At 30.3% G+C, this 115,343-nt stretch carries 100 protein-coding genes, 4 tRNA genes, 7 rRNA genes and 2 other annotated features (1 of these 113 running past the window's edge); of the genes, 103 read left to right on the top strand and 8 right to left on the bottom strand.

Translation table 11 applies throughout. From position 1 onward, the window contains the following. Window positions 1–123: a sequence feature (23S ribosomal RNA rRNA prediction is too short), on the top strand. 133 nt (window positions 124–256) lie between these two features. The 13 genes from rrf (CRIB_RS00005) (at window position 257) to CRIB_RS00065 (ending at window position 12,181) form a co-directional block, all read left to right on the top strand. After that, window positions 257–373 (top strand): 5S ribosomal RNA (gene rrf / locus CRIB_RS00005). Window positions 374–378: 5 nt separating this feature from the next. Then, window positions 379–467 (top strand) — tRNA-Leu (locus CRIB_RS00010). 7 nt (window positions 468–474) lie between these two features. Continuing rightward, window positions 475–551: transfer RNA gene (locus CRIB_RS00015), tRNA-Ile, on the top strand. A gap of 105 nt (window positions 552–656) precedes the next feature. Then, window positions 657–2,161 (top strand): 16S ribosomal RNA (locus CRIB_RS00020). Between the two features lie 223 nt (window positions 2,162–2,384). After that, a 23S ribosomal RNA gene (locus CRIB_RS00025) occupies window positions 2,385–5,282 on the top strand. Window positions 5,283–5,419: 137 nt separating this feature from the next. Beyond that, window positions 5,420–5,536: ribosomal RNA gene (rrf, locus tag CRIB_RS00030) — 5S ribosomal RNA — on the top strand. Together the 16S, 23S and 5S rRNA genes with 2 tRNA genes alongside form the textbook arrangement of a ribosomal RNA operon. Before the next feature lie 127 nt (window positions 5,537–5,663). Continuing rightward, window positions 5,664–7,088 (top strand): aminotransferase class I/II-fold pyridoxal phosphate-dependent enzyme, encoded by a 1,425-nt coding sequence (locus CRIB_RS00035; RefSeq protein ID WP_180702562.1) that lies wholly within the window; start codon window positions 5,664–5,666, stop codon window positions 7,086–7,088. Window positions 7,089–7,206: 118 nt separating this feature from the next. Next, window positions 7,207–7,896 carry a dTMP kinase gene (locus tag CRIB_RS00040; protein ID WP_180702563.1) on the top strand — a complete coding sequence of 230 codons (690 nt, stop codon included), beginning with the start codon at window positions 7,207–7,209 and terminating at the stop codon, window positions 7,894–7,896. A 2-nt stretch (window positions 7,897–7,898) separates the two neighbouring features. Further along, window positions 7,899–8,834 carry a DNA polymerase III subunit gene (locus tag CRIB_RS00045; protein ID WP_180702564.1) on the top strand — a complete coding sequence of 312 codons (936 nt, stop codon included), beginning with the start codon at window positions 7,899–7,901 and terminating at the stop codon, window positions 8,832–8,834. After that, complete coding sequence (locus tag CRIB_RS00050; RefSeq protein WP_180702565.1) at window positions 8,831–9,718, top strand: PSP1 domain-containing protein; 888 nt, start codon at window positions 8,831–8,833, stop codon at window positions 9,716–9,718. Before CRIB_RS00045 ends, CRIB_RS00050 begins: the two co-directional genes overlap by 4 nt. A 152-nt stretch (window positions 9,719–9,870) precedes the next feature. Then, window positions 9,871–10,623, top strand: a complete 753-nt coding sequence (locus CRIB_RS00055) for a tRNA1(Val) (adenine(37)-N6)-methyltransferase (protein WP_180702566.1) — start codon at window positions 9,871–9,873, stop codon at window positions 10,621–10,623. After that, the gene (rsmI, locus tag CRIB_RS00060) at window positions 10,624–11,457 is read left to right on the top strand and encodes a 16S rRNA (cytidine(1402)-2'-O)-methyltransferase (protein ID WP_180702567.1); all 834 of its coding nucleotides are present in this window, start codon (window positions 10,624–10,626) and stop codon (window positions 11,455–11,457) included. A gap of 25 nt (window positions 11,458–11,482) precedes the next feature. Beyond that, entirely contained in the window at window positions 11,483–12,181 is a 699-nt protein-coding gene (locus tag CRIB_RS00065) for an HD domain-containing protein (RefSeq protein WP_180702568.1), read from the top strand. Between the two features lie 62 nt (window positions 12,182–12,243). On the opposite strand, the gene CRIB_RS00070 is transcribed toward CRIB_RS00065, so the two are convergent. Continuing rightward, complete coding sequence (locus CRIB_RS00070; protein WP_071118996.1) at window positions 12,244–12,672, bottom strand: Lrp/AsnC family transcriptional regulator; 429 nt, start codon at window positions 12,670–12,672, stop codon at window positions 12,244–12,246. A 22-nt stretch (window positions 12,673–12,694) separates the two neighbouring features. Continuing rightward, window positions 12,695–14,125 carry a nicotinate phosphoribosyltransferase gene (locus CRIB_RS00075; RefSeq protein WP_180702569.1) on the bottom strand — a complete coding sequence of 477 codons (1,431 nt, stop codon included), beginning with the start codon at window positions 14,123–14,125 and terminating at the stop codon, window positions 12,695–12,697. A 126-nt stretch (window positions 14,126–14,251) separates the two neighbouring features. Between CRIB_RS00075 and CRIB_RS00080 the strand changes: the two genes are divergently transcribed. From CRIB_RS00080 to CRIB_RS00120, 9 genes are all read left to right on the top strand, one after another. Then, window positions 14,252–14,827 carry a nucleoside recognition domain-containing protein gene (locus CRIB_RS00080; protein WP_180702570.1) on the top strand — a complete coding sequence of 192 codons (576 nt, stop codon included), beginning with the start codon at window positions 14,252–14,254 and terminating at the stop codon, window positions 14,825–14,827. After that, the gene (locus CRIB_RS00085; RefSeq protein WP_180702571.1) at window positions 14,827–15,348 is read left to right on the top strand and encodes a spore maturation protein; all 522 of its coding nucleotides are present in this window, start codon (window positions 14,827–14,829) and stop codon (window positions 15,346–15,348) included. The genes CRIB_RS00080 and CRIB_RS00085 overlap by 1 nt, the downstream gene beginning before the upstream one ends. A 148-nt stretch (window positions 15,349–15,496) precedes the next feature. Beyond that, window positions 15,497–15,740: a binding site (T-box leader), on the top strand. Window positions 15,741–15,798: 58 nt separating this feature from the next. Then, entirely contained in the window at window positions 15,799–17,736 is a 1,938-nt protein-coding gene (gene metG / locus CRIB_RS00090; RefSeq protein ID WP_180702572.1) for a methionine--tRNA ligase, read from the top strand. A gap of 12 nt (window positions 17,737–17,748) precedes the next feature. Next, on the top strand, window positions 17,749–18,519 hold the full coding sequence (locus CRIB_RS00095; RefSeq protein WP_180702573.1) for a TatD family hydrolase: 771 nt from the start codon (window positions 17,749–17,751) through the stop codon (window positions 18,517–18,519). A gap of 663 nt (window positions 18,520–19,182) precedes the next feature. After that, window positions 19,183–19,713 carry a ribonuclease M5 gene (gene rnmV, locus CRIB_RS00100; RefSeq protein ID WP_071118990.1) on the top strand — a complete coding sequence of 177 codons (531 nt, stop codon included), beginning with the start codon at window positions 19,183–19,185 and terminating at the stop codon, window positions 19,711–19,713. A gap of 179 nt (window positions 19,714–19,892) precedes the next feature. Further along, on the top strand, window positions 19,893–20,762 hold the full coding sequence (gene rsmA / locus CRIB_RS00105; protein WP_180702574.1) for a 16S rRNA (adenine(1518)-N(6)/adenine(1519)-N(6))-dimethyltransferase RsmA: 870 nt from the start codon (window positions 19,893–19,895) through the stop codon (window positions 20,760–20,762). A gap of 68 nt (window positions 20,763–20,830) precedes the next feature. Beyond that, window positions 20,831–22,075 carry a hypothetical protein gene (locus tag CRIB_RS00110; protein ID WP_180702575.1) on the top strand — a complete coding sequence of 415 codons (1,245 nt, stop codon included), beginning with the start codon at window positions 20,831–20,833 and terminating at the stop codon, window positions 22,073–22,075. A gap of 88 nt (window positions 22,076–22,163) precedes the next feature. Continuing rightward, window positions 22,164–23,279 carry a M20/M25/M40 family metallo-hydrolase gene (locus tag CRIB_RS00115; protein ID WP_180702576.1) on the top strand — a complete coding sequence of 372 codons (1,116 nt, stop codon included), beginning with the start codon at window positions 22,164–22,166 and terminating at the stop codon, window positions 23,277–23,279. Between the two features lie 235 nt (window positions 23,280–23,514). Next, window positions 23,515–24,324, top strand: coding sequence for a hypothetical protein (locus CRIB_RS00120; RefSeq protein ID WP_180702577.1), 810 nt, complete (start codon window positions 23,515–23,517; stop codon window positions 24,322–24,324). A gap of 54 nt (window positions 24,325–24,378) precedes the next feature. On the opposite strand, the gene murC is transcribed toward CRIB_RS00120, so the two are convergent. Further along, window positions 24,379–25,734: a UDP-N-acetylmuramate--L-alanine ligase gene (murC, locus tag CRIB_RS00125; protein ID WP_180702578.1), complete on the bottom strand. Its 1,356-nt coding sequence runs from the start codon at window positions 25,732–25,734 to the stop codon at window positions 24,379–24,381. Window positions 25,735–25,956: 222 nt separating this feature from the next. On the opposite strand from murC, the gene purR reads away from it, so the two are divergent. From purR to CRIB_RS00435, 62 genes are all read left to right on the top strand, one after another. After that, window positions 25,957–26,838, top strand: coding sequence for a pur operon repressor (gene purR, locus CRIB_RS00130; protein WP_180702579.1), 882 nt, complete (start codon window positions 25,957–25,959; stop codon window positions 26,836–26,838). A gap of 150 nt (window positions 26,839–26,988) precedes the next feature. Beyond that, window positions 26,989–27,267: a septation regulator SpoVG gene (spoVG, locus tag CRIB_RS00135; protein WP_092727630.1), complete on the top strand. Its 279-nt coding sequence runs from the start codon at window positions 26,989–26,991 to the stop codon at window positions 27,265–27,267. A gap of 237 nt (window positions 27,268–27,504) precedes the next feature. Further along, on the top strand, window positions 27,505–28,881 hold the full coding sequence (glmU, locus tag CRIB_RS00140; protein ID WP_180702580.1) for a bifunctional UDP-N-acetylglucosamine diphosphorylase/glucosamine-1-phosphate N-acetyltransferase GlmU: 1,377 nt from the start codon (window positions 27,505–27,507) through the stop codon (window positions 28,879–28,881). An 80-nt stretch (window positions 28,882–28,961) separates the two neighbouring features. After that, window positions 28,962–29,912 carry a ribose-phosphate diphosphokinase gene (locus tag CRIB_RS00145; protein WP_180702581.1) on the top strand — a complete coding sequence of 317 codons (951 nt, stop codon included), beginning with the start codon at window positions 28,962–28,964 and terminating at the stop codon, window positions 29,910–29,912. 175 nt (window positions 29,913–30,087) lie between these two features. Further along, window positions 30,088–31,143, top strand: coding sequence for a type IV pilus twitching motility protein PilT (locus CRIB_RS00150; protein ID WP_180702582.1), 1,056 nt, complete (start codon window positions 30,088–30,090; stop codon window positions 31,141–31,143). An 8-nt stretch (window positions 31,144–31,151) separates the two neighbouring features. Then, the gene (locus CRIB_RS00155) at window positions 31,152–31,928 is read left to right on the top strand and encodes a prepilin peptidase (protein WP_180702583.1); all 777 of its coding nucleotides are present in this window, start codon (window positions 31,152–31,154) and stop codon (window positions 31,926–31,928) included. 107 nt (window positions 31,929–32,035) lie between these two features. Then, on the top strand, window positions 32,036–32,191 hold the full coding sequence (locus tag CRIB_RS00160; RefSeq protein ID WP_154665230.1) for a hypothetical protein: 156 nt from the start codon (window positions 32,036–32,038) through the stop codon (window positions 32,189–32,191). A 313-nt stretch (window positions 32,192–32,504) separates the two neighbouring features. Further along, window positions 32,505–32,993, top strand: coding sequence for a prepilin peptidase (locus CRIB_RS00165; RefSeq protein WP_243633533.1), 489 nt, complete (start codon window positions 32,505–32,507; stop codon window positions 32,991–32,993). 11 nt (window positions 32,994–33,004) lie between these two features. Then, entirely contained in the window at window positions 33,005–33,565 is a 561-nt protein-coding gene (pth, locus tag CRIB_RS00170; RefSeq protein ID WP_180702585.1) for an aminoacyl-tRNA hydrolase, read from the top strand. A 17-nt stretch (window positions 33,566–33,582) separates the two neighbouring features. Next, on the top strand, window positions 33,583–36,975 hold the full coding sequence (gene mfd / locus CRIB_RS00175; RefSeq protein ID WP_180702586.1) for a transcription-repair coupling factor: 3,393 nt from the start codon (window positions 33,583–33,585) through the stop codon (window positions 36,973–36,975). Window positions 36,976–36,997: 22 nt separating this feature from the next. Beyond that, the gene (locus CRIB_RS00180; RefSeq protein ID WP_180702587.1) at window positions 36,998–38,002 is read left to right on the top strand and encodes a peptidylprolyl isomerase; all 1,005 of its coding nucleotides are present in this window, start codon (window positions 36,998–37,000) and stop codon (window positions 38,000–38,002) included. Between the two features lie 100 nt (window positions 38,003–38,102). Beyond that, the gene (locus tag CRIB_RS00185) at window positions 38,103–38,642 is read left to right on the top strand and encodes a stage V sporulation T C-terminal domain-containing protein (protein ID WP_180702588.1); all 540 of its coding nucleotides are present in this window, start codon (window positions 38,103–38,105) and stop codon (window positions 38,640–38,642) included. Between the two features lie 266 nt (window positions 38,643–38,908). After that, on the top strand, window positions 38,909–40,522 hold the full coding sequence (locus CRIB_RS00190) for a putative polysaccharide biosynthesis protein (RefSeq protein WP_180702589.1): 1,614 nt from the start codon (window positions 38,909–38,911) through the stop codon (window positions 40,520–40,522). Between the two features lie 109 nt (window positions 40,523–40,631). After that, the gene (gene yabN, locus CRIB_RS00195) at window positions 40,632–42,086 is read left to right on the top strand and encodes a bifunctional methyltransferase/pyrophosphohydrolase YabN (protein WP_180702590.1); all 1,455 of its coding nucleotides are present in this window, start codon (window positions 40,632–40,634) and stop codon (window positions 42,084–42,086) included. An 89-nt stretch (window positions 42,087–42,175) separates the two neighbouring features. Then, entirely contained in the window at window positions 42,176–42,454 is a 279-nt protein-coding gene (locus CRIB_RS00200) for an HU family DNA-binding protein (RefSeq protein ID WP_180702591.1), read from the top strand. A gap of 62 nt (window positions 42,455–42,516) precedes the next feature. Further along, the gene (locus CRIB_RS00205; protein WP_180702592.1) at window positions 42,517–42,759 is read left to right on the top strand and encodes an RNA-binding S4 domain-containing protein; all 243 of its coding nucleotides are present in this window, start codon (window positions 42,517–42,519) and stop codon (window positions 42,757–42,759) included. A 64-nt stretch (window positions 42,760–42,823) separates the two neighbouring features. Beyond that, window positions 42,824–43,078 (top strand): sporulation protein YabP, encoded by a 255-nt coding sequence (gene yabP / locus CRIB_RS00210; RefSeq protein WP_180702593.1) that lies wholly within the window; start codon window positions 42,824–42,826, stop codon window positions 43,076–43,078. Continuing rightward, window positions 43,079–43,573: a spore cortex biosynthesis protein YabQ gene (gene yabQ, locus CRIB_RS00215; RefSeq protein ID WP_180702594.1), complete on the top strand. Its 495-nt coding sequence runs from the start codon at window positions 43,079–43,081 to the stop codon at window positions 43,571–43,573. It begins immediately after the preceding gene. Window positions 43,574–43,589: 16 nt separating this feature from the next. Further along, window positions 43,590–43,886 (top strand): FtsB family cell division protein, encoded by a 297-nt coding sequence (locus CRIB_RS00220; RefSeq protein WP_180702595.1) that lies wholly within the window; start codon window positions 43,590–43,592, stop codon window positions 43,884–43,886. A 208-nt stretch (window positions 43,887–44,094) separates the two neighbouring features. Next, a complete protein-coding gene (locus tag CRIB_RS00225) occupies window positions 44,095–45,015 on the top strand; it encodes a Ppx/GppA phosphatase family protein (protein WP_180702596.1) in 921 nt (306 codons plus the stop codon). A 93-nt stretch (window positions 45,016–45,108) separates the two neighbouring features. Then, window positions 45,109–47,487, top strand: a complete 2,379-nt coding sequence (gene spoIIE, locus CRIB_RS00230) for a stage II sporulation protein E (RefSeq protein WP_180702597.1) — start codon at window positions 45,109–45,111, stop codon at window positions 47,485–47,487. Between the two features lie 436 nt (window positions 47,488–47,923). After that, window positions 47,924–49,819, top strand: coding sequence for an oligoendopeptidase F (pepF, locus tag CRIB_RS00235; RefSeq protein WP_180702598.1), 1,896 nt, complete (start codon window positions 47,924–47,926; stop codon window positions 49,817–49,819). Between the two features lie 137 nt (window positions 49,820–49,956). After that, window positions 49,957–50,856: a UTP--glucose-1-phosphate uridylyltransferase GalU gene (gene galU / locus CRIB_RS00240; RefSeq protein WP_180702599.1), complete on the top strand. Its 900-nt coding sequence runs from the start codon at window positions 49,957–49,959 to the stop codon at window positions 50,854–50,856. 397 nt (window positions 50,857–51,253) lie between these two features. After that, window positions 51,254–52,255 carry a class II fructose-bisphosphatase gene (glpX, locus tag CRIB_RS00245; RefSeq protein ID WP_180702600.1) on the top strand — a complete coding sequence of 334 codons (1,002 nt, stop codon included), beginning with the start codon at window positions 51,254–51,256 and terminating at the stop codon, window positions 52,253–52,255. A gap of 517 nt (window positions 52,256–52,772) precedes the next feature. After that, complete coding sequence (gene rho / locus CRIB_RS00250) at window positions 52,773–54,290, top strand: transcription termination factor Rho (protein ID WP_180702601.1); 1,518 nt, start codon at window positions 52,773–52,775, stop codon at window positions 54,288–54,290. Between the two features lie 115 nt (window positions 54,291–54,405). Then, entirely contained in the window at window positions 54,406–54,606 is a 201-nt protein-coding gene (rpmE, locus tag CRIB_RS00255) for a 50S ribosomal protein L31 (protein WP_071118960.1), read from the top strand. 113 nt (window positions 54,607–54,719) lie between these two features. After that, entirely contained in the window at window positions 54,720–55,304 is a 585-nt protein-coding gene (locus CRIB_RS00260) for a thymidine kinase (protein WP_180702602.1), read from the top strand. A gap of 108 nt (window positions 55,305–55,412) precedes the next feature. Further along, window positions 55,413–56,312, top strand: coding sequence for a DUF1385 domain-containing protein (locus CRIB_RS00265; RefSeq protein ID WP_180702603.1), 900 nt, complete (start codon window positions 55,413–55,415; stop codon window positions 56,310–56,312). 10 nt (window positions 56,313–56,322) lie between these two features. Then, window positions 56,323–57,177, top strand: coding sequence for a peptide chain release factor N(5)-glutamine methyltransferase (gene prmC / locus CRIB_RS00270; protein WP_180702604.1), 855 nt, complete (start codon window positions 56,323–56,325; stop codon window positions 57,175–57,177). A gap of 42 nt (window positions 57,178–57,219) precedes the next feature. Then, window positions 57,220–58,284: a peptide chain release factor 1 gene (gene prfA / locus CRIB_RS00275; protein ID WP_180702605.1), complete on the top strand. Its 1,065-nt coding sequence runs from the start codon at window positions 57,220–57,222 to the stop codon at window positions 58,282–58,284. A gap of 218 nt (window positions 58,285–58,502) precedes the next feature. After that, on the top strand, window positions 58,503–59,183 hold the full coding sequence (locus tag CRIB_RS00280) for a ZIP family metal transporter (RefSeq protein ID WP_180702606.1): 681 nt from the start codon (window positions 58,503–58,505) through the stop codon (window positions 59,181–59,183). 28 nt (window positions 59,184–59,211) lie between these two features. Further along, window positions 59,212–60,252 carry an L-threonylcarbamoyladenylate synthase gene (locus tag CRIB_RS00285; RefSeq protein ID WP_180702607.1) on the top strand — a complete coding sequence of 347 codons (1,041 nt, stop codon included), beginning with the start codon at window positions 59,212–59,214 and terminating at the stop codon, window positions 60,250–60,252. Window positions 60,253–60,348: 96 nt separating this feature from the next. Next, window positions 60,349–60,801, top strand: coding sequence for a ribose 5-phosphate isomerase B (gene rpiB, locus CRIB_RS00290; RefSeq protein ID WP_180702608.1), 453 nt, complete (start codon window positions 60,349–60,351; stop codon window positions 60,799–60,801). A gap of 12 nt (window positions 60,802–60,813) precedes the next feature. After that, window positions 60,814–61,443: a uracil phosphoribosyltransferase gene (upp, locus tag CRIB_RS00295; RefSeq protein ID WP_180702609.1), complete on the top strand. Its 630-nt coding sequence runs from the start codon at window positions 60,814–60,816 to the stop codon at window positions 61,441–61,443. A 631-nt stretch (window positions 61,444–62,074) separates the two neighbouring features. Continuing rightward, a complete protein-coding gene (locus CRIB_RS00300; protein ID WP_180702610.1) occupies window positions 62,075–62,302 on the top strand; it encodes an AtpZ/AtpI family protein in 228 nt (75 codons plus the stop codon). Window positions 62,303–62,306: 4 nt separating this feature from the next. Beyond that, window positions 62,307–62,696, top strand: a complete 390-nt coding sequence (locus CRIB_RS00305; RefSeq protein WP_180702611.1) for an ATP synthase subunit I — start codon at window positions 62,307–62,309, stop codon at window positions 62,694–62,696. Window positions 62,697–62,698: 2 nt separating this feature from the next. Further along, the gene (gene atpB / locus CRIB_RS00310; protein ID WP_180702612.1) at window positions 62,699–63,403 is read left to right on the top strand and encodes a F0F1 ATP synthase subunit A; all 705 of its coding nucleotides are present in this window, start codon (window positions 62,699–62,701) and stop codon (window positions 63,401–63,403) included. A 63-nt stretch (window positions 63,404–63,466) separates the two neighbouring features. Continuing rightward, window positions 63,467–63,712 (top strand): ATP synthase F0 subunit C, encoded by a 246-nt coding sequence (gene atpE / locus CRIB_RS00315; RefSeq protein ID WP_180703618.1) that lies wholly within the window; start codon window positions 63,467–63,469, stop codon window positions 63,710–63,712. A 97-nt stretch (window positions 63,713–63,809) separates the two neighbouring features. Beyond that, window positions 63,810–64,310 carry a F0F1 ATP synthase subunit B gene (gene atpF, locus CRIB_RS00320; protein ID WP_180702613.1) on the top strand — a complete coding sequence of 167 codons (501 nt, stop codon included), beginning with the start codon at window positions 63,810–63,812 and terminating at the stop codon, window positions 64,308–64,310. Further along, a complete protein-coding gene (locus tag CRIB_RS00325; protein WP_180702614.1) occupies window positions 64,307–64,849 on the top strand; it encodes a F0F1 ATP synthase subunit delta in 543 nt (180 codons plus the stop codon). Before atpF ends, CRIB_RS00325 begins: the two co-directional genes overlap by 4 nt. A gap of 15 nt (window positions 64,850–64,864) precedes the next feature. Beyond that, on the top strand, window positions 64,865–66,367 hold the full coding sequence (gene atpA, locus CRIB_RS00330) for a F0F1 ATP synthase subunit alpha (protein ID WP_180702615.1): 1,503 nt from the start codon (window positions 64,865–64,867) through the stop codon (window positions 66,365–66,367). A gap of 27 nt (window positions 66,368–66,394) precedes the next feature. After that, a complete protein-coding gene (gene atpG / locus CRIB_RS00335; protein WP_180702616.1) occupies window positions 66,395–67,258 on the top strand; it encodes an ATP synthase F1 subunit gamma in 864 nt (287 codons plus the stop codon). Window positions 67,259–67,273: 15 nt separating this feature from the next. Beyond that, entirely contained in the window at window positions 67,274–68,668 is a 1,395-nt protein-coding gene (gene atpD, locus CRIB_RS00340) for a F0F1 ATP synthase subunit beta (RefSeq protein ID WP_180702617.1), read from the top strand. Window positions 68,669–68,670: 2 nt separating this feature from the next. Further along, on the top strand, window positions 68,671–68,931 hold the full coding sequence (atpC, locus tag CRIB_RS00345) for an ATP synthase F1 subunit epsilon (RefSeq protein WP_180702618.1): 261 nt from the start codon (window positions 68,671–68,673) through the stop codon (window positions 68,929–68,931). Between the two features lie 292 nt (window positions 68,932–69,223). Beyond that, window positions 69,224–69,607: a holo-ACP synthase gene (gene acpS / locus CRIB_RS00350; RefSeq protein ID WP_180702619.1), complete on the top strand. Its 384-nt coding sequence runs from the start codon at window positions 69,224–69,226 to the stop codon at window positions 69,605–69,607. A 1-nt stretch (window position 69,608) separates the two neighbouring features. Next, complete coding sequence (locus CRIB_RS00355) at window positions 69,609–70,067, top strand: CBS domain-containing protein (protein WP_180702620.1); 459 nt, start codon at window positions 69,609–69,611, stop codon at window positions 70,065–70,067. A gap of 23 nt (window positions 70,068–70,090) precedes the next feature. After that, window positions 70,091–70,678, top strand: coding sequence for a germination lipoprotein GerS (gene gerS, locus CRIB_RS00360; RefSeq protein WP_243633535.1), 588 nt, complete (start codon window positions 70,091–70,093; stop codon window positions 70,676–70,678). Between the two features lie 15 nt (window positions 70,679–70,693). Further along, entirely contained in the window at window positions 70,694–71,860 is a 1,167-nt protein-coding gene (alr, locus tag CRIB_RS00365) for an alanine racemase (protein WP_180702621.1), read from the top strand. A gap of 24 nt (window positions 71,861–71,884) precedes the next feature. Further along, window positions 71,885–72,169 carry a ribbon-helix-helix domain-containing protein gene (locus CRIB_RS00370; RefSeq protein ID WP_180702622.1) on the top strand — a complete coding sequence of 95 codons (285 nt, stop codon included), beginning with the start codon at window positions 71,885–71,887 and terminating at the stop codon, window positions 72,167–72,169. After that, the gene (locus CRIB_RS00375) at window positions 72,159–72,521 is read left to right on the top strand and encodes a type II toxin-antitoxin system PemK/MazF family toxin (RefSeq protein WP_276702697.1); all 363 of its coding nucleotides are present in this window, start codon (window positions 72,159–72,161) and stop codon (window positions 72,519–72,521) included. Before CRIB_RS00370 ends, CRIB_RS00375 begins: the two co-directional genes overlap by 11 nt. Before the next feature lie 212 nt (window positions 72,522–72,733). After that, window positions 72,734–73,561 (top strand): transketolase, encoded by an 828-nt coding sequence (locus CRIB_RS00380; RefSeq protein ID WP_180702624.1) that lies wholly within the window; start codon window positions 72,734–72,736, stop codon window positions 73,559–73,561. Then, window positions 73,554–74,489: a transketolase family protein gene (locus tag CRIB_RS00385; RefSeq protein ID WP_180702625.1), complete on the top strand. Its 936-nt coding sequence runs from the start codon at window positions 73,554–73,556 to the stop codon at window positions 74,487–74,489. Before CRIB_RS00380 ends, CRIB_RS00385 begins: the two co-directional genes overlap by 8 nt. A 530-nt stretch (window positions 74,490–75,019) precedes the next feature. Further along, complete coding sequence (locus CRIB_RS00390; protein WP_180702626.1) at window positions 75,020–75,376, top strand: GntR family transcriptional regulator; 357 nt, start codon at window positions 75,020–75,022, stop codon at window positions 75,374–75,376. Window positions 75,377–75,389: 13 nt separating this feature from the next. Further along, complete coding sequence (locus CRIB_RS00395; protein WP_180702627.1) at window positions 75,390–76,082, top strand: ABC transporter ATP-binding protein; 693 nt, start codon at window positions 75,390–75,392, stop codon at window positions 76,080–76,082. Next, the gene (locus CRIB_RS00400; RefSeq protein WP_180702628.1) at window positions 76,075–76,902 is read left to right on the top strand and encodes a hypothetical protein; all 828 of its coding nucleotides are present in this window, start codon (window positions 76,075–76,077) and stop codon (window positions 76,900–76,902) included. Before CRIB_RS00395 ends, CRIB_RS00400 begins: the two co-directional genes overlap by 8 nt. 11 nt (window positions 76,903–76,913) lie before the next feature. Further along, window positions 76,914–78,119 carry a hypothetical protein gene (locus CRIB_RS00405; RefSeq protein ID WP_180702629.1) on the top strand — a complete coding sequence of 402 codons (1,206 nt, stop codon included), beginning with the start codon at window positions 76,914–76,916 and terminating at the stop codon, window positions 78,117–78,119. 134 nt (window positions 78,120–78,253) lie between these two features. Then, the gene (locus CRIB_RS00410) at window positions 78,254–78,685 is read left to right on the top strand and encodes a hypothetical protein (protein WP_243633537.1); all 432 of its coding nucleotides are present in this window, start codon (window positions 78,254–78,256) and stop codon (window positions 78,683–78,685) included. A gap of 137 nt (window positions 78,686–78,822) precedes the next feature. Then, entirely contained in the window at window positions 78,823–80,022 is a 1,200-nt protein-coding gene (locus CRIB_RS00415) for an aspartate kinase (protein ID WP_180702630.1), read from the top strand. 81 nt (window positions 80,023–80,103) lie between these two features. Next, window positions 80,104–81,099, top strand: coding sequence for an aspartate-semialdehyde dehydrogenase (locus CRIB_RS00420; RefSeq protein ID WP_180702631.1), 996 nt, complete (start codon window positions 80,104–80,106; stop codon window positions 81,097–81,099). A 12-nt stretch (window positions 81,100–81,111) separates the two neighbouring features. Then, entirely contained in the window at window positions 81,112–81,999 is an 888-nt protein-coding gene (dapA, locus tag CRIB_RS00425) for a 4-hydroxy-tetrahydrodipicolinate synthase (RefSeq protein ID WP_180702632.1), read from the top strand. Window positions 82,000–82,022: 23 nt separating this feature from the next. Next, window positions 82,023–82,784, top strand: a complete 762-nt coding sequence (dapB, locus tag CRIB_RS00430) for a 4-hydroxy-tetrahydrodipicolinate reductase (protein WP_180702633.1) — start codon at window positions 82,023–82,025, stop codon at window positions 82,782–82,784. Between the two features lie 367 nt (window positions 82,785–83,151). Beyond that, window positions 83,152–85,575 (top strand): Lon protease family protein, encoded by a 2,424-nt coding sequence (locus CRIB_RS00435; protein ID WP_180702634.1) that lies wholly within the window; start codon window positions 83,152–83,154, stop codon window positions 85,573–85,575. A 69-nt stretch (window positions 85,576–85,644) separates the two neighbouring features. On the opposite strand, the gene CRIB_RS00440 is transcribed toward CRIB_RS00435, so the two are convergent. Beyond that, on the bottom strand, window positions 85,645–86,217 hold the full coding sequence (locus CRIB_RS00440) for a 5-formyltetrahydrofolate cyclo-ligase (protein WP_180702635.1): 573 nt from the start codon (window positions 86,215–86,217) through the stop codon (window positions 85,645–85,647). A gap of 164 nt (window positions 86,218–86,381) precedes the next feature. Between CRIB_RS00440 and CRIB_RS00445 the strand changes: the two genes are divergently transcribed. Beyond that, window positions 86,382–87,536, top strand: coding sequence for a S41 family peptidase (locus CRIB_RS00445; RefSeq protein WP_180702636.1), 1,155 nt, complete (start codon window positions 86,382–86,384; stop codon window positions 87,534–87,536). A gap of 171 nt (window positions 87,537–87,707) precedes the next feature. Then, complete coding sequence (locus tag CRIB_RS12680; RefSeq protein WP_276705093.1) at window positions 87,708–87,830, top strand: hypothetical protein; 123 nt, start codon at window positions 87,708–87,710, stop codon at window positions 87,828–87,830. Between the two features lie 152 nt (window positions 87,831–87,982). Here the strand turns inward: CRIB_RS12680 and CRIB_RS00450 are convergent, their stop codons facing one another. Next, window positions 87,983–88,174 carry a hypothetical protein gene (locus CRIB_RS00450; protein WP_180702637.1) on the bottom strand — a complete coding sequence of 64 codons (192 nt, stop codon included), beginning with the start codon at window positions 88,172–88,174 and terminating at the stop codon, window positions 87,983–87,985. Between the two features lie 366 nt (window positions 88,175–88,540). Here CRIB_RS00450 and CRIB_RS00455 point away from each other — a divergent pair. The 9 genes from CRIB_RS00455 to hprK all read left to right on the top strand — a co-directional run bounded on the left by CRIB_RS00455 (window position 88,541) and on the right by hprK (window position 101,915). Continuing rightward, window positions 88,541–90,045, top strand: a 16S ribosomal RNA gene (locus tag CRIB_RS00455). Between the two features lie 112 nt (window positions 90,046–90,157). Further along, window positions 90,158–90,233, top strand: a tRNA-Ala gene (locus CRIB_RS00460). Between the two features lie 97 nt (window positions 90,234–90,330). Further along, window positions 90,331–93,228 (top strand): 23S ribosomal RNA (locus tag CRIB_RS00465). Between the two features lie 131 nt (window positions 93,229–93,359). Continuing rightward, a tRNA-Gly gene (locus tag CRIB_RS00470) sits at window positions 93,360–93,433 on the top strand. Between the two features lie 15 nt (window positions 93,434–93,448). Further along, window positions 93,449–93,565: ribosomal RNA gene (rrf, locus tag CRIB_RS00475) — 5S ribosomal RNA — on the top strand. A 439-nt stretch (window positions 93,566–94,004) separates the two neighbouring features. After that, window positions 94,005–95,975 (top strand): excinuclease ABC subunit UvrB, encoded by a 1,971-nt coding sequence (gene uvrB, locus CRIB_RS00480; RefSeq protein WP_180702638.1) that lies wholly within the window; start codon window positions 94,005–94,007, stop codon window positions 95,973–95,975. Then, entirely contained in the window at window positions 95,976–98,801 is a 2,826-nt protein-coding gene (uvrA, locus tag CRIB_RS00485) for an excinuclease ABC subunit UvrA (protein WP_180702639.1), read from the top strand. Window positions 98,802–99,162: 361 nt separating this feature from the next. Further along, the gene (uvrC, locus tag CRIB_RS00490) at window positions 99,163–100,977 is read left to right on the top strand and encodes an excinuclease ABC subunit UvrC (protein WP_180702640.1); all 1,815 of its coding nucleotides are present in this window, start codon (window positions 99,163–99,165) and stop codon (window positions 100,975–100,977) included. Between the two features lie 8 nt (window positions 100,978–100,985). Beyond that, window positions 100,986–101,915: an HPr(Ser) kinase/phosphatase gene (gene hprK, locus CRIB_RS00495; protein ID WP_180702641.1), complete on the top strand. Its 930-nt coding sequence runs from the start codon at window positions 100,986–100,988 to the stop codon at window positions 101,913–101,915. Window positions 101,916–102,144: 229 nt separating this feature from the next. Here the strand turns inward: hprK and CRIB_RS00500 are convergent, their stop codons facing one another. The 3 genes from CRIB_RS00500 to CRIB_RS00510 all read right to left on the bottom strand — a co-directional run bounded on the left by CRIB_RS00500 (window position 102,145) and on the right by CRIB_RS00510 (window position 105,402). After that, entirely contained in the window at window positions 102,145–102,645 is a 501-nt protein-coding gene (locus tag CRIB_RS00500; protein WP_180702642.1) for an NADH-quinone oxidoreductase subunit NuoE family protein, read from the bottom strand. Between the two features lie 285 nt (window positions 102,646–102,930). Next, window positions 102,931–104,412 carry a cardiolipin synthase gene (gene cls / locus CRIB_RS00505; protein WP_180702643.1) on the bottom strand — a complete coding sequence of 494 codons (1,482 nt, stop codon included), beginning with the start codon at window positions 104,410–104,412 and terminating at the stop codon, window positions 102,931–102,933. Window positions 104,413–104,532: 120 nt separating this feature from the next. Continuing rightward, a complete protein-coding gene (locus tag CRIB_RS00510) occupies window positions 104,533–105,402 on the bottom strand; it encodes a formate/nitrite transporter family protein (RefSeq protein ID WP_180702644.1) in 870 nt (289 codons plus the stop codon). 270 nt (window positions 105,403–105,672) lie between these two features. Here CRIB_RS00510 and CRIB_RS00515 point away from each other — a divergent pair, with 270 nt between their 5' ends. The 8 genes from CRIB_RS00515 to CRIB_RS00550 form a co-directional block, all read left to right on the top strand. After that, window positions 105,673–106,455 (top strand): formate/nitrite transporter family protein, encoded by a 783-nt coding sequence (locus CRIB_RS00515; protein WP_180702645.1) that lies wholly within the window; start codon window positions 105,673–105,675, stop codon window positions 106,453–106,455. Window positions 106,456–106,648: 193 nt separating this feature from the next. Then, window positions 106,649–107,563, top strand: a complete 915-nt coding sequence (gene murB, locus CRIB_RS00520; RefSeq protein ID WP_180702646.1) for a UDP-N-acetylmuramate dehydrogenase — start codon at window positions 106,649–106,651, stop codon at window positions 107,561–107,563. Between the two features lie 3 nt (window positions 107,564–107,566). Further along, on the top strand, window positions 107,567–108,280 hold the full coding sequence (locus CRIB_RS00525) for a PHP domain-containing protein (RefSeq protein WP_180702647.1): 714 nt from the start codon (window positions 107,567–107,569) through the stop codon (window positions 108,278–108,280). Between the two features lie 18 nt (window positions 108,281–108,298). Further along, window positions 108,299–109,156, top strand: coding sequence for an RNase adapter RapZ (gene rapZ / locus CRIB_RS00530; RefSeq protein WP_180702648.1), 858 nt, complete (start codon window positions 108,299–108,301; stop codon window positions 109,154–109,156). A 13-nt stretch (window positions 109,157–109,169) separates the two neighbouring features. Continuing rightward, window positions 109,170–110,279, top strand: a complete 1,110-nt coding sequence (locus CRIB_RS00535) for a gluconeogenesis factor YvcK family protein (protein ID WP_180702649.1) — start codon at window positions 109,170–109,172, stop codon at window positions 110,277–110,279. 65 nt (window positions 110,280–110,344) lie between these two features. Beyond that, complete coding sequence (locus tag CRIB_RS00540) at window positions 110,345–110,770, top strand: NUDIX hydrolase (RefSeq protein WP_071119092.1); 426 nt, start codon at window positions 110,345–110,347, stop codon at window positions 110,768–110,770. 17 nt (window positions 110,771–110,787) lie between these two features. Continuing rightward, window positions 110,788–111,738, top strand: a complete 951-nt coding sequence (gene whiA, locus CRIB_RS00545) for a DNA-binding protein WhiA (RefSeq protein WP_180702650.1) — start codon at window positions 110,788–110,790, stop codon at window positions 111,736–111,738. A gap of 233 nt (window positions 111,739–111,971) precedes the next feature. Beyond that, window positions 111,972–115,343 carry the 5' portion of a DNA polymerase III subunit alpha gene (locus CRIB_RS00550; RefSeq protein WP_180702651.1) on the top strand. It continues 168 nt past the right edge of the window, so 3,372 of the gene's 3,540 nt are visible here — the first part of the coding sequence; it begins with the start codon at window positions 111,972–111,974; the stop codon falls past the right edge of the window.

Raw genomic sequence — 115,343 nt, forward strand, 5'->3', positions numbered from 1 at the left:
TCAAGATAAGATTTCCCACCGTAAGGGTAAGACCCCAGGAAGACTACCTGGTTGATAGGTCGAAGGTGTAAGTGCAGTAATGTATTTAGCTTATCGATACTAATAGGTCGAGGACTTGACCAAAAGAAATGATGGAATTAAATGATATGCAGTTTTCAGAGTATTAACTTTGAAAAAACTTTATAAAAAAGTATTGACATTATTAATCGAAAATGTTAATATTATACTTGTCCTTGAGAGAAAGACAAACATATAATGTGGTTATTATAGCAAAGAGGATACACCTGTTCCCATACCGAACACAGAAGTTAAGCTCTTTAGCGGCGATGGTACTTGGTGGGCGACCGCCTGGGAGAGTAGCACGTAGCCACGTGGTATGCCGAAGTGGCGGAACTGGCAGACGCACAGGACTTAAAATCCTGCGGGACTTACCTCTCGTACCGGTTCGATTCCGGTCTTCGGCACCAATAAAGTGGACCATTAGCTCAGTTGGTTAGAGCGCCCGGCTCATAACCGGTAGGTCTGGGGTTCGAGTCCCTGATGGTCCACCAACTTATGAACTTTGAAAATTAAACAGTAGGTTAATTTATAGAATTGAAACTAAACAAACCAAGCCAGATATTCAGATAATGATTAGTCTGAGCAGGTAACAACTTTTATTTGAGAGTTTGATCCTGGCTCAGGATGAACGCTGGCGGCGTGCCTAACACATGCAAGTCGAGCGATTTACTTCGGTAAAGAGCGGCGGACGGGTGAGTAACGCGTGGGTAACCTGCCCTGTACACACGGATAACATACCGAAAGGTATGCTAATACGAGATAAAATACTTTTATCGCATGGTAGAAGTATCAAAGCTTTTGCGGTACAGGATGGACCCGCGTCTGATTAGCTAGTTGGTAAGGTAACGGCTTACCAAGGCGACGATCAGTAGCCGACCTGAGAGGGTGATCGGCCACATTGGAACTGAGACACGGTCCAAACTCCTACGGGAGGCAGCAGTGGGGAATATTGCACAATGGGCGAAAGCCTGATGCAGCAACGCCGCGTGAGCGATGAAGGCCTTCGGGTCGTAAAGCTCTGTCCTCAAGGAAGATAATGACGGTACTTGAGGAGGAAGCCCCGGCTAACTACGTGCCAGCAGCCGCGGTAATACGTAGGGGGCTAGCGTTATCCGGAATTACTGGGCGTAAAGGGTGCGTAGGTGGTTTCTTAAGTCAGAGGTGAAAGGCTACGGCTCAACCGTAGTAAGCCTTTGAAACTGGGGAACTTGAGTGCAGGAGAGGAGAGTGGAATTCCTAGTGTAGCGGTGAAATGCGTAGATATTAGGAGGAACACCAGTTGCGAAGGCGGCTCTCTGGACTGTAACTGACACTGAGGCACGAAAGCGTGGGGAGCAAACAGGATTAGATACCCTGGTAGTCCACGCCGTAAACGATGAGTACTAGCTGTCGGAGGTTACCCCCTTCGGTGGCGCAGCTAACGCATTAAGTACTCCGCCTGGGAAGTACGCTCGCAAGAGTGAAACTCAAAGGAATTGACGGGGACCCGCACAAGTAGCGGAGCATGTGGTTTAATTCGAAGCAACGCGAAGAACCTTACCTAAGCTTGACATCCTTTTGACCGATGCCTAATAGTATCTTTCCCTTCGGGGACAGAAGTGACAGGTGGTGCATGGTTGTCGTCAGCTCGTGTCGTGAGATGTTGGGTTAAGTCCCGCAACGAGCGCAACCCTTGCCTTTAGTTGCCAGCATTAAGTTGGGCACTCTAGAGGGACTGCCAGGGATAACCTGGAGGAAGGTGGGGATGACGTCAAATCATCATGCCCCTTATGCTTAGGGCTACACACGTGCTACAATGGGTGGTACAGAGGGCAGCCAAGTCGTGAGGCGGAGCTAATCCCTTAAAGCCATTCTCAGTTCGGATTGTAGGCTGAAACTCGCCTACATGAAGCTGGAGTTACTAGTAATCGCAGATCAGAATGCTGCGGTGAATGCGTTCCCGGGTCTTGTACACACCGCCCGTCACACCACGGAAGTTGGGGGCGCCCGAAGCCACTTAGCTAACCCTTTTGGGAAGCGAGTGTCGAAGGTGAAATCAATAACTGGGGTGAAGTCGTAACAAGGTAGCCGTATCGGAAGGTGCGGCTGGATCACCTCCTTTCTAAGGAGAATTACCTACTGTTTAATTTTGAGAGTTTATTAAAAACTTTCAAAAAGAGGGCGAAGCCCAAAATAAGTACTTTGAGCACCTAGGCACGAACGAATGTGAGTGGAAGGTAGCGAAGTGCGTTAGCACTTTGAAAACTGCATAACATTTAGTGATATGACATCATTTTAAACATATATAGACAAGAAAAGTCTTTAAAATTACACTTTTAACAACTGGTCAAGTTATTAAGGGTGCAGGGCGGATGCCTTGGCACTAGGAGCCGATGAAGGACGTGATAAGCTGCGATAAGCTTCGGGGAGTTGCACGTAAACTTTGATCCGAAGATTTCCGAATGAGGAAACTCACTTAGAGTAATGTCTAAGTATCGTTAAGTGAATACATAGCTTAGCGAGGGGAACCCGGGGAACTGAAACATCTAAGTACCCGGAGGAAGAGAAAGAAATTCGATTCCGTAAGTAGCGGCGAGCGAAAGCGGAACAGGCCAAACCAATGAAGTTTACTTCGTTGGGGTTGCGGACATACAACATGGATGCAATATCGTAAATGAAGAGAGTTGGAAAGCTCCGCCATAGAAGGTAATAGCCCTGTAGTTGAAACGAGAAAGCTACTAGTATGATCCAGAGTACCACGGGACACGTGAAACCCTGTGGGAAGCAGGAGGGACCATCCTCCAAGCCTAAATACTACCTAGTGACCGATAGCGCATAGTACCGTGAGGGAAAGGTGAAAAGAACCCCGGGAGGGGAGTGAAATAGAACCTGAAACCCTGCACTTACAAGCTGTGGGAGCACATTACTTGTGTGACCGCGTACTTTTTGTAGAACGGGCCAACGAGTTACGTTAAGTAGCAAGGTTAAGCACTTAAGGTGTGGAGCCGTAGCGAAAGCGAGTCTTAAATGGGCGATCAAGTTACTTGGCGTAGACCCGAAACCGGGCGACCTATCCATGAGCAGGTTGAAGCGAAAGTAAAATTTCGTGGAGGACCGAACCCACGAGCGTTGAAAAGCTCGGGGATGACTTGTGGATAGCGGTGAAATTCCAATCGAGCCCGGAGATAGCTGGTTCTCCCCGAAATAGCTTTAGGGCTAGCCTCAAGCGTAGAGAAACGGAGGTAGAGCACTGAATGTCCTAGGGGGTATTGCACTTACCGAAGACTATCAAACTCCGAATGCCGTTTTCTTTTACTTGGGAGTCAGACTGTGGGTGATAAGATTCATAGTCAAAAGGGCAACAGCCCAGATCGTCAGCTAAGGTCCCTAAATGTACGTTAAGTGGTAAAGGATGTGGGATTGCACAGACAACCAGGATGTTGGCTTAGAAGCAGCCACTCATTTAAAGAGTGCGTAATAGCTCACTGGTCGAGTGATCCTGCGCCGAAAATTTCCGGGGCTAAAACGTACTACCGAAGCTACGGCATCAATTATGATGGGTAGGGGAGCTTCGTATGCAGGCTGAAGCATGACCGTAAGGACATGTGGACAGTATACGAGTGAGAATGTTGGCATGAGTAGCGAGACGTGGGTGAGAATCCCACGGGCCGTAAACCCAAGGTTTCCAGGGGAAGGTTCGTCCGCCCTGGGTTAGTCGGGACCTAAGCCGAGGCCGAAAGGCGTAGGTGATGGACAACAGGTTGATATTCCTGTACCGCCAATAAGCGTTTGAGAGATGGAGTGACACAGTAGGATAAGCTAACCGTACTGTTGGTTATGTACGGCTAAGCATTGAGGCAGTCTAAATAGGCAAATCCGTTTAGACAATGCTAGGATGTGATGGGGAAGCCCTTCGGGGCGAAGTAGCTGATTTCACACTGTCAAGAAAAGCTTCTATCGAGTTTAAAGGCGCCCGTACCGTAAACCGACACAGGTGGGTGAGGAGAGTATCCTAAGGCCAGCGAGAGAACTATTGTTAAGGAACTCGGCAAAATGACCCCGTAACTTAGGGAGAAGGGGTGCCTGTCTATGACAGGCCGCAGAGAATAGGCCCAAGCGACTGTTTACCAAAAACACAGGTTTCTGCTAAGTCGCAAGACGATGTATAGGAGCTGACGCCTGCCCGGTGCTGGAAGGTTAAGGGGATCTGTTAGAGCAATCGAAGCAGTGAACTTAAGCCCCAGTAAACGGCGGCCGTAACTATAACGGTCCTAAGGTAGCGAAATTCCTTGTCGGGTAAGTTCCGACCCGCACGAAAGGCGTAACGATTTGGGCACTGTCTCAACAATAGACTCGGTGAAATTGTAATCCCGGTGAAGATGCCGGGTACCTGCGACAGGACGGAAAGACCCCATGGAGCTTTACTGTAGCTTGACGTTGGGTCTTGGTACTACATGTACAGGATAGGTGGGAGACTAAGAAGCATGGACGCCAGTCTGTGTGGAGTCAACCTTGGGATACCACCCTTGTAGTACTGGGATCCTAACCATAGGCCTTGAATCAGGTCTTGGAACACCGTCAGGTGGGCAGTTTGACTGGGGCGGTCGCCTCCTAAAAAGTAACGGAGGCGCTCAAAGGTTTCCTCAGCACGGTCGGAAATCGTGCGAAGAGTGTAAAGGCAAAAGGAAGCTTGATTGCAAGACATACAGGTCGAGCAAGGACGAAAGTCGGACTTAGTGATCCGGTGGTACCGCATGGAAGGGCCATCGCTCAACGGATAAAAGCTACCCTGGGGATAACAGGCTTATCTCCCCCAAGAGTCCACATCGACGGGGAGGTTTGGCACCTCGATGTCGGCTCATCACATCCTGGGGCTGTAGTAGGTCCCAAGGGTTGGGCTGTTCGCCCATTAAAGTGGTACGCGAGCTGGGTTCAGAACGTCGTGAGACAGTTCGGTCCCTATCCGTCGCAGGCGTAGGAAATTTGAGAAGACCTGTCCTTAGTACGAGAGGACCGGGATGGACGTACCTCTGGTGTACCAGTTGTTCTGCCAAGGGCATGGCTGGGTAGCTATGTACGGAATGGATAAGCGCTGAAAGCATCTAAGCGCGAAGCCAACTTCAAGATAAGATTTCCCACCGTAAGGGTAAGACCCCAGGAAGACTACCTGGTTGATAGGTCGAAGGTGTAAGTGCAGTAATGTATTTAGCTTATCGATACTAATAGGTCGAGGACTTGACCAAAATAAACCTAAAGGTTTATATCGCCAACCAAATTATTATTAAAATATTAATAAGGAAAGATTTCGGTTGCTAAAATAAAATGATTAATATGTAAATGATATGCAGTTTTCAGAGTATTAACTCTAAATTAAAGATTATGTGGTTATTATAGCAAAGAGGATACACCTGTTCCCATACCGAACACAGAAGTTAAGCTCTTTAGCGGCAATGGTACTTGGTGGGCGACCGCCTGGGAGAGTAGCACGTAGCCACGTAATCTTTTTTTATTGTCTATAGACATAAATCCAAGATATTATAAATCCTAAAATACAATTTTAATTAAATTCAGTTTATGCCGTTGATATAATTTACATCAGCGGCTTTTAATATGAGGAGATAAATATGAAAAAAGCTATTTTAAATAAATTAGGTGAAATTGTTAATAACAACTTAGTATCATTTCATGTTCCAGGTCATAAATTAGGAAAGATATATGATAGATTAGGTTATTCTAATATATTAGAGAGTCTTTATAAAATGGATACGACTGAAATATTAGGTACGGATAATTTACATTCTCCAGAAGGAATAATAAAAGAATCTCAAGAAAGAGCAGCAAGAGTTTTTAAGAGTAAAAATACATATTATCTAGTTAATGGAAGTACATGTGGTATACAGGCAGCCATAATGTCTGTATGCAACCCAAAAGATAAAATAATTGTAAATAGAGATTGTCATCAATCTGTTATTAATACACTTATACTTGGAGATATAGAACCTGCATATATATATCCACAAATTGATATTAAAACTAATATATTAATGGGTATAAAAATTGAGGATGCTATAGAGACGATAAATAATAACTTAGATGCAAAGGCAATATTATTAACTTATCCTACTTATTATGGAAAAGTATATGATTTAAAGACAATATGTAATTATGCTCATAGTAAAGGAATGATAGTTATAGTAGATGAGGCTCATGGCGCTCATTTAGGTCTGAGTAACAAACTACCTATGACAGCATTAGAACAAGGAGCTGATATAGTAGTACAAAGTACTCATAAGACATTGCCTTCTTTTACACAGTCATCAATGATACATATTCAAGGAGAAAGAATAAATAAAGAGAGATTAACTTCAATGCTTAGAATGATAGAATCATCTAGCCCATCTTATATGCTTATGTCATCATTAGAATTAGCTGTAGACATATATGAAAAAGAAGGTAAAAACCTGATGGAAGGACTTTTAGACAATATTGATATATTTAAAAAGAATATGGAAAAATATGAACATATAAATATATATAATGATAATGACAGAACAAAGATATTTATATCATCTAAAGAATTAGGGATGACAGGATATGAATTGGATGAGATGCTTAGAATAAATTATAATGTACAAGTAGAATTATCAAATTATTATGGAGTTCTATTAATATGCACAATAGGTAACGATAGAGCTGACTTTAAGAGTTTAGAACATGCATTAGAAGATATTAGCCTAAATCATGCAAATAATAAAAATATAGGTTATATAGAGTATCCTATGAACATACCAGTAAAAGAATTAAGTCCAAGAGAAGCATTTTATAATGAGAAGAAAAGTGTTAAAATAGATGATAGTATAGGAAAAATATGTGGAGAATATATTATACCTTATCCTCCTGGTATATGTTTAGTATCCCCAGGAGAGATAATAACTAAAGAAATCATTGATTATATATTGGTTTGTCATAAAAAAGGAATGAATATAAGTGGAATGAAGGACTCTAACTTAGAGTATGTACAAATTATAGAAAATAATTTTAAGGGATAGATTTTAATAAATAATAAAGTCCATAAATTGGGATAAATAAAATAACATCAGTTAAGTTAATACAGAATACATGGAGGTGAAAACTGCTTTATAAAATAATATTAAGCAGTATATAAAAATGAGCGGTAAGTTAATAATTATAGAGAGTGGATCAGATGCAAGTGGAAAGGCAACACAAACTAAAAAATTATATGAGAGATTATTAAAAGATGGATACAATGTAAAGAAAGTAGAATATCCAAATTATGATTCTGAATCATCTGCACTAGTAAAAATGTACTTAAGAGGTGAATTTGGTGAGAAGGCAACAGATGTAGACCCATATATAGCATCTACATTTTTTTCAGTAGATAGATATGCTTCATTTAAGACTGAATGGGAAAAATTTTATAACAATGGTGGAATAGTTCTTGCAGATAGATATACAACATCTAATATGGTACATCAGGCTTCTAAAATGGATGCAGATGAAAGAGATAAGTACTTAGATTGGCTTGTAGATTATGAATTCAATATGTATAAAATACCAAAACCAGATTGCGTAATATTTTTAGATGTTCCTGTAAACTTTAGTAAGAAACTTATGGAAAATAGAAAAAATAAGTTTACAGGTGAAAAGAAAAAAGACATTCATGAACGTGATATAAAATACTTAGAAAAATCATATGAGAATTCTTTATATATAGCGGATAAGTATAATTGGAATAAAATAAATTGTGTAGAAGATGATAAATTAAGAAGTATAGATAATATACATGAAGAAATTTATAATTTAGTAATAGATAGGATAAAATCTATGGAGAGGTAAATATGTATTTCGATAATATTATAGGCCAGGATTTTGCTAAGAAGTATCTTACAAATTCAATAAAAAAAAATAAAATGAATCATGCATATATGTTTGAGGGAATGGATGGTGTAGGTAAAAAAAAGCTTAGTGTAGAATTATCAAAAATACTGCTAGATACAGAGAATGTAGAAAATAGTCCTGATTATATAAATATATATCCAGATGGAAATAGCATTAAGATTGCACAAATAAGAAAGTTACAGACAGACATAATAGTAAAACCTCATAATCAATATAAAATATATATAATAAATCAGGCTGAAAGTATGACAATAGAAGCTCAAAATGCCCTATTAAAGACATTAGAAGAACCTCCAGAATATGCTATAATAATATTAATAACAAGTAACAAAGAAGCTTTATTAGATACTATAAAATCTAGATGTGAAATGATAAAATTTTTACCAATATCAATATTAGATTTGAATAATTATTTGATTAGCCAAGGGATAGATGAGAGTAGAGTTCAATTATTATCTACTTTTGCTAGAGGAAGTATAGAAAAGGCTATAGAATTATCAGAATCAGCAGACTTTGCTATAATGAGAGATGAAATACAAACTTATATAGAAATAATGCTAGATAAAGATATGATAGATATTTTAGAAATCCCTACAAGTATGGAGAAATATAAAAAAGATGCTATAAGTATATTAGATATGTTCATAAATTACTTTAGAGATATGATGCTTCTAAAAGAAAAAGTGGACAAGAGTATGATAATAAACATTGATAAAATAACATTTATACAAAATATGAGTAAAAAAATTACCTATTCTCAAGTATCTAAAATTATTGATATAATAGAAGATATAAAGAAAAAGATAAGAAGCAATTGTAACTTTACCATTAGTATACAAGTTATGGCTTTAAATATATACGAGGTGATAAAATGATAAAGATAGTGGGTGTTAGGTTCAAGAATGCTGGTAAAATATATTACTTTGATCCTGTAGAATTAGAAGTAGAAAAAAACATGGATGTAGTAGTAGAAACAGCTAGGGGATTAGAATATGGAACAATAGTAGTTGGTCCAAAAGAAATAGATGAAAGTGAATTAGTTTCACCATTAAAGCCAATTATAAGAATAGCTACAGATGAAGATAGACAAGTATATATTGAAAATAAAGAAAAGGCAAAAGAAACTTTTGAATTATGTCAACAAAAAATAAAAGATCATGATTTAAATATGTTTTTAATAGATTGTGAATACACTTTTGATAGAAATAAATTAATATTTTACTTTACAGCAGAGGGTAGAATTGACTTTAGAGAATTAGTAAAAGATTTAGCATCTATATTTAAAACAAGAATAGAGCTAAGACAAATAGGTGTTAGAGATGAAGCAAAATCTATAGGTGGATTAGGACCATGTGGAAGAAAACTTTGTTGTTCATCATGGCTTGGAGACTTCCAACTTGTTTCAATAAAAATGGCTAAAGATCAAAGCTTATCACTTAATCCAACTAAGATATCGGGAATATGCGGAAGACTTTTTTGTTGCCTAAAGTATGAGCATGATGTTTATGCAGAAGCTATAGATGCGATGCCAGTAGTAGGTGCATTAGTAAAAGTAGATGAGGCAAAAGGAAAGGTAATAGAAGTAAATCCTTTATTAGAGCAAGTAAGAATAGAATTTAATGACAAGACTATAAAAGTATGTCATAAAGATGAAGTTAAAGTTTTACATGAACCTAAAAAATGTGGTGGATGTGGAAGTCTGAGAGATGAAGGATTAGATGAAGCTACATTAAGAGAATTAAAGAAATTAGAAGACTAATTATAAATAATAAGGGGGTAGGACTTTTCCTACCTTTTTTAATACATTAAGGAATTATAAAAAATATATAATGTGTATAATTTATAATTAAACAACCTTTTATAACAATATATATGAGTAAAGCGGATTTTAAGACATGAGAGGAGAGTAATATGGAAGTACAATTAAAAGAAACAGAAAGAATAGATGATTTACAATTAAAAGGACTAAAACTAATACAAGATACTAACGGATTTTGCTTTGGTATAGATGCAGTATTATTAGCTAATTTTGCTAAAGTAAAAAAAGGAGCTAAGGTTGTAGATTTAGGTACAGGAACAGGAATAGTTCCAATACTTATAGCAGGAAAAAGTCAAGCAAGTAAAATATTAGGTGTAGAAATACAAGAAGAAGTATACGAAATGGCAACTCGTTCAGTTAAATTAAATGATTTAGAAGAAAGAGTAGAAATAGTAAATTCAGATATAAAAGAAATAGATAAAATATTAGAAGTAAATGGGTATCACGTAGTAACTTCAAATCCCCCATATATGCATATTGATGGAATAAAAAATCCTAACGATAAAAAGGCTATATCAAGACATGAACTTAAATGTAACTTAGAAGATGTAATAAGAGCAGCTTCTAGACTTACAATGCCAAGAGGCAAATTTTTCATGATTCATAGACCTATAAGATTAGTTGATATATTAACTTTAGGTAGAAAGTATAATATGGAACCAAAACAAATTCAATTTATACATCCAAGAGCAGGTAAAGCACCTAATTTAGTATTAGTTGAGTTTATGAAAGATGGTAGACCAGAACTTAAAATATTAGATCCTTTATATGTGTATGGAGAAGATGGAAATTATACAGAAGAATTAAAAGCAATATATGCAAATGAAGATATAGGAGAAAAATAAATGAGTGGTAAATTATATATATGTCCAACACCTATAGGTAATCTAGAGGATATGACTTATAGAACTATAAGAATATTAAATGAAGTTGACTTAATAGCAGCTGAGGATACTAGACACAGTATAAAACTTCTAAATCACTTTGAAATATCAAAACCTTTAACTAGTTATCATGAACATAATAAAGACTCAAAAGGTGGATATTTAATAAATAAATTATTAGAAGGTGAAAATATAGCACTAATTAGTGATGCTGGTATGCCAGGAATATCAGATCCAGGTGAAGATATAATAAAACAAGCTATTGAACATAATATAGAGATAGAAGTGTTACCAGGAGCTACTGCATCTATAACAGCATTAGTTGGATCTGGATTAGAAACAGCAAAATTTGCTTTTGAAGGATTTTTAGACAGAGATAAAAAGGTTAGAAGAAGCCAATTAGAGGAGCTAAAGGAAGAAAGAAGAACTATAATATTTTATGAATCTCCTCACAGATTAAAAGATACTTTAAAAGATATGTTAAAGGTATTAGGAAATAGACGTATAGCAGTAAATAGAGAAATAACAAAGAAATATCAGGAAATAATAAGAGAAGATATAGAAACAGTTATAAATATATTTAATGAAAAAGAGGTAAAGGGAGAATTTGTTTTAATAGTGGAAGGATTTAAAGGCGAAAAGACAGTGCAAAATTCTTATGATGACCTTACGGAAAGAGAATATGTAGTAACTCTAATGGAAAATGGAATGGATAAAAAAGATGCTATCAAGGCAGTTTGTAAAGATAGAAAATTAAAAAAGGATGTTGTTTATAAACAAGTACTAGATTTATAAAATATAATAACTTGAGGTGGTATATATGGAGTTAAGAGATGAATTATTAGACAGTTTAATTCTTGATAATACCTACATTAAACTTGAAGATTTAGACAAGGAAGAAAAGTTAGAGAAAATAATACCTATAGTAAAAGATATGAAGATAGTTGGAGAGTGTAGATATCATGTAGTGGATGTGTATAAACACTCCATATATTCATTAAAAGAATTAGAAGAAGATATGAGAGATGTAAGCTTTTTTAGAAGTCATCTTAAAGATAAAATTAAATTATATCTAGAAGCTAAAGTTGATAATAAATTTAACAGATATCATATATTAAAATTAGGTTTATTTTTACATGATGCAGGAAAGCCGGGAAGTAAAACTACTGATAGTACAGGGAGAGTACATTTTAAAGGCCATGAAGTAATAGGGGAAAAAATTGGAGAAGAAATAGCTACCAATTTAAATTTATCTTTAATGGCTAAAGAATTACTATGTAAGTATATAAGGAATCATATGATACTTTTAGTTCTTTATAAAACTGACGATATGAGTAAAGAAAGATTATTTAAAATATTTGATGAACTAGGAGACGATATAATTGGAGTAATGTTGTTAGGATATGCAGATATAGTAGCAACTAGAAAATTATTAAATCCTAATGAAGATATGGGAGTAATCAAAACATATATGGAGTATGTACTTACAAATTATATATATAAGTATAAGCAAAATTAAAAGGCTATGAAAAGCTTAATATTAAATAAGCTTTTTATAGCCTTTTATCTTTAAAAATAAGTTTATAATATAGATTTAGATTGAATTGGAGTTGATAATATAACATTAGTTTTAGTTGAACCAACTTTTTTTATAGAGTCTATTACCTCTTCTAATTCATACATATCTTTAACTATAACTTTTAAAACAGAACAATCATCTCCAGTTATATGATGGCATTCTACTATTCTAGGATCTTTACGAGCTGATTCTATAAACTCGTTATATTTATTACTAGGTAAAGAAATATGAACAAAAGCCTTTATTACTCTTCCTAAAGCATTAGGATTAACAATAGCTTTATATCCTTCTATAACACCTGCTTCCTCTAACCTTTTAACTCTCTCAGAAACAGCAGGTGAAGTTAAACCTACTATTTTTCCTAAATCTTTCATAGATATTCTACCTTCCTCTTGAAGGATTTCTATAATTTTGTAATCTGTAATATCCATAGTGTTGTCCCCCTTAATTATATTATATAAATTTCTTTGAATCTATCATCTTAGTTTTTAAGTACCAAAGATCTCTAGATAAATCTACTTTATAAGTTTGCGGATTTGAGAGTCTTCTATATTCTTCCCATAATGAATTAAGTTCATTAGATACATACTCCCTAATTTCCATAACACTTTTATGTTTATATTTACATTCACCATTAATAAATAAAGGTTTAAGTAGTTCTTTAACAGTATAATTTTCAAAAGATTTAGTTTTCCAAGTATATGTAGGATGGAATATAGTTAAAGGTTTACTTTCATCTATACTCTCATTGTGTAGCATAATTAAATCTGCTTCAGCTTTATTTTCTTCGTTATATATTCTAAATACTTTTTTATATCCAGGATTACTTATTTTTTCAGGATCTTCTGAAAGTTTTATTTTAGGTTCAAATTCTCCATTCTTAAAAGAAGCAGCTAATTTATAAACTCCACCAAGAGAAGGTGAATCAGCTGAGGTTATTAGTTTCGTACCAACGCCCCAAGAATTTACAGAAGCACCATCAGCTTTTAGTGACGCTATTGTATATTCATCAAGGTCATTAGAGGCAGTTATGCTAACATCTGTAAAACCTTCTTTATCTAATGCATCTTTACACTGATTAGATAAATATTTTAAATCTCCAGAATCTAATCTTATTCCTAAAGGTTTGTGTCCTTTTTCTCTTAAATCTTTAAAGACTTTTATAGCATTAGGAAGACCGCTGTTTAATACATTATAAGTATCAACTAAAAGTAAGCATTTATCTGGATAAATATCGGCATAAGCTTTGAATGCTTCTATTTCAGTATCAAATTTTTGAATCCAACTATGAGCTTGAGTACCCACAACAGGTATATCAAACATTTTACCAGCTAAAACATTGGCAGTAGCTGAGCAACCACCAATAACAGCAGCTCTAGATCCATATGTTCCAGCATCAGGCCCTTGTGCACGGCGAAGACCAAACTCAAATACTGGGTCTCCTTGAGCAGCAAAACATACTCTAGATGCTTTAGTTGCAATAAGTGATTGGAAATTAATTATTGTAAGTAAAGCTGTTTCTATAAGTTGTGCTTGATATAAAGGCGCTTTCACAGTAAGTATAGGTTCGTTAGGGAACATTATTGTTCCTTCTTCAACTGCATATATATCCCCTGTAAATTTAAAATCCTTTAAAAATGTTAAGAATTTATCAGAAAATAGGTTTAAACTTTTTAAATAAGCTAAATCATCTTCTGAAAAATGAATGTTATTTATATACTCCACAAATTGTTCTATACCACATACGATAGTATATCCGCCATTACACGCATTTTTTCTAAAGAACATATCAAAGATAACCATATCCTCATGAATGTTTTTTTCAAAATATCCGTTTAACATTGTAAGCTGATATAAGTCCGTAAGAAGTGTTAAATTTCTCATTGTATCTCTCCTTAATGTTAAAAAATTATAAAAACCCCATAATTATACTAAAACATAATATAGTAGAAGTTTCAAGTATAAAGTAGAACACAAGCTTCATAAAATTATTAAGAAGGGGGGATTTCAATGGGAAAAATTTGGTTTTACATGATTTCTATAGGGATAGTAGGAAGTATAATAACTAATAACTTAGGGGAATTAAATAAAGTTATATTAAATGAAGCTTCAAAAGGTGTAGAGTTTGCAATAAGTTTAGCTGGAGTAATGGCTCTTTGGATGGGAATAATGAACATAGCTAAAGATTCAGGATTAATAGATAAAATAGGAAAAAAATTAAATCCTATAATGAGAAGATTATTTCCATCCATACCTAAGGGGCATAAGGCAATGTCTTATATGGTTATGAACATGGCACTTAATATGGTTGGAGCAGGGAATGGTGCAACTGCTTTTGGATTAAAAGCCATGGAAGAATTACAGACTTTAAATAATAAAAAAGATACAGCCACGAATGATATGATTATGTTTTTAGTTATAAATATATCTTCAATTCAGATAATACCATTTACAATGCTTAAAATTAGGTTAGATTTAGGAGCTCAAAACCCAAGTGATATTATATTTACAACATTATTTGCAACAACAATGTCTACCATAATAGCTGTTATATCATGTAAACTGCTACAAGGGAGGAAAAGATAATGGAGTTATTTTCTAATATATTAGTACCACTTATAATACTTTACATAGTAATTTACGGAAAATCTAAAAAGATAGATATATATGATAGTTTTGTAAAAGGCGCAGTTGATGGACTAAAATCAGCATGGTCTATAACACCGTACATAATAGGAATATTTTTAGCTATAGGAGTATTTAAAACAGGTGGAGGTATAGAAGCCCTTGAATTCATATTTAAGCCTATAGCAAATTTAATGAGTATACCAAAGGAATTAATAGGATTAATAATAGTTAAGCCATTATCTGGTAGTGGAGCTTTAGGAATGTATACAGAACTTGCACAACGAGTAGGAGTAGATACTATTATTGAGAAAATGGGGTCTACAATAGTAGGAGCATCTGAAACAATATTTTACACTATGGCAATTTATTATGGTAGTTTAAAGATAAAAAATACTAGACATACATTAACTTGCGCAATGATAAGTCATGTAGTAGGAGTTATAGCATCTGTGTTTATATGTTATATAATGTTTGTATAAGAGAATTAGTGTATGATATAATTAGATATTAAGATATAAAAAACTATTTACATAAAATTTAAAATTTCCTATAATAATTTTAAGATATTTAAAAAATCAGTTATAATAATATGTATAAAATATATTATTATAGCAAAATATAGAAATGTATAAAGCTGAGAAAAGAAGAGTAAATAAGGATTTTTTCTACAGAGAGCTAGATTAGGTGAAAGCTAGCGTTAAATGAATTATTGAAGATGGTCTTGGAGCTTTTTATCTGAACGATTAATATCCTTAGGATAAAACGGTTAGACGCGTTATAGTCTACTAAGATATCTAATATTTATGTAGATGACTTATACATGATTAAATAGATAAATTAGGGTGGTACCGCGAATAATCTCGCCCCTATGTATATTCATAGGAGGCGAGTTTTTTAATATTAATTTCTACATATGAGGAGGAAGTATAATGACAAAACCAAGTTTTTATGTAACAACTCCTATATACTACCCAAGTGGTAACTTACATATAGGACATACTTATACAACTGTTGCAGCAGATGCAATAGCAAGATTTAAGCGTTTCTGCGGATACGATGTAAAGTTCTTAACAGGAACTGATGAGCACGGAGAAAAAATACAAAAGACTGCTAGAGAAAAGGGTATGACAGAAATAGAATACCTAGATGGAATGATAGCGGATATAAAGAAATTATGGAATACTATGGATATATCATATGATGATTTCATAAGAACTACTCAAGATAGACACAAAGTTATAATACAAAAAATATTTACTAAGTTATATGAACAAGGTGATATATATAAAGGTTCATATGAAGGAAGATATTGTACTCCATGTGAAAGTTTCTGGACTGAATCTCAATTATTAGAAGGAAATAAATGTCCAGACTGTGGAAGAGAGACTTATATAGCTAAAGAAGAAGCTTACTTCTTTAAACTATCTAAATATGAAGATAGATTAAGAGAATTGTTTGCTGATCCTAATTTCTGCTTCCCAGTATCAAGAAAGAATGAAATGGTTGCAAACTTCTTAGATAAAGGATTAGAAGATTTATGTGTAACTAGAACTACTTTTGATTGGGGTATAAAAGTACCGTTTGACGAGAAACATGTTATATATGTTTGGGTAGATGCATTATGTAACTATATAACAGCTTTAGGGTATATGAGTGAAAATGATGCTGACTATAAGAAATTCTGGCCAGCTAATGTTCATATAGTAGGTAAAGAAATAATGAGATTCCATACTATAATATGGCCTGCAATACTTATGGCATTAGGTGAAGAAGTGCCAACACAAGTATACGGACATGGTTGGATATTATTTGATAATGATAAAATGAGTAAATCAAAAGGAAATATAGTTTACCCAGAGCAAATGATAGAAAGATACGGAGTAGATGCTTTAAAATACTTCTTATTAAGAGAATTTGCATTTGGACAAGATGGAAACTACACTCATAGAAACTTTGTAACAAGACTTAACTCAGACCTTGCTAACGACTTAGGAAACTTAGTAAGTAGAACTGTTTCTATGGTTGAAAAATATAATGATGGTATAATACCAATGGCAAATGTAGCTACTGCATTTGATGAAAGTTTAAAAGAAACTGCTAAATTATCAGTAGAAAATTTTGAAATAGAAATGAACAAACTTCAATTTAATGAAGCTTTAGAATCTGCTTGGAAGTTAATAAGAAGAACTAATAAATATATAGATGAAACTATGCCTTGGGCTTTAGCTAAAGATGAAGCTAAAAAAGGTGAGTTAGACACAGTTTTATACAACTTATGTGAATCTATAAGAATAGTTGCTACATTAATAAACCCAATAATGAATGCAACAGCTGTTAAGATATACGACCAATTAGGAATAACTGATGAAAACTTAAAGACTTGGGAAAGTGTTAAGACTTTCGGACTTATAGGAGAAAATACTAAAGTTCATAAAGGTGAAGCTTTATTCCCAAGATTAGACATAGAAAAAGAAGTTGAAGAATTAAATGAATTATTCTCTGAAAAGAAAGATGAGCAAAAGGAAGAACCAATAGAGCATAAAGAGAATATAACAATAGATGACCTAGATAAAGTAGAACTTAGAGTAGGTAAAATATTGAGCTGTGAAAAACACCCAAAGGCTGATAGATTATTAGTATCTCAAGTTAAAGTTGGACCAGAAATAAGACAAATAGTATCTGGAATAGCTAAATGGTATAAGCCAGAAGAAATGGTTGGAAAAGACGTTATAGTTGTATGTAACCTAAAGCCAGTTAAGTTAAGAGGTGTTGAATCTCAAGGTATGATATTAGCTGCTGGAAATGATGGAGACGATTTAATAGTACCAGTTGCAACTGGTGCAAATTCAGGATGCGAAGTTCGTTAAGGAGTGAAAACTATGTTATTTGACTCACATGCACATTTAAATGATGCAAGATTTGATGAAGATAGAGAAGCATTGATACAAAAATTACAAGAAGAGCACGTGGATTTAGTATTAAATCCAGGTGCTGATATAGAAACATCTATATCTAGTGTTGATCTTGCTAATAAATATGATTTTATATATGCAGCAGTTGGAGTACATCCACATGATGTAAAGGACCTAGATGACACTGCTATAGATACATTAAGAAAATTAGCTACTGAAAATGAAAAGGTAGTTGCAATAGGTGAGATAGGATTAGATTATTACTATGATAATTCTCCTAGAGAAGTTCAAAAAGAATGGTTTAAAAAACAAATTGAACTTGCTAATGAATTAAAACTTCCAATAATAATACATGATAGAGATGCACATCAAGATACTTTTGAGATAATTAAAAATACTAAATCTCCTGAAATAGGATGTGTACTTCATTGCTATAGTGGAAACGTGGAATTAGCAAAAGAATATGTGAAAATGGGATGTTATATTTCAATACCAGGAACAGTTACTTTCAAAAATAATAAGAAAACTAGAGAAGTAGCAAAAGAAATACCTTTAGAGTATTTATTAATAGAAACTGATTCTCCATATATGGCTCCAGAGCCACATAGAGGTAAAAGGAACGACCCATCATTAGTAGCATTTGTTGCAGATAAGATAGCTCAAGAGAAGGGGATATCTTATGAAAAAGTTTGTGAGGCTACTAAGGAAAATGCAAAGAGATTATTTAATATAAAATAGGTTGATATTTTATATTTAGATTAAATAAAAAAGCTATGAAATAAAATCTTGAGTAAGATTATATATTTCATAGCTTTTACTTTATTAAAAATAGTAAAACTAATTTTTATAATATAATATTTTACAAAAATATTAATATAGTGTAATATATTTTAATGAAATTACAATCTTAGAGTGATATTTCTATACGAATAAAATACCTACTTCTAAATAGAAGGAGGTGAAAAGGTATGGAAATTTTAAAGTTATTATTAAATAATTCAGATACCATAATAATTGGTATGCTAACGTGTTATTTATATGATAAAATAAAAAATCACTCTAACGGCAATAAGAGTGACTTATAGAAATATTATAATTTAATTTATATAGTTTTTGTATAGAAATTATCACTCTACGGCAAAAGAGATTGTAATTTCTTTTTATTTTAATTATATTATAGCATTTTTTTATTAAAAATAAACTATAAAAATTTTAGATATAAGATTTAAACTATATTCTATTAAGAGCATATTGAAATCTCTTTTAATGTATATGCTTATATTATGATATAAACTCGTTAAAAATAGATAATAAGATAAATATATAAACTTGATAAAAATACATATAAGGCTTAAAATATAAAGATGTTAAGTTAAAAATGAGCGGAAAAGGTGAATTTATATGATAAAAGAAATAATAGTAGTAGAAGGAAGAGACGACGTAACAGCTGTTAAAAGAGCATTAGATGCCGAGCTTATAACTACTGGTGGATTTGGATTTCCTAAAGGAGTAATGGAAAGAATAAAAGCAGCCCAAAAAAGAAGAGGTGTAATAATATTTACTGATCCAGATTTCGCAGGCGAAAAAATTAGAAAGAAAATCGCTGCAGAAGTACCAGGATGTAAGCATGCATTCTTACCAAGGGAAGAAGCTAAGAAAGACGGCGATATAGGAATAGAAAATGCAAGTCCTAAAAGTATATTAGCAGCACTTGAAAGAGTAAGAACAGAAAGTACAGAAAAAAGAGAAGAATTTAAGCAAGTTGATTTAATAAGAAATGGGCTTATAGGAAATGAAGATGCATCACACAGACGTGATGAATTAGGAAAAATACTTGGAATAGGATACGGAAATGCAAAACAATTTCTAAGTAGATTAAACAACTATGGAGTTAGCAGAGAAGAATTTGAACAAGCATTAACTCAAATATAGTATAAGTTGTATTTTTGAGCAACAGATGTATCCGTAGTGTTAGCAAGGATATACTATTGGCAAAATGAAATGTTTTGCCGACACGTCGCTCAAGCGAATTTTTTTATTAGAATAACTTTAATTTAAATAGACTACAAGATTCACGATAGAGTGAAAATAAAATAAATAGGAGAATAATAATGGATAGACTTTCATCACATAGAGCTACAAAAGACGTTGTAGAGAAGCATGGCTTTAAATTTTCTAAATCATTAGGACAAAACTTTTTAATAGATGATAATGTAATAGACAGAATATTAGCAGGAGCTAGGCTTTCTGAGGGAGATAAAATAATAGAAGTAGGTCCTGGAATAGGAACACTTACTAGAGAAATGGGAAAGGTAGCAGACAAGGTTGTAGCTATAGAAATAGATAAAACTTTAATACCTATTCTACGTGAAACATTAGGAGAATTTGATAATATTGAAGTAGTAAACCAAGATATATTAAAGGTTGATGTAGAAGAATTAGTAAAAGAAAAATTAAATGGAGGTCCTGTTAAATTAGTTGCAAACCTTCCATACTATATAACAACTCCAATAGTTATGAAGTTCTTAGAAGAAGATATACCAGTTACTGATATAGTAGTAATGGTACAAAAAGAAGTTGCAGATAGAATGAATGCAGTACCATCAACAAAGGATTATGGTGCTTTATCAGTAGCTGTACAATACTATTGTGATACAGAAATAGTTGCAAAAGCTCCAAGACATATGTTTATACCACAACCAAATGTAGATTCAACAGTTATAGGACTTCATGTAAGAGAAGAAAGAAAATATCCTGTGGATAATGAAGATATATTCTTTAAAACTGTAAAAGCAGCCTTTGGGCAAAGGAGAAAGACATTACTTAATGCATTAGGTGGCTTAGGATTCTTAAGCAAAGATGAGATAAAAGAAGTATTAAAAATGGCTAATATAGATGAAAAAAGAAGAGGAGAAACTCTTTCAATAGAAGAATTTGCAACCCTTGCAAATGCAGTAAATACAAAAGTACCTTCAAAATAATTGAAGGTACTTTTTTTATATAATCGTTCATATACTATTTAGAGATATTATGTTAAGGGGGGATATAAATGGCGTCTAAAAGAAAATTTAAAAGAGACTATATAATTCTTGAAGCTAAGGATGTGAATTTTAGATATAAAGAACGAGTTTTACCTAAAGCATTTGCTAAAGTAGAGATAAACGACGAAAAAGCAGTAGTAGCCTTATATGTAGAGAATCTTAAATGCGTTAAAGATGGATATAAAGTAGTTGCTATACAAAGTGATTATGAAACATTAGACTTAGGGAATGTTGTTTTAAGTGAACAAGGAAAAGGGGAATTTGTTTTTGATTTAGACAGAAATGACATAGAAATAAAAGGAATCGCATTGTTACATGAGAAACAAGTACCTCTTATTGGTTTTAAGGGAAATAAGATAGAAAATTATGAAGAAATATTGTTTGCAGGTCAAGATGAATATGAGGAAGAGTTTGATGATGAATTCGACGAATTAGAAGATACAGAGGATATATACGTCGATAATGAGGATGATGAGTATGAATATGAAGAGATTGAATATATAGAAGTAGACGACGATGATGATGGCGAATATGAATATGAAGAGATTGAGTATATAGAAATAGATGATGAACCTCAATATAACAGAGGATATACATCTACTATAGAAGAAATAGAAGATAATAGCTGTGATGAAGAGCAAGAGGTAGAAGAAGTTGAAGAGATAAAAGAAGTAAAAAAAGAATATAAAACAGTTCAAGAAAAAGCAAACGGCTCTCAAAAACAACAAGATAAATACTCAAAATATAAAGAAAAGCAAAGCGCAAGTCAAAAAAGATACACAAAGTCAGAAATAAAAGAAGAAATGCAAGATTATTCATATGATCCATCTAAAACTGCTGGAACATTATTGATGCCAAGACAAATTAAAAAAGGATTGAGACAGTTTAAGGAAGTAATACCTTTTACAGGAGAACCAATAGAAAATACTAGATGGTGGAAAATAGAAATAAATCCGCTTACATTATCTGGATATACAATGCCGAATTTAGGATATGTAAATACATTAAATTATACTATGTATAGTGATACAGTTATGAATTCATATAAATATAGACATTACTTATTTGGGGTACAATATGATGAATATAATAAGAGAAAAAATTATATTTATGCAATACCAGGTAAAAAGGATGAACAGCCAGATAAAGGTCACACAGGATTTACAACATACCAACCATGTGATACGAGAAGTGATAAATTGGGGTATTGGCTATGTTTTATAGATTCTAGAACGAGAAGAATTCTAAAATAAATCTAATAATAATTTATTGGTGAAAAAATTGACAGATTGTTCTAAAAAATCTAAAATATATATAAGTATATATTTTGGAGGGGATAAAATGGTAAATAAACAAAGACTTATAGATGAATTTTTAGAATTAGTTCAAATAGACAGCCCATCTTCTAAAGAAGGGAAAGTAGCTCAAGTTTTAGTTAAGAAGCTTGAAGAAATTGGTTGTGAAGTTATTATAGATAACGCTGGTGAAAAAACAGGGGGAGAGACAGGAAACGTAATAGCAACATTAAAAGGAAATAGAAGTGGTAAAAAAATATTATTCAGTTCTCATATGGACACAGTTAGTCCATCTATAGGGGTAAAACCAATAATAGATGAAGCTAATGGAATAATAAAGAGTGATGGAACTACAGTATTAGGTTCAGATGATAAAGCTGGTATAGCGGCAATATTAGAAGGTTTAAGAAATATAAAAGAAAATAACATAGATCATGCAGATATACAAATAGTATTCTCTATATGGGAAGAAGGCGGATTACATGGAGCTAAAAATTTAGATTATTCTAAAATAGATGCAGAGTATGCATTTGTTTTAGATAGTGGTGGATCTCCAGGAGAAATAATAGTAAAAGCACCTGCTCAAGATGCAATAAAAGTTAAGATAATAGGAAAACCAGCTCATGCAGGACTTCAGCCAGAAAATGGAATAAGTGCTATAATGGTAGCATCAAGAGCTATAGAAAATATGAAACTATTAAGAATAGATGAAGAAACTACTGCAAATATAGGTATTGTTAAAGGTGGAATAGCTACAAATATAGTTATGCCAGAGCTAGAGATAGTTGCAGAAGCTAGAAGTTTAAGTGAAGAAAAATTAGATGCTCAAACTAATCATATGGTAGAAACATTTAAAAATGCTGCTAAAGAGTTTGGTGCAGAAATAGAAATAGAAGTTAAAAGAGCATATGGACCATTTAATATAGATGAAACTGATGGAATAGTTCAATTAGTTAAAAAAGCTTTCTCTAACATGAATATAGAAGGAAAAACAGCTTCTACAGGTGGAGGAAGTGATACTAACATATTAAATAAAAATGGAATAAAGGCAGTAAACTTAGGAATAGGTATGAAAAATGCACATACCTTAGAAGAATATATAGCTATAGAAGATTTAATAAATTCTGCTGTGATGGTAGGAGAGATAATAAAAGAAGCATAGTAGAGATAAAAAAATAAGTACCTCGACATACAGTATTTGAGGTGCTTATTTTTTATGTGTATATAAAAGGATAAAATGGTAAATAGTATGTAAATTATATGTCTATAATAAAAATGTAAAATCTAAAAGTTATGCCAATTTCCAAGGAAATGAGGATAATAAGAATTATTACTTAAAAAATGAACAAAAAAGTAATATAATTACTTTATGACTAGATAAGTTTAGGAGGATAGAAATGGCAAAAAAAAGAAAAGTTAAGAAAGGTGTAATAGTAGCTATATCGATAGTTGCTTTCTTCATAATATATGGTTTTGCTTTTTGGGCGGGTACATATTTAGATAATAAAGATAATCCTAAAGTAGAAACTAAAGGAGATGAAGAAATAGATGAGAGACCACTTATGAAGCAATTAAGTAGCAAGAAAAATATTTATATGTCTAATGAAGTAGTTGAAAATATAAAGGTAGATGAAACTTACTGGGAAGAGGTAAAATATGAACTTACTAAGCTTTCACAGGTAAGAAAATCAGATAAGTTTACACCAATATATACTGGATATTCTGATGATGGTGTAAGATTTTCAACTGATTTAAATCTTTTTAGAATATATACTGTAAATCAAGAAGTATATTACAAGATACCAGTATCTGAAAAAGAACAATTTGAGAAAGTCTTAAATTGTAGTATATATACATCATTTGATTTTGTGAAAAAGTACAAAACTTGGAAAAGTGTAAATATATCTTATAATGATAAGAATAAAACAATACATAAATGGAAATATGATGATTTAGCATATAAGATGTCAGCTAAAAGAATTGTTGGTAAAATACAACCAGAAAAAAACAAAGAAAGAAGCAAGTATAACTTTACTATAGATATACAAGGAGATAATTATACCTTAAAAATAGAAACAATGGGTAAAGACTATGTAAAGATATCATCTGATAAAGGTAAAGTTTATTATGAAGTATCTATAGCATTGTATGAGTACTTAAGGGATACAATATTTAAATTGCCAACAGATTCTGATGATTCAGAATAAGTATAAAAAAAGGAGTTAATCTTAATATTAGATTACTCCTTTTTTTAATAAATATTATTTTTCTTCAACTAAAGCTTCAGCAACTTTGAATATAGTACCAGCTCCAGCTGTTATAACTAAATCATTAGCTTGAACATGTTTTCTTAAATATTCAGTTATATCCTCAAAAGTACTTATATAAGTTGCATCTACATGATTTTGATATAACTTTTCAACTAAATCTTTAGAATGGATATCCCCAGGATCTTTTTCTCTAGCAGCGTATATATCAGTTATGATAACTTTATCAGCAGAATAGAATGCTTCAGCAAATTCGTTTAATAAAGCTTTTGTTCTAGTATAAGTATGAGGTTGGAATATACACCATAAAGTTGATTTCTTTAATTTTTTAGCAGCAGATAAAGTTGCCTTTAACTCTGTTGGATGATGAGCATAATCGTCAACAACTAATGCACCATTGTAATTACCTTTAACTTCAAATCTTCTACCAACTCCATTATAAGACTTTATATTTTTTCTTATAACTTCTAAATCAATGTTAGAAACGTAAGAAGCAAGTATTGCAGCACTAGCATTATATATATTGTGTATTCCAGGAACAGAAAGTTCAAATTTACCTAAATCTTTTCCATTAAAGTTTAAGTTAAACACTCCGTACCCATTTTCATTAAATTCTATGTTTGAAATTATAGCATCGTTAGATGTATCGGTACCGTATTTAACTATAGTAGCTTTCACATCATATAATATATCTTCTGTATTTTCGTCATCTCCATTTATTATAAAATATCCATTTTTAGGAAGAAGTTTTCCAAACTTATTAAAAGAAGCTTTTATTTCATCTATACCAGAGAAATAATCAAGATGATCTTCTTCGATGTTTAAAACTATAGATATTTTTGGATTGAAATTAAGGAAACTATCAACATATTCACATGCTTCCGTTATAAAGTGATCTGAATTACCTATCTTAACATTACCACCTATAACACTTAAATTACCACCAACTAATATAGTAGGATCTAAATCAGCATATTCGAATATAGTAGATAACATAGATGTTGTTGAAGTTTTACCATGAGTTCCAGATACTGCTATTGAGTTTTTATACTCTCTCATTATTTGACCTAAAAAAGCAGCCCTATCCATAGTAAGCTTATTTTTTTCTTTAGTAGCTATCATTTCAGGATTGTCTTCATGAACAGCTGCAGTATAAACAACCATATCTACATCATCAGATATATGCTCTTTATTATGGCCGATAAATATTTTAGCACCTTGATCCCTTAGTTTATCTAAAAGATATGATTCATTCATATCTGAACCAGAAACTTGATAACCTTTGTTAATACAAATTTCTGCTAAAGCACTCATGCTAATACCGCCAATTCCTATAAAATGTATCTTCATAACAAAACCACCTTTCTTTATCAATTAAGTTCTACAATATGAACTATATTTGTGGTATAATATTAGAATGTTCAATATTATTTTATAATAAATATACATATACTTTATATATAGCATATATTTAAATTATATATAACATATATTTAAAAACTAAATAAACATAACTATTATTATATCATAATAAAAATAGTTATGCATTACTTAGTTTAGGAGGTAAAACTAATGAAATTTAAAAGAACGGAAAGGATAGGAGCTATAGTTAAAATACTATCCGATAATCCAAATAAAATATTTACATTAAGCCACTTTACGAATCAATTTAATGCAGCTAAGTCAACAATAAGTGAAGATTTACTAGTAGTAAAAAATGTATTTGAAAAATTAGAATTAGGTAAAGTTATAACAATATCTGGAGCAGCAGGTGGAGTAAAATACATACCTAAAACATCTAAAGCCGAAAACGAAGAATTCTTACTAGATTTATGTGAAAAAATAAGTGATCCGTCAAGAATCCTATCTGGAGGATTTCTATACCTAATCGATTTAATATATAATCCTACAATAGTATCTAAAATAGGAAAAATAATGGCTTCAAATATAGATTATGCAGAAGCTGATTATGTTGTTACAATGGAAACTAAGGGAATTCCAATGGCACTTATGACAGCAAAGGCTATGAATTTACCACTTGTTATAATAAGAAAAGATATAAAAGTATCAGAAGGTCCAACTCTTAGTATGACATATGTAAGTGGAAATACATCAAAAGTTGAAAGTATGAGTTTACCTAGAAAAGCTCTAAAGCCAGACAGTAAAGTTATAATAATTGATGATTTTATGAGAGGTGGAGGAACTATAAAAGGTATGATAGACCTTATGAATGAATTTGGAGCAGAAGTTGTTGGAACGGGGGTATTTATATCGACAACTAAGCCTGAAGAAAAAATGGTTAAAAATTATATATCACTAATAGAGTTAGATGTTCAAGGAGATAAAATATCAGTAAAACCAAACCTAAAAACATTTAAAGATGAATATAAGAATGAAGAACATGAAGTAGATTATGATTTAGAAGATGTATTAGATGATGAAGATGAGGAATAAAATAAAAAAAGATAAAAAAATAAAAAAAATTAAAAAAATAAAAAGGATATTTTAAAATAAGGTAGAATTACTATAAATAAGAGACTAGATAGGTAAATAAATATATTATAATAATTATATTTTGTCAAAATTAAAGGGGGATATTTAGAGATGAAGATAACTGACGTAAGAGTAAGAAAAATAACAGATGAAGGTAAAATGAAATGTATAGTTTCATTAACATTTGATAATTTATTTGTAGTACATGACATAAAAGTTATAGAAGGTCATAATGGATTATTTATAGCAATGCCAAGTAGAAAAGTAGGAGAAGGAAATTTCAGAGATATAGCTCATCCTATAAATGCTGAAATGAGACAAGTATTAGAAGACGCAGTATTAAAAGCTTATCATGAAGCAGTAGCTCAATTAGAAGTTGCAGCTGAATAATATTTGATTAAAGTAAATTTTTATTGAAATTAAATTATAAAAGAATATATATAAATTGTTAAGAGTCGAACTTTCGACTCTTTTTTGTTGCTTAAAGTAAGTAAAGTTTGTTTAAATATATACTTTTTTGTAAAAAAGTGATATATTAATTAGTAGAAATGAATGATATTGAATACAAATATGTAATTTTACATATTATACATATATAGGAAAATAATTAATGAATGGAGTGGAGAAATGAATTTTAAAGCTATAATTCTTGCCGCAGGCAAAGGAACAAGAATGAAGTCTAAATATCCAAAGGTTGTACATAAAGTATGTGGTAAAGAAATGGTAAACCACGTAATAAGTGTTTCAAAAAAATCAGGGGTTAATGATATAGTTGCAATCTTAGGTCACGAATCAGATGTAGTAAAAGAAAAATTACCAAAGGATACTATGATAGCAATGCAAACAGAGCAATTAGGAACAGGCCATGCTGTAATGATGGCTAAAGAATATATAAATGATAATGATACTATAGTTGTACTTTGCGGAGATACACCTTTAGTAAAAGAAGAAACATTAAAGAGATTATTCGATTATCATATAGAACATGGATATCATGCAACAGTTCTTACAACTGAGGTAGATAATCCAACTGGATATGGAAGAATAATAAGAGATGAAAATAAAGATCTACTTAAGATAGTAGAGCAAAAAGATGCTAATGAAGAAGAAAAGAAAGCAAAAGAAATAAATTCAGGAATATACTGCTTTAATGGTAAATCATTAAGAGAAAGCCTTGATTTATTAGATAATAATAATGCACAAGGTGAATATTATCTAACAGATACAATCAAAATAATGAGAGATAAAGGTCAAAAGGTAGGAGCTTTCAATGGTTCTACAATAGAAGAATTAATGGGTGTTAACTCAAGAGTTGAATTATCAAAAGCAGAAGAAATAATGAGAAGAAGAATAAATGAATCTCATATGGTAAATGGAGTAACAATCATAGATGTTAATTCAACTTATATAGAAGCAGATGTAGAAATAGGAAATGATACTATAGTATATCCAGGGACAATACTTATAGGAAATACTAAAATAGGAACAAGCTGTGTAATAGGAATGAATTGTAGTATAACAAATTCTCAAATAGGAAATGATACAGAAGTACAAAGTTCAACTATAATAGACAGTACTGTTGGAGAAAATACTACAGTAGGACCATATGCATATTTAAGACCAAATAGTAACATAGGAAATAATGTTAAAATAGGAGACTTCGTAGAAGTTAAAAATGCTACTATAGAAGATAATTCGAAAGCATCACATTTATCATATATAGGAGATGCACATGTTGGTAAAGATGTAAATATAGGATGCGGAGTAGTATTTGTAAACTACGATGGTAAAAATAAATTTAAATCAACAGTTAAAGATGGAGCATTTATAGGATCAAACTCTAACTTAGTTGCACCAGTTACTGTAGAAGAAAAGGGATACGTTGCTACAGGATCAACTATAACTAATGATGTTCCACAAGGATCATTAGCAGTAGCAAGAGAAAGACAAGTAATAAAAGAAGGCTGGGTAGCTAAGAAAGAAGAAAGAGATAACAATAAATAGCAACTAAATAGCTTATTATTTAAGGCAAAGTGCCTAAATTTTAATAAATAAATTGTTTTTAAAGTTTTGGGAGGATACAAATGAACACTAGCGGAAGTGAAATCAAAATACTTGCAGGTAATTCATCTAAAGAATTAGCTCAGAAAATAGCTGATTATATAGGTGTACCTTTAGCAGATTGTGAAGTAGGTACATTCAGTGATGGCGAAATAAGCGTAAACATGAATGAAACAGTAAGAGGATGCGATGTTTTCGTAGTTCAATCAACTAATAGTCCAGTAAATGAAAATTTAATGGAATTATTAATAATGATAGATGCATTAAGAAGAGCATCAGCAGGAAGAATAACAGCTGTTATTCCTTACTATGGATATGCAAGACAAGATAGAAAAGCTAAGGCAAGAGATCCAATCACAGCTAAATTAGTTGCAAACTTAATAACAGCAGCAGGAGCAGATAGAGTTTTAACTATGGACTTACATGCTGCACAAATACAAGGATACTTTGATATACCACTAGATCATTTACAAGGTGGTAAAATATTAGCTGATTACTTCAATGAAAAGCATATAGAAGATTTAGTAGTAGTTTCTCCTGACTTAGGAAGTGTTACAAGATCTAGAAAATTTGCTAATGGATTAGACGGAGATGTTCCGCTAGCTATAATAGACAAGAGAAGACCAAAGGCTAACGTATCTGAGATAATGAACATAATAGGTGATGTTTCAGGGAAGAATGTTATATTATTAGATGATATGATAGATACTGCAGGAACAATATGTAATGCAGCTAATGCACTTAAAGAATTTGGTGCTAAGGAAGTTTATGCTTGTTGTACACATGCTGTATTGTCAGGACCTGCTATAGAAAGAATAGATGCTTCTGCTATAAGTGAGTTAATAGTTTTAGATACTATACAACTTCCTGATGAAAAGAAGATAGATAAGATACAAGTTAAATCAGTTGCTCCATTATTTGGAGATGCTATAAAGAAAATATTCTCTAATGAGTCTGTTAGTGAGTTATTTTAATTAATGAATACACCTTATATAATATAAGGTGTATTTTCTATTAATTAGAATAACAACTTTTTTATGCTAGGAATATTTATTAAAAATATGGCTATAAAATAAAATAGGTCTGATAATATGAAATTTTACATTAAAAAGTTATAATAAAATAAATTATATGATAAGGAGAATAAATGTGAACATATTTGACTTATTAAAAAAATCAATTGAATTAGGTGCATCAGATATACATATAACAGTAAATAGTACTCCAATAGCTAGAGTAAAAGGATCTTTCGTAAACTTATCAGAAATAGTATTAACCAAAGAGAATACGCAATCTATGACAAGAGAATTATCAGGAGAAAAGAACTTTAAAAGAATAGAAGAAGATGGAGAATGTGATTTTTCTGTTTCAATAGAATCAGGAGAAAGGTTCAGGGTAAATGCATACAAACAAAAAGGAAATTTTGCAATAGCTATAAGAATAATAACATCATACATACCAGATTTTGATACATTAGGACTTCCGAAAATTCTAAAAATATTCACAGAGAAAAATAAAGGATTAGTACTTGTAACTGGACCGACAGGAAGTGGGAAAAGTACAACATTAGCCAGTTTAATAGATATAATAAATGAAAATCAACAAAGGCATATAATAACACTAGAAGATCCAATAGAATACGTACACCAACATAAACAAAGCTTAGTAAATCAAAGAGAAATAGGGAAAGATACTGAAAGTTTTAACTCGGCATTAAGAGCAGTACTTCGTCAAGATCCTGATGTAATACTTGTAGGAGAAATGCGTGATCATGAAACGATATCGATAGCCTTAACTGCTGCTGAAACTGGTCACTTAGTTTTCTCAACTCTACATACAGTAGGAGCGGCAAAAACTATAGATAGAATAATTGATATGTTTCCCTCAGAGCAGCAACAGCAAGTAAGAACTCAGTTATCTACTGTTTGTGAAGGAATTATATCTCAACAACTTGTAAAAACTATAAACGGAAGAGAAAGGGTTGCAGCATTAGAGGTAATGGTAGCAAATGCCGCTATAAGAAACCTTATAAGAGAGAATAAAACTTACCAAATACAAAACATAATACAAACATCAAGTAAATTAGGAATGCAGTCTATGGACCAAGAGTTAGTTAATTTATATAGAAGGGGTCTTATATCTAGAGATAGTGTATTAAGTAGATGCACAGACTATGAGTTTATAAGTAGATTAGTGGGAGAATAATATTAATTATGAACATATATTTTACAATAATATTATTTATAATGGGAGTAGTATTAGGTAGCTTCTTCAACGTATGCATCCACCGAATACCAAACAAAAAATCAATTATAAATCCACCATCACACTGCTACAACTGCAACACTAGACTAAAATCATTAGATCTAGTACCAATACTAAGTTGGTCATTATTAAGAGGTAAATGTAGATACTGTGGACAAAAGATAAGTCCAAGATATGCCTTAGTAGAGTTATTAACAGGAATACTGTTTGTATTAGTGTATAAAGTTTATGGATACAATACAATAACCTTATATTATTTATTATTAGTATCACTACTAGTAATAATAACATTCATAGACTTAGACCACTATATAATACCCGATGAACTAATTATATTTGGTTCAATAGGAGCATTAATCTTTAATATCCTATGCCATGGAATAAGTATAAAAGATAGCTTACTTGGAGGTCTTATCTGCGGTGGTGGAATGTTAATTTTAATTCACCTAATAGAATTATTAATAAAAAAAGAAGCAATGGGTGGAGGAGATATAAAGCTATTTGGTATGGTAGGATTATTTTTAGGAATAAAACTAGGGATGCTTACAATACTTCTAAGTGTGTACGTAGGAGCTATTTACGGAGTAGGTAGCATAATATACAGCAAAATGAAGCAAAAAGAATATAACTCAATAATACCTTATGGACCGTTTATATCTGTAGGGGCATTGATAAGTATCTTATATGGTACAAATATAATAAACTGGTATATTGGATTATTCTAATATACCAGTTTTTATGATATAATTAAAATTCGAGAAATTACAATCTATAGGGTGTGAGTTTTCATATTAAAGCCTAATTCCATTTTTCATGGAAGGAGGTGAAATATATGGATAAACTTAAGATACTTAAAGAAATAGCTATAATATGTATTATATTTACATATTGTATTTCTATAATAATAGATTCTTACATAAAGTTAAGAGAATTTATTTGTAAAAGTAAAAACCACCCTAAAGCCAAGAAGGGTGGACATAAAAATTAGAAAATAATTTATATGAAAATCACACTCTACCGCTAAATAGGTTGTGATTTCTTTTTATATTTATATTATATCATAAAATATATTAAAATAAACACATTTGAAATTGTAAAAACAGGATTTATAGATGATTACAAAAAATATATAAAGTTAATAATATTAGTAGCCTACTACTATTATTAAACTTATGATATATATAATATTAATTGCAATAATAATCTCATATATTTGTAACGATCAAATTTATAAAATTTGCAATGAACTGCCAAAAACAAAATCTAATACTATAATAATTTATATCCTAATGATTTTATCAATGGTCCTAACTTATCAAAAATACGGAATAACACAACAATCAGTAAAATACTTATCATTAATACCATTTATAATCATAATTTCAATAATAGACTATCATACAACATACATATATGATATAACAATACTTAGTGGTATAATAATTCAGTGTGGAGTATTTTTAATATCACCAGATGTTAAAATGTACATAACAGCATTATTAATAGGAATTATAATACCATATATATTAGCTAAAATAACTAAAGGATTAGGTGAAGGGGACATAGGCCTTTATGGCTTATGTTGTTTTGCGTTAGGTAAAAATTATTCAATATACTTAATATTTTTATCATTTATATTAGCATCAATATATTGTGTGTATATACTTTTAACAAAAGGTGATAAAATAAGAAAAATACCATTCGCACCATTTATATCACTAGCAACAATTTTAATAATACTAACCAATTTTGATATACTCAACATTTGGTTTAACATAATAAGTAATTAAGGAGGAATACTATGTACGTAGTAGTAGGTCTAGGTAACCCTGGAAAACAATATGAAAACACAAGACATAATGTAGGATTTAATGTTATAGATATTTTAGCAAAGGAATATGGTATATCTGTGACGAAAATAAAACATAAAGCATTAATAGGAGAAGGAAGAATAGGATCTGAAAAAGTTCTTTTAGTTAAGCCACAAACATATATGAATTTAAGTGGCGAAACATTAATAGATATATATAAGTACTATAAGGTTGATTTGGATAATATAATAGTAATATACGATGATATAGACTTAGATGTTGGGAAATTAAGGATAAGAAAAAAAGGAAGTGCAGGAACTCATAATGGTATGAGATCTATCATAAAATGTTTAGGGTCTGGTGATTTTCCAAGAGTAAGAGTTGGAGTTTCAAAGCCTATGAAAGGACAAGATTTAGCTGATTTCGTACTTTCTAGATTTAGAAAAGAAGAACAAGTTGACTTAGAGATAGGTCTTGAAAAAGCGTACAAAGCAGTAGAAGCTATGATTAAGGAAAATGTAGATATTGCTATGAATAAATACAATGGATAATGAGAGGGGAATTTAATATGAATGACATATTTGTATACCCTTTGCAAAATTCAAAAGAATATAAAGATATAATAAATTGCATAAATAATAATAAAGGCTCATTATTAATTAATGGCCTTTTAGCGGTACAAAAACCACATATAGCTTACTCTATGTATAGGGATTTAAATAGACAAACTATTTTTATAACAAATAGTGATTTGGAAGCTAAAAAGGTTTATGATGATTTAAGTTTTTATATGAAGGATAAGGTGGAATATCTTGGATATCAAGATATCTTATTTTATCATTTGGATGCAAAGGATAGAAGCGAAGAGGCTAAAGGATTAAAAGTACTATTAAAGTTAGCTAAAGGAGACAATATAATTTTAGTAACATCAATTGAAGCTGTTATGAGAAAATACATACCTAAAGAGAGGCTTTTAGAAAACATCTATACTTATAAAATAGGGGATGTAATAAACCTAGAAAAGCTAAGTGAAACATTAGTAAATTTAGGTTATGAAAGAGTTTCAAAAATAGAGGGATTCGGTCAATTTAGTATAAGAGGTGGAATAATAGATATATTCTCTTTAGAATATAATAATCCTATTCGTATGGAATTATTTGATGATGAAATAGATTCTATACGAACTTTTGATGTTTTCTCACAAAAATCTATAGAGAAAATAAAACAATTTTCTATAACACCATCAAGAGAATTTATATATCCTGAAAATGTAAAAGATGCTGTAGCTAAAATTAAAAAGGATACAGGAAAGCACACTAATGAGGATGTATCTTTAAATATAGATAATATAAATAGTAAAACGTATTTTCAAGGTATAGAAAACTATATTGACTATCTATATCCAGAGGAAAATAAAAGTATTTTTACTTACCTACAAGAAAACGCTATAGTATTCTTTAATGATATAAGTAGGACAAAAGAAAGATGCGAAAACTATTTAAATGAATTTAAGGAAAATTATAAATTAAATCTTGAAAGAGGTTTAGCTATAAAAAATCAAGGTAAATTATTATATACATATAATGATTTAGATTTCTTATCAGAAGGTAGAAAATTGGTACTAAATACACTTTTACCAAAACCAATAAATGATTTCAATGTGAAATCGATAGTAAATTTTGATTCTAGGGAAGTACCAACATTCAATGCAAAGGTAGATACTTTAGTAGAGGAATTAAACAGATTAAAATATAACGGATACAAAATAGTACTTGCTACTAATACATATGATAGAGCAAAAAAATTACATGCGGACTTATTAGATTTAGGTTTAGAATCAACTATATCTAAAGATAGAGATATTGAAATAAAATCTTCACAAATAGTTATTATACCTGCTCGTATAACTAGTGGTTTTGAGTATAAATCTATAAAGTTTGTAGCAATTACGGATAATGAGATGATAGGAGTTCATAAGAGAACTTCCACATCTAAAACTAAGAAGCATAAAAAAGGAAAGAAAATAGAATCATTCTTAGATTTAAATATAGGTGATTATGTAGTTCATGAAAATAGTGGGGTTGGTAGATATACAGGTATTGAACAAATAAGTGTAAACAACATAAAAAAAGACTATATGAAGTTAGTTTATCAAGGTGGAGATAATCTATATGTACCTATAGATCAGATGGATAAAGTACAAAAATATATAGGTGTAGAAGAAGATAGAGTTAAATTAAACAAACTGGGAACTAATGAATGGACAAAAGCTAAAGCTAAAGTTAAAAAAGAAATAGAAGATATGACTAAGGAACTTATAGAACTTTATGCTAAGCGTGAAAAAGTAAAAGGATATAAGTTCTCTAAAGATACTCCTTGGCAGGGTGAATTTGAATCATTATTCCCACATCAAGAAACAGATGATCAATTAAAGGCCATAGAAGAAACTAAAAAGGATATGGAATCAGACAAGGTAATGGATAGACTTATTTGTGGAGATGTTGGTTACGGTAAAACAGAAGTAGCTATAAGAGCAGTATTTAAAGCTTGTATGGATCAAAAACAAGTAGCTGTATTAGTTCCTACAACGATATTAGCTCAACAACACTATAATACATTTAAAGAAAGATTTGAAAACTACCCAATAAGGGTTGAAGTATTAAGTAGATTTAAAACACCAAAACAGCAAAAGCAAATTATAGAAGATGCTAAAAAAGGTTTAGTTGATGTTTTAATAGGAACTCATAGAATAATCTCTAAAGATATAAATATGCCTAACTTAGGTTTAGTTGTAATAGATGAAGAGCAAAGATTTGGGGTAAAGCATAAAGAATCATTAAAGAAAATTAAATCTACTGTAGATGTTCTTACATTATCTGCAACGCCTATACCAAGAACACTTCATATGTCGCTTAGTGGAATAAGGGACATGAGTGTTATAGAAGAGCCACCACAAGAAAGACATCCAGTAATTACTTATGTTACAGAAGCTAAGGAAAGTATAATTCAAGATGAAATAGAAAGAGAATTAGGTAGGGGTGGTCAAGTATTCTTCGTATATAATAGAGTTGAGCGTATTGAAGAAATGGCAAGCATGATTCAAAGATTAGTACCTGATGCAAAGGTTGCTGTCGCTCATGGTAGAATGACTTCAAAGGACCTTGAAAATATAATTTTAGGATTTTTAAATAAAGAGTTCAATGTATTAGTTTGTACTACAATTATAGAAACTGGTATGGATATATCAAATGCTAATACTATGATAGTTTATGATGCAGATAAAATGGGTCTAGCACAACTATATCAGTTAAGAGGTAGAGTTGGAAGAAGTACTAGACAAGGTTATGCTTATTTAATGTATGAAAAGGATAAAGTACTTAGTGAAATAGCAGAAAAAAGATTAAAAGCTATAAGAGAATTTACTGAGTTTGGATCAGGTTTTAAAATAGCAATGAGAGACCTTGAAATAAGAGGTGCTGGAAATATACTAGGTTCACAACAACATGGTCATATGGCAGTAATAGGATATGATTTATATGTAAAAATGTTAAATGATGCAATAAAGAAAGTCAAAGGTGAAGTTGTTTTAGAAGATATAGATGTAGAAATAGATTTAAGTGTAAATGCTTATATACCAGATAATTATATAACTGATGAGTTAATTAAGATAGAAATGTACAAAAAAATAGCATCTATAGAAAGTAAAGAGGATATGTATGAGGTTCAAGAAGAATTAGAGGATAGATTCTCAGATATACCTAAATCTGTTGAGACGCTGTTAAAAATAGCTTATATTAAAACACTATGTAAAACGCTGAAAATAGAAAAAGTAAGACAAATTAAAGATGAAATATTATTAAATCCTTTAACTAGATATAAGACAAAGGAAAAAATAGGTTATAATATAGTTAATGAGCTGGAAGAATTATTAGAAAATATGTGCAATTTAAAATTAAACTAATAATAAGAAAGGGTGTTTAAATTTGAAAAAAATAATAGCATTAGTTTTATCATCTGTACTGTGTATATCTGCAGTAGGTTGTAGCAGTAAAGTAAATGATAATGATGTGGTAGCAACAGTAAATGGGAATAATATTACAGCTAAACAATTTCAAGCAACATTAGCTTTATACAAAGAATCTTTAGAGGTAATGTATGGCAGTACTATATGGGATACAGAAGTTGAAGATGGAGTAAAGTATAAAGATAAATTTAAAGATATAATGCTTGATCAAATGATAGATATAGAAGCAGTATGTGAACAGGCTAAAAAAGATGGTTTAACTCCTTCAGAGAAAGAAATAGATAAGGCTTTTGAAGAACTAAAGAAAAGTATAGATGACGATAAAGAGTATAAAAAGAAATTAGAAGATTTAGGTATAGATGATACATATCTTAAATCACAACAAGAACAAGACTTAATAATACAAAAGTATAAAGAAAATTTTGATAAAAATTTAAAAATATCAGATGAAGAAATGAAAACATATTATGATGAACATAAAGATGATTATTACAAAGATGAAGTAAAAGCATCTCATATTCTTATATCTACTGTAGATGATAATGGAAAAGAATTATCAGAATCTAAGAAAAAAGAAGCTAAAAAGAAAGCTGAAGAAGTGCTTGAAAAGGCAAAAAGTGGTCAAGAATTCTCAGAGCTTGCTAAAGAATATTCTGATGATACAGTATCTGCATCTCAAGGTGGAGATTTAGGATACTTTACAAAGGGAAAAATGGTTAAAGCATTTGAAGATGCAGCATTTAACTTAAAGCCAGGAGATATATCTGATATAGTAGAATCAGAATATGGATATCATATAATAAAAGTTTATGATAAAGTAGATAAACAGCTTTCATTTGAAGAAGTTAAGGATGAGATAAAAACTATTTTAACAGAAAATAAATATATAGAAAGTATAGAAGAAATATCAAAAAAAGCTAAAGTAGAAAAAAATGAATCTATAATAAAGAAAGTTAAATTCTAATTTTTTAAAGCTATGTATAGTAATACATAGCTTTTTTTGCATATTTTTCTTGTCATTGGTAAAAATAAGGTTAAAGTTACTAACTGGAGGGATAATTAGAATGAGAGCAACTGGAATAGTTAGAAGAATAGATGACCTTGGAAGAGTTGTTATTCCTAAAGAAATAAGAAAAACTTTACGTATAAGAGAAGGAGATCCTTTAGAAATATTTACAGCTAAAGATGGCGAGGTAATCTTAAAAAAATATTCACCTATAGGTGAATTAAATGAATTTTCTCAAGAGTATACAGAAACTTTAGGTGAAACATTAGGATGTGGAGTAATAGTTACAGATTTAGATTCAATAATAGCAGTATCTAAGCTTCCTAAAAAAGACTATAAAGAAAAAAGCATAAGTGATGATTTAGAACAACTAATAGAAAATAGAGAATCAAAATCATTCAAAGATAGTAAATTAGTCCCGCTATATAAGGACGATTCTATGGAATATACGCATCAAATAATTATGCCTATAGTAAGTTCATCAGGAGATTGCATAGGATCTATAGTTTTAGTTTCAAAAGAATCTGAGATGTTATCTGAAGCTGAGGAAAAAATACTTAAAATAGCAGCTAATTTCTTAGGAAAGCAAGTTCAATAAAATATAAAAAAGACCCTTATAGGGTTCTTTTTTTATTTATAATAAAACTCAATTAATTAAAGTTTATTTATAACTTTTGAGTCACTAAAATATATTTAGAAGAATAAAAAAATTACTTTAAAAATAGGAAATAAAATATAATTTGAACAATCTTATAAAAGTAAAAAATATATATATTATTTTAGGATTTTTGGTAATATGTTGAATATAATATTGAATATATGATATATTAAAGTTTGTTATATAAATGATTTGGGGGTAATGCTATGAGAAGTGTTAGAACAAAAGACTCATTTTTAAAAGGAGCTTTTATACTTGGAATGGCAGGTATTTTAGTTAAGGTAATGGGGGCATTTTTTAGGATACCGCTAGGAAATCTTATAGGCTCTAAGGGGATGGCATATTATCAAGCTGCATATCCAGTTTATACTCTATTTTTAACTTTAGCTACAGCTGGATTTCCAACTGCACTTGCTAAGTTAGTATCAGAAAAGAATGCAATAGGTGACTATAAAGGAGCGCATAAAATATTCAAAGTATCATATACAGTATTATTTATGACTGGAATATTAGCATTTTTAGTATTCTTCTTTGGAGCAGATTACATAGTAAATAATATAATGAAAAATCCAGGTGCAAAAAGTGCAATGCTAGCAATAGCACCAGCTCTTATATTTGTTCCTCTTATGTCTTCATATAGAGGATATTTCCAAGGGCAAAGAGATATGAATAAGATTGCTATATCTCAAATAGTTGAACAATTCTTCAGGGTTATTTTAGGTATTGGATTAGCATATTTTTTAATGGAAAAGGTAGGACCTGAGTTAGGGGCAGCAGGAGCTATTATGGGAGCTACTATAGGTGCTGTGGCTTCTATACTATATCTAATAGTTACATATTTTAAAGGAAGTAAACAACGTAAAATAGATATAAGAAATAGTAAACACTTTAAAGATGAAAGTGTAATGACTGTGCTTAAAAAGCTTTTAGTTGTGGCAATACCTATAACAATAGGTGCATCTGTAATGCCATTAGTCAATATGATAGATAATGTAATAGTTATAGATAGACTTATGGTTGGAGGATATACACATACACAAGCTTTAGAAATGTTTGGTCAATTAACAGGTATGGCAATGTCTATCGTAAATTTACCATCTGTTATAACAGTTGCAATGAGTATGAGTTTAGTTCCAGCTATATCAGAAGCTTTTGCTTTAGGAAATAAAGTTAAGGCTAGAAAAGATACACAAAGTGCAATAAAAGTAACATTACTTATAGTTTTACCATGTGCATTTGGTATGGCTTCACTTGCAACGCCTATAATGCAATTATTATATCCAAAAGAACCAACAACTGTAGGAACTATACTTTTATTCCTTACGCCTTGTGTAGTATTCTTAGGACTAATACAGTCTATGAATGGTATACTTCAAGGTATGGGGAAACCTATGATACCAGTTATTGCCTTGGTTATAGGTATGATTTTTAAAATTGTTATAAGTTACACATTAACTGCAATTCCATCAATAAATGTATTAGGTTCTGCAATAGGTACAGTATCTGCATATCTTATAGCAGTTTTAATAGAATTAGCTTGTATAAAAAAAGCTATGGGGATAAAGTTCCCTGCTAAAGAATTTGTTATAAAGCCATTAATAACAGTTATAACTATGTTTGTAGCAGTTAAGTTTAGTTATGCATTTATAGCAGGTATAATTGGTGGAAAGTTAGCAACCTTAGTATCTATAGTAATAGGTGGGATAGTATATGGATTAGTTTTAATAGGAATAGGTGGCATAAAAAAAGAGGAAATACTTACTATGCCTAAAGGAAATAAAATATATTCATTACTTAGAAAACTAAAACTTATGAAATAATAAATAGAATATATATACAAATAAAGGAAATACTTATAAATAGCTAATTTCCTTTATTTATTTTATAAAAATCAATTAATAATAAGAAATACAAAAGAGGAGTGACAAAATGCATAAAATAAGTATCGTAGGACTTGGACCAGGAGAATATTCTCTTATAAGTCAAGGTGCCTTAGATGCTCTACACTCAAGTTGTAGAATATATCTAAGAACAGAAAAACACCCAATTGTAAATAAGCTTAAAGAAACTATAAAATACACTTCTCTAGATTATTTTTATGATAGTGAAGAAAATTTCGAAGATGTTTACTATAAAATTTCTAAACATATTGTAGAATTAGCTAAAGAAGGAGATTTGGTTTATGCGGTTCCAGGTCATCCTAGGGTAGCAGAGAAAACAGTAGGAATAATAGAATCTATGGCTAAAGAAAATAATATAGAAGTTGAGACAATAGCTTCTATGAGCTTTGTAGATGCTATGTTTAATTATTTGGCAGTAGATCCGGCGGATGGATTTAAATTAATAGATGCATTTGAAATAGAAAATTCATATATAGATACAAATACTAGTATGATTATAACTCAAATATATGATCAGTTTATAGCATCGAATATAAAATTAAAGCTTATGGAATATTATGATTATGATCAAGAAGTATGTATAGTAAATGGCGCAGGTGTTAAGAATTTAGAAAGTAAGAAATATGTACCTCTGTATGAATTAGATAGAAGTGAAAATTTATTTAATTACTTAACTAGTTTATATATACCAAAAAGTTCTAAAAAGATGTATAATACAGTAAATGATTTAGAAACTATAATGAATACTTTAAGAGGTGAAAACGGATGTGATTGGGATAAAAAACAGACACATGAATCTCTAAAGAAATACGTTATAGAAGAAGCATATGAGCTTTGTCAAGCTATTGATAATGACGATATCGATGAAATGATAGAAGAGCTAGGAGATATCCTTCTACAGGTTATATTCCACTGTCAAATAGGAAAAGAAGAAGGATATTTTGATTTAAAGGAAGTAGTAAATGGAATTTGTACAAAACTTATTAATAGACATCCACATGTTTTCAACAATGTTAATATAGATATGGCTCAATTTGAGAAAACTTGGGAAGAATTAAAAAGAGATGAAAAGGGTGAAACTAGTATAACTTCTGGTTTAAAAAGAATTCCAAGTCATTTACCTGCACTTATAAAAGCTGAAAAAATTCAACATAAGGCAGCACTTATAGGATTTGATTGGGATGATATAAAGGATGTATTTGAAAAAATTGATGAAGAATACAAAGAACTACTTGACGAATGTAAACAAGGAAATATAAAATACATAAAGGAAGAACTAGGAGATTTATTGTTTTCAATAGTAAATTTAGCTAGATTCTTGCATATAGATTCAGAAGAGGCATTAAACCTTACAAATCAAAAATTCATAAATAGATTTGAATTTATGGAAGAAAATGCGTCTAGGCTACATAAAAAATTAGAAGATTTGACGCTTGATCAAATGGAAGAACTTTGGCAAAGTGCTAAGGAAAACAAATTGTAAAAATTAAAAGAAAATTTGTCAAAAATCTAGAATTTATAGTTATAAAATTATAGTTCTATATTATAAACATTTTAGGAGGTATAACCGTCGTGAATAAAGCAGAATTAGTATCAAAGATGGCAGAAAAAAGTGAATTAACTAAGAAGGAAGCAGAGGCTGCGTTAAATGCATTCATGAAATCTGTTGAAGAAGCATTAGTATCAGGAGATAAAGTTCAATTAGTTGGATTTGGAACATTCGAAACTAGAGAAAGAGCTGCTAGACAAGGAAGAAATCCTAGAAATCCTGAAGAAGTTATAGAAATACCAGCTTCTAAAGCTCCAGTTTTCAAAGCTGGAAAAGGATTAAAAGATATAATAAACGGATAATTAAAATGATTAAGTGTGGGAGTATATGCCACACTTTTTCTGTATATAAAGGAGGCGTATTTATGAGATTAGATAAATTTTTAAAAGTATCAAGGATAATAAAGAGAAGAACTGTTGCAAAAGAAGCTTGCGATAAGGGGATAGTTACTATAAATGGAAAAGTAGCAAAATCTTCATCAGAGGTTAATATTGGAGATTTATTAGAAATTCAATTTGGTGAAAAGAAAATGAAATTTAAGATAAATGAGATAAGAGAACATGTCTTAAAAAATGATGCAAAAGAAATGTACGAGATAATAGAATAAAATTAGCAATCCTTCAGTATATTTATATTAGTATAAATTAAAATATTTTTGCTGGGGGGATAACATGGAACATAGTATAACATTAAAAGATAGATCTAATTTGCATATATCAGGCATAGAACATATTTATTCTTTTAATGATAAAAAAGTAGAACTTAGAACATCTGCAGGGGAAATGGTAATAGAAGGCGAAAACTTAGACATGGGTAAATTAAGCTTAGATGAGAGTGTTATAAGTGTAGAAGGGACTATAAATTCTATAGTTTATTCTAAGGAAAGAAAGCCACAAGAAAGTTTTATAAAGAGGTTGTTTAAGTAAATGATTCCATTTACAGAAGATTTAAGCTCATTTTATGCCACTATATATGGTGGCTTAGCTATAGGTTTATTGTTTGATATAAATAGAAGTTTGAAATCTAATTTTAAAATATTAAAATACTTTTCAATAGTTTTTAATATAATATTTTGGATACTGGCTACTATAATTATATTTATAACAGTAAATGCTATAGAATCTTTTGATTTAAGATACTATCACTTTGTGGCTTTATTAATTGGTTTTTTATTATATTATAATACAATAAGTAAATTTGTTTTAAAAATGCTTAATAAGATAATTGGTTTTATAGTATCTTTGATAAAGAAAACTATAATTTACATATCTATAATCTCTGAAAGTTTATATTACATGATTATTTACATGATGCACTTTATATTAGACGCTATATTTTTTATACCAAATTTATTTTTAGCTACTAAGAAGGTTATAAAAAGAAAGCATAGAATTAAATTAAAGGTTAATAAAAAAGCATAGGTAAGGTGTGGTTTATATGAACATAAGAAGAAAATTTTTGGCTCAATTTATATTAATAACAATTTTTATTTTTTTTATAGTATATACATTAATAGCCAACTTTATATTTCAAGTAAAGAAATTAAATGAGTACAAAGCTGAAATATCATCACTAAATGATCAAATAAGTAGTACTAAACAAGAGATTGAGGATTTAAAAAAAATTGAAAATGGCAGTACAAGTGAAAATTTAGAAACTATAGCAAGAAATCGTCTTAATATGGTTAAACCTAATGAAATAGTATACATTGATATAGGAAAAGAAGGTAATTAAGTTACCTTCTTTTTTGTTTATACATAAATATGTTAGAAGTATAAAATAGCTTAGAATACACTTTTAGTAAAGTTAGTTTTTTAATGATAAATGTTAAATACTCATTATTAAATAGTATTTAACTGATATAATAAATTTAGAATTATAAAATTTATTAGTTTAGATATATTAAGCTTTTAATAAAAAATATAAGTAAGGAGAAGAATTTATGAAAATTGGTACTATAGACATAGGGACAAATTCGATGAGGCTTTTAATAGCAAATTATAGAGATGGAAAATTAATAAATAGAAAAAAGTATGTGAATACCACTAGAATAGGACAAGGTGTTGATAAACAAGGCTATATAACTGATGATGCAATAGAAAGAAATATAAAAGCCTTAGTAGAATTTTCTAATATATGTAAAGGTGAAAACTGTGAAAAAATATACTGTATGGGTACTTCAGCACTTAGAGATAGTAAAAATAAAGATGTATTCGTGAAATTAGCTAAAGATAAAGCAGGTATAGATGTAGATATAATAAGTGGTGAAAAGGAATCAAATCTAGGATTTAGGGGTGTATTAGAAGGAATAGAAAATGCAAAAGACATATTAGTAATAGATATAGGAGGGGGATCTACTGAGTTTATTATAGGAAATAAGGACGGAATAAGATTTTCTAAAAGTGAAAATGTAGGAGCACTTAGAATGACTGAAAAATTTTTACATCAAGATCCTATAAATGATAATGAATTTGAACGTATGAGTAATTTTATATATGAAGAGATAAAAAATACATTAGAATATATAAGAAATGATAAAGTAAAAAAGTTTGTAGGTATTGGAGGAACAATAACTTCTCTTTCTTCAATGAACCAAGAATTAGAGGTATACTCCATGGAAAAAATACATAATAGTAAGATTAGCTTAAGTGAAATAGAATTAATTCTACAAAATTTAAAAAAGATGACACTAAATGATAAAAAATCCTTAAAAGGCCTACAGCCTAAAAGAGCAGATATTATCACTGCTGGTGTAGAAATACTACATACAATAATGAAAAATCTAGAAATAAAAGAAATAACAGTAAGTGAATACGATAATTTGGAAGGCCTAATGTGTCAAAATATAAAAAATATGTCTTAATATTTTAAAATTATTAAAACTGATTATGACAAAATAAATCCTACCTACTTTGCTACAATCTCTTTATAAGAAGCAAAAGAGGGGGGATTTTTTATGGACAAGAGTTCAATGAGTATATCAAGTAATAATATTAATTCGGAAAAAATCAATATAAATTTATTAAATTATATTGATTCTAATGTAATAATATTCAGTTTGATAGGTTTTTTATTAAGTAGATCTATTTTAATCGGTTCTATAGCGCCTTTAGGTATAGCATTTTTTCTAGGTATAAGTAAGGTAGAAAGATATAGAATACCGATATTCATATCTACGCTAATGGGGGTAATATTATCTGGGAATGCTACTCCTTATATATTAAAATATATTATTTGCTTAACTATATTTATTATTATAAGTAATAAAATAAAAGATATTAATTCATATTTAAAATTATCATTTATTGGAGCATTTATAATTTTTCCTATATCATTAGGACAAGTTATACTGTCTAGTAAATATTTATATGATATATTATTATGCTCAATGGAAGCAATTATTACATTTATTTCTATTTATATATTTTCATTTGGAATAAATCTCATAACGAATATAAATAATAGAATATCTGTAAGGATTGAAGAATCTATAGCTCTAAGTTTTATAGTTATATTTAGTATAATAGGTATTGGTAATATAGAGATATTAGGCGTATCTATACAAACAGTTTTAGCGACGGTATTAATACTAGTTATATGTATAATTGGTGGTGCAACGATGGGATCTAGCACTGGAGCTGTTGTAGGTATAGCCTTCTTAATTAATAATATATCTTCGGCGATTTATATGGGAATATATTCTGTGGCTGGATTAGTTGGCGGGACATTAAATAAGTTAGGAAAATATTTTACGATATTAGGATATGTACTAAGTTGGACAATGGTATATGCTTACACATCAGGAATTGAATCTAATATATATCAAATTAGAGATATGTTAATAGCTAGTTTGATAGTAATTTTATTACCTAATAAAATATTTAATAAATTAGAAAAAGTATTAAAATTAAATATAGAATCAAATGACGTAGTTTATGATTATATAAGAAGAAGCAAAGATATGACTAATAGTAAACTGATTAATATGTACAAAGCTTATGATGAGTTAGCAGATACATTTGATAAAATTAGAGAAAGAGATAAGGTTATAGATACAAGGGATATAGCAAACATCATTGATATGATACACAATGATGAATGTAGAAACTGTAGCATGAGAAGACGATGTTGGGATTTAAACTTTTCTCATACATATATGCTAATGAGTCAGGTTTTAGAAGAGCTTGAAGACAATGGACAAGTTACTATTGAAAGTATTAGTGAGACGTTTAGAAAAGAATGCTTAAAGCCTGAAGAGATTGTAAAGATAGCAAATTATTATTATAAATTATTTTTAGTAGATTATAATTGGAGTTTAAGGTTTTCGGAAAGTAGAAAATTGATAGCCAATCAAATAAAAAGTATATCAAGATCAATAGAATCATTATCGAAGGATTTAGAAGAGAATATCGTTTTAGATTTAGAAAAAGAAAAAAATATTTATGATCAATTACAAAGATATGGAATACCAGTTAATAGAGTTAGTTATATTAGTAAAGGTTTAGATGATTTTGAAATAACTATAGATAAGAATACGTGTAGTGATGGATGTATGTGTGAAAATAAATTAATTAGGGTACTTTCAGATATAGTAGAAGAAAATGTTTCAGCGCAAAAGATAGGGTGTCATTCGTTAGGTGGAAAATGTAAAATAAGCTTTACTAAATCTCAAAAATATAAAGCTATAACAGAAGTTGCAGGTATGTCTAGAGATGGACATATATTATGTGGTGATAATTATACATATATGGATATAAGCGATGGTAAATATATGGTTGCTATAAGTGATGGGATGGGCAAAGGTAAAAAGGCTTATGAAGAATCTTATATAACTATAGATATCTTAGAAAAAATGATTGATGCAAAAATAGATGATGAAATAGTTATAAATACCATAAATAATATGTTGTTACTGAAATCTTCTGATGAAGAGATGTTTTCAACTTTAGATTTAGGAATAATAGATCTAAAGAAAGGAACTTTAGAAACTATTAAAATGGGAGCATGTTCTACTTATGTAAAGCGAAATGATAAAGATATAGACCTAATATCATCATCATCACTTCCAGTTGGAATACTTTCAGATATAAAATTAGATAGAAAGAAAACTAAGGTTAACTATGGTGATTATATAATAATGGTATCAGATGGGATACTTGATGCAGGTAAAAATAATAACTTAGGAGATAACTGGCTTATATATTTCTTACAAAATATTAAGACAACTAACCCTAAAGAAATTGCAAATCTAATACTAGATAGGGCACTTGAGATACAAGATGGAGTAGTTGAGGATGATATGACAGTATTAGTTACAAAGGTATGTAGTAATTAAATTAATGTTATCAACAATATGTGAATAAATTGTGAATAATATGTGGATAAATAATTATTTATAGGTTAATTAAGCTAAGGGCTTGCAATTACAAAGTTCGACAAAAATACACAAAATATGAAATTTTATATAAAAATATAATTCTAGAAAAAATATAGACTTATCAACAAAAAATATTTAAAAATAGATTAAATATGTTGATAAGTCTATAATTAATGTTGATAATATATAAATAAAATAAATATGATATAAAAATTATAAAAATAAATATATTGAAAAATCTAGATTTTTGTAAATAATATGTCTGTTAATATGTTGATAAGTATGTGGATAAATTAATAAGTATTATTAATTTTATAAAGATAGAAATTGAATATTATTGCCTAAAAAAGCCATCCTAATAAGTAAGTATATTCTATTGAAAGGATGGCTTCTTATGAATAAAAAATTGGTTAAATTAATTATACCATTGTGTATATTTATTTTATTTGCAGTAATATTATTACAAAAAGCTAATAATAGGTATAATAAGACAGAAGTTATTGAAGCTATGGTTAATAATGAAGAAGAGAATGATAAAATTGATAATAAATCTAAAATTGACTATAGCCAAACTAGTTGGAATCTTCAAAATTTATATAAAAGTGAAGATGAATGGAATAATGAATTGAAGAAATTTACTTCTGATACTAGAGAACTAAAAAATTATGTGGGTAAAGTAACTAAATCTAAAACTCATTTATCTTTTGCATTAGATATAAAAGAGAAATTAGACATAAGATTAGATAAACTTTATGGGTATGTAAAGTTAAATCAAGATATTAATAAAAATTCGTATAAGTACATTGATATGAAAGAAAAAATAAATAGAGTATATAAAGAATACTCTAATATATGTTCGAATTTAGAGTTAGAAATACTTAAACTATCAGATAAAGAATATAATAAATTTATGGATGATAAAAAACTAAATAAAAATTATGGTATGTACTTAAAAGAGATTAGAAGATCTAAAGATTATTATTTAGATGAAAATTCAGAACGATTACTTTCTAATACATCATCTATATCCTCTTTGCCAGGACAAGTTTATGAATTATTTAAAAATATGGACAAAAAAACAAATTTTAATTCAGCCGAGTATAAAACAGCTTTAGAAAGTTCAGATAGAAATGAGAGAAAAAGTGCATATCAAAATGAGTTTATTGCTTATAATGATAATATAAACACACTCTCAGGATTACTTATAGGTCAAGTTAAAAAGAATGTATTTTATTCTTCTGAAAGAGGATATAAATCATCTTTAGATATGTATTTAAAAAGTGATGATATAGATGAGAAAGTTTATAATAAATTAATTGATACTGTAAATGACAATCTAGGAAGTCTTCATAAATATGTAAGTTTAAGAAAAAAAGTATTAAACTTAGATAAAGTATATTATTATGATATGTTTACACCAATGGTAGAAGTTGTTGATGATAATCTAACTTATGATAAAGCTCAAGGAATAATATATGCAGCGTTATCTCCTTTAGGCAAAGAATATGGAGATGTAATTTATAAAGCATTTAATGAAAAGTGGATAGATGCTTTTGCTAATGATAATAAAGTGAGTGGAGCATACTGTTTATCTATATATGGAAACCATCCTTATGTATTGCTTAACTACAATAATTCATTAGGGTCAGTATCAACATTAGCTCATGAATTAGGACATGCAGTATATGAATATATGAGTTCTAAAAATCAAAATTATTTTAACTCAAATCCATCTATATTTACTCACGAAGTAGCATCAACTACTAATGAAGCTTTACTATATGAGATGCTTATAAAAAATGCAGAAAATGATCAACAAAAATCATATTATATAACTCAATATTTAGATTTAATAAAAGATACTTTATATGTTCAAACTATGTATGCAGAATTTGAGAAAACAATACATGAATTAGTTGAAAATAATAAGAGTATAAATGCATTAGTTTTAGATGATATATGGGGACAATTACTAACAAAATATTATGGTAAAGATTATGAACTAGATCAATTAGCTAAAGTTGGTTGGTCAAGAATACCGCATTTTTATAATAGCTTTTATGTTTATAAATATGCTACAGGTTGTAGTGCAGGAGTAAGTTTTGCTGAAGATATATTAAAGAATGGATCTGATAATTATATAAACTTCCTTAAAAAAGGAGGATCTGATTATCCAATTCAGGTTTTAAAAGATGCAGGAGTTAATTTAACAAGTACAAAGCCTATAGAAGATACTATAAATAAGTTTGATTCTTTAGTTAAAGAACTGGATCAGCTAGTGGGAAAATAATTTAAATGACAATATAAAGTCTTGATGCTAAAATATAAATAAAGTTCTAGCATCAGGACTTTATTTATTAATAAGAGAATGAAGATACATATAATGTATTTTAATTAAAATAATACAGAATTAAGAGGGGACTAACAATGCAAAAAAAAGTAAGAAAAGCAGTTATACCTGCAGCAGGATTAGGAACTAGATTTTTGCCTGCAACTAAGGCACAACCTAAGGAAATGTTACCGATAGTTGATAAACCAACATTACAATATATAATAGAAGAAGCTGTTGCTTCAGGCATAGAAGAAATACTTATAATAACAGGAAGAAATAAAAAATCTATAGAAGATCACTTTGATAAATCTGTAGAATTAGAGTTAGAATTAGAGAATAAAGGGAAAAAGGAATTATTAGAAATAGTTCAAAATATATCTAATATGATAAATATACATTATATAAGACAAAAAGAACCTAGAGGCTTAGGAGACGCTATATACTGTGCTAGACATTTTATAGGGGATGAGCCATTTGCTGTGATGTTAGGTGACGATATAGTTGATAATGAAGTACCTTGTTTAAAACAGCTTATGAATGCATATGAAGAATATAGAACTACAATATTAGGTGTTCAAACAGTTGATGCTAAGGACACAAATAAATATGGTATAATAGGTGCAAAATATATAGAAGATAAAGTATATAAAGTAAAAGATTTAGTTGAAAAGCCAGAACAAGGTAAGGCTCCATCAAATATAGCTATTTTAGGTAGGTATATAATAACTCCTGAAATATTTGATGTGCTAGAAACGTTGCCTCCAGGTAAAAATGGAGAGGTTCAACTTACAGATGCATTAAGAATGTTATCAAAAAAAGAAGCAATGTATGCTTATGATTTTGATGGAGTAAGATATGATGTTGGAGACAAGCTTGGGTTCTTAAAGGCTACAGTAGACTTTGCATTAAAAAGACCAGATTTAAAAGATGATTTTATACAATATTTAAAAGAAGTGTGTGTAAGATTTGATAAGAAAATAACTGAAATTGAATAATAACGGAGTGATAATATGAGTAGTAAGATGCAAAAACAAAAGAAAAGAAATAAAATGATAGCACTATTTATAGTAATAACTTTAGTAGTTTCTAGTATGACGGCTTTATTAAGTGTAATAGCATCTATGTTATAAAGAATTAGGACTATATCCATATGGATATAGTCCTTTTGTATGTTAAAAAATATATTTAATTTATGATAAAACACAATTGTATTTAAGTATTAGTTTAGTTGAAATAAAATTTTTATAACATGTATATAGCAGAACTATAAGTAATGTATCTGATAATTTTAAATATAGTATACTAATTAATAAAAAAATATATAAACGTTTACTAATTAAGATATATGGTATATAATTTTCATTGATAACACTAACGGAGGAGATGGATATTATGGATAGAAATTTAGCACTAGAACTTGTTAGGGTAACTGAAGCTGCAGCTTTAGCGTCGTCAAAATTTATGGGGAAAGGCGATAAAAATGGAGCTGATGGAGCAGCAGTAGAAGCAATGAGAAGGGCTTTTGAGTCAGTAAATATAAGTGGAGAAGTAGTTATAGGAGAAGGTGAACTTGATGAAGCTCCAATGTTATATATTGGCGAGAAAGTAGGTAAGAGCGCTAGTGATAGTATTGAGGTTGATATAGCTGTTGATCCATTAGATGGGACAACTTTAATAGCGAAAGGTCTACCGAATGTTATATCTGTAATAGCAATAGGGTCTAAGGGGAGTTTATTAAATGCTCCAGATACATATATGAAAAAAATAGTAGTAGGACCAGGAGCTAAGGGTGCTATTGACTTAAATAAAACAGCTGAAGAAAATATAATTGCTGTGTCTAAAGCATTAGGAAAAAAGACAAATCAAATGACAATAGCAGTTCAAGATAGAGAAAGACATAATTATATAATTGATGCAGCTAGGAAATTAGGAACAAGGATTCAAATGTTTGGAGATGGAGATGTAGCTACTGCAATAGCAACTTGTTTTGATGAAACAGGAATAGACATGATGATGGGTATTGGTGGAGGCCCAGAAGGTGTAATAACAGCAGCTGCTATAAAATGTATGGGTGGAGATATGCAAGCTCAAATATATCCATTAAGTGAACAAGAAGTAAATAGATGTTATGAATTAGGGTTTACAGATGAGGAATTAGAAAAAGTATTAACTATTGATGACTTAGCAAAAGGAGATAATTTATTCTTTGCTGCAACTGGTATAACAGAAGGTGATTTATTAAGTGGAGTAAAGCATATTGGAGGTAACAGAGCGAAAACTCAATCAGTAGTAATGAGAGCAAAAACAGGAACTATAAGATTTGTTGATGCTATTCATAGTTTAGATAAAAATGATATATTAGTTGATTTAATGAAAAAATATAGTATAGAATAAATTTAAAACAAGGAGCTATTTCTGATTGGGGATTAGCTCCTATATTGATTATAAAAAGTAAAAAGTTATTATGAGATTTATATAAATAATATTGTAGAAATAAAAAATAGTATATATATTTTTTTACGCTTAAGGATATTATAATACTTAAAAAAATGTGGATAAATTCTGAATGTAAGTAATATCAACAAATTGGTTTTGAGCGTAAAAAGATTTTGAAATACTTCGCCCACGCAGTGGCTCAAGCAACGGACGAAGTCGTTGGCGACATGAAGTGTTTCGCCGACACGTTGCTCAAGCGAAGTGAATTTTTTATATATTTCGAAAATTAGTATATGATAGTTTAAAATTTTTTTAAATAGTATAAAATATATAATAGATAATTAGGTTATATATTTAGTTTATTTATTGACCACACATATTAATGATGATATTATTAAAATTAATTATTAATTAAACTTTTCTTTTTCACACCTTTGATTTCCAAAAAAGATAAAGATACATATTTATATGATAGATGAGGAGGATTTTTTTGAATTTAGATCAAATAGCATTAGATGAATTAGGTAGTAAAACATTAACTCAACTTAGAGATATAGCTAAAGAAATAGGTATAAAATCTGTGAGTAAATATAAAAAGAATGAATTAATTGAACTTATAAATGAAAATATAAAAAAAGAAGAGTCTATTGAAATAAAAACAAATACAGTACAAGAAAAGAAAATAGAGAAAAATGAGAACGTAGAAAATAAAAGTTATGTAAGGCCTTATGAAAAGAGAAATACGGATAGAAATACAGAAAATAGATATCAAAGAAATGAAAATAAATCATCAAATACAGAGTATGTAAATGTAAGAGATAATAAAGGATACTATACACCTAAGGTTGTTGAAGAATCTAAAATAGTAGATGAATTCAATACGTCAAAAGATGATGAAGTAATGGGCGTTTTAGAAATATTACCAGATGGATTTGGATTTTTAAGGGGATCGAATTATTTATCAACAGAAGGGGATGTATATGTGTCACCATCTCAAATAAGAAGATTTAATATGAAGACTGGGGATAAGGTAAAGGGGATAACTAGACATCCTAAAACAGGAGAGAAGTTTAGAGCTCTTTTATATGTTCAAAAAATAAATGATGAGAACCCAGAAACTGCAATACAAAGAAAAGCATTTGAGTTATTAACTCCTATATATCCAGAAGAAAGATTAACATTAGAAAGAAGCCAAAGTGACATAGCTACAAGACTTATAGACTTAATATCACCTATAGGGAAAGGTCAAAGAGGATTAATAGTAGCTCCTCCTAAGGCTGGTAAGACTAGCTTACTAAAAAATGTTGCAAATAGTATAGCTAAAAATCATCCCAATGTTGAATTAATAGTTCTTCTTATTGATGAAAGACCTGAAGAGGTTACAGATATGAGAGAATCTATAAATGGAGATGTTATATACTCTACTTTTGATCAAGTATCAAGTCACCATGTTAAGGTTGCTGAAATGGTTTTAAATAGAGCTCAAAGATTAGTTGAGCATGGTAAAGATGTTGTAATACTTTTAGATAGTATTACAAGACTTGCAAGAGCTTATAACCTTACGATATCTCCAACAGGTAGAACTTTATCGGGAGGTTTAGATCCGGGGGCTTTACATGGACCTAAAAAGTTCTTTGGTGCAGCAAGAAACATAAGACAAGGTGGATCTCTTACAATACTTGCAACTGCATTAGTTGAAACTGGATCAAGAATGGATGATGTAATATTCGAGGAATTCAAGGGTACAGGGAATATGGAATTAAATTTAGATAGAAAATTAGCTGAAAAGAGAATATTCCCAGCTGTAGATATATACAAATCAGGAACAAGAAGAGAGGATTTATTACTTACTGAAGAAGAAAAGACTGCGTTATGGAAATTAAGAAGAGAAATGAGTAATAATTCAGTTTTAGAGGTTACTGATAAAGTGATTGAATTACTTAAGAAAACTAAAAATAATGATGAATTTATAAAATCAATAAAAGGTCTTTAAGTAATATAAAAACTCCTTGAATGCATAAAAAACTTATGCTATAATGGTGTAGTTGATATTGCAAAACGAAAAATTAATATATTTAATTTATAGAATAACGAAAGAGGTGAATAGAATGCAAAAAGATATACAACCAAAATACGAAGCTATAGAAGTACGTTGTGCTTGTGGAAACACATTCAAAGCAGGTTCTGTTAAGGATGAAATAAAAGTTGAAATATGTTCTGAATGCCATCCTTTCTATACTGGAAAGCAAAAGAATATAGAAGCTGGTGGAAGAATAGACAAGTTCAAGAAAAGATTCAAAATGGACTAGTCTTCATAAAAAGAGGAGTTGGGAAACCAACTCTTCTTTTGTTTAATTACTGAACTTATATGTAGTAATACATCACAAATATATGACAATTAATTCATAGGGGGGTACTAGGCATGTATAGACCAGTAAATCACGGATATATAGAAACTATAATAGGTCCTATGTATAGCGGTAAAAGTGAAGAACTAATAAGAAGATTAAAAAGAGCTAAAATAGCAAAACAAAACATAGTTGTATTTAAACCTCAAATAGATGATAGATATAGCAAAGAAAATGTTGTTTCTCATAGTGGAGATAGTATAGAAGCTATACCTATAAGTAATTCTAATCAAATATATGATTATATAGATGAAAAAACTCAAGTGGTAGGTATTGATGAAGTTCAATTCTTTGATGATAATATAGTTGATGTAGCTATAGATTTGGCAGATCAAGGAATAAGGGTTATTACAGCTGGACTTGATATGGATTTTAAAGGAGAGCCTTTTGGACCAACTCCAAGGCTTTTAGCTGTATCTGAATTTGTTGATAAGATACAAGCTATTTGTTCAGTTTGTGGACAACCTGCTACAAGATCTCAAAGATTAATAAATAGTAAGCCTGCAAGATACAATGATCCTATAATACTTGTAGGAGCAGTGGAAAGTTACGAAGCTAGATGCAGAAAGTGTCATGTAGTATATCATGAAGATAAATAAGTTTATTGATAAATCCTTTTAAAGTTTTACTTTAAAAGGATTTTTTGTATTATAATAAAAGTATAGATATATAATATAAATTAAATTTTTATTTAAAGAGGTGGGTAAATGAGCGACATATCTGTGGGAGGCCAAGCTGTTATAGAAGGTGTAATGATGCAATCTAAAGATCAAAGGGCTATTGCAGTAAGAAAAAGCGATGGAAAAATAGTTTTGAAAAAGAATAATATTAAAAGTTGGATAAATGAAACAAAGATAAATAAAATACCCTTTTTAAGAGGTTCATTTATATTACTAGAAACTATGATAGAAGGAGTAAAAAGTTTGAATTTTTCATCTGAGTTTTTTATTGAAGATGGAGAAGAAGATGCTTTTGATAGATTTATAAAAAAGATATTTAAAGATAAAGCTAATGATGCAATAATAGGTATATCTTTACTACTATCTCTATTATTTTCTGTAGGTATTTTTATACTTATACCAACAACAGTTGGGGGTATATTTTCAAAAATAATTGATAATAAGTTAATACTTAATCTAATAGAGGGAATAATTAGACTAAGTATCTTATTTGCATACATAGTTATAATATCTCAAAATAGTGATATTAAAAGAGTGTTCCAATATCATGGAGCTGAACATAAATCAATACATTGTTATGAAAGTGGATTAGAATTAACAATAGAGAATGCTAAAAAATTTACGACACTTCATCCTAGATGTGGAACAAACTTTTTATTTATAGTTATGTTTACGTCAATAATATTATTTTCTTTCTTCGGATGGCCTAACCCATTAGTTAGAGTCATTATGAGAATACTATTTATTCCAATAGTTGCAGGTATATCTTATGAAATAATAAAATTTCTTGGGAAATATAATAATAAATTTACTAAAATTGTCGCATACCCTGGTATGATGTTACAAAAATTTACAACAAAAGAGCCAGATGATGAACAATTAGAGGTTGCATTAACTGCTTTAAAAGCTGTAATAAATGAAAAATAAAGGAGATAATATGACAATAAGAGATATAATCATTAAATACTCTCAAGAGTTAGAGAAGATAAGCGATACTCCAAGGCTGGATGTAGAATTATTTTTACAAAAGGCTCTTGGAGGAGTTGATAGAATTTATATACATTTAAATTTAAATAAAGAACTTACAACAGAACAATATGATGAATTTATAGAATATATAAATGATAGAATTAATGGAAGACCAGTTGCATACATAGTAGGTAATAGAGAATTTATGGGATTAGACTTTTTTGTTAAGGAAGGTGTTTTAATTCCTAGACCTGACACTGAAACATTAGTTGAAGAAATAATAGATCTTTGTAAAGATAAAAATGAAGAAGTTGATATACTTGATATCGGTACTGGATCTGGAGCTATTACTGTAAGTTTGGCTAAATATATAACAAATTCAAAAGTAATGTCTTTTGATATATCAGAGATACCTCTACAAGTAGGAAAAATAAATGCTATAAATAATGATGTAGATAATAAAATTGAGTTTGTTAAGTCAGATGTATTTAGTGCAATAAAAGATAAAGAAATACAATTTGATGTAATAGTGTCTAATCCACCGTATATACCTAAAAAAGATATAGAGACTCTTCATACACAAGTAAAGGATTATGAACCATACAATGCTCTTGAAGGTGGAGAAGATGGACTTGATTTTTATAGACAAATAACTAAAGAATCCATAGACTATTTAAAGCAAGGTGGTATACTGGCATATGAAGTTGGACATGATCAAGCTGAAGATGTATCGGAAATAATGAAGTCTTATGGATATACTAAAATATACAAAAAGAAGGATATACAAGGCATTGATAGAGTTGTTATAGGTTTTAAACTATGATATAATCAAAGAATTGATATTGACAAATAAAGAGGTGAAAATATGCTAAAAAAGTTAGAAGTACTAGAAGATAAATATAAAGAGTTAACAGAAAAAATAAGTGATCCAGAAGTAATAAATGATCAAAAAACTTGGCAAAAATACATGAAAGAACATTCAGATTTAGAGCCAATAGTAATGAAGTATAGAGAATATACAAATGTATTACAAAGCATAGCAGATTCAAAGGAAATATTACAAGAAGAATCGGATGAAGAATTAAGAGAGTTAGCTAAAATGGAATTATCAGAGATGGAAGACATGGTTGAGCCATTAGAAGCAGAGCTTAAGATATTATTATTACCTAAAGACCCTAATGATGATAAGAACGTTATCGTTGAGATAAGAGGTGGAGCAGGTGGAGATGAAGCAGCTCTATTTGCAGGTGATTTATTTAGAATGTACTCTAGATATGCAGAGAGAAGAAGATGGAAAATGGAATTATTAAGTGCAAGTGATACTGGTGTCGGTGGATATAAAGAAGTATCATTCTTAATAAAGGGTAAAGGTGCATACTCAAGACTTAAGTATGAATCAGGAGTTCATAGAGTTCAAAGAATACCTTCTACTGAATCAGGAGGAAGAATTCATACATCAACTGCTACAGTTGCAGTTTTACCAGAAGTTGAAACGGTAGAGGTAAACATAAATCCAAACGATTTAAGAATAGATGTATTCCGTTCTTCAGGAAATGGTGGACAAAGTGTAAATACTACTGACTCTGCGGTAAGGATAACTCATATACCAACAGGAGAAGTAGTTTCTTGTCAAGATGGTAAATCTCAGTTAAAGAATAAAGAACAAGCACTAAAAATATTAGTAGCTAGATTAAATGATAAAGCTATAGCTGAGCAAAATAAAGATATAGCAGCGGAAAGAAAGAGTCAGGTTGGTACAGGAGATAGATCTGAAAGAATAAGAACTTACAACTTCCCTCAAGGAAGAGTAAGTGACCACAGAATAAACTTAACATTATATAAGTTAGATTCATTCTTAGATGGAGATATCGATGAAATGATAGATGCTCTAATAACGGTAGATCAAACTGAAAAAATGGCATCAATATAAATCCCTATTAATCTAGGGATTTTTTTGAGCAACTTAAATTATTTTGATGCTTTAAATAATTTTAATTAATATCAGTAATTTATTTTTTAGTAAGAAAATTAAGGTTTTAAAAGATTAGATAAATATAGTTTAAGTAGATTAAATTTTCTATAATAACTTTGGTAATGTTATCTCCATGTAAAGTATATAATGTTATATACAATACAAGGGGGTAGAATATGATACTTAGAATAACTATAATAGGATTACTTGCTGGCGTTATTGGTACAGGTCTTGGTGGAATTATATCTGCACTATTTAAAAGAAATATTAACAGATATCTAGATTTCTTTATGGGCCTATCCGGGGGAATAATGCTTGCTGTAGTTGTATTTGACTTGATGAAAGAGTCTATGAATGAAATGGGCGTATTATCTACTGTAATATTTACATTTGTAGGCGTATTATTAACTATGTTTTTAAAAACAAAACTAGATATGTCTAAAGAAATGAAGACAGGGTACCTTATATTTATAAGTATATTGCTACATAATTTACCAGAGGGATTAGCTATAGGCTCATCTTTTATGTCTACTGAAACATTAGGTATGACACTTGCAATAGTAATAGGCATACACAATATTCCAGAAGGGTTAGCAATGGCATTAAGTTTAGTCGGAACTAAAATGAAAATATCTAAGGTTATTTTATTTACAATAATAGCAGGAATACCAATGGGAATAGGAAGTTTTATAGGAGCCTATTTCGGGGGTACATTTCATTCATTGATAGGAGTATTTCTTGCATTAGCGGCAGGTACAATGATGTATGTTGTGTTAGAAGAGATATTTCCAAAGTCAAGAAGTTTATATTGTATAATAGGTTTTTTAATTGGGACAATAATTGTATATTACATCTAAAAATGAGATGAAAGCAGGTATACTAAAGATGAATACTATAATAAGTAAAATAGATATAAATAATATAGATGAAAATGAGCTAAAGAAACAAGCAGAATTATTAAAAGAAGGAAAAACAGTAATATTTCCTACAGAAACTGTATATGGATTGGGAGCAAATGCTCTAGATGAAAATGCTGTAAAAAAGATATATGAAGCTAAAGGAAGACCTAGTGATAATCCACTTATAGTACATATATATAATAAAGACGAAGTATATAATCTAGCAAAGGGTATAAATGAGAAGGCTGAAATTATAATGAAACATTTCTGGCCAGGACCTATAACTATTATATTAAATAAAAAGGATATAGTTCCATATAAAACAAGTGGTGGACTAGAAACAGTAGCTATAAGAATGCCATCTCATTTAATTGCTAGAGAGATAATAAAACAAGCAGGTGTTCCTATAGCTGCTCCATCTGCAAATATTTCGGGAAGACCTTCTCCTACTAAAGCAGACCATGTTTATGAAGAAATGAATGGAAGAGTTAGTGGGATAGTTTTGGGTGGAGATAGTAATTTTGGTTTAGAGTCAACAGTAATAGATGTAACAACAGAAACTCCTATGATATTAAGACCTGGGAGTATAACTAAAGAAGATTTGGAAAAAGTAATAGGTGAGGTTTTAATAGACCCTTCTTTAGCTAAGAAAGAAGATAATGACAAAGCTAAAGCACCAGGTATGAAATATACACATTACTCACCAGATGCAGATGTATATATTGTATCAGGGGATGAACGTGATGTTATAGATAAAATAAATTCTCTTGTAGAAAAAAATAAAGAGGATGGTTTAAAAACAGGGGTAATGTGTTTAGAAAAAAATAAACATAATTATAAAGGTGAAGTTTTATCTTTAGGGAATAGTTTAGAAGAAGTAGCAAGTAATTTATTTGATGCGTTAAGACAAATGGATAAAATGAAAGTAGATATAGTATATTCAGAAGAATTTCCAACAAGCGGATTAGGACAAGCTATAATGAATAGACTTTTAAAATCAGCAGGATATAAAACTATAAAAGCTTAGAAATATATCTATAAAAACATGAACAAATAATGTATAATAGTGTAAGATATATTTTATAATATAAACAATGTAAATATAGTTGGAGGTATTGTACATATGAAAATAGGATTAGCTAGTGACCACGGAGGATATAATTTAAAATCAGAAATAATAAAACATCTGAAAGAAAAAGGGATCGAATGTGTAGACTATGGACCAGATAATTCTCTAGAGTCAGTTGATTATCCTATATTTGGTGAAAAAGTTGCAAATGCTGTTATATCTAAAAAAGTAGACTATGGAATAGTGTGCTGTGGAACAGGAATAGGGATATCTTTAGCTGCTAATAAAGTTCCAGGTATAAGATGTGCTGTTGTGTCTGATGTATTTTCAGCAAAGATGTCTAAGGCTCACAATGATGCCAATATGCTATCTTTAGGAGAAAGAGTATTAGGAAGAGGATTAGCTTTAGAGATTGTAGATGCATGGATAAATACAGAGTTTGAAGGAGATAGACACTCAAAAAGAGTTAATATGATAAAAGAAATAGAAGAAAGATACAATAAGTAGGAGGCATAACTAATGAGCAAAGTAATAGTAACAGATCATCCATTAATACAACATAAATTAACATTAATGAGAGATAAAAACACAGGATCAAAAGATTTTAGAGAACTTTTAACAGAAATAAGTATGCTAATGGGATACGAAATAACTAGAAATGTACAATTAGAAGAAATAGAAATAGAAACACCAGTAATAAAAACAAAATCTAAGGTTATAGCAGGTAAAAAGTTAGGAATAGTACCTATATTAAGAGCAGGTTTAGGTATGGTAGATGGATTAGTAAGTTTAACACCAGCAGCTAAAGTTGGACATGTTGGACTATATAGAGATCCAGAAACGTTAAAGCCAGTAGAATATTACTGCAAACTTCCTCAAGATATTGAAGAAAGAGAAATGATAATAGTTGACCCAATGCTTGCTACAGGTGGTTCAGCAGTTGCAGCAATAGATGTGCTAAAATCAAGAGGGGCAAATTCTATAAAGTTAGTTAATTTAGTTGCAGCTCCAGAAGGTATAGCAGAGGTTCAAAAATATCATCCAGATGTAGATATATATGTAGCTGCTATAGATGAAAAGTTAAATGATCATGGATATATAGTACCAGGATTAGGAGATGCAGGAGATAGATTATACGGAACGAAATAATTTTTATATAAAAAAAGGAATTTAATAATAAAAAAAGAATCTATATGTATAGATTCTTTTTTTATGTAATTATTGTGTTGTAAATTTATATAAAGGTGTAATTAATAAAATATATTTCTATTTAATTAGCTATAAATCAAACAGAGTAAAATTATAATTTTTACAAATTATAATATTGATTGAAACTGAATGTTAAAAGTAAAGATTTAAGAATTAATATAATAGATTAAATATAAATACAATATACTTAATTAATAATTTAAGTTAAGTGTATTATATATAATTTTAAGTTAAAAAAAGCAGTTATAAAAAAGAAATATAAGAATATAAATTTAAATATGATTAAGAAATAGCCATAAATATTAAAAATTATAAATGTTTTTTAAAGTGTTTTTGTGATTTACTTAATAAGAATAAAAAATGCTCGAATTACCATAAAAATCGAGCATTTATATGAAAGTATTTCATAAAAATTCAAATTGAATCAAAAATAATAAAATAGTTTCAAAAAATATAAAAGTATGATAGAATGAGATAAAGTTAAAACAAAGCTTTAATTTAAATATAAAATTTATAAAACATGATTTTTATTACATAAAATTATACTCTTTTAGAGAGGATATACTAGTCGATGAATAATAAAAGAACATATATGGAAATTGCTAATATGCTTTCTTTAATAACGCAGCTTGGGCTTATGGTATTAATTTGTATATTAGGTTGTACATTTATAGGAAAGTTTTTGGATTCTAAGTTAAATACATCTCCGATATTAACATTAATATTTATGTTATTAGGTATAGGGGGAGCATTTATGGGAGTATATAAGACTTTAATTGCATATACAAAAAGGAAGTGAAGTTATGGACAATAAACTATATGAAGAAATTAAAAAATTAACAAAGGGAATTGTAGTATATGATTTGTTAATATTGTTAGGTTTAGCGATAACTTTTAACCTTAACAAACAGATGGTATTAGGTTTGGTATTTGGAACATTAATAGCAGTACTTAATCTTAAGTTGTTAGCAATAACAATAAATAAAACTGTATCTATGCCATCGACAAAAGCTCAAATATATTCATCTAGTCAATATTTGATTAGAATGGCAATAATGGCAGTAGTTTTATTTGTATCTGCTAAAGCGCCTCACTTGAATATAATTGGAACTGCGATAGGATTACTATCTACTAAATTTGTTATTTTAACACAAAAACTATTAATAGAAAAAGTGAAAAGAAAGGAGGCATAAGAATGAGTCAAGCAAAATGGGTTTGGTTTTTTGGAAACTTCAAGTTAAGTGAAACTGTTGTAGTGAGTTGGATAATAATTGCAGCTTTAGCTATAATATCATTTTTACTAACTAGAAATCTGAAAAAGGTACCCACAAGTAAAGTTCAAATATTCTTAGAGTTTGCAATAGGTGGTCTTGATAAAATGGTTAAGAATACTATGGGTGAGAAAACAGTAAAAAGAATGCCTAATATTGTACCATACATAGGAAGTTTGTTTTTATTCTTTGCGTGTTCTAACTTAATAGGATTATTAGGATTTAGATCTCCAACTACAGATTTAGATACTACATTAGCGTGGGCAATGATAACATTCTGTATGATTTACTACGCTGGAGTTAAGTTCCATGGACTTAAGTATTTTAAGGGATTAATGGAACCAATACCTTTTTTATTACCATTAAACATAATAGGAGAGGTAGCGAAACCTATATCATTAAGTTTCCGTCCATTCGGGAATATACTAGGTGGAGCAGTTATAATGGCATTACTATATCAATTTTTAGGATGGTTATCAACATTGATACCAGGTATTTCAATACCACTAGGTCAATTAGTTATACCAGTGCCATTACATTTATACTTTGATTTATTTGCAGGATTACTACAAGCATTCATATTTATAATGTTAACAATGGTGTTTGTTGGAAATGCAGCAGAAGAATAAGTAATTAATCTAAAATAAAATAAATAAAAATTTAAAAATTCGAGGAGGAAAAGAAAAATGGATATGAATACAGCAATAATAGCAGCAGGTTCAGCTATAGGAGCAGGTCTTGCAGTTATAACAGGTATAGGAGCAGGTATAGGTCAAGGTTTTGCAGCAGGTAAAGCAGCAGAAGCAGTTGGGAACCAACCAGAAGCAAAAGGGGATATAACTCAAACAATGTTACTTGGAGCAGCAGTAGCAGAATCAACTGGTATATATGGACTAGTTATAGCTATAATCCTTTTATTCGCTAACCCATGGATATAATATAATTTTATAGAAGAATTTTAAAATTTTTCGCAATTAGGAGATGGTAAGACCATCTCCTAATTATAAATGGTTATTAGTGGAAAGGAGGATACATATGGAATTTAAGCCGCTAATAGGTATAACATATGAATTTGTATTTCAACTTGTAAATACTTTCTTAGTGTTTTTCCTTTTAAAGAAGCTATTATTTAAACCAGTATTAGGGATAATAGAAGCTAGAGAAAAAGATATAAGAGAGAATTTAGCGCAAGGAGAAAGAGCTAAAAAAGAAGGTTTATCTTTAAAATCAGAATATGAAGAAAAATTAAACTCAGCAAAAGAGCAAGGCCAAGAAATAATTAAGCAAGCAACTTTAAGAGCAGAGCAAAAAGAAAATGAAATAATAGTTACTGCTAAACAAGAAGCAAACCAATTAAAAGAAAAGGCTAGCAAAGATGTAGAACAAGAAAGACAAAAAGTTATGAATGAAATAAAGAATGAAATCTCTAACATAGCACTTTTAGCTGCATCTAAAGTTATTGAAAAAGATATAGATTCTAACAAACATAAAGAGTTAATAGATAACTTTATAAAAGAGGTGGGCGAATCTAAATGATAAATATAATAGCAGATAGATATGCACAGGCTTTATTTGAAGTTGGGGAAGAAACTCAAACTACTAGTGAACTATATCAAGAATTAAGTGAATTAGTAGACATACTTAATGAAAATAAAGATTTATATAATTTCTTAAAATCACCTTTAATTGGTAGAGAAGATAAGAAAAATGTAATGCAAAATATATTCAAAAATCAATTAAGTGATAGTATGAATAATTTCTTAAAAGTAGTTATAGATAAAGACAGAATGTCGACTATAGAGTATATGAAAGAATCATATAAAAGCTTATTGAATGAGAAGAATAATATATTAGAAGGAACTGCAATAACTGCAGTTAAGTTAACTGAAAAAGAAATCAAAGATTTAGAGAAGAATCTTTCTATAAAATATAATAAAAATGTTACTTTAAATAATATAGTTGATGAAACTATATTAGGAGGAGTTTTAGTTAAACTTGGAAATGAAGAGATAGATGGAACTGTTAGAACTCGTTTATCTAAAATGAAAAACCAATTATCTCAAGTAATATCTTAGAATGGCGGTGAACCCATGAATTTAAGACCTGAAGAAATAAGTTCAATAATAAAAGAACAAATAAAAAATTATGAAAATAAAGTTGAATTAACAGATACAGGAAGTGTTTTAAAAGTTGGAGATGGTATAGCTAGTGTTTACGGACTAGAAAATGCTATGGCTGGAGAACTTTTAGAATTCCCAGGAGAAGTTTACGGAATGGCTCTTAACCTTGAAGAAGATATGGTTGGGGCAGTTATGCTTGGTGATGACCAAGGTATAAAAGAAGGCGATGTAGTTAAAAGAACTGGAAATGTAGTTTCTGTTCCAGTTGGAGATGCCTTAATAGGAAGAGTTGTAAATGCATTAGGTCAACCAATAGATGGAAAAGGACCTATAAATACAAATAAAACAAGACCAGTTGAATCTGAAGCTACAGGAATAATGGCTAGAAAATCTGTTCATCAACCACTTGAAACAGGAATAAAAGCTATAGATGCCATGATACCAATAGGTAAAGGTCAAAGAGAGCTTGTAATAGGGGATAGACAAACAGGTAAAACATCTATATGTATAGATACAATACTTAACCAAAAAGGTAAAGATGTTATATGTATATATGTTGCAATAGGACAAAAGCGTTCTACAGTAGCTCAATTAGTAAACACTTTAGAAAAAGGTGGAGCTATGGACTATACAATAGTAGTATCTGCTAGTGCTTCTGAATCTGCACCACTTCAATTCATAGCACCATATGCTGGAGTTGCAATGGGTGAAGAATTTATGTTTGAAGGAAAACACGTATTAATAGTATATGATGACTTAACTAAGCATGCAGTTGCATACAGAGAAATGTCATTATTACTTAAGAGACCACCAGGACGTGAAGCTTATCCTGGGGACGTATTCTACTTACACTCAAGATTACTAGAAAGAGCTGCTAAGTTATCAGATGAATTAGGTGGTGGTTCTATAACTGCGTTACCTATAATAGAAACTCAAGCTGGAGACGTTTCTGCGTATATACCAACTAACGTTATATCTATAACAGATGGACAAATATACTTAACTCCAGAGTTATTCTATGCAGGTATAAGACCAGCAGTTGACCCTGGTATATCAGTATCAAGGGTTGGAGGTTCTGCTCAAATAAAATCAATGAAAAAAGTTGCAGGACCATTAAAGCTTCTTTATTCTCAATACAAAGAACTTGCTGCGTTCTCTCAATTTGGATCTGACTTAGACGAAGATACTAAGAAGAGACTTGCACAAGGGGAAAGAATAGTTGAGGTATTAAAGCAAGGTGAACATCAACCATTAAAAGTTGAAAACCAAGTTATGATAATACATGCAGTTACAAATGATTTATTATCTGATATACCAGTTAATAATATAGCAAGATTTGAAACTGAATTATTCCAATTTATAAATATGAATTATCCAGAAATAGGAAAGAAAATTCTTGAAAATGGAGATTTCACTCAAGAATTAACTAACGCTATAAAAGAATTTAAGAAAAAGTTTGTTATAGAAGCGTAATCCTTTTAAAAAAAGGAGGTAAACACAGTGGCAGGAGCTGGAATGAAGGAAATCAAAACTCGTATTAAAAGTGTTGAGAGTACTAAACAAATAACTAAGGCTATGGAACTTGTATCTTCATCTAAATTTAGAAAAGCTAAAGAAAGAGCTGAAAGTTCAAGACCATACTTTAATACTTTATACAACACCGTTCAAGATATAGCTAAAAATACGAGCAATAGTAAAAATGTATTTCTAAAAGAAAGAAAAGTTAATAACGTATGTTATATAGTAGTAGCCGGTGATAGAGGGCTAGCTGGAGGTTATAACTCTAATATTTTAAAAGCGGTGATTGCTCATAATAAATTAGGTACAGGAAAAGTTATACCTGTAGGTAAAAAAGCTAAAGAGTCTTTAAGTAAAAGAGGCTATGAAGTTATAGATTATATAGAATCTGTAGAGAAATGTGTTTATGAAGATGCAAATAGAGTGGCTCAAGCTGCTATGGAAGCTTATAAAAATGGAGATGTTGATGAGGTTAACCTTGTTTATACAGAGTTTATATCTGCCTTATCACAAGAACCTAAGATAGTAAAATTATTACCAGTTACAATAGATAATACAAAGACTGAAAAAGAAGTTAAAAAAGGCAAAGCTGCAGTTCAATATTTACCTTCAGCTGATGCAGTACTTGGGTATGTATTACCTAAGTATGTATCGGGAAGTGTATATGGAGCGATAGCAGAATCTTTTGCATCAGAACAAGCTGCAAGAAGAACTGCTATGGAATCAGCTACAGATAATGCTAATGAAATGATATCGAAATTAGAATTAGTATACAATAGAGCTAGACAAGCTGCGGTTACTCAAGAGATATCTGAAATAGTTGGAGGCGCAGCAGCGGCTGAATAATAGGGAGGTTAGGACATGGCAAACATAGGTAAAATAGTTCAGGTTATCGGACCAGTATTAGACGTTAAGTTTGATAGTGAAAAAAGCTTACCTAATCTATTAAATGCATTAGTGATAAAGCAAGGCGATAAAGAAATAGTAGCAGAAGTTGCACAACATGTTGGTGGCGATACTGTTAGATGTATATCAATGAGTTCAACAGATGGACTTGTAAGAGGAATGGAAGTTGTTGATACAGGGGCACCAATAACTGTTCCTGTTGGAGATGCAACGTTAGGAAGAATATTCAATGTATTAGGTCAACCAGTTGATGGGAAACCAGCACCAACTGATGCACCACAAATGCCTATACATAGACCAGCACCAGAATTTGAAGAATTACAACCAACTGCTGAGATACTAGAAACAGGTATAAAAGTAGTTGACTTATTAGCGCCATATTTAAAAGGTGGTAAAATAGGTCTATTCGGAGGAGCTGGAGTTGGTAAAACAGTTCTTATACAAGAACTTATAACAAATATAGCTTCTCAACACGGTGGATTATCAGTATTCGCTGGAGTTGGAGAAAGAACAAGAGAAGGTAATGACCTTTATGAGGAAATGACTGATTCTGGAGTTATAAAGAAAACTGCTCTAGTATTCGGACAAATGAATGAGCCACCTGGAGCAAGAATGAGAGTTGCGTTAACAGGTCTTACAATGGCAGAACACTTTAGAGATAAAGAAAACCAAGACGTATTATTATTCGTTGATAATATATTCAGATTTACTCAAGCTGGATCTGAGGTTTCAACACTTCTTGGACGTACACCATCAGCAGTTGGATACCAACCAACGTTAGCTACAGAGATGGGTAGACTACAAGAAAGAATAACATCTACAAAGAGTGGATCTATAACATCTGTTCAAGCTGTATACGTTCCTGCCGATGACTTAACTGACCCGGCACCAGCTACAACATTCAACCACTTAGATGCTAAGACAGTTTTATCTAGACAAATAGCATCTCTAGGGATATTCCCAGCGGTTGACCCATTAGAATCTAGTTCAAGAGTTCTAGACCCACAAATAGTAGGTAAAGAACATTATGAAGTAGCTAGAGGAGTTCAATCTATACTACAAAGATACAATGAACTTCAAGATATAATAGCAATCCTTGGTATGGATGAATTATCTGACGAAGATAAATTAATAGTTGCTCGTGCTAGAAGAATACAAAGATTCCTAGGGCAACCATTCCATGTTGCTGAGGTATTTACAGGAATACCTGGTACATATGTACCATTAAAAGAAACTATAAGAAGTTTCAAAGAAATATTAGAAGGAAAGCATGATAATTTACCAGAGTCAGCATTTATAAATGCAGGAAATATAGACACTGTAGTTGCTAGAGCAAAGGAGAGTAGATAATAATGGCAAATGTATTTGCACTTGAAATTGTCACTCCTGATAAAACCTTCTATAATGGAAATGCAGAGATGATTATAGTTAGAACTACTGAAGGGGATAGAGGAATACTAAAAAATCATAGGCCTTTAGTAGCAGGACTTTCAACAGGTACTTTACGTATTAAATTAGATGGAAAATTTAAAGATGCAAAGATATCTGGAGGGTTCATGAACGTTGATAAAGAAAAGACTGTAATAGTTACTGAATCTGCAGAGTGGATATAAGATTATATGTAAAAAGGACTAGATTAAATCTAGTCCTTTTTTAGATAGACCATATTAAGTATAAATTTAATAAGTAGTGGTACTTTGAATCTTAATATAGAATCAATATAATTAAATTACTATATGGATTATATAAAATAAGTAAAATAAATTAAATACTTTATCATATAAGATGTATAATTAAAATAAAAAAATATATACTTAAAGAAAGTATACAATATAAAGTTTATGGATTGAATATAATTAAATAATAGGAATAATATAAATGTATAAGTATTATATGGAGGGAATAATGAATATATTAGGTATTGGAGTTGATATCATAGAGATATATAGGATAAAAGAGATACTAGATAAAAATTCTAGATTTTTAGAAAAAGTGTTCACATCTAAAGAAATTGAGTATTTTGAAAGTAAGGATTTTAGACCTGAAACTATAGCAGGCAATTTTGCAGCAAAAGAAGCTATAAGTAAGTCTATAGGAACGGGAATACGAAAGTTTAATTTAAGAGATATAGAAGTCTTAAGAGATGAGTTGGGAAAGCCGACAGTTAAAACTTATAATAATTTAAAACAAATTTGCATAGATTATAATGTTTTAGAAATAAAGGTATCTATATCTCATTGTAAAGATTATGCAGTAGCTAATTCTATAGCTATAACTAAGGAGGTATAATATGAATAATAAAAGAGCTAAAGATATAATGACTACAGATGTAATAGTTGCAAATAAGAATGATATCATTGCTAACGTGGCAAACTTACTTATAAAGGAGAAAATAGGTGGGCTTCCAGTAGTAGATGAAGAAAATAAGGTAGTAGGTATAATATCTGAAACAGATATAATGAAAAAAGAATCTTATGTAGATTCTCCGAGGATGTTAAATTTCCTACAAGGGATAATATTTTTAGATGATATGAAGAAATTTGAAGATGAGATGAGAGCAATAGCAGCATATAAGGTTGAAGATCTAATGTCTAAAGATATAATAACAGTAAATGAAAATGATACATTTGATTATGTAGCTAATGTTATGATAAATAAATCTATAAATAGAGTACCGGTAGTTGATGAAGAAAACTGTTTAAAAGGTATAATATGTAGATATGACATAATAAAAGCTATGTATAATTAGAAAAAATAATTAGGAGGTTTTTTGTGAAAAAGTGGACCACGATAGCAATAATATTTATTACTATATTTGCAATTGTTATAGGTTGTCAAAGAAGGGAGTCCACAAAAGAAGAAGTATATAAAGAGTTTCAAAAGAAGATAGTTACTATGTCATCTTACAAATGCGTAGCTGAAATAGAAGCTTCAGGAAATAAAAGCTCTCATAAGTATGTATTTATTCATAGTTACGCTAAACCGGATTATTATAAATTAGAAGTTGTAGAACCTCAAAATTTAAAAGGAAAAATAATGGAATATAAAGGTGACAAGATAATAATAAGTAACCCAGATATAGAAGATAAAATAGAATTGCCAAATACAGAAGATAATAGACAATACGCTTTTATAGGTGATTTTATAAAAAATTATATTCAAAATGAAGAGGTTAATATAAAATTATCTAATAATAGTTTGATATTAGAAACTACTATACCAGGAGATAATGAATACTTCAATAAACAAATATTATATGTAAATAAAGATACTAAAGATCCAGAAAAAATGGAAATATTAAATGCCAAAGGAAAAACAAGTTTTACAGTTAAATACAAGGAATTTGAATGCAAAAAGTAAGGGGGACAAAAGATAATGAAAACTCGATTAACAGCTCCTACATGGGCGGAGATAAATCTAGATAACATAAATTTTAATTTAAATAATATAAGAAAGTTATTAAAAGAAGATACCAAAATTTGTACAGTGCTAAAGGCTAATGCATATGGACATGGTTCAGTGGAAATTGCTAAATTTTTAGAAAATAAAAATGTAGATTACTTTGCGGTTGCAAGACTTGAAGAAGCTATAGAGCTTAGAGAAAATAACATAGAGATACCTATATTGTGCTTAGGATTTGTTCCAGAGGAATCTTTAGAATACGCTCTTAAAAATAATATAACATTAACTATTTATTCTTTAGAAATGGCTAAAAAACTTAATGATATATCTGAAATCATAGGAATAAATGCTAATATACACATAAAAGTTGATACAGGAATGAGTAGAATAGGTTTTGAAGTAAATGAAAAATCTATAGATCAAATAGTTAATATATCTAATTTAAAGAATCTATATATAGAAGGTATATATACTCACTTTGCTAAATCTGATGAAATAGACAAAGATTTTACCTACAGACAGGTAGATAGATTTAAATTTATGATTAACAGTATAGAAAAAAGAGGTGTAAATATACCTATAAAACATGTATCAAATAGTGCTGCAACAATGGATTTACCAGATTTAAACTTCAATATGGTAAGATGCGGTATTGTTTTATATGGATATTATCCATCTGATGAAGTTATAAAAGATAGACTACAATTAAAGCCTGTCATGACACTAAAAACAAGAATAGCTCATATTAAAGAGCTTAAAGAAGATACAGGAATAAGTTATGGATTAAAGTATAAAACTAGTAAACCTGAAAAAATAGTCACTATACCTATCGGGTATGCAGATGGATTTACTAGAATGCAAAATAATCCTAAAGTATCTATAAATAACGAAATATTTGATGTCGTAGGAAGAATTTGTATGGATCAATGCATGGTAAGAATTGATAAAGATATAGACATAAAAATTGGAGATGAGGTTATAATATTTGGAGAAAGTAATATAAATGCAGATGATATAGCTAAGGACTTAGGAACTATAAACTATGAAATAGTATGCATGGTGTCTAGAAGAGTTGACCGTATCTATAAGGAAAGAAATGTAATTTTACAAGCTGATAGTTATTTGGTAAAATTAAAATGATAGTATATCCCAGGAGGCGATGTTGTGTATTTTAAAAGAAAGGAAAAAATAACCTTTACTTTACCTGATTCCCTTATGTCTGAAGTAGATCATATAGTTCAGATGGAGAACAGTAACAGAGCAGATTTTGCTAAAGCAGCTTTTCAGTTCTATATAACTCAAAAGAAGAAAATAGATCTTAAAGAATCTATGATTAAGGGTTATAAAGAGATGGGTCAAATTAATCTATCATTAGCTGAGCTGGGTATGACAAATGAGGTATCTTCGAAAGATAACATGGAAGAGAAGATTGCCCAAGGTGAATACTAATTTGGATATAAAGCGAGGATACTTATATTATGCTGACTTAAGCCCAGTTGTAGGATCAGAACAAGGTGGAGTTAGACCTGTTCTTATAATACAAAATGATATAGGTAACAAATACAGTCCAACTGTAATAGTAGCCGCGATAACATCTCAAATTAACAAAGCTAAGCTACCTACGCATATAGAAATAAGTGCGCATGAGTATGGACTTAATAAGGACTCTGTTATTCTCTTAGAGCAGATACGTACAATAGATAAAAAACGCTTAAGAGAGAAGATTGGTTGTCTAGATAAAAACATGATGTTAAAGGTTGATAATAGTCTTCAAATAAGTTTAGGACTATTTACTGTGTAAAAATATTGATATCAAGTAATATCAATATTTTTTTTTGAAAAGTACAAAATATAATAGCATACGATAGTCATAATGTGAAAATTATAAATATATATGCATTCTTTTGAAAAAATAGAGTAAAAAATAGGTTAAAAGTGATATAATAAAAAAAGATTGAACTAAAAGTATTACATATGGACAACTTAACTTTAAGAGTACAGGGAGGTAATTACATGAGAGATCATAAAGGATTAAAAGATATTGCACGTAATATCAGAAAAGATATAGTCTCTATGATACATACGTCTAAATCAGGACATCCAGGAGGATCATTATCAGCAGTTGAAATATTAACAGCTCTTTATTTTGATGAGATGAATATAGATCCTAATAATTGTAAGATGGAAGATAGAGACAGATTTGTCTTATCGAAAGGACATGCAGCTCCAGTATTATATGCAACTTTAGCGCATAAAGGATATTTTGATAGAGATGAATTAAATGGGTTAAGAAAAATAAATAGAATGTTACAAGGGCATCCTGATATGAAGGGAACTCCAGGTGTTGATATGTCAACGGGATCTTTAGGACAAGGTTTTTCAGTTGCTTGTGGTATGGCTATGGCATCTAAGTTAGACAATGCACCATGGAGGGTATATACTTTACTTGGAGATGGAGAGGTTCAAGAAGGGATAGTTTGGGAAGCAGCTATGAGTGCTGCACACTATAAACTAGATAATATGGTTGCGTTCTTAGACTATAATGGTCTTCAAATAGATGGAAAAAATGAGGATGTTATGAACATAGGTCCTATAGTTGATAAATTCAAAGCTTTTGGATGGAATGTAATAGAAATAGATGGACATGATTTTGACCAAATATTTGCGGCTTTAGATATGGCTAAAGAAACTGTAGGAAAGCCAACAATGATAGTTGCTAAGACTATAAAAGGTAAAGGTATATCATTTATGGAAAATGAAGCAGGATGGCATGGAGCAGCTCCAAATGATAACGACTTAGAAATAGCCTTAGCAGATTTAGGAGGGGTAGATAATGACTAAGATAGCAACTAGAGAAGCATACGGAAAAGCATTAGTTAAATTAGGTCAGGTTAATGATAATGTAGTAGTATTAGATGCAGACTTATCAAAGTCTACAAAGACAAATGATTTTTGTAAATCATTCCCAAATAGATTTTTTAATATGGGGATAGCAGAACAAAACTTAATAGGTGCAGCTTGTGGATTTGCAACAGCTGGTAAGATACCATTTGCAAGTAGTTTTGCAATGTTTGCTACAGGAAGAGCTTTCGAAATAATAAGAAACTCTGTAGCATATCCAAAATTAAATGTAAAAATATGTGCAACTCATGCAGGTCTTACAGTTGGTGAAGATGGAGCATCTCATGAAAGTGTTGAAGATATAGCTATAATGAGAGCTATACCAAATATGACAGTTTTAGTCCCAGCAGATGGAATTGAAGCTGAACAAATGATATTTGAAGCAGCTAAATTCAATGGACCTATGTACGTTCGTTTAGGAAGAAGTGCAGTTCCTACATTATTTGATGAAAATTATAAGTTCCAAATAGGTAAAGGTAACGTAGTTAGAGAAGGAAATGATGCATCTATAATAGCTTGTGGAATAATGGTGAATGAAGCTATACTAGCTCATGAAGCGTTAAAATCAGAAGGTATAAATGTAAGAGTTATAAATATGTCTACTATAAAGCCTATAGATAGAGAATTAATAATAACTGCAGCTAAAGAAACGGGTGCAATAGTAATTGCTGAAGAACATAGTATAATAGGTGGATTAGGTTCTGCTGTAAGTGAAGTAGTAAGTGAAGAATGTCCAGTTGTAGTTAAAAAAGTAGGAGTTAAAGATACATTTGGAGAATCTGGAACACCTGCTGAATTATTAAAGAAATATGGATTAACTTCAGAAGATATAGTTAACTCTGTTAAAGAAGCGATAGCTAAAAAATAATTTAATAATATAAAAATAAAATTTAGATATTAATTTATATAATTACTAAATTTTATAATTTAATTTGATATAGAGGTAGTATTTTATCTATTAACTTAGATAAATACTACCTTTTTTACGCTTAAGGATATTATAATACTTAAAAAAATGTGGATAAATTCTGAATGTAAGTAATATCAATAAATTGGTTTTGAGCGTAAAAAAGATTTTGAAATACTTCGCCCACGCAGTGGCTCAAGCAAAGGACGAAGTCGTTGGCAACATGAAGTGTTTTGCCGACATGTCGCTCAAGCGAAGCGAATTTTTTAGTGCATTAAGATAGTTGTATATATTAAAATCTTAAAATAATAAATTAATTTAAAAGATAGATGATTGCAATTATTTTTTAATGAAATTAATACTTAAATAGCGACTTAGATGAACATTAAAAATAAAAAATTATTAAATATAGTTGCATTACAACTGTATCAGTATTATAATACAGTTATAAGTGTACTACTGAACTAGTACGGTAATACGGAGGTGAATAAATGAATTTTATGCCAAATGATAGAGAGCCAGTCTATCTACAAATTATAAGATATATAAAACAACAAGTAGTAAGAGGGGAATTAAATCCAGGAGATACAATACCTTCAAGAAGAGAAATGGCACAACTTTTAAAGGTAAATCCAAACACAGTTCAAAAATCATATAAGGAGATGGAAGAGATGGGGATTATAAATACAATAAAAAGTTACCAAAGTAGTATAACTACTGATGAAAATATAATAAGTCAAATAAGACATGATCTTATAAATGAATCTATGGAAGTTTTTATAGAAAATATGAAAGCGATAAATGTAAGGAAAGAAGAACTTATAGAAATAATAAACGATAAATACTAGGGAGGTGAAAGTATTGATAGAAGTAAAGAATGTAAGTAAAAAATTTAGGAGAGTAAAAGCATTAGATAATATATCTTTTAACATAGAAGAGGGAAAAATAACTTGCATACTTGGTATAAATGGAGTTGGAAAATCAACAATACTAAAATCTATTGCGGGGCTTATTAAACCCGATAAGGGAGAAATATTAATAGATAATGAAAAGATAACTTATAAAACTTATAATAAGATTTCTTTTGTACCAGATGTAGATAATCACTTTGCACAATATACAATAAAAGAAAGTTTTGAATTTATGAAACAGTTTTATAAGAATTGGGATGATGAAAAAGCTTATGAAATGTTAGAATTGTTTAATTTAACAGATGATAGAAAAATATCTAAATTATCAAAAGGAAATATAGCTAGAGTAAAAATAATATTGGGATTTGCTCAAAATGCAAAATATACACTTCTTGACGAGCCTTTCTCAGGGATTGATATTTTTAAAAGAGAAGAGTTTTTAGGGGTAATGACAAAATACATAAATGAAGAACAAAGTATAATATTAACAACTCATGAAATAAGTGAAATAGAAATGATAGCAGATGATGTAATTTTAATAGATGAGGGGAAGGTTTCTTGTATATTTAATGCTGAAGAGCTTAGAACAAGGGATGGAATGTCTATAGTTGATAAAATGAGGGAGGTATATAAAGGTGAATAATATATTAACTTTATATGATATGGAGTTTAAGAGAATATATAAAATATACTTTACGTTGATAGGAATATTATTAGCTTCAAATATTGGAGCAACTTTATTTAGTATATATAATATGTCATCAAGGGCTTCTGATACAGAAGGCAATCCTATTACTATGAATGTATTAAAGAGTGAAAAAGGTATTAAGTATATATATGAATATTTAATTGGAGATTTAGCTTCTATCACTAAAATGGTTGTGGCGTTTTCTGTTTTACTGTGCTTATTATATAGTCTAGTTATATGGTATAGAGATTACTTTTCTAAAAGTAAAACCATAGCAACTTTGCTTATGTTACCGCAAAAGAGATTTAATATATACATATCAAAATTTATAACAGTAACGAGTATGATATTTGGTGTTATATCGGTACAATTTTTATTTTGGTTTATAGATTTAGTTATTATAAAAGCTATATTGAATGTTAATGTAGACGGCTTTACAAATGTATTTGAAACTATACTAGCAAATCAGAATAGATTTTCTAATTTGATATTTAATCAGCCTATAGATTTCTTAATGATAGATGTTTTTGGAGTAATAATTGCAGTTGTGGTAATATTTACAGGAGTTTTAATGGAAAGAAGTCATAAGAAAATAGGAATTATTTTAGGTGGAGGATATATATTTGCGTCTATAATATTATATATATGTTTAACTGCACAATATGCACAATATGTAGATATCTTACTTAAAGTACAGATAGCATATTATATAGTCATATTTGTAATATCAATTTTAATTTCAAGAGCATTATTAAATAAAAGGATCGGTTTATAGGAGGTAAATTTATGAATAAAAGATTATCGTTAGTAACTTTAGGATTATCATTATCTTCTATAGTTATTTTAACTGGAGCTATGACAATTTCACAACCAAAATACGCATTGAAAAATATATTTGGAAAGCAATCAAGTTTAGGAGATGTTACTATATTTAGCCAAGAGAAGAGAGGTATTTACTCTACTAATAATGTGATATTGTCTAAGGATGGGTATAAATTTAATAGAAATGTAAAGCAAAATCCTTATTTAGATAAATACTCAAAAGATTTTAATGAAAATAGAGAAATATTTCAAGGTAATATATATGGTACAGATTATTTATATTCTGATGAAAATAGTATAGGATATATAGAGGATGTTATTGATAACTATGGAGAACCTGATATTACGCTATCAACAACAATAAAGGATAAAAATTTAAATACAGGGGAAGTTTCACAGTTTAAAATAGAAATTCCAAATAACCTAAAGTCTGAAAATAATAATAACCACAAAGAATTAGTAACTAAATATAACGGTGAAGTTTATATTGTTATACTTGGGGAACAAGAAAGTAATCCAGATAGAAAAAAGACAAGAAAAGATGAATTAGAAGACTTTGTGGAAATATCTAAGGTTGATTTTAGCAATAAAGAAGCTAAATCAGTAAATAAGATTAATTTAAAAATAGATGATAAATCTAAATATAGAATAGTTTATAATAATCCATTTGTAATTGATAATAGAGTATATTTCTATTTAGAAAGCCAAGATAAATTAGAAAATAGTTATTATTTAGCTTATTATGATATGGAAAATAATAAATTTGATTATATAGATAATAAAATTAATTTAGAGCTTCCTTTAGAATTATATCAACAAAATGTGGAAGGTGAAAAATTAAATTTATTATCTAATACAGATAATAAAAATAAAATGGATTTAAGTTTATACACTATAGATTTAGCAATTGGTAAAGTAATAACTAACAATGAACAATACAGTATTAAAAAGCTAAATAAAAATATGGTTATAAATACATTTAGAGTTATAGATAATAAGATATATATATTATCAAAAGCATATGATTCGGATAACATGCATTTAAGAGATTATACTGGTAATGTAATTGTGTTAGATAAAACTAGCAAAAGTACATTATATATAGGTGAGTATAGACAAGGTGATGAATTCGCATCTGATAGTTATATACTTAAAAATGATGAATTATAAATTAACAAAAGTGCTATGATTTTTTCATAGCACTTTTTAATTTATACAATACTTATTAATTAAAAACTTATATATTAAATATTCTTCTAATGCTTATACATGCTTCATATATTTAAAATAGGGGGGTGGAATAAGTGAAGAAAGTAAAATTTAATATTAAAGGTGTAATATATGGAGTTATACTTATGGCATTAATAATTGGTGGCTTTATAGTTATACCTAATATGTTCATGGAACAGTCAAAACCAGTAGACTACACTATTTTACAGAGAGAAGCTATACCGGAAAAAATACTAGATATGATGGATAAATATGTGAACGAAGAAAGAGCATTAGCTGTTAAGTTAAATAATAAAATTTATGTAGTTGTAACTAGAGGCAATGACAAGAATCATGGTATAGAAATGGATAAAATAGATGTTGTAAAACAAGATGATAAAAATATAATGAGAGTAAAAGTAGTATATAAGGATAAGGAAAAATCATATCCATACATAGTAGTTGAAACTAATTTAAATGAGTTACCAGATTCGATAGAATTGAACACATCAGTAGAGGAAAATTAGCAGAATAAAAAATAATCGAGTTGATTTTATAATAAAAAATTAACTTGATTATTTTTTTATTATAAATTTAAAAAAACAATAACCAATATAAAGGGTTTAACATAACATATATTATTATGAAAAAAGGGGTGTTATTTTTGAGTACTATAGTTCATAAATATGGTGGAACATCAATGGGGAGTATAGAAAAAATAAAATCCGTTGCAAAAAAAGTTATACTGGAAAAAGAAAAAGGAAATGATGTGGTAGTTGTAGTTTCTGCAATGGGAAAAACAACAAATAAACTTGTTGATTTAGCTAAAGAAATAGATACAAATCCTGATAAAAGAGAATTTGATATGCTTTTATCAACAGGAGAACAGATATCAATATCTTTACTAGCTATTGCGATTCAGTCTTTGGGATATGAAGCTATATCTTTTACAGGATATCAAGCTGGAATAAAAACAAAAGGTGTTCATGCAAAAAGTGAAATAGACAGTATTGATACAGATAGGATAAAAGAAAATTTGGAACAAGGTAAAATTGTTATTGTAGCAGGATTTCAAGGAATAAATGAAAATGGAGATATAACAACATTGGGTAGAGGAGGTTCTGATACAACGGCTGTTGCATTAGCTGCAGCACTTGGATGTAATTGTATAATATACACTGATGTAGAAGGGATATATCCTGTTGATCCTAAACTTTATCCAAATGCAAAAAAAATAGATTTTATAAGTTATAAAGAAATGATAGAAATGTCAAGACTAGGCGCAGGGGTAATGGAAACTACTTCAGTGGAAATAGGCTATAAAAATAATGTGCCTATATATGTGGCTTCAAGTAGCAAAGACACTAAGGGAACTTATATAACTGAAAATAAAAATATTATAAATTACAAATCTGTTATAGGGATTGCTATAGATGACCACACTTCTATATTAACTATAAAAGATATTTTATCAAAATCTAATGATATATCTACAGTATTTGAAATATTATCCAATGAAAATTTAGAAATAAAGATAATAAATCAAATAGCTTCTGATAATGAGCATACAAGTCTTTCCTTTGTTGTGAGTAAGGGTGATTTAGGCTGTGTAGATAAGGCTATATATGAAATAAAATCAAAATTAAATCATGTAGAAGCTTATGAAGATTTAGATGTAAGTACAATATCAGTTGTTGGTAAGGGTATCAACTATCATGTTATAAATAAAATATTTAATATATTTAAGGAAAATAATATTAATTTCAAGCAAGTATTTACTTCTGAATTAAGTATATCTTTTATAGTTGATAATAAATATAAACAAAGATTTATAGAATTATTAGGGAATGAGTTTGATTTATAGCATAGCAGCAATTGGTAGTGAGACTATTTTTATATCTGTTAATACTAGTAATAAAAATTAAAAAAATTGGGGGAGTTTAAAATGAAGCAAGTAAATTTAGCTATAGTAGGTGCAACGGGAATGGTTGGTAGAACATTTTTAAAGGTATTAGAAGAAAGAAATTTTCCAATAAAAAATTTATATTTATTTTCATCTGAAAAATCTGCAGGAACAGAACTAGTTTTCAGGGGAAAAGAATATAAAGTAGAGGCATTAACAGAGGCATCATTCGATAGAGATATAGATATAGCATTATTTTCAGCAGGAGGAGATGTAAGTAAGAAGTTTGCTCCTATAGCTAGAGATCATGGAGTTATAGTGGTTGATAATAGTAGCGCTTGGAGGATGGAAAAGGATATACCGTTGGTAGTTCCAGAAGTTAATCCTAACGATGTTGACTGGAATAATGGTATAATAGCAAATCCAAACTGTTCAACAATTCAATCTGTAGTACCACTAGTAAAACTTCACGAAGCTTTAAAAATAAAAAGGATAGTTTATTCTACTTATCAAGCTGTATCAGGTTCTGGAGTAGGTGGTATGAAAGATTTAGAAAATGGAATTAACGGTGGAGAAAATAAAAAATATCCATATCAAATAGCATATAATTGCCTTCCTCATATAGATGAATTTTTAGATAACGGTTATACAAAAGAAGAAATGAAAATGATTAATGAAACTAAGAAAATATTAAATGATGAAAGTATAAGAGTAACAGCTACGACTGTTAGAGTTCCAGTTAGATATGGTCATAGTGTATGTATTAACTTAGAATTTGAAAATCCTTTTGAAATGGAGCAAATATACAAATTACTTCAAGAAACTGAAGGTGTTAATATAGTAGATGATGTTAAAAACAATGTTTATCCTATGCCTATAGATGTAGAAGGGAAAGATGAAGTTTACGTTGGAAGAATAAGAAGAGATTATAGTGTTGAAAATGGAATAAATATGTGGGTTGTAGCTGATAACATAAGAAAAGGAGCCGCAACAAATACTGTTCAAATAGCTGAATTATTAATAAAAAAATTGAAGTAGGGGGATTTTGTTATGAAAAAATTATTTGAAGGTTCTGGAGTGGCACTTATTACACCTTTTAAAGATGGCAAAGTTAATTATGAAAAAATGGGAGAATTAATAGAGTGGCATATAGCAAATAAAACAGACTCGATAATAGTATGTGGAACAACTGGAGAATCTGCGACTATGACAGATGAAGAAAGAAAAACAACTATAAAATTTGTAGTAGATAAAGTTAATAAAAGGATACCCGTCATAGCGGGTAGTGGAAGTAATAATACTGCATATTCAATAGAATTAAGCAAATATTGCCAAGGCATAGGAGTAGATGGGTTATTAATAGTAACACCATATTATAATAAAACGACTCAAGATGGATTAATAAAACATTATACAACTATAGCTAATAGTGTAGATTTACCAATAATACTTTATAACGTACCTGGAAGAACTGGAGTAAATATAAAACCAAGTACGGTAGAAAAACTTTCTAAGGTTGAAAATATAGTTGCGATAAAAGAAGCAAGTGGAGATATAAGTCAAGTTGCTGAAATTGCTAGATTATGTGGAGAAGATTTTGCAATATATAGTGGAAATGATGATCAAATAGTTCCAATATTATCTCTTGGTGGAAGTGGTGTTATATCTGTTTTAGCTAATATATTACCGAAAGAAACTCATGATATAGTGGAAAAATATTTATCAGGAGATGTTGTAGAATCGAGAAAATTACAACTAGGTGTAAATGAATTAGTAAGTTCATTATTTATAGAAGTTAATCCAATACCAGTTAAGGCAGCTATGAATTTAATGGGAATGGAAGCTGGAGAACTTAGACTTCCATTGATAGATATAAGTAAACAAAATTTAGAGATATTACGTAATAATATGGTGAAGTATGGAATTAAAGTAGATTAACTCAAAACAATGGAGGTGATAGGATGATAAATGTAGTTGTTAGTGGATGTAATGGAGCAATGGGTAGGGTTTTAACTAAGGTTATAGAAGAAATGGAAGATATGACGGTAGTTGCAGGAATAGATAAGAATACAGATTTATATAAAAACAACTACCCAGTATACAAATCACCATCATTAGTAAAAGAAAAATGTGATGTTATAATAGATTTTTCTGGTCCATCTAATATAAGTGGGTTACTTGAATATGCAGTAAATAATGACATTGCTATTGTAATAGCAACAACTGGATTTAGTGATAAAGAAGAAAAGAAAATAAAAGAAGCGTCTAAATTTACAAGAATATTTAAGTCTTCGAATATGTCATTAGGTGTAAATGTATTAATAAATTTAGTAAAACAAGCAACTAATACGTTAGGTGATATAGCTGATATAGAAATAATAGAAAAGCACCATAATAAAAAGGTTGATGCGCCTAGTGGAACAGCAAAAATGATAGCTGAAGCTATAAATAAAGAGTTAGATGGTTCTATGGAATTTAGTTACGGCAGAAATGGAACTGATGCAAAAAGAGAAGAGAATGAAATAGGGATACATTCAATTCGTGGAGGAACAATATCAGGTGAGCATACAGTAATATTTGCAGGGCTTGATGAAATTATAGAAGTAAAACATACAGCTTTATCTAAAAAAGTTTTCGCTCAAGGTTCTGTAAAAGCAGCACAGTATATTTTAAATAGAAAAAATGGGTTATATGATATGAATAGCTTAATAAATAATAATTAGTAAATTAAAATGAGTGCTACTCAATGATTGAAATCATTGGGAGGCACTCATTTTTACGCTTAAGGATATTATAATACTTAAAAAAATGTGGATAAATTCTAAATGTAAGTAATATCAATAAATTGGTTTTGAGCGTAAAAAGATTTTGAGCAACGGACGAAGTCGTTGGCGACATGAAGTGATTCGCCGACACGTCGCTCAAGCGAAGCGAATTTTTTATTGATTTTAAATATTTAATTAAAGTTGAGATGGATAAAATAAAACTAATAAAATTAAAGATATAAATATAAATAAATATCTATATTTGATAATTATTTATAAAAAGTAGGGGAAAATATAAATTAAAATAATACCTAGAGGTGAATAAATGTTAGATATAGCTAAATATAAAGTTAGTGTAGAAGATTTGAAGTGCAAAAATGCATTAGACAGTATAGATTTTAAGACGACAGAAGAAATAACACCTATAAGAGGAATAATAGGTCAAAATAGAGCTGTTCAAGCTATAGAATTTGGACTAAAAATGAGACAAAAAGGATATAACATATATGTAGCAGGTGCTAGTGGAATAGGAAGGTCAAGTTATACTTATAACCTAATTGAAAAGAACTTTAAATCTAATAATAACTTAAAAGATTGGGTATATGTAAATAATTTTAAAAATCCAAATGAGCCAATAGCATTATCTTTTAAACCAGGAGAAGGTAAGGAATTTAAAAAAGATATAGAAGACATCATAGATAAACTAAAATATGAAGTTCCAAAGATATTCAACTCAAAGGAGTATGAATATCATAGTAGAATATTAATGAGTGAACTAGAAACAAATATCGAAAGTATAATAAAAAATCTAAATGAATTTGCAAGGCCAAGAGGATTTAAATTCCAAGCTACAGATAGGGGTTTAATGAGTATTCCTATAAAAGAAAATGGGGAACTTATGCAAGATAATGAACTTGGAAATCTTACGGCAGTTGAGATTCAAAAGATACGAGAAGAAGGATTGAAACTAAATCAAGACAGTAAAGATTATATAGATAATATAAAAATGTGTGAAGAAACATATAAGAATAAAATGAAAGATTTAGATAAGACTGTAGGAAAAAGCCTTGTTGGTTTCTATGAGCAATACTTAATTAATAAGTACGGAAAAGATGAAAAGATAAAAAAATATATAGATGATTTGGGCATAGATATAGTAACGAATATAGATAAATTTAAAGAAAGTGATGATGAAAATAGACAAAATCCCATGGCTATGTTAGGTATTATGTCTCCTAAAAATCAAGAAAAATTATTTAATAAATATAAAGTTAATTTGTTTATAGATAATAGTGAATGTGATAAGTGTAAGATTATAACTGAGAGTAATCCTACATACTATAATCTTGCTGGATGCGTAGAATATAAAAATGAAGTAGGAGCTTTAACAACAAGCTTTATGGAGATAAAGCCAGGAGCCTTACATAAAGCTAATGGAGGATATTTAATATTAAATGTTAAGGATCTATTATCAAATCCATTTTCTTGGGAATGTCTAAAAAGATCTCTAAAAACAGGTACTATATCTATTGAATCTATAAATAAACAGTATGGATATCTAGTAACATCTACTATAAAGCCAGAACCTATAGAATTAGATACTAAGGTTATATTAATTGGAGATAATTATTTTTATAGTATTCTTTATGCACATGAAGAGGACTTTAGAAATTTATTTAAGATAATGGCAGATTTTGATATAGAGATAGATAAGAATGAAGAAAATATATATAAAACAGCTCAATTAATAGCTAATAAGTGTAAAGAAGAAAACTTGAAACATTTTACTAAAGGAGCTGTAGAAAAAATAATCGAATATAGTACTAGAGTAAGTGATAGTAAAGATAAGCTTACAGCAAAATTCAATAAAATTTTAGATATAATATATGAATCTGATGCAATAAGTGATGAAAATCAACCTTATATAACAGAAGTGGATGTAAAAAATGCTATAAATCAAAAAAAATATAGAAGTAATAAATACGAAGAAAAACTAAATGAGATGTTTAAAGATGGAACTCTTTTAATAGATATAGGCGGAGAAAAAGTTGGTCAAATAAATGGACTAGCTGTAATGGGAACAGGTGAGTATTCTTTTGGGAAACCATCTAAAATAACAGCTTCAACATATAATGGTAGAAGAGGCGTTATAAATATAGAAAGAGAAATAAAACAAAGTGGTAGTATACATGATAAGGGAGTTTTAATTTTAAGTGGATACTTAGGCTCAAGATATGGAAAAGAAAAACCATTATCTATAACGACATCTATCACATTTGAACAAAACTATAATGGAGTGGATGGAGATAGTGCATCTAGTACAGAGTTATACGCTATTATATCTAGTATAGCAAATATACCTATAAAGCAATATATAGCTGTAACGGGTTCTGTAAGTCAAAAGGGTGAAATACAACCAATAGGTGGTATAAACGAAAAAATAGAAGGATTCTTTGATGTATGTAAAATAAAAGGATTTACCGGTAATCAAGGAGTTATGATGCCTATACAAAATGTTAAAAATCTTCTTCTTAAAGATGAAGTAGTTGAAGCTGTAAAACAAGGTAAATTTAATATATATGCAATAAAAAGTATAGAAGAGGGATTGGAAATACTTACAGGGAAAAGTATGAAAGAAATAGACAAGTTGGTCAATGAAAATTTAGATAGATATAGAAAATCTTCTAAGGATGATGAAGATAATAAGGAAAATAAAAATAATAAAGAAAGTAAAGATAATGATAAATAATAAAGAAATATATCATATCACAAAATTTTAAATCGGTTTGAAATATTATTTTCAGACCGATTATATATATTAAATCTTTCCTAGATATATATTATTTTCTGTAATTAAATAATTCAATTGAGCATCGTGATTTTCTTTAGGGATATAATCAAATACTTGTAAATCAAAAGCTATACCGATGGTTATAGCATCTTCTCTAAGACATTCAATAAATCTATCGTAAAATCCACCACCATATCCTAATCTATAGCAATTTTTATCATAAGCTACTGCAGGAACTATAAGAATATCAATATCTTCTACATTTAATTCATTATATGGGTCTTGTTTTGGCTCTCTTATGCCGTAGGAACCTATATTTATACCATCTTTTAAATTAGTAATTTTAAAAGGTATGAGCTTTCTTTCATCTTTTATAGTTACAGGAGCCGCGACAGTTTTTTTAAGAGATATAAGTTTAGTAATTAAATGATCTGTTTTTACTTCATTATTAAAATCTAAATAAAGCATAATAGTGTTGGCATATTTTATACAATCCATTAAAAGTAATTTTTCTGTGATTATTTGAGAATTTTTAGATATAAAATCAGTGTCTTTATTATTTCTATATTCTATGATCTTTTTTCTGAAATCTTTTTTCATAAAATGGACCCCTTTTTTATATGGTATAATATGTATAATATTTATCATCTTAATATAAATTTTAGCATGTTTGAATAAATTAAATCAATACAAATGATAGTAGTAATAAAAAGAATAGCTTGTAATATAATATACAGAGTACTATGTAAAGGAGATGCAATCTAATGATATCTAAGAAAAAAGCCATAATATACGGTGTGTTGCTGGTTGTGATTACCTTCCTAATAACTTCAACACTAAACATAGCTTTAGGTGGAAAAGTGGTAATAAGTAAAGACACATATGAAGCGTATAAGAAGTATAATAAGATGATCGCGCTAGAGGAGTTAGTGAAAGACGATTTTTATCAAGAGACATCAGATGAAAAGTTAGTTGATGGTGCAATAAAAGGAATGTTTACTGGATTAGATGATCCATATTCTCAATATTATACTAAGGAAGAATTTGAGAAATTAAAGGAACAAACAAGTGGTTCATTTGTAGGGATAGGTGTGTATATAAGCCCAACATCTGATGATGATCATATAACCATAATTGCGCCTATAGAAGGTTCTCCTGCAGAGAAAAGTGGAATAAGGGCAGGGGATAAGATATTAAAGGTAGATGGTAAAGTTGTTTCAGCTCAAAATTCTGATGAAGCTATTAATATGATTAAAGGTAAAAAAGGAACAGAAGTAGAATTAACAATAAAGAGAGGCGAGCAAGTATTAGATGTTAATGTAAAAAGAGATGAAATAGTATCTAAGACAGTTGAAGGTAAAGAGCTAGATGATAATATAGGGTACATAAAAATAACGTCATTTAGTGAACATACAAACAAAGAGTTTGAAGAAACATTAAACACATTAAAGCAAGGTGGTATAAAAGGGCTTGTCATAGATCTAAGAGATAATCCAGGAGGATTATTAAATGTATGTAAAGATATAGCCGATAGCTTAATAGGAGAAGGTACTATAGTTTATACGAAGGATAATAAGGGAAATACTGAATACTTAAAATCAGATAAAGAAAAGTTAGGTTTACCTATAGCAGTGTTAACTAATGAGGGAAGTGCATCTGCATCAGAAATACTTACTGGAGCTATTATAGATAATAAAGCAGGTATATCTGTAGGAACTACTACTTTTGGTAAAGGTTTGGTTCAAAGTGTTAGAGAGTTAAAGGATGGAACGGGATATAAGTTAACAACAGCTCAATACTTTACTCCAAGTGGAGAATATATAAATGGAAAAGGTATAAAGCCAACTATTGAGGAAAAAGACGAAGAAAAACAATTAGATGTTGCTTTAAAATGGATCAAAGAGCAAATAAGTAAGTAAAGTAATATAGATTTATAAAATATAAAATTAAAATTAATTTTATATTTTATTTTATAGAGGAAAAATATGAACATATTTAACAAAATAACCTCAAAAATAAAAGGAAATGCAATCACTTTATAGAATAGAAATATAAAGAGAAGTTAATAATTCTTAATAGGAAGTGATTTTATGAGTAAATATATATCAAATGTTGTTAACTTTCAGGAATATAAAGATAAAAAGAATAAACAATTAGAATCAGATAGAGAAGAACTTTTGCAACTGATTAAGAAAATAGTTACAACTAAATAAAATAAAAAAATGCATTAGGAGATTCCTAATGCATTTTTATTAATATGATGAATTATCATCACATTAAGTCAATTCTCTTAAAAAATAGTTCATAAGTTTATGTCAATGTTACAGTAATAATAAATACAAAACTATTCAACATTAAATATTACTTAAGACATTTTTAAATCGTTAATATAGTTTTGAAATTGAGAAAATTCATTTTCATTTTCTAATTCTATTACTGTAGAGTTTTCATTTTCAAAATTTTTTAGATAAATAGTATGGTTATTTTCTAATTTATCATAATAAATGCATCTGTATCCATCTTCATATAAATTTTTTATAGTATTAAAGTCGGACATAACATCATCTCCTTATTAAAAAGATTATAATTTTATTATATTTTTTCACAATTTGAGTATAATATGTGTGATTTAAAAATGTATAAGTATAGCTAATAAAGAAAAAAATAAAAAAAATAGAAAAATTTTAAAAAAAGTATTGACCATACAAAAAAGTGATGATATATTAATAAGTGTCCAAGAGAGAGGACAAAAAAGAACTTTGAAAATTAAACAGTAGGTTAATTTATAGAATTGAAACTAAACAAACTAAGCCAGATATTCAGATAATGATTAGTCTGAGCAGGTAATCAAATTTATTTGAGCGACGGATGTATCTGAAGCGGTAGCGAAGATATAACGTTGGCGATATAAATTCGAAGAATTTATTTTGAGAGTTTGATCCTGGCTCAGGATGAACGCTGGCGGCGTGCCTAACACATGCAAGTTGAGCGATTTACTTCGGTAAAGAGCGGCGGACGGGTGAGTAACGCGTGGGTAACCTGCCCTGTACACACGGATAACATACCGAAAGGTATGCTAATACGAGATAAAATACTTTTATCGCATGGTAGAAGTATCAAAGCTTTTGCGGTACAGGATGGACCCGCGTCTGATTAGCTAGTTGGTAAGGTAACGGCTTACCAAGGCGACGATCAGTAGCCGACCTGAGAGGGTGATCGGCCACATTGGAACTGAGACACGGTCCAAACTCCTACGGGAGGCAGCAGTGGGGAATATTGCACAATGGGCGAAAGCCTGATGCAGCAACGCCGCGTGAGCGATGAAGGCCTTCGGGTCGTAAAGCTCTGTCCTCAAGGAAGATAATGACGGTACTTGAGGAGGAAGCCCCGGCTAACTACGTGCCAGCAGCCGCGGTAATACGTAGGGGGCTAGCGTTATCCGGAATTACTGGGCGTAAAGGGTGCGTAGGTGGTTTCTTAAGTCAGAGGTGAAAGGCTACGGCTCAACCGTAGTAAGCCTTTGAAACTGGGGAACTTGAGTGCAGGAGAGGAGAGTGGAATTCCTAGTGTAGCGGTGAAATGCGTAGATATTAGGAGGAACACCAGTTGCGAAGGCGGCTCTCTGGACTGTAACTGACACTGAGGCACGAAAGCGTGGGGAGCAAACAGGATTAGATACCCTGGTAGTCCACGCCGTAAACGATGAGTACTAGCTGTCGGAGGTTACCCCCTTCGGTGGCGCAGCTAACGCATTAAGTACTCCGCCTGGGAAGTACGCTCGCAAGAGTGAAACTCAAAGGAATTGACGGGGACCCGCACAAGTAGCGGAGCATGTGGTTTAATTCGAAGCAACGCGAAGAACCTTACCTAAGCTTGACATCCTTTTGACCGATGCCTAATCGCATCTTTCCCTTCGGGGACAGAAGTGACAGGTGGTGCATGGTTGTCGTCAGCTCGTGTCGTGAGATGTTGGGTTAAGTCCCGCAACGAGCGCAACCCTTGCCTTTAGTTGCCAGCATTAAGTTGGGCACTCTAGAGGGACTGCCAGGGATAACCTGGAGGAAGGTGGGGATGACGTCAAATCATCATGCCCCTTATGCTTAGGGCTACACACGTGCTACAATGGGTGGTACAGAGGGCAGCCAAGTCGTGAGGCGGAGCTAATCCCTTAAAGCCATTCTCAGTTCGGATTGTAGGCTGAAACTCGCCTACATGAAGCTGGAGTTACTAGTAATCGCAGATCAGAATGCTGCGGTGAATGCGTTCCCGGGTCTTGTACACACCGCCCGTCACACCACGGAAGTTGGGGGCGCCCGAAGCCACTTAGCTAACCCTTTTGGGAAGCGAGTGTCGAAGGTGAAATCAATAACTGGGGTGAAGTCGTAACAAGGTAGCCGTATCGGAAGGTGCGGCTGGATCACCTCCTTTCTAAGGAGAATTACCTACTGTTTAATTTTGAGGGTTCTTAATAAAAATTAAAAACTCTATTGACAATCTTCGACATATACTATAAAATGTATATCGTTGTAAAAATAAATATGGGGGTGTAGCTCAGCTGGGAGAGCACTTGCCTTGCACGCAAGGGGTCAGGAGTTCGATCCTCCTCATCTCCACCATGTTTGTACTTTGAAAACTGCATAACATTTAGTGATATGACATCATTTTAAACATATATAGACAAGAAAAGTCTTTAAAATTACACTTTTAATAACTGGTCAAGTTATTAAGGGTGCAGGGCGGATGCCTTGGCACTAGGAGCCGATGAAGGACGTGATAAGCTGCGATAAGCTTCGGGGAGTTGCACGTAAACTTTGATCCGAAGATTTCCGAATGAGGAAACTCACTTAGAGTAATGTCTAAGTATCGTTAAGTGAATACATAGCTTAGCGAGGGGAACCCGGGGAACTGAAACATCTAAGTACCCGGAGGAAGAGAAAGAAATTCGATTCCGTAAGTAGCGGCGAGCGAACGCGGAACAGGCCAAACCAATGAAGTTTACTTCGTTGGGGTTGCGGACATACAACATGGATGCAATATCGTAAATGAAGAGAGTTGGAAAGCTCCGCCATAGAAGGTAATAGCCCTGTAGTTGAAACGAGAAAGCTACTAGTATGATCCAGAGTACCACGGGACACGTGAAACCCTGTGGGAAGCAGGAGGGACCATCCTCCAAGCCTAAATACTACCTAGTGACCGATAGCGCATAGTACCGTGAGGGAAAGGTGAAAAGAACCCCGGGAGGGGAGTGAAATAGAACCTGAAACCCTGTACTTACAAGCTGTGGGAGCACATTACTTGTGTGACCGCGTACTTTTTGTAGAACGGGCCAACGAGTTACGTTAAGTAGCAAGGTTAAGCACTTAAGGTGTGGAGCCGTAGCGAAAGCGAGTCTTAAATGGGCGATTAAGTTACTTGGCGTAGACCCGAAACCGGGCGACCTATCCATGAGCAGGTTGAAGCGAAAGTAAAATTTCGTGGAGGACCGAACCCACGAGCGTTGAAAAGCTCGGGGATGACTTGTGGATAGCGGTGAAATTCCAATCGAGCCCGGAGATAGCTGGTTCTCCCCGAAATAGCTTTAGGGCTAGCCTCAAGCGTAGAGAAACGGAGGTAGAGCACTGAATGTCCTAGGGGGTATTGCACTTACCGAAGACTATCAAACTCCGAATGCCGTTTTCTTTTACTTGGGAGTCAGACTGTGGGTGATAAGATTCATAGTCAAAAGGGCAACAGCCCAGATCGTCAGCTAAGGTCCCTAAATGTACGTTAAGTGGTAAAGGATGTGGGATTGCACAGACAACCAGGATGTTGGCTTAGAAGCAGCCACTCATTTAAAGAGTGCGTAATAGCTCACTGGTCGAGTGATCCTGCGCCGAAAATTTCCGGGGCTAAAACGTACTACCGAAGCTACGGCATCAATTATGATGGGTAGGGGAGCTTCGTATGCAGGCTGAAGCATGACCGTAAGGACATGTGGACAGTATACGAGTGAGAATGTTGGCATGAGTAGCGAGACGTGGGTGAGAATCCCACGGGCCGTAAACCCAAGGTTTCCAGGGGAAGGTTCGTCCGCCCTGGGTTAGTCGGGACCTAAGCCGAGGCCGAAAGGCGTAGGTGATGGACAACAGGTTGATATTCCTGTACCGCCAATAAGCGTTTGAGAGATGGAGTGACACAGTAGGATAAGCTAACCGTACTGTTGGTTATGTACGGCTAAGCATTGAGGCAGTCTAAATAGGCAAATCCGTTTAGACAATGCTAGGATGTGATGGGGAAGCCCTTCGGGGCGAAGTAGCTGATTTCACACTGTCAAGAAAAGCTTCTATCGAGTTTAAAGGCGCCCGTACCGTAAACCGACACAGGTGGGTGAGGAGAGTATCCTAAGGCCAGCGAGAGAACTATTGTTAAGGAACTCGGCAAAATGACCCCGTAACTTAGGGAGAAGGGGTGCCTGTCTATGACAGGCCGCAGAGAATAGGCCCAAGCGACTGTTTACCAAAAACACAGGTTTCTGCTAAGTCGCAAGACGATGTATAGGAGCTGACGCCTGCCCGGTGCTGGAAGGTTAAGGGGATCTGTTAGAGCAATCGAAGCAGTGAACTTAAGCCCCAGTAAACGGCGGCCGTAACTATAACGGTCCTAAGGTAGCGAAATTCCTTGTCGGGTAAGTTCCGACCCGCACGAAAGGCGTAACGATTTGGGCACTGTCTCAACAATAGACTCGGTGAAATTGTAATCCCGGTGAAGATGCCGGGTACCTGCGACAGGACGGAAAGACCCCATGGAGCTTTACTGTAGCTTGACGTTGGGTCTTGGTACTACATGTACAGGATAGGTGGGAGACTAAGAAGCATGGACGCCAGTCTGTGTGGAGTCAACCTTGGGATACCACCCTTGTAGTACTGGGATCCTAACCATAGGCCTTGAATCAGGTCTTGGAACACCGTCAGGTGGGCAGTTTGACTGGGGCGGTCGCCTCCTAAAAAGTAACGGAGGCGCTCAAAGGTTTCCTCAGCACGGTCGGAAATCGTGCGAAGAGTGTAAAGGCAAAAGGAAGCTTGATTGCAAGACATACAGGTCGAGCAAGGACGAAAGTCGGACTTAGTGATCCGGTGGTACCGCATGGAAGGGCCATCGCTCAACGGATAAAAGCTACCCTGGGGATAACAGGCTTATCTCCCCCAAGAGTCCACATCGACGGGGAGGTTTGGCACCTCGATGTCGGCTCATCACATCCTGGGGCTGTAGTAGGTCCCAAGGGTTGGGCTGTTCGCCCATTAAAGTGGTACGCGAGCTGGGTTCAGAACGTCGTGAGACAGTTCGGTCCCTATCCGTCGCAGGCGTAGGAAATTTGAGAAGACCTGTCCTTAGTACGAGAGGACCGGGATGGACGTACCTCTGGTATACCAGTTGTTCTGCCAAGGGCATGGCTGGGTAGCTATGTACGGAATGGATAAGCGCTGAAAGCATCTAAGCGCGAAGCCAACTTCAAGATAAGATTTCCCACCGTAAGGGTAAGACCCCAGGAAGACTACCTGGTTGATAGGTCGAAGGTGTAAGTGCAGTAATGTATTTAGCTTATCGATACTAATAGGTCGAGGACTTGACCAAAATAAACCTAAAGGTTTATATCGCCAACCAAATCATTATTAAAATATTAATAAGGAAGATTTCGGTTGCTAAAATAAAATGATAAATCTTAAATGATATGCAGTTTTCAGAGTACCAACTCTAAAACTTATGCGGGTGTAGCTCAATGGTAGAGTTCCGGCCTTCCAAGCCGGCTGTGAGGGTTCGATCCCCTTCACCCGCTCCAACTTAAATAAGATTATGTGGTTATTATAGCAAAGAGGATACACCTGTTCCCATACCGAACACAGAAGTTAAGCTCTTTAGCGGCAATGGTACTTGGTGGGCGACCGCCTGGGAGAGTAGCACGTAGCCACGTAATCTTTTTTTATTTTATAATATTAGATGTGTATGATTTATAATCTGATAATTATTTTGAGCAATACATGTACCCGTAGTGGGAGTAAGGATATATAATTAGAGAAATGAATGAGTTCATTGATACATTGCTCAAGCGAAGCAAAATTTTTATAAATTTATGTATATAATTCAGGAGATTGGAAATAATTATATTGTAAAACTTAATAATAAATTACTCAATCTCCCCCATTTAAAAAGACCTCTATTTTATAGAGGTCTTTAATTTTATATTATGAATAAAGAAATATAATAAGATTCAAAGTAACTTATATTGGGTAAAATATGTAAAAATATTTATATATAAAAAATTAAATATATTGACGATAATATGAGAAAAATGAATTTTATGATATAATTACATTTATTAGAAAATATGTTCGAATGAAGGAGTGAGATACTTGGATTTTGAATTGAAGTCAGATTTTAAACCTACGGGAGATCAGCCACAAGCTATAAAATCTATAGTAAGTGCTATAAATAATAATGAAAAATATTCTACATTATTAGGAGTTACAGGATCAGGAAAAACATTTACAATGGCAAATATAATACAAGAAGTAAAAATGCCAACTTTGATACTTGCTCATAATAAAACTTTAGCAGCTCAACTTTATAGTGAGTTTAAGGAATTCTTTCCAGACAACGCAGTTGAATATTTTGTAAGCTATTACGATTATTATCAACCAGAAGCATATGTTGCTCATAGTGATACATATATAGAAAAAGATGCAAGTATAAATGATGAAATTGATAAGCTACGTCATTCAGCAACCGCAGCAATACTAGAAAGAGATGATGTAATAATAATATCATCTGTGTCTTGTATATATGGCTTAGGGGATCCAGAGGATTATAGAAAGCTTATGCTATCATTAAGGCCAGGAATGGAAAGGGATAGAGATGATATTATAAAGAAATTAATAGAAATACAATATGAAAGAAATGATATAAATTTTACGCGTGGTACTTTCAGAGTAAGGGGAGATATATTAGAGATATTTCCAGCTAGTAATGATGAAAGAGCTATAAGAATTGAATTTTTTGGTGATGAAATAGATAGAATAACTGAAATAGATTATGTAACAGGAAAGATTGTAGGAACTAGAAATCATGTTGTTATTTTCCCTGCATCTCACTATGTAACAACTCCAGAGAGAGTTGAAAAAGCTGTTATTGAAATAGAAAAAGAGTTAGAGGAGAGAGTAAAAGCATTTAAAGATGATGATAAGCTATTAGAAGCTCAAAGAATAGAGCAGAGAACTAAATATGATATAGAAATGCTTAAAGAAATAGGATTCTGCCAAGGTATAGAAAATTATTCAAGACATATAACAGGAAGAAAACCAGGAGAGAAGCCATATACATTAATGGACTTCTTCCCAGATGATTATTTAATAATAATAGATGAATCACATGTAACGGTTCCTCAAGTTAGGGGCATGTATGCAGGAGATAAATCAAGAAAAGCATCGCTTATAGATAATGGATTTAGATTACCTTCTGCTTATGATAACAGACCATTAAATTTTGATGAATTTGAAGAGAATATTAATCAAATACTATTTGTAACGGCTACACCAGGAGCTTATGAACTAGAGCACTCAACAACTATAGCAGAGCAGATAATAAGGCCAACGGGATTACTTGACCCTATTGTTGAGGTTAGACCTATAAATAATCAAATAGATGACTTAGTAGTTGAGATAAACAAGGTAATAGAAAAAGATGAAAGAGTTTTAATAACTACTCTTACTAAAAAAATGAGTGAAGATTTAACTAATTATTTAAAAGAAATAGGAATTAAGGTCAAGTATTTACATTCAGATATAGATACTTTAGAAAGAGTAGAAATAATAAGAGATTTAAGACTTGGAAAGTTTGATGTATTAGTAGGTATAAACTTACTTAGAGAAGGTCTAGATATACCAGAGGTTTCTTTAGTTGCCATACTTGATGCAGATAAAGAAGGATTTTTACGTTCTGAGACGTCTTTGATACAAACAATTGGTAGAGCAGCAAGAAATTCAGAGGGTAAGGTTATAATGTATGCAGATAAGATAACTAGATCGATGGAAAGTGCTATAACTGAGACAAAGAGAAGAAGAGAAATACAGATGCTATACAATGAAGAGCATAATATAACACCTACAACTATTAAGAAAAAAGTAAGAGATGCAATAGAAGCTACTGTAGTGGCAGATGAAGAAACTATTTATGGAATAAAAGAGACAAACAATATAGATGAGATCAAAGAAAATATAGCAGCACTTCAAGCTGAAATGATAGAAGCTGCACAAAATCTACAATTTGAGAGAGCAGCAGAGCTTAGAGATAAAATAAAGCAACTTGAGGAAAGGATAAATAATTAGATGGAAGATAAAATCATAATAAAAGGTGCAAAAGAGCACAATCTAAAAAACGTAGACCTAGAACTTCCAAGAAATAAATTTATAGTATTTACCGGACTATCAGGTTCTGGTAAGTCATCATTAGCATTTGATACTATATATGCAGAAGGACAAAGAAGATATGTAGAGAGTTTATCTGCATATGCTAGACAGTTTTTAGGACAAATGGAGAAACCAAATGTGGAATATATAGAAGGATTATCTCCGGCTATATCTATAGACCAAAAGACAACATCTAAAAATCCACGTTCAACAGTAGGTACTGTTACAGAGATTTATGACTACTTAAGATTATTATTTGCTAGAGTAGGGGAAGTACACTGCTCTGTATGTGGAGAAAAAATAAGTCAAATGACTATACAAGAAATCGTAGATAAGATGATGGAGTTTCCTGAAAGAACAAAATTACAAATACTATCTCCAGTAGTAAGGGGGCAAAAGGGAACTCATAAAAAATTAATTGAAAACATCAAAAAAGAAGGCTTTGTTAGAATAAGAGTAAATGGAGAAAATTACGAAGTTACTGATGATATAGATTTAAGTAAAAATAAAAAGCATAATATAGAAGTTGTTGTAGATAGAATAGTAATAAAAGATGGTATAGAATCTAGACTTACAGATTCTATAGAAACTGCAGTTAAATTATCTGATGGACTTGTTATAGCTCAAATAATAGATGGAGAAGAAATACTTTATTCTACTAAATTTGCATGTCCAGAGCATGGAGTAGGAATAGAAGAATTATCTCCAAGAATGTTCTCATTCAATGCTCCATTTGGAGCTTGTGAGACTTGTAATGGACTTGGTGAAAGTAAGGAAGTTGATCCTAATTTAGTAATACCAAACAAAGACCTATCCATAAAACAAGGTGCAATAGCAGCATGGGGTTCAGTAGGAGTAAATGATGATACATATTATAGTAAAATGGTTCAAAGTTTAGCAAATCATTTTGGTGTATCAATAGAAACTCCAGTAAAGGATTTACCTGAAGAATTTGTACAAGAACTACTTTATGGAACTAATAACACTATTGTACAATTTGTATATGAATCAAAATATGGTGGTAGAAGAGAATATCAAGCATATTTTGAAGGTGTTATACCTAATCTAACTAGAAGATATAATGAAACTAACTCAGAACATGCTAGAGATAAAATTGAAGAGTTCATGTCAGAAACTCCATGTCCAAAGTGTAAGGGAGCAAGGCTTAAAAAAGAGGTATTATCAGTTTTAGTAGATGGAAAAAATATAATGGATGTTACTGATTTTTCTGTTAATGAGCTTGTAGAATATATAGAAAACATAAACCTAAACGAAAAGCAAAAGTTTATAGCACATGAAATATTAAAAGAAATAAGAGGAAGAGCAATTTTCCTAAGAGACGTTGGTTTAGATTACTTAAATTTATCAAGAAAAGCAGGAACATTATCAGGAGGAGAAGCGCAGCGTATAAGGCTTGCCACTCAAATTGGTTCGGCTCTTGTTGGAGTTTTATATGTACTTGATGAGCCGAGTATAGGTCTTCATCAAAGAGATAATGACAGGCTTATAAAGACACTAAGACATTTAACTGATATTGGAAATACTCTTATAGTTGTAGAACATGATGAAGATACAATGAGAGAATGTGATTATATAGTTGATATTGGGCCAGGTGCAGGAGTTCATGGAGGACAAATAGTTGCTCAAGGAACTTTAGATGAAATATTAGATAATCCAAACTCTATAACAGGTCAATATTTAAGTGGAAAAAAAGAAATACACATACCAAAAACGACTAGAGAAGGAAATGGAAACTTTATAGAAATAGTTAAAGCAAATGAAAATAACTTAAAAAATATAAATGTAAAATTCCCTCTAGGTAAATTTACTTGTATAACTGGAGTGTCAGGGTCAGGGAAAAGTACATTAATAAATGATATATTATATAAAGGTATAGCAAGTAAAATAAATAGACTTAGAGATAGACCAGGAAAACATAAAGAAATAAAAGGTATAGATAATATAGATAAAATAATCAATATAGACCAAAGTCCAATAGGAAGAACGCCTCGTTCTAATCCAGCAACATATACTGGTGTATTTGATATGATAAGAGATTTATTTGCATCAACTAATGAAGCAAAAGCTAGAGGATATCAAAAAGGTAGATTTAGCTTCAATGTAAAAGGTGGTAGATGTGAAGCTTGTAAAGGCGATGGTATAATAAAAATAGAAATGCACTTCTTACCAGATGTTTATGTACCTTGTGAAGTGTGTAAAGGAGAAAGATATAATAGAGAAACTTTACAAGTTAAATATAAGGATAAAACAATAGCAGATGTATTAGATATGAATGTAGAAGAGGCTCTTAAATTCTTTGAAAATATACCTAATATAAAGAGAAAATTAGAAACATTAATGGATGTTGGACTTTCATATATTAAGTTAGGACAACCATCAACTCAGCTATCAGGAGGAGAAGCACAAAGAATAAAACTAGCTACAGAACTTAGTAAAAGACCAACAGGAAAGACTTTATATATATTAGATGAACCAACAACAGGTCTTCATATGGCTGATGTAGATAAGTTAATTCAAGTTCTTCAAAAATTAGCTGATACAGGAAATAGTATAGTAGTTATAGAACATAACTTAGATGTAATAAAGACTTGTGACTATATAATTGATTTAGGTCCAGAGGGTGGAGATAAAGGCGGTAAGATAGTTGCTACTGGAACTCCAGAAGAAGTTTCTAAGGTTGAAGGTTCTTATACAGGAAAGTTCTTAAAGAAATATTTTGAATAGATTTAAAAATCCATATCTATTAATTGGATATGGATTTTATTTAAAATAAAAGTTCAACCTGAGGTAGCTTAAAGTTGGTGAACTTCAGATGATGGTTAAGTAGATATAACTATATTAAGTTCTGATTATGTTGATAAGTAGAAAGATAGTAAAGTATTTCATACTAGACATGTATCAAGTATATTCATGTTATATATAAATCATGGAAATAATAAATAACAAGTAAATAGAAGAGATACCTTAAATATAATAAATGTATTTGAAGTATCTCTTTATTTCGTTTTTATACAATTATATTTTATAAATTACAGATAATTATGGGTATAATTAAGATATAACTATAATATTGGAGGTAAAATAATTGTTTGACATACAGGAACATTTAAAGCAGCTACCAGCAGAGCCTGGAGTTTACTTAATGAAAGATAAATTTGACAATATAATATATGTAGGGAAAGCAAAAGTATTAAAAAATAGAGTTAGACAATACTTTCAATCTTCAAAAAATCATTCATCTAAAGTAAAATCTATGGTAAAAAATATTGATAAATTTGAATATATAATTACAGACTCAGAATTAGAAGCACTAATATTAGAATGTAACTTAATAAAAAAATATAAGCCAAAGTATAATGTTTTACTACGAGATGATAAAACTTATCCATATATAAAGATAACAACTAATGAAGACTTTCCAAGAGTATTAAAGGTTAGAAAAGTTATAAAAGACAAAGCTAAATATTTTGGGCCTTATACTAATACAACAGCAGTCAATGATACATTAGATATAATAAAAAATACATATCCCATAAGAACTTGTAATGTAGATATAGAAAGAGCTATAAAAACTAATATGAGGCCTTGTTTAAACTTACATATAAAAAGATGTGTAGGGCCTTGCACAGGGAATATTACTAAAGAAGAGTACAATAAAATGATAGAAGAAATAATACTATTTCTATCTGGAAAAGAAGAAAAGTTAATTGATATATTAAAAGAAAAAATGAATAAATGTGCAATGGACTTTAATTTTGAAGAAGCAGCAATATACAGAGATAAAATAAAGAGCCTAGAAGATATGATGGAAAAGCAAAAAATAGATACATCTACATCAGACTTAAATCAAGATGTTATTGCAATGGCAAGAGCACATGACGAAGCTTGTGTTCAAGTTTTCTTTGTAAGGAATGGAAAAATAGTAGGGAGAGAGCATTTTATATTAGAAGGGGTTATGGATAGTACAAGAGAATCAATACTTGGATCATTTGTTAAGCAATTTTATATGGAACAAGAATATGTGCCTAAGGAAATAATAATAGAAGATGAAATAGAAGATAGTTTTATATTATCAGAATGGTTATCTTCAAAAAAAGGTCAAAAGGTAATTATAAGAGTACCTCAGAAGGGTGAAAAGAAAAGCTTAATTGAAATGGTAAGAAAAAATGCGATAGAATATTTAGAAAAGTTTTCAGATATGAATAAAAGAAAGTATGAAAAGAGTATAGGTGCATTAGAAGAATTAAAGCAAATATTAAACCTAGACAATATACCAAATAGGATAGAATCTTTTGATATATCAAATATTCAAGGGGTAGATTCTATTGGATCTATGGTTGTATTTACAAATGGTAAAAAAGATAAAAAAGAATATAGAAGATATAAAATAAAAACTGTAATAGGTCCTAATGATTATGATTCTATGGCCGAGATAGTTGAAAGAAGATTAAAATATGGAGATTTTCCAGATTTAATGTTATTAGATGGAGGAAAAGGTCAGGTTAGTGCTGTAAAAAAGGTTTTAAATAAGTATAATGTAGAAATACCTCTTTGGGGAATGTATAAAGACGATAAACATAGAACAAAGGGACTTATTTCCCAGGAAAAGGAGATAGAACTAGATAGAACTTCTAATTTGTATAGATTTGTCGCAAGTATTCAAGAAGAAGTACATAATTATGCTATATCCTATCATAGAAGTCTTAGAAACAAATCTTTGACAAAATCTGAATTAGATGATATACAAGGTATAGGGGAAAAAAGAAAAAAGGCACTATTAAATCATTTTAAAGATATAGAAGCTATAAAAAAAGCAACCTTTGAAGAATTATTAGAGGTAGAAGGCATGAATAAAGCATCTAGTGAAAGTGTTTATAAATATTTTAGAAAGGGAAAGTAAAATAAGACATGAGTTCAAGTGAAAGAGTATCTATAAGAGAGATAGTAAGAGACTTAGATTTAAAAGTAGTATATATGCCTGAGAATAAAGATTATTACGTTTATTCTCAAGATATAAATAGACCTGGCTTGCAATTTGCAGGATATTTTGAAGATTTTGCTTATGAAAGAATACAAATAGTCGGCAAAACAGAGTATAACTATTTTAGTTATATAGATGAGCAAAAAAGAAGAGAAGTATTAGATAAGTTTTTTGCATATGAAATACCTGTATTAATAGTATCTAGAAATTTAGAAGTAAAACCAGATGTTATAGAATTTGCAAAAAAATATGATAGAATAGTATTAAGTACAAAAAGAAATACAACAAGACTTGTAAATAGATTATCAAATTATTTAGATAACAAACTAGCTCCTCAGACTACAATACATGGGGTTTTAGTTGATATATATGGCATTGGCGTACTTATAAAAGGTGAGAGTAGTATAGGAAAATCTGAAACTGCATTAGAGTTAATTCAAAGAGGTCATAGACTTGTTGCTGACGATGCTGTGGAAATTAGAAAATTAGATGATAGTATGTTAGTTGGTCAAGCTCCAGAGTTATTAAGACACTTTATGGAGATTAGAGGGCTTGGAATTATAGATGTAAAGAGTTTATATGGAGTAGGCGCAACTAAAACATCTAAAATGATAGATTTAGTTATTAATCTAGAAGGTTGGGATGAAAATAAATACTATGATAGATTAGGGCTAGATAGAGAATATGAGCAAATATTGGGTGTAAATATAGAAAAGCTTGTAGTTCCTGTTAAACCAGGAAGAAATACATCTATGGTTTTAGAGGTTGCAGCTATGAATTATAGACAAAGAGGCATGGGTTATGATTCTGCACATGAATTTACTAAAAAGTTATCTCAGTTAATAGATAATAAATAAAATTTGTTTGATTTGAGCTATTGTATGGAATAAATAAAGCCTCTAAATTTTGAATTATTCATTTAGAGGCTTTTATATTAATTTTTTTATATTCGATTTATTGTGATTTTTCGTATATACGAATATAAATGGTTAAGTTTTAACATATCAGTAAAATCTTTTAATTAGATTTATTTTATTCATAATTTTTACCCCTTAACTGCTTAAAAATTTAATAGAAAATTTAAATTTATATAGTGGTATTTTCTAATGATTTATAATAATCTAAAACATCATTAACTTGCTCTGGCTTGAATTGACCATATACTTTACTGTTTACCACCACAACCGGTGCAAGTCCACATGCTCCAACACATCTTAATCCATCTAATGAGAATAAAAGATCCTTAGAAGTTTGACCAGCCTTTATTCCAAGTTGTTTTTCAAATTCATATAGTATTTTATCTGCCCCTTTAGCAAAGCAAACTGCCCCTAAACACACACTTATTTTATATTTTCCTTTAGGTTCAGTAGTGAAATAAGAATAAAAGTTTACAATGCTATAAACTTTAGCTGATGCAATATTTAATCTTTTAGAAATATAAAGTTGAACTTCTTTAGGAAGATATCCAAATATACCTTGTGCATGATGTAATACTTGAATTAAAGAACTATCTTTATTTTCAAGAGAATCAATAAAAGTATCTAGTTGATCGAATAATTGTTTGTTATGTAAGTAGAAATCATACATATAAATCCTCCTTTTAAATTTTAAATTAATTTTAATCATTATCTTAATGCAATAAAAATAGATTAAAATTTTATGAGTACATATAAATTTAAGACTAAAAATATGAAATATTATATGATAAAGTTGAAATGCTTATTGTTAGATTTAAGAATTCATTTTTAACTAAAATATTATAGTATATAAAATTAAATATACAAAATTCAACAAACTAATATAAAAAAATAACAATAAAGGGAAAACTAAAAAAATAATAATACTTTAAAAGTAAATCCCTTATTATTGATTTTATAGTATAGGAGAAAGTAATCTAGATATAGATTCTTTAAGCCTCATATAACGAGATCTAGAATTATATGTATCTAATGTTATTTCCTTAGATTTTAAAATATCATTTTCAAATATAGCTCTTTGTTTCTTTGCGACCTGTGAAGAATACATAAATGCATTTATTTCAAAATTAAGTTCAAAACTTCTAATATCAAAATTTGCAGTTCCGATAGAACATACGCAGTCATCTACAACTATAGTCTTAGCATGTAGAAATGCATTGTGATCATAATTAAAAAGTTTAGCACCATACTTCAGAAGTTCACCTGCATATGAAGAGGATGCCCAATAAACAAAAGGATGATCAGGTTTAGACGGAATCATTATTCTTACATCGACACCTGAAAAACAAGCTATTTTTAATGCATCTGTAAGGGTTTTATCTAAGATAAAGTAAGGGGTCTGTATATAAATGTATTTTTTGGCTTTTTGTATCATTTTTATATAACCATACTTAATCTCATCTAATTCAGTACTATCAGGACCACTAGATACTATTTGCATACCTATATTTTTACATGCATCAGAATTAGATAATCTTACAGTTTTATTTTCAAAGTATTTATCTAAATCTAAGTCTTCTTTAGTTGTATATCTCCAATCTAGTATAAATCGTATATTAAGATCTTTAACAGAATCTCCAGTAATTTTTAAGTGCGTATCTCTCCAATATCCAAACTTAGGATCTTTACCTAGGTATTCATCTCCTATATTATTTCCACCAATAAATCCAACTTTGCTATCTATTACAACTATCTTTCGGTGATTTCTGTAGTTAAGGTTAAAGTTTATAATTTTCATAAAAGAAGGGAAAAATGCACCAACTTTTACACCTGCTTTTTTTAATTTGTGGATAGATTTATCACTTAATAATCTACTACCTACAGCATCGTATAATAGTCTAACTTCAACACCATTTTGAACTTTATCTATTAAGATATCTATTATTTTATTTCCTATTTCATCATCTTTAAAAATATAAAATTGTATATTTATATGATGTTTAGCTTTTTTTAACTCATCTAATAACGACTCAAAGAAGTCATTTGGTTCAGGGAAAAGTTCTACATCATTATTAGTTGTAAAGTGAGAATTATTTGAATTAGCCAAAGCATATATCATATCTTTATACTCAATTAAATTTGGTTCTAGATTATCATTACGATCTAATTTAATTTGAGTATCTATTATATTTTCCTTTAAAATTTTATCTTCAGTTTCTTTAATTTTAAACATATTATTTTTAGAAATACCTCTACCGAAGGATATATATAATATACAACCTATAGCTGGAGCGGTTAGTAAAACAAGAACCCATGCAACAGTAGCTTCAGTACTCCTTTTTTCCCTAAAAATTAAATTTATAATTGATAAGAAATTGATTATATGTATCATGGTAACTAAAATTTCATACCAAGATTCTTTAATAAAGTTATGCATAATTAAAACCTCCATTCACCTAGCTTATTATATAGTATAAATATTAACTCAATATAAATAAAGAGGTTGGACTAATATTTTAGAACAACCTCTTTATTTATATTATATTTGGTAAATAGACTATGCAGTCTTTTTTACATTAACAGAATCTTCTTTTTTATTAACGAATAAGAAGTAGTAAACTCCTGCAACAAATATTGCACCACCTAATATATTACCTATAGTAACAGGTATTAAATTGTTTATAAATATATTAGGTAAGTTTATAACAGAAGCATCAGCAACAGTTTTATGAGCTGCTTCTAAGAATGCAGGATTTGTTTTAGCGAATAAACCAGCAAATAAGTATCCCATGTTAGCAACACTATGCTCGTATCCAGCACATACGAATAAGAATATTCCGAAGAAACTAGTTAAAATTTTTCCAGGTACATCTTTAGCTCCATAAGTCATCCATACAGTAGCACATACAATCCAGTTACATAATAGACCAGAAGCTATAGCAGATACCCAACTGAATCCTAATTTACCGATAGCATTTTTTACTACAACACCACCATATAAACCATTACTCCAATCAAATACACCTGATAAACTTACAAGGTATGCTACTAAAACAGCACCACAAAGATTTCCGATCCAAACTAAAGCCCAGTTTTTAAAAGCTTGGCCCCAAGTTACTCTTTTCTTTAAAGCAGCAAGAGTTATTAATATGTTACCTGTAAATAAGTCTGCACCAGCTATTAGTACAAAAATAAGACCTGCAGGGAACATAAGACCTGCAACCATTTTACCTAAACCATAAGTATCAGGATTTGCTAATAAGTTGTAAGCTGCAGCAACTGATCCTAATGCACCGAATACTATATATGCACCAGCTAAGAATGCAGATGCTAGAACTTTTTTGTTTGGCGTAGTAGCCTTTTTAACACCAGCTTCAATAGTATATTCAGCTATTTCAGCAGGCATAAGCATTTTTTTATCTGCCATTTATAATTCCTCCTTAAAAATTTATTAATAAATATAAAATATTGACATATAATTTTTAAAATAATAGCAGCTAGTAATTTAGCAACAGTAACAATTATACACCAAAATGCACCTTTTGTATACATTAAACAAAAGAAGACAAAAACTTCTATATAGAGAAGAATATTTTTATGAATAAAGTGTACAGAGTATAATAGCCTGAAATATATAAATATTCAGTATAAAATAGACTATTTTTTTCTTAAAAGCTTATTATATTAGGAGGTATTTATGGATAAAAGATTCTTAACACCAGGGGAAGTAGCAAATGCTACTATAAATTCAGGTATAAAAAAAGCTAACCTAGATACAAATAGTTGTATATGGTTGGGTATACTTGCAGGAATTTTTATAGGCTTAGGAGGAGTAGGAAACATATTAGCAGCTCAAACACTAAATAATATAGATGCTGGTTTAGCTAGATTAGCTGGAGCTACAGTGTTTCCAGTAGGGCTTATATTAGTAGTTGTATGTGGAGCGGAGCTATTTACTGGTAATAACTTAATGACTTTAGCTGCTATGAATAAAAAGATAACACTATCAGAACTTTTTAGGAATTGGTTACTGGTATATATTGCAAATTTCATAGGTTCAATACTTTTAGCATTAGCAATTTTCTATGCAGGTATATTTACTGGTGATTCAGCAAATAATGCTATATTAATTGCTGAATCAAAAGCATCGCTTACCATTATGCAGGCTCTTATAAGGGGCATATTATGTAATATCATAGTTGTTTTAGCTATATGGATGGCAACAGCAGCACAAGATATAGTATCAAAATTATTTGCATCTTGGTTTCCGATAATGTTATTTGTGCTATGTGGGTTTGAGCATAGTGTTGCAAATATGTTTTTTATTCCAATGGGAATGTTATTAGGTGCGAATGTAACTATAGGTCAATTAATAACTAATTTAGTAGTTGTAACAATAGGAAATATAATAGGTGGTGCTATTTTAATTCCATGTATATATAATAAAGTATTTATAAAAAATCAGTTAATAAATAAGTAGCATTTAGTAAGTAAATATTTATATTAAAGAAAGTAAAGCGTTGATATAGTAATATCAACGCTTTTTTAATACTTTAAAACCTTTATATATTGTTATTTTTTTTTTAATACATTATTATATTAATTATATAAAAATAATATAGTATAAATGTGAGCGATAAACTAATAAATACTTTAGTTAGGGAGGAAATTTAATGAATAAGAAATATATATATGAATGTTTGTTAAATATAATAGATGAAGAAGATATAAAATTAGATGAGCCTATGAAAAAGCATATTTCTTTTAAAGTAGGAGGACCTGCAGATATATTAGTTAAACCTAGAACAGAAGAGCAAATAGCTAAAATTATAAAACTTTTAAAAGAAGAAAATGTACCTTATATTGTAATAGGTAACGGATCTAATCTTCTAGTGAAAGATGGTGGAATTAGAGGCGTAGTAATTGAAATATCAAATAATTTTAATGATTTTAATATAGATGGAAATATAGTAAATATACAATCAGGTGCATTACTTTCGTTCGTAGGAAAGGCTGCGCTAAGAGCTGAATTAAAAGGATTTGAATTTGCAGCGGGTATACCAGGAACTCTAGGAGGAGCGCTAGCCATGAATGCAGGAGCTTATGGAGGAGAAATGAAGGATATAGTTAAATCTGTTAGACTTATGGATACAGATGGAAATATACTTGATTTTACGAATGAACAAATGGAGTTTTGCTATAGAAAAAGTATACTTTCAAGAACAGATTATATAGTCTTATCTGCTCAAGTAGAGCTAGAAAAAGGAAATTATGATGAAATAAAAGCTACAATGGCTGATTTTACTCAAAGAAGAGTTACAAAGCAACCTTTAAGTTTACCAAGTGCAGGTAGTACATTTAAAAGACCAGAAGGTCATTTTGCAGCTAAATTAATAGATGATAGTGGATTAAGAGGACTTACATTAAGAGGTGCACAAGTTTCTGAAAAACATTGTGGATTTGTTGTAAATTTAGGGAATGCTAAAGCTAAGGATATTTTAGATTTAATGTATATAGTTAAAAGTACAGTAAAATCAAAGTATGGAATAACTTTAGAGGAAGAAGTCAAAATACTTGGAGAGGATTAATAAATGCAAATACTAGCAGATTATCATACTCATACTAAATATAGCCATGGAAAGGGAACTATAGAAGAGAATGTATTAGAGGCCATTTCTAAAGGCATTAAAATAATAGGAATATCTGACCATGGATATAAACATTTAGCATATGGAATAAAATTAAATGACATTTACAAGATGAGGGAAGAGATAGATAAATTAAATGAAAAATATTCAAACATAGAAATTCTTCTTGGTATGGAATGCAATATTTTAGATAGCTATGGAAATATAGACATAAATGATAAAATTATTGAAAATTGTGATTATATTATGGCTGGATATCATTTTGCATCTACACCAACATCGTTAAAAAGTATGTTAAATCACTGTAATAATTATATTATAAAAAATGAAATGGCTAAAGATTATAATACTAATGCGATAATAAATGCCATGAAAAATAATGACATATTTATAATAACTCATCCTGGAGATAAAGGTGATGTTTATATAGAAGAAATTGCAAAGGTAGCAAAAAATACAGATACAAGACTAGAGATAAATAGTAGTCATGGTTTTTTGAATAGTAATCAGTTAGTTAAAATAAAAGGTATAGGAAATAAATTTATCATAGGATCAGATGCTCATGTACCTCATAATGTAGGTAACTTTGATTTAGCTATGAAAATTATAAAAGAAGCAGGTGTTGATTTATCCTTAATAGAAAATATTAAAATATAGGTTAAAAGGGGGAATATTATGAAATTTGTAATTGTAACAGGACTATCAGGTTCAGGAAAAAGTGAAGCAATGAGAGCTTTAGAGGATATGGGTTTTTACTGTGTAGATAACTTGCCTCCTGCCTTAATAACTAAATTTGCAGAACTATGTTATCAACCTAATTCCAGTATAGATAAAGTTGCTTTAGGTATAGATATAAGAGGAAGAAAGTTCTTTGAAAAACTTTACGAAAGCTTAGCATATTTAGAAAAGGAAAATTATCAATATGAAATACTTTATCTAGACTGCTCGGATGATGTTTTATTAAAAAGATATAAGATGACAAGAAGAAATCATCCATTATCTAACAATATACAAATACCAGAAGGTATAAAAATGGAAAGAAAGATATTGGAGTCTTTAAGAGAAAAGGCAAGTTGTATAATAGATACAACAAATATGAAGCCTAAAAATTTAAAAGAGGAAATAGGAAAACTATATTCTATAGGTGATGATAATATTAAATTAATGATATCAGTAGTATCTTTTGGATTTAAACATGGAATACCATCTGACTGCGATCTAGTATTTGATGTTAGATTCTTACCTAATCCATATTATATTGAAGATTTAAGACCTAAGACTGGCGACGATCAAGATGTTAGAGATTATGTTATGAACTCTAAAATTAGTGAAGAGTTTTATGCAAAGCTTATTGATATGATACATTTTTTAGTGCCTCAATATGTTGAGGAAGGAAAGCAACATTTAGTAATAGGAATTGGATGCACAGGAGGAAGACATAGATCAGTTACTATATCAAATCTTATATACGATGATTTAGTTAACAATGGTTATAGAGTAATTAAAAAACACAGAGACTCTATGTTAAGGTAATATGGAGGAAAAAATGACAAGTATATTTATGGTCATAGGCATTGCAGGATGGATCGCTTTATTATTATCTATCTACATATATAAGAAAGCGAAGGATGAAAGATTAAAATCAATTACAATAGAAGAGCATGAAAAACTAGAACCTAAAATAGTAGTTATTGGAGGTGGAACAGGTCAATCTGTTTTCTTGAGAGGACTAAAAAAGAGAACTCGTAATATAACTGCAATTGTTACGGTTGCAGATGATGGAGGAGGATCTGGCGCACTTAGAGAAGATTTAGGAATGTTACCTCCTGGAGATATAAGAAACTGTTTATTAGCTTTAGCTAATATAGAACCAACCATGAGAGAAGTTATGCAATATAGGTTTACAGACGGCGCTTTAAAGGGTCAAAGCTTTGGAAATTTATTTTTAGCTGCGATGAATGGATTGTACGGAAATTTTGAAGTTGCATTATATAAAATGAGTCAAATATTTGCTATAACAGGAAAAGTTCTACCAGTAACTTTAAATGATATAAACTTGATAGCAGAATTAAAAAATGGGAAAATAGTAAAAGGTGAGTCTAGAATACCTAAAGAGGTTAAGGATGATAAAACTTCTATAGAAAGATTATATTTAGATGAACAAGATGCAGTTCCTTTAGATGAAGTAATTAACTCTATAGAAAATGCTGATATAATTATTATGGGTCCAGGAAGTTTATATACAAGCATAATACCTAATTTATTAGTAAAGGGAGTAGTTGATGCAATTGAAAAATCTAAAGCTCCTAAAGTGTATATATGTAATATAATGACTCAACCAGGAGAAACAGATGACCATAATGTTTTAGATCATGTCAATGCTATAGTAAAGCATACAAATAAAAATATAATAGATTATGTGATATCCAATAATGAAGTTTTGCCTAAAGAAATGATCGATAGATATCAAAAAGATGGAGCAAAACAAGTTATATTAGATGATAAACAAAGAAAAATATTAAAAGCTATGGGGGCAACAACTATAGAAGAAAATCTAATTGAAATAAAAAATAATTATATCAGACACGATGCGGGTCATATTTCAGATATAGTAATTAATTTGGCACTACGTCATGATAATGATAAAGATAAGTAAAAAAGGATTTTAAAGATTTATGTAGAAATTCTTATTATTATGTTAGTTTTAAGGAGTGAACATCTATGAGAGAAGAGGTTAGTGCCGGTGGTGTAGTTCTGTTTGGCAATGCTATACTTTTACTTAGAAAATTCAATGGAGATTGGGTTTTACCAAAGGGAAAGGTAGAAGAAGGAGAGAATAGACAAGAAGCAGCACTTAGAGAAGTACTGGAAGAAACAGGAGTAAAAGCGGATATATTAAAATACTTAGGAGAGATTCATTACACATTTAAAGAAAATTGGGATGAAAATAGAGCTGTTCATAAAACAGTTTTTTGGTATTTAATGCAAGCAAGAAATATGAATACAGTTCCACAAAAAGAAGAAGGATTCATTGATGCTAAGTTTATACACTTAGATAGAGTTGTTGATTTAGCTAGATATGATGACGAAAAAGAAATAATAAAAGTAGCCTTGCAAGAAATAAAAAAAAGGTTAAAAAAGAACTAGTAAAATAGGTGATAGATATGTCTTTTTCAGCTGAAACTAAAAATGAATTAGCAAGGGTTATATCTAATGATGATTATTGTAATATGACTGAATTAGCTGCAATAGTTAGATTAGCAGGAAGTATACAGATTACAGGTTATAGAAAACTGAATTTGAAGATTACTACAGAGTTAAACTCTATAGCAAGAAAAGTATTTAAATTACTTAAACAAAATTTTGGTATAAATACAACGATATCTGTAAATAAGAATCAGATGTTAAAACGAAATAATAGTTATGTTCTTATAGTAACAAGTGAAATGGGAGCAGAAAATCTACTAAGAGAGCTTGGAATATTGGAACCTGGGGACGGATTTTATACTGTAAATAAAGTTCCTGAAAACTTATTACAAAATGAAGAATGTATAAGGGCATTTATAAGAGGTGCATTTATAGGAGGCGGGTCTATAAGTGATCCTGGAAAAAACTATCATATGGAATTTGTAACCAACAATGAGGATTTTGCTAAATCTTTAAAAGACTTAATAAATAAATTAGGATTCAACTGTAAGGTAGTTTCGAGAAAAAATAACTTTGTAGTATATTTAAAAGAAAGTGAACAAATATCAGATTTACTTAGTATAATAGGCGCGCACAATGCTCTCTTAAGCCTACAAAATACGAAGATAGTAAAGGCCATGAGAAATAATGTAAATCGTATAGTTAATTGTGAAACTGCAAATCTTTCAAAAACTGTAAATGCATCTGTTAGGCAGATAGAAAATATTAAGCTTATCCAAGATACGATAGGTATAAGTAGTTTGCCAGAAAGTTTACAAGAAATAGCTAGAATTAGGTTAGAGTGTGAAGACATGACTTTAAAGGAATTAGGAGAAATGTTAGAACCTCCAATAGGTAAATCTGGAGTTAACCATAGACTAAGGAAAATAGAAGAGATAGCGAATAATTTAAGAAGTAAGCAAGAATAAATAAAAGGGGGATATATTGATATATCTCTCTTTTATTTTGAGTAATTAGATATTAAATAACTAATTTTATACTAAAACTATTTAAATATATGGTAAATAAAATATATTAAAATACTTGATTGATATGTTAATTAAATTTATATTTTATATCAATATGAGATATTTCATTGATACATCGCTCAAGATAAGCAAATTTTATGGTAAAATTAAAGAATAATCCAGGAGGTGATAGGATGGGTAAAGATTTTGCACATCTTCATGTTCATACTGAATATAGCTTACTAGATGGTTTTTCCAGGGTAAAAAACCTTATAAGTAGAGCAAAAGAATTAAATATGAGTTCTGTTGCCATAACAGACCATGGATGTATGTTTGGTGTAATAGATTTTTATAAAGAAGCGAAAAAACAAGGAATAAAACCAATTATAGGTTGTGAAGTATATACAGCTCCACGTAGTTTAAGAGATAAAGATCCTAACTATGATAAAAAACAAGGACATTTAATTCTTCTAGCTAAAAATATGAATGGATATAAAAACTTAATTAAAATGGTATCTACTTCATATGTAGAAGGATTTTATTATAAGCCGAGGGTAGATATAGATGAACTTAAAAAATATAGTGATGGAATAATAGCATTATCTGCTTGTTTAGCAGGAGATATTTCTCAAGCTTTAATGGATAGGAATTATGACAAGGCTAAGAATATAGCATTACAATATAGAGATATATTTGGAGAAGAAAATTTTTATTTAGAAATACAGGATCACGGTTTACCAGAACAAAAGGAAGTTAATGCAGCGTTAGTAAAGTTATCGAAGGAAATAAATATACCTTTAGTTGCTACAAATGATATCCATTATGTAAATAAAGAAGATTCTAAAATACATGATGTCTTAATGTGTATACAAATGGGAAAAACGGTGAATGACCCTAATAGAATGAGATTTGGTAGTGATGAATTTTATTTGAAATCTAGAGAAGAAATGGAAAGTTTATTCCCATATGCACCAGAAGCTATAGATAATACTGTTAAGATCGCCAAAATGTGTAATATAGAATTTGATTTTAATACTATACATCTTCCGCAATATGATGTACCAGAAGGATATACTCCAGATACTTATCTAAGAGAGTTATGTTTTAAAGGTCTTGAAGAAAGATATGACAATCCTAGCCAAGAAATTATAGATAGACTTAACTATGAGCTAGGTGTAATTGAGAAGATGGGGTATGTAGAATATTTCTTAATAACTTGGGATTTCATAAACTTCTCGAAAGAAAACAATATAATGGTTGGACCTGGAAGGGGTAGTGCGGCAGGTTCTATAGTTTCATACACATTAAAAATAACGGATATAGACCCAATAAAGTATTCTCTTCTATTTGAGCGTTTTCTTAATCCTGAACGTGTATCTATGCCAGATATAGATATTGACTTCTGTTATGAAAGAAGAGAAGAAGTTATAGATTATGTTAAAAGAAAATATGGGGAAGATCATGTTGCTCAGATAATAACGTTTGGAACTATGGGAGCAAAGGCTGCTATAAGAGACGTAGGAAGAGTTTTAGATATACCATACAATAAAGTTGATAAAATAGCAAAAGAGATACCTTTTGCGCTTGGAATGACCATTGACAAAGCATTAGAAACTAATCCAACTTTAAGAGATTTATATCAACAAGATAGAGAAACTAGAGAAGTTATAGATATATCAAAGAGAATAGAAGGAATGCTAAGACATGCATCTACTCATGCAGCAGGTGTAGTTATATCTAAGAATCCAGTAGACGAATATGTTCCACTTTATAAACATCAAGATGCTATAACAACTCAGTTTACAATGACTACATTAGAAGAACTTGGGTTGTTAAAGATGGATTTCTTAGGACTTAGAACGCTTACAGTAATAAGAGATGCACTTAACTTAATAGAAAAGAATCATAATAGAAAAATAGATTTTTCAAAGATGGATTATGATGACCCAAAGGTATTTGAACTTTTATCTTCGGGAAATACACTAGGTGTATTCCAGTTAGAAAGTGCTGGAATGAGGGTATTCATGAAACAATTAAAGCCAGATAACTTTGAAGATATAGTAGCGGGAATATCTTTATATAGACCAGGTCCGATGGATTCTATACCAACTTACATTGAAAATAAAACTAATCCACAAAATGTAACATATTTACATGAAAAACTAAAACCTATAATGGAAGTTACTTATGGATGTTTAGTTTATCAAGAGCAAGTTATGCAGGTTGTTAGAGAATTAGGTGGATATACCTATGGACGTAGTGACTTAGTTAGAAGAGCTATGGGTAAGAAAAAGATGGACGTAATGGAAGAAGAAAGAAGATACTTTGTTTACGGAAAAGAAGATGAAAATGGAAATATAGAGATAGCTGGATGTATAAGAAATGGAGTACCAGAAGATATAGCTAATAAGATATTTGATGATATGATAGACTTTGCAAAGTATGCGTTTAACAAATCTCATGCTGCAGCATATGGTGTTTTGTCATACCAAACGGCATATTTAAAAGCATATTATCCAGTTGAATTTATGGCAGCTTTAATAACTAGTGTAATGGGCAATACAGATAAAGTTGTAGAATATATAAGAGAATGTAATGCCTTAGGGATAGAAGTATTAAAGCCAGATATAAATAAAAGTTTTTCTAAATTCTCAGTTGAAGGAAATAATATAAGATTTGGACTAGCAGCCGTTAAAAATGTTGGTGTAAATATTATAGAAAATATAATTAATGAAAGAAATCTTAATGGGGAATTTGTAGATTTCTCAGATTTAGCCAAAAGATTAGATTCAAAAGATACTAATAAGAGAGTTATAGAAAGTTTAATTAAATGTGGTGCTTTTGATGGAATAAGTGAAAATAGAGCTAGTTTAATGGCTGGATATGAAAATGTATTAGATAGTATATCAATGGATAGAAAGAAAAATGTACAAGGTCAAATATCATTATTTGATGCTTTTGGAGATAATGAAGAAAATACGTTACAAGAGACTAATACAATACCTAAATTGCCTGAATATCAAGAAAGAGAAAAACTTAGTTTAGAAAAAGAAGTTTTAGGGATGTATGTAAGTGGACATCCATTATCAGAATTTAAGGAAATTTTAATTAAGAATACATCAATAGATAATGGGAAATTAAATTCTCTAAAAGATGATGAAGAATCATATTTAAGCCTAGATGAAAGAGATGTAATAATGGGCGGTATGATAGCAAATAAAACAATAAAAACTACGAAACGTAATGATATAATGGCATTTTTAGACTTAGAAGATTTATATGGAAACATAGAAGTTATAATATTCCCTCAAACCTTAAAAAAATATAATCAAATTTTAAATGAAGATAGCATAATATTTATAAGAGGAGTATTAAATATAAAAGAAGGGGAAGAACCTAAGATAGTAGCAAGAGATATCGTAGATATAGATAATGTATATCAACTAAGTAAAGGAATATATAGTTCAAAAAAACATATTAATAGTACAGAAAACCATAGAAAAAACTCGAAAAATGGTTTATATTTAAAAGTAGATTCATATAGTAATGTAAAGGTAATGGATAAT

The sequence above is a fragment of the Romboutsia ilealis genome (genome assembly GCF_900015215.1).
Classification (GTDB): Bacteria; Bacillota; Clostridia; order Peptostreptococcales; family Peptostreptococcaceae; genus Romboutsia; species Romboutsia ilealis.

What these genes read in the sequence shown, in the direction of transcription:
- CRIB_RS00035 (WP_180702562.1), top strand. Translation starts at nt 5,664, where the DNA reads ATGAAAAAAGCTATTTTAAATAAATTAGGTGAAATTGTTAATAACAAC.
- CRIB_RS00040 (WP_180702563.1), top strand. Translation starts at nt 7,207, where the DNA reads ATGAGCGGTAAGTTAATAATTATAGAGAGTGGATCAGATGCAAGTGGA.
- CRIB_RS00045 (WP_180702564.1), top strand. Translation starts at nt 7,899, where the DNA reads ATGTATTTCGATAATATTATAGGCCAGGATTTTGCTAAGAAGTATCTT.
- CRIB_RS00050 (WP_180702565.1), top strand. Translation starts at nt 8,831, where the DNA reads ATGATAAAGATAGTGGGTGTTAGGTTCAAGAATGCTGGTAAAATATAT.
- CRIB_RS00055 (WP_180702566.1), top strand. Translation starts at nt 9,871, where the DNA reads ATGGAAGTACAATTAAAAGAAACAGAAAGAATAGATGATTTACAATTA.
- rsmI (WP_180702567.1), top strand. Translation starts at nt 10,624, where the DNA reads ATGAGTGGTAAATTATATATATGTCCAACACCTATAGGTAATCTAGAG.
- CRIB_RS00065 (WP_180702568.1), top strand. Translation starts at nt 11,483, where the DNA reads ATGGAGTTAAGAGATGAATTATTAGACAGTTTAATTCTTGATAATACC.
- CRIB_RS00070 (WP_071118996.1), bottom strand. Translation starts at nt 12,672, where the DNA reads ATGGATATTACAGATTACAAAATTATAGAAATCCTTCAAGAGGAAGGT.
- CRIB_RS00075 (WP_180702569.1), bottom strand. Translation starts at nt 14,125, where the DNA reads ATGAGAAATTTAACACTTCTTACGGACTTATATCAGCTTACAATGTTA.
- CRIB_RS00080 (WP_180702570.1), top strand. Translation starts at nt 14,252, where the DNA reads ATGGGAAAAATTTGGTTTTACATGATTTCTATAGGGATAGTAGGAAGT.
- CRIB_RS00085 (WP_180702571.1), top strand. Translation starts at nt 14,827, where the DNA reads ATGGAGTTATTTTCTAATATATTAGTACCACTTATAATACTTTACATA.
- metG (WP_180702572.1), top strand. Translation starts at nt 15,799, where the DNA reads ATGACAAAACCAAGTTTTTATGTAACAACTCCTATATACTACCCAAGT.
- CRIB_RS00095 (WP_180702573.1), top strand. Translation starts at nt 17,749, where the DNA reads ATGTTATTTGACTCACATGCACATTTAAATGATGCAAGATTTGATGAA.
- rnmV (WP_071118990.1), top strand. Translation starts at nt 19,183, where the DNA reads ATGATAAAAGAAATAATAGTAGTAGAAGGAAGAGACGACGTAACAGCT.
- rsmA (WP_180702574.1), top strand. Translation starts at nt 19,893, where the DNA reads ATGGATAGACTTTCATCACATAGAGCTACAAAAGACGTTGTAGAGAAG.
- CRIB_RS00110 (WP_180702575.1), top strand. Translation starts at nt 20,831, where the DNA reads ATGGCGTCTAAAAGAAAATTTAAAAGAGACTATATAATTCTTGAAGCT.
- CRIB_RS00115 (WP_180702576.1), top strand. Translation starts at nt 22,164, where the DNA reads ATGGTAAATAAACAAAGACTTATAGATGAATTTTTAGAATTAGTTCAA.
- CRIB_RS00120 (WP_180702577.1), top strand. Translation starts at nt 23,515, where the DNA reads ATGGCAAAAAAAAGAAAAGTTAAGAAAGGTGTAATAGTAGCTATATCG.
- murC (WP_180702578.1), bottom strand. Translation starts at nt 25,734, where the DNA reads ATGAAGATACATTTTATAGGAATTGGCGGTATTAGCATGAGTGCTTTA.
- purR (WP_180702579.1), top strand. Translation starts at nt 25,957, where the DNA reads ATGAAATTTAAAAGAACGGAAAGGATAGGAGCTATAGTTAAAATACTA.
- spoVG (WP_092727630.1), top strand. Translation starts at nt 26,989, where the DNA reads ATGAAGATAACTGACGTAAGAGTAAGAAAAATAACAGATGAAGGTAAA.
- glmU (WP_180702580.1), top strand. Translation starts at nt 27,505, where the DNA reads ATGAATTTTAAAGCTATAATTCTTGCCGCAGGCAAAGGAACAAGAATG.
- CRIB_RS00145 (WP_180702581.1), top strand. Translation starts at nt 28,962, where the DNA reads ATGAACACTAGCGGAAGTGAAATCAAAATACTTGCAGGTAATTCATCT.
- CRIB_RS00155 (WP_180702583.1), top strand. Translation starts at nt 31,152, where the DNA reads ATGAACATATATTTTACAATAATATTATTTATAATGGGAGTAGTATTA.
- CRIB_RS00160 (WP_154665230.1), top strand. Translation starts at nt 32,036, where the DNA reads ATGGATAAACTTAAGATACTTAAAGAAATAGCTATAATATGTATTATA.
- CRIB_RS00165 (WP_243633533.1), top strand. Translation starts at nt 32,505, where the DNA reads ATGGTCCTAACTTATCAAAAATACGGAATAACACAACAATCAGTAAAA.
- pth (WP_180702585.1), top strand. Translation starts at nt 33,005, where the DNA reads ATGTACGTAGTAGTAGGTCTAGGTAACCCTGGAAAACAATATGAAAAC.
- mfd (WP_180702586.1), top strand. Translation starts at nt 33,583, where the DNA reads ATGAATGACATATTTGTATACCCTTTGCAAAATTCAAAAGAATATAAA.
- CRIB_RS00185 (WP_180702588.1), top strand. Translation starts at nt 38,103, where the DNA reads ATGAGAGCAACTGGAATAGTTAGAAGAATAGATGACCTTGGAAGAGTT.
- CRIB_RS00190 (WP_180702589.1), top strand. Translation starts at nt 38,909, where the DNA reads ATGAGAAGTGTTAGAACAAAAGACTCATTTTTAAAAGGAGCTTTTATA.
- yabN (WP_180702590.1), top strand. Translation starts at nt 40,632, where the DNA reads ATGCATAAAATAAGTATCGTAGGACTTGGACCAGGAGAATATTCTCTT.
- CRIB_RS00205 (WP_180702592.1), top strand. Translation starts at nt 42,517, where the DNA reads ATGAGATTAGATAAATTTTTAAAAGTATCAAGGATAATAAAGAGAAGA.
- yabP (WP_180702593.1), top strand. Translation starts at nt 42,824, where the DNA reads ATGGAACATAGTATAACATTAAAAGATAGATCTAATTTGCATATATCA.
- yabQ (WP_180702594.1), top strand. Translation starts at nt 43,079, where the DNA reads ATGATTCCATTTACAGAAGATTTAAGCTCATTTTATGCCACTATATAT.
- CRIB_RS00220 (WP_180702595.1), top strand. Translation starts at nt 43,590, where the DNA reads ATGAACATAAGAAGAAAATTTTTGGCTCAATTTATATTAATAACAATT.
- CRIB_RS00225 (WP_180702596.1), top strand. Translation starts at nt 44,095, where the DNA reads ATGAAAATTGGTACTATAGACATAGGGACAAATTCGATGAGGCTTTTA.
- spoIIE (WP_180702597.1), top strand. Translation starts at nt 45,109, where the DNA reads ATGGACAAGAGTTCAATGAGTATATCAAGTAATAATATTAATTCGGAA.
- pepF (WP_180702598.1), top strand. Translation starts at nt 47,924, where the DNA reads ATGAATAAAAAATTGGTTAAATTAATTATACCATTGTGTATATTTATT.
- galU (WP_180702599.1), top strand. Translation starts at nt 49,957, where the DNA reads ATGCAAAAAAAAGTAAGAAAAGCAGTTATACCTGCAGCAGGATTAGGA.
- glpX (WP_180702600.1), top strand. Translation starts at nt 51,254, where the DNA reads ATGGATAGAAATTTAGCACTAGAACTTGTTAGGGTAACTGAAGCTGCA.
- rho (WP_180702601.1), top strand. Translation starts at nt 52,773, where the DNA reads ATGAGGAGGATTTTTTTGAATTTAGATCAAATAGCATTAGATGAATTA.
- rpmE (WP_071118960.1), top strand. Translation starts at nt 54,406, where the DNA reads ATGCAAAAAGATATACAACCAAAATACGAAGCTATAGAAGTACGTTGT.
- CRIB_RS00260 (WP_180702602.1), top strand. Translation starts at nt 54,720, where the DNA reads ATGTATAGACCAGTAAATCACGGATATATAGAAACTATAATAGGTCCT.
- CRIB_RS00265 (WP_180702603.1), top strand. Translation starts at nt 55,413, where the DNA reads ATGAGCGACATATCTGTGGGAGGCCAAGCTGTTATAGAAGGTGTAATG.
- prmC (WP_180702604.1), top strand. Translation starts at nt 56,323, where the DNA reads ATGACAATAAGAGATATAATCATTAAATACTCTCAAGAGTTAGAGAAG.
- prfA (WP_180702605.1), top strand. Translation starts at nt 57,220, where the DNA reads ATGCTAAAAAAGTTAGAAGTACTAGAAGATAAATATAAAGAGTTAACA.
- CRIB_RS00280 (WP_180702606.1), top strand. Translation starts at nt 58,503, where the DNA reads ATGATACTTAGAATAACTATAATAGGATTACTTGCTGGCGTTATTGGT.
- CRIB_RS00285 (WP_180702607.1), top strand. Translation starts at nt 59,212, where the DNA reads ATGAATACTATAATAAGTAAAATAGATATAAATAATATAGATGAAAAT.
- rpiB (WP_180702608.1), top strand. Translation starts at nt 60,349, where the DNA reads ATGAAAATAGGATTAGCTAGTGACCACGGAGGATATAATTTAAAATCA.
- upp (WP_180702609.1), top strand. Translation starts at nt 60,814, where the DNA reads ATGAGCAAAGTAATAGTAACAGATCATCCATTAATACAACATAAATTA.
- CRIB_RS00300 (WP_180702610.1), top strand. Translation starts at nt 62,075, where the DNA reads ATGAATAATAAAAGAACATATATGGAAATTGCTAATATGCTTTCTTTA.
- CRIB_RS00305 (WP_180702611.1), top strand. Translation starts at nt 62,307, where the DNA reads ATGGACAATAAACTATATGAAGAAATTAAAAAATTAACAAAGGGAATT.
- atpB (WP_180702612.1), top strand. Translation starts at nt 62,699, where the DNA reads ATGAGTCAAGCAAAATGGGTTTGGTTTTTTGGAAACTTCAAGTTAAGT.
- atpE (WP_180703618.1), top strand. Translation starts at nt 63,467, where the DNA reads ATGAATACAGCAATAATAGCAGCAGGTTCAGCTATAGGAGCAGGTCTT.
- atpF (WP_180702613.1), top strand. Translation starts at nt 63,810, where the DNA reads ATGGAATTTAAGCCGCTAATAGGTATAACATATGAATTTGTATTTCAA.
- CRIB_RS00325 (WP_180702614.1), top strand. Translation starts at nt 64,307, where the DNA reads ATGATAAATATAATAGCAGATAGATATGCACAGGCTTTATTTGAAGTT.
- atpA (WP_180702615.1), top strand. Translation starts at nt 64,865, where the DNA reads ATGAATTTAAGACCTGAAGAAATAAGTTCAATAATAAAAGAACAAATA.
- atpD (WP_180702617.1), top strand. Translation starts at nt 67,274, where the DNA reads ATGGCAAACATAGGTAAAATAGTTCAGGTTATCGGACCAGTATTAGAC.
- atpC (WP_180702618.1), top strand. Translation starts at nt 68,671, where the DNA reads ATGGCAAATGTATTTGCACTTGAAATTGTCACTCCTGATAAAACCTTC.
- acpS (WP_180702619.1), top strand. Translation starts at nt 69,224, where the DNA reads ATGAATATATTAGGTATTGGAGTTGATATCATAGAGATATATAGGATA.
- CRIB_RS00355 (WP_180702620.1), top strand. Translation starts at nt 69,609, where the DNA reads ATGAATAATAAAAGAGCTAAAGATATAATGACTACAGATGTAATAGTT.
- alr (WP_180702621.1), top strand. Translation starts at nt 70,694, where the DNA reads ATGAAAACTCGATTAACAGCTCCTACATGGGCGGAGATAAATCTAGAT.
- CRIB_RS00380 (WP_180702624.1), top strand. Translation starts at nt 72,734, where the DNA reads ATGAGAGATCATAAAGGATTAAAAGATATTGCACGTAATATCAGAAAA.
- CRIB_RS00385 (WP_180702625.1), top strand. Translation starts at nt 73,554, where the DNA reads ATGACTAAGATAGCAACTAGAGAAGCATACGGAAAAGCATTAGTTAAA.
- CRIB_RS00390 (WP_180702626.1), top strand. Translation starts at nt 75,020, where the DNA reads ATGAATTTTATGCCAAATGATAGAGAGCCAGTCTATCTACAAATTATA.
- CRIB_RS00405 (WP_180702629.1), top strand. Translation starts at nt 76,914, where the DNA reads ATGAATAAAAGATTATCGTTAGTAACTTTAGGATTATCATTATCTTCT.
- CRIB_RS00420 (WP_180702631.1), top strand. Translation starts at nt 80,104, where the DNA reads ATGAAGCAAGTAAATTTAGCTATAGTAGGTGCAACGGGAATGGTTGGT.
- dapA (WP_180702632.1), top strand. Translation starts at nt 81,112, where the DNA reads ATGAAAAAATTATTTGAAGGTTCTGGAGTGGCACTTATTACACCTTTT.
- dapB (WP_180702633.1), top strand. Translation starts at nt 82,023, where the DNA reads ATGATAAATGTAGTTGTTAGTGGATGTAATGGAGCAATGGGTAGGGTT.
- CRIB_RS00435 (WP_180702634.1), top strand. Translation starts at nt 83,152, where the DNA reads ATGTTAGATATAGCTAAATATAAAGTTAGTGTAGAAGATTTGAAGTGC.
- CRIB_RS00440 (WP_180702635.1), bottom strand. Translation starts at nt 86,217, where the DNA reads ATGAAAAAAGATTTCAGAAAAAAGATCATAGAATATAGAAATAATAAA.
- CRIB_RS00445 (WP_180702636.1), top strand. Translation starts at nt 86,382, where the DNA reads ATGATATCTAAGAAAAAAGCCATAATATACGGTGTGTTGCTGGTTGTG.
- CRIB_RS12680 (WP_276705093.1), top strand. Translation starts at nt 87,708, where the DNA reads ATGAGTAAATATATATCAAATGTTGTTAACTTTCAGGAATATAAAGAT.
- CRIB_RS00450 (WP_180702637.1), bottom strand. Translation starts at nt 88,174, where the DNA reads ATGTCCGACTTTAATACTATAAAAAATTTATATGAAGATGGATACAGA.
- uvrA (WP_180702639.1), top strand. Translation starts at nt 95,976, where the DNA reads ATGGAAGATAAAATCATAATAAAAGGTGCAAAAGAGCACAATCTAAAA.
- hprK (WP_180702641.1), top strand. Translation starts at nt 100,986, where the DNA reads ATGAGTTCAAGTGAAAGAGTATCTATAAGAGAGATAGTAAGAGACTTA.
- CRIB_RS00500 (WP_180702642.1), bottom strand. Translation starts at nt 102,645, where the DNA reads ATGTATGATTTCTACTTACATAACAAACAATTATTCGATCAACTAGAT.
- cls (WP_180702643.1), bottom strand. Translation starts at nt 104,412, where the DNA reads ATGCATAACTTTATTAAAGAATCTTGGTATGAAATTTTAGTTACCATG.
- CRIB_RS00510 (WP_180702644.1), bottom strand. Translation starts at nt 105,402, where the DNA reads ATGGCAGATAAAAAAATGCTTATGCCTGCTGAAATAGCTGAATATACT.
- CRIB_RS00515 (WP_180702645.1), top strand. Translation starts at nt 105,673, where the DNA reads ATGGATAAAAGATTCTTAACACCAGGGGAAGTAGCAAATGCTACTATA.
- murB (WP_180702646.1), top strand. Translation starts at nt 106,649, where the DNA reads ATGAATAAGAAATATATATATGAATGTTTGTTAAATATAATAGATGAA.
- CRIB_RS00525 (WP_180702647.1), top strand. Translation starts at nt 107,567, where the DNA reads ATGCAAATACTAGCAGATTATCATACTCATACTAAATATAGCCATGGA.
- rapZ (WP_180702648.1), top strand. Translation starts at nt 108,299, where the DNA reads ATGAAATTTGTAATTGTAACAGGACTATCAGGTTCAGGAAAAAGTGAA.
- CRIB_RS00535 (WP_180702649.1), top strand. Translation starts at nt 109,170, where the DNA reads ATGACAAGTATATTTATGGTCATAGGCATTGCAGGATGGATCGCTTTA.
- CRIB_RS00540 (WP_071119092.1), top strand. Translation starts at nt 110,345, where the DNA reads ATGAGAGAAGAGGTTAGTGCCGGTGGTGTAGTTCTGTTTGGCAATGCT.
- whiA (WP_180702650.1), top strand. Translation starts at nt 110,788, where the DNA reads ATGTCTTTTTCAGCTGAAACTAAAAATGAATTAGCAAGGGTTATATCT.